Consider the following 115,343-nt stretch of genomic DNA (forward strand, 5'->3'; position numbering starts at 1 on the left):
CTCCTGTCTCCGGTGGCGTCTCTGGTGAGACGGGGGGCGGGGCCGTGGTGGTACCGCCGGCGGTACCACCGACGACGACGTACCCGATCAGGCGCTCGCCGTCGGCGACGACCGCCGCGGCGCGGACCTCGGGCTGGTCGAGCAGGGCGGCCTCGATCTCGCCGAGCTCGACGCGCATGCCGCGGATCTTGATCTGGGTGTCGAGGCGGCCGAGGTACTCGATCTCGCCGTCCGGCCGCCACCTGGCCTGGTCCCCGGTGGCGTACAGGCGCGAGCCGGGCGGGCCGTAGGGGTCGGGGACGAACCGTTCGGCGGTGAGGCCCGGGCGGCCCAGGTAGCCGCGGGCCAGCTGCACCCCGCCGATGAACAGCTGCCCCCGGGTTCCCACCGGGGCCCGCCCGAACCGGTCGTCGAGCACCTCCAGGCGGGTGTTGTCACCCGGGCGGCCGATCGGGACCACCTGCTCGGCGGGGTCGCACCGGTGCGTCGAGACCTCCACGGCGGTCTCGGTCGGACCGTAGAGGTTGTGCAGCTCCACCTCCGGCAGCCGTTCGGCGAAGCGCCGCACCAGGTCGGCGGGGAGCGCCTCGCCCGAGCAGACGACCCTGCGCAGCTCACCCGGTGCCAGCTCGGGCGTGTCGAGGAAGGGGTCCAGCATGGAGGGGACGAAGTGGGCGGTGGTGATCCGCTCGGAGACGATCAGCCTGGCGAGGTAGGAGGGCTCGTAGTGTCCGCCGGGCTTGGCGACCACCAGCCCGGCACCCGTGACCAGCGGCCAGAACAGCTCCCACACCGAGATGTCGAACGAGATCGGGGTCTTGTGCAGGACCCGGTCGGCCGGGGTGATGGCGTGGTCCGCCTGCATCCAGCGCAACCGGTTGACGATCGCGCGGTGCGACACCCCGACACCCTTCGGCCGCCCGGTCGACCCCGACGTGAAGATCACATAGGCCAGCGCGTCCTCGTGGCCCGGACCGTCCGGCGGGTTCAGGTCCTCCTGACCGGTGGGCGCGGGCGCCCCGGCCGGCAGCAGCACCGTGCGCCCGGCCTGCGGAGCCTGGCCGGCCAGGGCGGCGGACGTGAGCAGCACGCGGGCCCCGGCGTCGGAGAGCATGGTCCGCAGGCGCTCGGCCGGGTGGCCCGGCTCGAGCGGCAGGTAGGCGCCTCCGGCGGCGAGGATGCCGAGCAGGGCGACGGGAAGGTCCGTGCTCCGTTCGAGGTAGACGCCGACCGGCTGGTCCCGCTCCACTCCCGCCGCGCGCAGTTCCGCCGCGATCGCGACGGCCCGGGCGGCCAGCTCGCGGTAGGTGATCCACGTTCCCTCGAACCCCACCGCGGGCGCGTCGGGCGTCAGGGCGGCCTGGGCGAAGATCAGCTCGTGCAGGGTGCCGCCGGGATGGTCGCGGCCGGTGGCGTTCCACCGGGTGATCGCCTCGGTTTCCGCCTCGCCGAGGCCGGGCTCGCCGGTCAGGGCTGCGAGCACCCGGCCGGCCAGGGCCTCGATCTGGTCACGGGGGAACTGGGTGCGGTCGTAGGAGATCGTGAGGGTCAGCCCGCCGCCGGGCACGCGGACGAAGGCCACCGTGCACGGCATGTCGGTCTGCTCGAAGAACTCCTGCCCGGTGATGGCCGCGCCCTCGCCGGGCAGCCCGCCGTACACGTGGAAGTCCCTGAAGTCGAACAACGTGTCCAGCAGCGGCGAGCGGCCCGCGGCCCGCTGGATCTCGAACAGCGGGTAGCTCCGGTGCGGAACGGCGGCGATCTCGGCGTCGAACACCCGCCGCACCAGGTCGGCGCGGCTCGCGGCGTCCAGGCGCACCCGGATCGGCAGCGAGTTGAGGAACAGCCCGAGGACCTCGCCGCCGTCCTCGTTCTCCGGCCTGCTGTGACTGAGGACGCCGGTCATCACCTCGCGCTCGCCGGTGACCAGGCCCAGCGCCCGCAGGTGCGCCGTCAGCAGGATCGTGCGCAGGGGAACTCGCAGCTCGCGGCTCTCCCGTTCGAGCGCGGCCACCGTCTCCCGCGGCACGGGCACGGCCAGCACCGTGACGTCACGCGGCCCGTCGACGGGGAACCCGGGCAGCCGGGGCAGCCGGCTCTCCGGGGCGTCGGTGACCCGTTCCCGCCAGAACTCCCTGGTCTCCGCCGAGGCCGTCGCCGACCGCTCGGCCGCCACCATGTCCCTGAACCGGGCCCTCGGCGGCGCTAGGGGAGCGGACGCGTACCCTGGCGGGGCGGCGTAACGGTGCAGGATCTCGGTGACCAGCGTGGCGACGCTCCAGCCGTCGAGGAGCGCGTGGTGGAAGCTGAGGCTGAGGGCGAACTCGCCGCCGTCCAGGACGTGGACGTGGACCCGCAGCAGCGGCGGGGACGACCAGTCGAACCCGGTGTGCTTCTCCCTCTCCCGCCACGCCGCGAGCCGTTCCCGCGGGCCCTTCCCGTCCTCCGCGTGCCCGGTCTCCCCGTCCGGGCCACCCCGGCCCGGCCCGGTCTCCCGTACGGCGCCCTCCCGCAGGTCGGCGACCTCCAGGGGGATGGTCACGGTGTCGTGGACGAGCTGCAGCGGCTCGCTGAACCCGGTCAGGTCGAACGAGGTGCGCAGCACCGGGTGCCGGGCCGAGACCTCGGCCAGCGCCCTGGTCAGCGCGGGGACGTCCGGTTCGCCGCGCAGGGTGATCGTCATCAGGTCGTGGAACGTGGGGCTGTCCGGTTCGAGCTCGCTGTGGTACAGCATGCCCGCCTGCAGCGCGGCCAGCGGATACGCGTCCTCGATCATCGGCCGTCTCTCCTTAGCTTGGCCAGGTCGGCCGGATTGAGCAGGCCGAACGCCTCGACCGCCGGTTCGGGGGCCCGTTCCGCCTCCGCCGAGGGCTCGTGGCCGGGCGCGCGCAGCACACCGGCCAGTTCGGCCACGGTCTGGTGGGTGAACAGCTGCTGCAGGTCGAGCCCGTAGCCCAGGTCCCGCAGCCGGGCCACCACCGAGAGGCTGCGGATCGAGTCGCCCCCGACGCCGAAGAACCCGTCGTGACGGCCGACCTTGTCCAGGCCGAGCACGTCCTGCCACACCTGGGCGACGGCGCGTTCCGCGTCGGTGCGCGGCGGCTCCCAGGGGAGGTCGCCCCGTCCTGGCGGCGGCGGCAGGGCGGCCCGGTCGAGCTTGCCGTTGGGGGTGAGCGGGAGCGCCTCCAGCGTCACCCACGCGGTGGGGATCATGTGCTCGGGCAGCTCGCCCCTGAGCCACTCGCGGGGATCGGCGTCCACAGCGTTCACAGCGTCCGCTGTGTTCGCCGGGTCCGCGGTGCCCCGCGCCCCCTCGCGCCGCACCCCGTACCCGACCAGCCGGGCTCCGGCGCCGTCGTGCCACACGCCGACCGCCGCCGCGCTCAGGTCCGGGTGCCCGCCGAGCACGGCCTCGATCTCGCCGGGTTCGACGCGCATGCCGCGGATCTTGACCTGGGAGTCGAGGCGGCCGAGATACTCGATCTCGCCGTCGCGCCGCCATCGCGCCCGGTCCCCGGTGGCGTACAGACGGGAGCCGGGCGGGCCGTAGGGGTCGGGGACGAACCGCTCGGCGGTGAGGCCCGGGCGGCCCAGATAGCCGCGGGCCAGCTGGACCCCGCCGATGAACAGCTCGCCCGGCGTCCCGGCCGGTACCGGGCGCAACGCCCCGTCCAGCACGTACAGGCGGGTGTTGGCCACCGGGCGGCCGATCGGCACGATCTTCTCGCCCGGCGTGTAGCGGTGCCGGGAGACGTCGACAGCGGCCTCGGTCGGCCCGTAGAGGTTGTGCAGCTCCACCCCGGGCAACCGCCCGGTCAGCCGCTCCGCCGCCCCCGCCGTCAGCTCCTCGCCGCTGCAGATCACCCGGCGCAGCGAGCCGCACTCCTCGATCCGCTCCTCCGCGGTGAAGGCGGCGAGCATCGAGGGGACGAAGTGCACCGTGGTGATTCCCCGCTCGACGACGAGGTCGCGCAGGTAGGCGGTGTCCCGGTGGCCGTCGGGGCGGGCGAGCACCAGGCGGGCCCCGCTGATCAGCGGCCAGAAGAACTCCCACACCGACACGTCGAACCCGGCGGGGGTCTTCTGGAGCACGGCGTCGCCCGCGTCCAGGCCGTACGTCTCCTGCATCCAGCGCAGCCGGTTCACGATCGCCCGGTGCGACACCCCGACACCCTTGGGCCGCCCCGTGGACCCCGAGGTGAAGATCACGTACGCGAGCGAGCCGGGCAGATCCCTCGCCCGGCGGCCCGCGTCCGCCGGCTCCGCAGGGGAGCCGAGGGCGGCGGTGAGCTCCACGGCCCCGGCGTCGGCGAGCATGGCCTCGACACGGCGCTCGGGCAGCCCCGGGTCGAGGGGAAGGTAGGCGGCCCCGGCCTTGAGCACGGCGAGTAGCCGCACGGGCAGGTCGAGCGAGCGCTCCGCCCGCACGGCGAACACCCGCTCCGTGTCCGTGTCCGTGCCGGCGCGCAGCCGCGCGGCGAGCAGGTCGGCGCGGTCGTTCAGCTCGGCGTAGGTTAGCGTCTCGCCCTCGAAGACCACGGCCGGGGCGGACGGGGTCCGCGCGGCCTGGGCCTCGACGAGACCGTGCAGCGTCTCCTCCGGCGGGTACGCGGTCTCGGTGGCGTTCCAGCCGGTCAGCACCAGGTCCCGCTCCCGGGGGGAGAGCAGTTCCAGGTCGCCCACCCGGGTTGCCGGGGCGGCGACGGCCGCGCGCAGGAACGTCTCGAAGGACGCGGCGAGCCGCTCGACGGTCTCCGGCAGGAACAGGTCGCGGTTGTAGACGAACCTCGCCGCGAGGCCGTCACCGGTCTCCGAGACGTACAGCTCCAGGTCGAACCGGGTCGAGGTGGTGTCCGGCGCGAACGGCTCGGCCACCGTCCTCCCCGCCCGGCCGGCCGGGGACCCGGGCATGGTCGTGGACCCGGTCGCCGCCGTGACCGGGGGTCCGGTCGGAGGCCCGGTCGTGGGCACGGCCGCCTGTCCGGTCGTGACCGTGGAACCGGTCACCGCTTCGGTCGCGGGCGTCGCGTGCCCGGCAGCCGGTACGGATCGCCCTGCCGGGACCGTGCCGCCCAGGTAGCTCTGCAGGGCGAAGAGCACCTGCACCACGGGCGGGCGGGTGGCGTCCCTGGCCAGATCGAGTTCGGCGACCAGTTTCTCGAACGGCAGCTCCTGGTGGCCGTAGACCTCCAGGGCCGCGTCGCGGGTGCGGCCGAGCAGCTCGGCGAACGTGGGATCGCCCGCCAGGCGGGCCCGGAGCGGCAGCAGGTTCACGAACAACCCGACCACGTCCTCGAACTCCGTCAGGTCGCGTCCGGCGACCGGCGAGCCCACCGCGAAGTCGTGCTGTCCCGACCAGCGGGAGAGCACGGCCTGGAAGCCGGACAGCAGCGCCATGTAGAGGGTCGCGCCGCGTTCCCGCGCGAGGTCGCCGAGCGCCCCTGTGAGCCCGGCGTCCAGCCGCAGGTCGTGCCAGGCGCCCCGGTGCCCCTGCCTGGCCGGCCGGGGCCGGTCGAGGGGAAGGTCGAGCGGGGGCAGCGCGGCCAGCTCCTCCCGCCAGAACTCCAGGTGCCGTTCCAGGCGCGGTCCGGCCAGGCGCTCGCGCTGCCAGAGCGCGTAGTCGCCGTACCCGACGCGCGGCTCCGGCCGGCCGGCGCGCTCGTCGCGGCCGTCGCGGCCGGAGAGCAGCTCGTCCAGCAGGAGCTCCGCCGACCAGCCGTCGGCCACGATGTGGTGGACGGCGACCAGCAGCACGTGGTCCTCGGGGGCGAGCCTGACCAGGGTCACCCGGAGCAGCGGGCCGTCGCCGAGGTCGAAGGGGCGTGCCGCGTCGGCGCTGACGACCCGCCGCGCCTCCGCCTCCGCTTCCGCCGCTCGGGAGCCGGCCGCCGGGACCGGTCCCGCCGAAGCGGTACCCGCCTCGGCGACGCGGATCGCGATCCGTGCCTCCGGCGCCCCGGCCGGGACGACCCGCACCTCGGGCCTCCCGTCCGAGGAGGCGGGGAAGCGCATCCGCAGGCTCTCGTGCCGCGTCACGGCGGCGTCCAGCCGCGCGTCCAGTGCCGCGAGGTCCAGCGGCCCGCGCAGCCGTGCCGCCGCGGGCAGCACGTAGGCGCCGGTCCCCGGGCTGAACTGCTCCATGAACCAGAGCCGTTCCTGCGCGAACGACAGCGGCGGCGCCGTGCCCTCCAGGCGCCGTACCGGTCCGGGCCCCGCCTCGGGACCCGCACCGGGCCCGGCCTCCGCCAGCGCGTCCAGCGCCTGCGCCAGCCTCCGTACGGACGGGTGGCTGAAGGCCAGCTTCAGCGGCACGTCCAGCCCGGTCGCCGCGGAGAGCCTGGCGATCGTCCTGGTCGCCAGCAGCGAGTGGCCGCCGAGCTGGAAGAAGTCGTCGAGTGCCCCCACCCGTTCCACTCCCAGGACCTCGGCCCACACCGAGCACACCAGCTCCTGCGTGGCGGTCTCCGGGGGCAGGTACCCCTCGCCCGAGCGGTGCTCGGGGGCGGGCAGCGCGCCCTGGTCGACCTTCCCGCTCGGGGTGAGCGGGATGCGCGCGACCTCCACCACGGCGCTCGGCACCAGGTGCGGCGGCAGCTCCGCCGCGAGGTACTCCCGCAGCTCCCCGCCGCCGGGCCGGTGCCCGGCCCGCTCGCGGGCACCTTCCGCCTGCCCGGTGCCGCCGTCGCCCGTTCGCCCGCCGTCCGTCCGCTCGCCGGCGGTCCGGTCGTGCCGTACGACGTAGGCGACCAGGCGGCGGTCGCCGGGAGTGTCCTCCCTGACCGTCACGGTCGCCCGGCCCACCCACGGATGGGCCAGCAGGCGGGCCTCGATCTCGCCGGGTTCCACGCGGTAGCCCCGGATCTTCACCTGGCGGTCGAGGCGGCCGAGGATCTCCAGGCGCCCGTCGGGCCGGAACCTGGCCCGGTCGCCGGTGCGGTACAGGCGCGAACCGGCCGGGCCGTACGGGTCGGGTACGAAGCGTTCCGCCGTCAGGGCGGGCGAGCCCAGGTAGCCGCGAGCGAGCCCGTCGCCGCCGACGCACAGCTCGCCGGGCGCGCCGGCGGGCACCCGGGCGCCGTGCTCGTCCAGCACGTGGACGCGGGTGGCGGACAGCGGGTGACCCACGGTCGGCCGCCTGGACGCCTCGGCGGGGTCGAGCTCCCCGGCGGTGGCGATGATCGTCGTCTCGGTCGGCCCGTAGCTGTTGACCAGGGTGACGCGCTCGCCGTGCGCCTCGTACCAGGCGGCGAGCGCCGGTCCCGGCAGCGGGTCGGCGCCCAGGATCAGCAGGCGCAGCGCGGGCGGCCAGGAGGCACGGGCGGCGACCAGCTCCTGCCAGTAGGAGGTGGGCAGGTCCATCACCGTCAGCGACGCGCCCCGCGGGGTCCGCAGGAAGTCGGGAAGCGGCTCGTCGGGGGCGAGCACCAGCTCGGCCCCCGAGGTGAGCGCCGGGTAGATCTCCTCGGCGTGCGTGTCGAAGCCCACGGAGGCGAACTGGAGCACCCGGTCGTCCGGCCGGATGCCGTACTCGGCGCGCATCCACGCCACCCGCGCGTCCAGCGCCCGCCGCTCGACCTGCACGCCCTTGGGGGTGCCGGTCGAACCGGAGGTGTAGATCACGTACGCCAGGTTCCCCGGCCCGCCGGGCCTCGTCACCAGACCGTCCCCGGCGGGCGTCCGGGCGCCTTGCTCGTCCGGCCCGTCAGTGCGGGCGCCGGACGGTGAGCCGTCTCCGGCGCCCTGACCGTTTCCGGTGGCGGGGCCGTCCGCGACGCCGTCGAGCGGGATCGTCGGCAGGTCGCACTCCGGCGTGCCGTCCTGGGACAGCAGCAGCGCGGCCCCGCTGTCGCGCAGCATCCAGCGCAGCCGCTCGGCCGGGTAGGCGGGGTCGAGCGGGAGGTAGGCGCCTCCCGCCATGGCCGTCGCCAGCAGCGCCACGACCAGCTCGGGACCGCGCCGGGCGCACACCGCGACCACGGTCTCGGGGCCGGCCCCCTCGGCGGCCAGCCGCGCCGCCAGCCGCGCGGCGCGCTCGCTCAGCTCGGCGTAGCTCAGCCGCCGGTCGCCGTGGCTGACCGCGACCGCGTCCGGCGCCAGCCGCACCCGCTCCTCGAACAGCTCGACCACCCCGGCGGGACCGGCCGGACCGGCGGGATCGAGGGGCGCGGGCAGCGCGGTGGACAGGGACGCGGTGACGGCGGGCAGACGGTCCTCGGGGAGCAGCATCGCGGCCCGCAGCCGGGACAGCGGGATGTCGGGGTCGTCGGCGACGGCCTCCAGCACGCGCTCGTACCTGCGCAGCATCCTGGCCACCGTGTCCGGTTCGAACAGGTCGGCGTTGTAGGACAGCAGCGCGTACAGCGAGTCCGAGCGGGGCGTCACGTCGAGCATCAGGTCGAACTTGGCCTGCCGCGCCCCCGGATCGAACACGTCGGTCTCGATGCCGGGCATGACCAGCTCGGACGCCTCCTTGTCCTGCATCACGAACATCGCCTGGAACAGCGGCGTGGTGCTCAGGTCGCGCTCGACGCGCAGCTCGTTGAGCAGCCGCTCGAACGGGATGTCCTGGTGGGCGAAGGCGTCGAGCACCGTCGCCCGGACGCGGCCCAGCAGCTCCCTGAAGCCGGGGTCACCCGACAGGTCGCCGCGGAGCGCGAGCGTGTTGGGGAAGAACCCGACGATCTGCTCCAGCTCGGGACGTTCCCGTCCGGCGATCACCGACCCCACGCACACGTCGTCCTGCCCGGAGTGGGTGCCGAGCAGCGTCTGGAAGGCGGCGAGCAGCACCATGAACTGGGTGCACCGCTCGTCCCTGGCGAGCCGGTCCAGCCGGGCCGTCAGCTCCCGCCCGATCCGCCGCGCCGCGTAGTCGCCGTTGGACGACTTCACCGGAGGCCTGGGCCGGTCGGCGGGGACGTCCAGCACGGGCACCCCGGCCAGCTGCCCGCTCCAGTAGCCGAGCTGGCGGCGCACCCGCTCCTCGTCCAGCAGAGCGCGCTGCCAGGCCGCGTAGTCGGCGTACTCCAGCACCGGCGCCGGCAGGGCCGCCTCGCGTCCCTCCAGGTGCGCGCCGTAGCAGGCGGCGAGCTCGCCCAGCAGGATCTTCAGCGACCAGCCGTCGGCCACGATGTGGTGCAGCACCACGCACAGCACGTGGTCGGTCTCCGACATGGTGATCAGGTGGACCCGCAGCAGCGGCCCGGCCGCCAGGTCGAACGGGCGGTTGGTGAGGTCGGCGACCAGCTCGGTCGCGCGGGCCTCCCGCTCGGTGGCGGGCAGCCGGGTGAGGTCGATCAGGTCGGGTTCGACCGGCAGGGGCGGCCCGATCTCCTGCACCGGGCTGCCCTCGTGCGAGGTGAAGCGGGCGCGCAGGGTCTCGTGCCGCTCCACCAGCCGGCCGAGCGCGTACCGGAGCGCCCCGATCGAGACGTGCCCGCGCAGCCGCTGCACCATGAACATGTTGTACGAGGCGTCGGAGGGGTCCAGCTGCTGCAGGAACCACAGGCGCTCCTGGCCGAACGACAGGGGAGGCGGCCCCCCGCCGTCCGCGCGCCGGGGGATGCCCGACGGCCGCCGCGGCGGCGGTTGCCGCCGCAGCCTCTCCTCCAGCGCGGCCCGCTGTTCCGGGCTGAGCCGCGCCAGTTTCGCCCTCAGGTCACTCATCCGCGGGGCCCTCCAGCGTGGCGGGCTGAGCCGCCGGTTCCTCTTTCGCCCTCAGGTCACTCATCCGCGGGATCCTCCAGCGCGGCGAGCAGCGCCGCCAGCTCCTCGTCGTCGTCCCCGAGCTGCAGCTCCAGTACGGCGAGGGCGTGCTCGGTCACCGTGGTGATCTCGAAGCACCGTCGCAGCGGCATCTCCACGCCGTACGTCTCCCGGTAGCGGGTGACCAGCAGCACCGCCAGCAGCGAGTGGCCGCCGAGCTGGAAGAAGTCGTCCTCGACGCCGATGCGCTCGCGGCCGAGCAGCTCGCTCCACAGCGCGCACAGCTCGGTCTCCAGCGGGGTGCGCGGCTCCGTGTACGGCGTGCCGAGGTCGGCCCGGCCCGAACCGGCGGGCGCGGGCAGCGCGCCCCGGTCGAGCTTGCCGCTGGGGCCGAGCGGGACGTGGTCGATCCCGACGAACGCCTGCGGGATGAGCGCGGCGGGCAGCTTCTTGGCGAGCGTCCTGCGCAGCTCCGCGGTGAGCGCCGAGGCGTCTCCCGACCAGTCGACGTAGCCGACCAGCCCGCGCCCGCCGGGGGCGTCGTCGCGCAGCGCCACGACCGCCCGGCGCACCTTGGGATGCTCGGCGATCACGGCCTCGATCTCGCCGAGCTCGACCCGCCAGCCGTGCACCTTCACCTGGTCGTCCAGCCGCCCGAGGAACTCGATGTCCCCGTCGGCGCGGACCCTGGCCAGGTCGCCGGTCGCGTACAGCCGCGAGCCGGGCGGCCCGTACGGGTCGGGCACGAACCGCTCGGCCGTCAGGCCGGGACGGCCCGCGTAGCCGCGCGCCACCTGGACCCCGCCGATGTGCAGGTGCCCGGGCACGCCGACCGGCAGCGGCCGGAGCAGGTCGTCCAGCACGTGCAGGCGGTTGCCCGGCATCGGCGGGCCGATGGGCAGCGTGTGCAGCGCGTCCACCCCGTCGGGCTCCACCCGCCAGGCGGTCACGTCGACCGCCGCCTCCGTCGGCCCGTACAGGTTGTGCAGCTCCACCCCGGGCAGCCGCTCGAAGAAGCGGGCGGCCAGGCGCGGCGGCAGTTCCTCGCCGCTGCAGATCACCCGCTTCAGCGAGCGGCACGACTCGATGCCGGTCTCCTCCAGGAACAGGGCCAGCATCGAGGGGACGAAGTGCGCGGTGCTCACCGAGTGCGCCTTGATCAGGTCGCGCTGGTGGTTGGGGTCGCGGTGCCCGCCCGGCCGGACCGGCACCAGGGACGCCCCGGTGACCAGTGGCCAGAAGAACTCCCAGACCGACACGTCGAAGCTCGTCGGGGTCTTCTGCAGGACCGCCTCGGCCGGGGTGAGGCCGAACCGGTCCTGCATCCAGGCGAGCCGGTTGACGATGCCCCGGTGGGTGTTGACGACGCCCTTGGGACGCCCCGTCGAACCCGAGGTGTAGATCACGTACGCGGCGTCGTCCGGGCCGGTCGCCGGGAGCGGCGTTCCCGGGGGCTGCGGTCCCCAGGTGTCGGGCGCGTCCAGCAGCACCGGTTTGACGGCGCCCTCGGGAAGCAGGTCGCGCAGGTGACGCTGGGTCAGCATCACCCGGGCCCCGCTGTCGGCCAGCATGAACGCCAGCCGCGACGGCGGGTACTCCGGGTCGAGGGGGACGTACGCCCCGCCCGCCTTGAGCACCGCGAGCAGGCCGACGACCAGCTCGGCCGAGCGCTCGGCGCACACCGCCACCGGGCTGCCGCGCCGCACCCCGATCCCGCGCAGCCAGCGGGCCAGCTCGGTGGCGCGCCCGTCCAGTTCCGCGTACGTCAGCGTGGCGTCACCGGTGACCACGGCCGGCGCGTCCGGCGTCCTGGCCACCTGGGCCTCGATGAGCGAGGTCAGCGTCGTACTGGCCCCGGAGGTCACGGAGGCCCCGGAGGTCACGGCGTCCCGCGCGCCCGTCAGGACGTCCACGACGCGCCCGGGGTCCTCGCCGGCGCCGAGCGCGACGACGTGATCCCGCTGCGCGGGGGTCAGCAGCGGCAGCCGGGAGATCGGCGTCCCCGGGGCGGCGACCGCGGCCTCGACCAGCGTCTCCAGGCAGGCGCCGAACCGCTCGACCGTGGATCGGTCGAACAAATCGGTGCTGTACTCCAGGCGGGTGTGCAGCCGCCCCTCGCGCATGTTGAGGTCCAGCTGCAGGTCCACCTTGGCGGTGCCGTTGGCGATCTGGCCCTCGTTGGTGTCGGCGGCCAGGTTGAACATCACCTGGTAGATCGGCGGCACGCTCAGGTCCCTGGTCGGCTGCAGCGCCTCCACCAGCCGCTCGAACGGCAGCTCCTGGTGGTCCAGGGCCTCGGCGACCGTGGTCCGCACCCGCCCGGCCGCCTCGGCGAACGTCGGGTCGCCGGTCAGGTCGGCGCGCAGCGCCACGGCGTTGACGAACATGCCGATGACGGGTTCGGTCTCGGGCAGCAGCCGCCCCGCGATGGGGGTGCCCACCACGACGTCGTACTGGCCCGACCAGCGGGACAGCACGGTCGCGAACGCGGTGAGCATGACCGTGAACAACGTCGAGTTCAGGTCCTTGGCCAGGCGCTCGATCCCGGCCGACACCTCCGGGGAGAACGCGCCCAGCTGCATCTCGCCCCGGTAGGAGCGGCTGCGCGGGCGCGGCCGGTCGGCGGGCAGGGCGAGGTCGGCCGGGATCCCGGCCAGCCGCTCCCGCCAGTGCGCCAGCTCCTCCTCGACGAAGTCCCCGGTCAGCCGGTTCCGCTGCCAGACGGCGAAGTCGGCGAACTGGATGGGCAGCTCCGCCAGCTTGGGCTCGCGCCCCTCGCCGATGGCGTCGTAGCACTCCTCCAGCTCGTTGACGAAGACGTGGCTGGAGACGCCGTCGAACACGGTGTGGTCGAACACGCAGATCAGCCGCAGGTCGTTCCCGCCCATCCGCACCTGCCGCAGCCGCCACAGCGGCGCCTGGTCCAGCACGAACGGCGTGACCGCGTCCGACCTGGCCAGCTTGGCGAGCTCGGCCTCGCGCTCGCCGGCGGGCAGGTGGGTGAGGTCGGTCTCGGTGAGCCGCACCGGGGGGACGGCGCCGCTGACGATCTGCACCACCTGGCCGTCCCTGAACTCGAAGACGGTGCGCAGCACCTCGTGGCGGCGTACCACGTGGGCGACGGCGGCCTCCAGCCGGCGCGGGTCGACCGGCTGGCGGGCGCTCATCGGCATGAGCATGCCGATGTTGTAGACGGCGAGCTCGGGTTCGAAGCGGGCGAGGAACCACATCCGCTCCTGCCCGGAGGAGGACGGGAAGACGTCCACCACCTGTTCGGTCATCCCGCGTCTCCCGCTTTCATCGCCTCGCGCAGGCTGCGCGGGCGCATGTCGGTCCAGACCTGCTCGATGTGGGCCAGGCATTCGTCCTTGGTGCCGGTGAAGCCCGCGTCGTGCCAGCCGTCCGGGTTGTCGCGACCCGCGGGCCAGATGGAGTACTGCTCCTCGTCGTTGAGGACGACCTTGGTGTCGGGAAGGGGTTCGCTCACTGCTGCTCACTCCTGCGGGGGAGACGGGGGATCATGGTCTGGCCGGCGGCCGGGGCGGTCTCCGCCGCCGGCGTGGTGGCGCGCGCCTGCTCGATCAGCGCGGTGACGCCGGCCACCGTGGGCTCCTCGAAGAGGCTGCGCATCGGCAGCCGCACGCCCAGCTCCTTGCGGATCAGGGCGATGAGCTGCACGGCGATCAGCGAGTTGCCACCGAGCTCGAAGAAGTCGTCGTCGACGCCGATGCGCTCGCCGCCGAGCACCTCGCTCCACAGCCGGGCGATGGCGGTCTCGACGTCGCCGCGCGGCGCCACGTAGTCGTCGGCCGCCGCGCCGCCGGGGCGGGGGCGGTCCGACACGGCGGCCGGGTCCAGCTCCGTCTCGACCGTTTCCTGGGTGACCGACCCGACACCGGCCAGGTAGGCGGCCACCGGGGTCGCGGCGATCACCACCTGCGCGCCGAGAGGGGTGGCCAGCAGCCGGTGGAACGCCTCGGCGCCCTCGGCGGGGCGGATGCCGACCGCGTCGGGGCCCCCGGCGGTCGTCGCGACCTGGCCGCCCTGGTCGGGGACGGCGACCGTGCCCGCCCGCTGGGCTCCGGCGTCGGCCGTCACCCCGGCCACCACGGCGTCGGTGTTGATGCGGCGCAGCACGTAGTCGGAGATCTCGGTGACGATCACGCCGTCTGCGTCGATGAGCGTCACGTCGACCGCCAGCACCTCGTCGGTGCCGCTGTCGCGGAAGCGCATGTGGCTCCAGAACCTGCCGGGCAGCCGGTCCCTGACGGTGATGCGGCCGTAGCCGAGCGGCAGGTAGTGGCCGACGACGTCGATCCAGGTGAAGGAGGTGGCGCTGTCCAGCAGCGCCGGGTGCAGGCCCCAGCCGTCCAGGTCCTCCGACAGCTCCTCCGGCAGCTCGAACAGGCCCAGGGCCTCGTTCTGGCCGATGTACCACTTGCTCATGTGGCCCCAGTGGGGGCCGAGCGTGAGCAGCCCGGACAGCGGCACGCCGCCCTGGTCGTCGGACGCGGGGGTGCAGCGCTCGATGATCGCCGCCACGTCGGCGTGCCCGGCCGCCCCGGCGTCGACCCTGGCCGCGGTGCCGCGCGCGTGGGTGCGCTGCTCGCCGCCGATGACGCTGCGCACCTGGAAGTCCGCGCCGTCGGCCTCGGTGCTGAACGTCACCCGCACCTCCGCGGAGGACCCGTCGGCCACCGACAGCGGCTCGACGAACACCACGTCGCGCAGCTCGACGGCGCCGGGGCCGGGCAGCACCACCTCGCTGGCGCAGCGGGCCAGCTCCAGGTGGCCGGTGCCCGGCAGCACCGGCACCCCGGAGATGCGGTGCCCGCCGAGCGCCCAGTGGGTCTCGGGGGAGAGGCTGCCCCCGGCCCAGCCGAGCTCCTCGCCGTCGGCCTCGTGCCAGGCGGAGATCACCGGGTGGTCGACGGCCCTGATCCGGTCGCCGCGCTGCAGCGCCACGAACCCGGCGGGCGCGGCGACCTCGGCCGCCATGCCGACCTCCAGCCACTTGCCCCAGTTGGCGGAGACGACCGTGGCCGAGCCCCAGCCGTGCTCGCCCCTGGCGTGCGCGTCGAGGAAGTTGTTGGCCGCGCAGTAGTCGACCTGGCCGAAGCCGCCCGCGACCGCGGTGATCGACGAGCAGAGCACGACGGCCTCCAGGTCGAGGTCGCCGAAGGCCTCGCGCAGCGCGAGCGTGCCGACCACCTTGGGCGCCAGCACCTGCTCGGCGGCGGCCCGCTCCTTGATCTCGGCCATGCCGCCGCCGGGCAGTCCCGCGGCGTGCACGATCACGTCCACCCGGCCGAACCCGGCGATCGTCTCCTCCCGCACCCTGCGCATGTCGGCGAGAGAGGTGACGTCGGCGGCGAGCACCAGGACCTCGGCCCCGGCCTCCTCCATCCTGCGGATCGCCGCGATCGCCCGGCCCGCGCGGCCGCCCTCGTGCGCGTCCCACTCCGCCCGGTCGGGCAGCCCGGCCCTGGACAGCAGGACGAGCCGTACCCGGGCCCGCGCGGCGAGGTCCTCGGCGAGCGAGATGCCGATGCCGCCCAGGCCGCCGGTGATCACGTAGACCTGCCCGTCGCGGGGACCCGCCCCGATCGCCTCGGCCGTCTCCGAGGAAGCCGCAGGCACCTCCAGCTGCTCGTAGTGCTGCAGCCAGCGGCGGCCGCCCCTGATGCTCACGGTGGGCAGCAGCCCGGCCTCGTCCGGCTCGGGCCTCCTGCCCAGCTCCGCGGCGGCGTGCCTGGCCCAGTCGCGTCCCTCGACGTCGACGTGGCGCACCCGCAGCCACGGGGTCTCCAGCGGCACCACCCGGGGGAACCCGGCGAGGGTCGCGTGCTCCGGGCGGCGCAGGTCGCCGCCGGTGACGTCCTGGGCCCCCGAGGTGAGCAGCGTCAGCTCCACCCCGTCGGCGGGCTGCGCCGCGGTCAGCGCCTGCACCAGGGCCAGCACGCTGAAGAAGCCGCGGTCCTGGGCCTTCCAGGTGCCCTCGGTCCCGGCGGCGGGCTCACCGCCGACGGTCCACGCGTGGACCACCCGTCCCGGCACCTCGCCCACGGCCGCCAGCAGCGCGTCGTAGTCGGCCCGCTCGGCGGGCCGCACGGTGTGGACGCCGCCTGAGCCCTCCGCGTTCTCCGAGGAGAACCCGTCGCCGGGCCGCACCTCGATCACCTCGGTCCCCGTCGCGCGCAGCGCGTCCACCAGCCCGGCCGAGCCGTCGTCGGCGAACACCAGGGCCCGGGTGAGCGGCGACAGCGGCGCCGGTCCCGGCGGGACCTGCCGCCACACCGGCACGCTGAACCAGCGGTCCAGCGGCAGGTCGTCCTCGACCGGCGCGGGGTTGGCCACGCCGCCGACGAACGCGCCCTGCGGGTCGGGGTCGATCCAGGCGCGCTGGCGCTCCCACGGGTAGGTCGGCAGCGAGACCCGGCGGCCCTCCTCGCCGAACGCCTCCAGCGCGACGCCGTTCACCCACAGGGTGCCGTACGCCGCCGAGAACACGGCAGTGTCTCCGGTGTCGCCACCGGCGTCCTTGGGGCCGGGCAGGGAGGGCAGCGGCGCGACCGCGCCCGGCGGCGTCTGCGCCCTGGCCAGCCCGGACAGCTGCCTGCCGGGGCCGCACTCGATCATGATCCAGTCGCCGTCGGCGAGCAGGGCCGCCACGCAGTCGCCGAACAGCACCGGCTCGCGCATGTGCCGGGCCCAGTACGACGGGTCCGTCGCCTCGTCCGCGGTGATCCAGGTGCCGGTCACGTTCGACAGGAACGGCAGGCTCGGCGCCGACCGCTCGACCCCGGCGACCAGCGCGTGGAACTCGCCCAGGATCGGGTCCATCATCGAGGAGTGGAAGGCGTGCGAGGTGCGCAGCTCCATCCTGCCGACGCCCTCCTCCTCCAGCAGGGCCGACAGCTCGGCGATCGAGGCCGGGGGACCGGCCACCACGCACGTGCCGGGCCCGTTGACGGTCGCCACCGACACGTCGTCGGGCAGCAGCGGCCCGATCTCGTCCGGCGCGAGCTGCACGGCGAGCATCGCCCCGGCGGGCATGCCCTGCACCAGGCGGCCCCTGGCGGCCACCAGCCGCAGCGCGTCCGGCAGGCTGAAGACCCCGGCCACGGTCGCCGCGACGTACTCGCCGATGCTGTGGCCGATCATCCCGGCGGGCTCGACGCCCAGCGAGCGCCAGAGCGCGGCCAGGGCGTACTCCACGGTGAACAGGGCGGGCTGGGTCAGCGCGGTCTGCCGCAGCCGCTCGTCGGCCTCCTCGCCGGTGGCGAAGATCAGCTCGCGCAGGTCCTCGCCCAGCACCGGCCGCAGGATCTCGGCGCACTCGTCGACCGCGTCCCTGAAGACCTCCTCGGTGCGGTACAGCTCGGCGCCCATGCCCGCGTACTGCGAGCCCTGCCCGGAGAACAGGAACGCCGGGCGCGGGGTGCGCCGCGAGGCGGCACCGGAGACCGTGCGCTTGGGGTCGCGGAGCGCGGCGACCGCGTCGGCGACGTCGGAGGCCACCACCGCGCTCCTGCGCGACAGCTCCCTGCGCCCCACCCGCAGGGTGTGGGCGACGTCGGCCAGGTCGGCGTCGGGGTGGGCCTCCAGGTGCGCGGCCAGGCGCTCGGCGGCGGCGGCCAGCGCGGTGTCGGTCCTGCCCGACAGCCGCAGCAGGTGCGCCGGGCGGGGCTCGCGCCCCTCACGCTCCTGGCGGGAGGGCACCGGCGCCTCCTCCAGCACGATGTGCGCGTTGGTGCCGCCGATGCCGAACGAGCTGACGCCCGCCCGCCGGGGGAAGCCGTTGCGCTCCCACTTGGTCGGCGCCCCCGTCACGTAGAACGGGCTCCGCGCGAAGTCGATCTTCGGGTTGGGGCTCTCGTAGTGCAGCGTCGGCGGGATCAGCCCGTTCTCCAGGGCCAGCACCGCCTTGATGATGCTGGCGATGCCCGCCGACTGGCCCAGGTGGCCGATGTTGCTCTTGACCGAGCCGATGCCGCACCACTGGGTGTCGTCGGTGTCCTGGCCGAACACGCTGCTCAGCGCCGCGACCTCGATCGGGTCGCCCAGCGCGGTGCCCGTGCCGTGCGCCTCGACGTAGGTGACGGTGCGCGGGTCGACCCCGCCCACCCCGAGCGCCTGGGCGATCACCGCGGCCTGGCCGTCCATGCTGGGCGCGGAGAACCCGACCTTGCTCGCGCCGTCGTTGTTGATCGCGTTGCCCAGGATGACCGCCCGGACGTTGTCGCCGTCCTCGATCGCCTCCGACAGCCGCTTCAGCACGATCACGCCGCCGCCGCTGCCCCAGATCGTCCCGGCCGCCTTGGCGTCGAAGGCCCGGCAGTGGCCGTCGGGGGAGACGATGCCGTCCTCGTCGTACACGTAGCCCTGGCCCTGAGGCAGGTCGAGCATCGCGCTGCCCGCCAGGGCCATGTCGCACTCGCCGTTGCGCAGGGCCTCGGCGGCGACGTGGATCGCGACCAGCGAGGTCGAGCACGCGGTGTGCAGGGTGTAGCTCGGGCCGCGCAGGTCCAGCTTGTACGACGACAGCGTGGCGCAGTAGTCGACGTGGTTGCCGACCATGACGGCGAGCCAGCCCGCGTTCGCGTGGGCCTGCGCGTTGCTCCTGATGTTGATCCACTGGTAGAAGTCCCCGCCGGAACCGGCGTAGACGCCGATCTCGCCCGGATACCTGAACGGGTCGTACCCCGCGTCCTCCAGGGCCGTGTGCGACAGTTCGAGGAAGAGCCGGTGCTGCGGGTCCCGGATCTCCGCCTCCCTGATCGACATGCCGAAGAACGCGGCGTCGAACCCCTGGTGGTCGTCGAGCATCATCGCGGCCGGTACGAAGTCCGGGTCGTCGAGGACGTGGTCGGGCACGCCGAGCGCCCGCTGTTCCTCACGGGTGAAGTGCGTCAGCGACTCGACTCCGTCGGCGAGGTTGCGCCAGAACTGCCTGGCGTCCCCGGCTCCGGGCACCCGGCACGAGAGGCCGATGATCGCGATCGGTTCGACGGTGGGCTCCTCGGCCATGCGGGGGTCCCTTTCTTCCATGCCTGGCGCGGTCGGCGCCGGTGCGGGGGGTTGGACGGGGATCAGCTCGGTTTCCGGTGCGCGAGGTCGTGCGGGTGGCGACGGGATCGCCGGCTCGGTCGTCGGGTGGGTCACCGGCCGGGTTCGCGCTCCGGGAGGTCGTGCGGTAGCCGGTTCGGTCTCGGACGTGAGGGGGCGGACGGGTGTCGGTCCGGCCTCGGGGGCCGAAGGGGGTGCGGATGTCGGTTCGGGTGCGGGTCCCGGCCCGGATTCGGCTGCGGGGCCGCGTCCGGGCTCGGATTCGGGTACGGGTGATCGCGCGGTTGTCAGCTCGGCTTCCTTGAGCGGTCCTTGAGGCGGTCCCGCCGCACGGCGAGCCGCCGTGCGGCGCGGTCGAGGCCGGGAGTGGGGCCTCCACCGTCGAGATGCGCGGCCAGCGCGCGGATGGTCGGGTGGCGGAACAGGTCCACGATCGGGATCTCCCGGCCGAGGGCCGAGCCCAGGCGGGCCTGGACGGCGGCGATCGCCAGCGAGTGGCCGCCGATCTCGAAGAAGTTGTCGGCCGCGCCCACCCGCGGCACGCCGAGCACGGCCCGCCACACCTCGGCCACGGCCCGCTCGGTCGGGCCGGACACCTCCCCGCCCGCCTCGCCCCCCGGCCGGGACGCGGGAGGGCGCAGCGCGGCGCGGTCGACCTTGCCGTTGGGGGTGAGCGGCAGCGTGGGCACCACGATCACCTCGGCGGGCACCGCGTGCTCGGGCAGCACCGCGCGCAGGTGGTCCAGCAGCCGCGGCGCGGCCAGCCCGGGCCTGCGGGGCACCGCGTAGGCGTGCAGCACCGTCTCGCGCCGCTCGTCCCGGTCGGCCACCGCGGCGGCGGCGCGGACCTCGGGGTGGGCGGACAGCGCCGCCTCCACCTCGCCGAGTTCCACCCGGAAGCCGCGGATCTTCACCTGGTCGTCGCGCCGCCCGGCGATCGTCACCGTGCCGTCGGGGTTGAGGCGGCCGAGGTCGCCGGTGGCGAAGGCGTCCCCGGTGAAGCGGAGCCGGGTGAGCCCGGCGTCGAGATAGCCGGTCGCCAGGTTGGCGCTGCGCACGACCACCTCGCCCAGCTCGCCCACCCCGGCCCGGCCGCCGTGCCCGGCGACCACGACCAGCTCGCTGCCCTCGATGCCACGCCCCGCGGGGACGGGTTCCGCGCTCTCGCGCACCCCGGCGGGGATCTCGTGCCAGGCGTGGGCCTGCGGGGTCTCGGTGGTGCCGTAGAAGGCCACCAGGCGGGCGGACGGGACCAGGCGGCGCAGCCGCGCGGCGTCGGCGTGGGTGAGCCGGTCGCCGCCGGTCGCGACCAGCCGGACCTCGGGCAGCACCGCCGGCGCCGCGCCGGTCCCGCAGAGCATCCTGGCCAGCTGCGGGGTCAGGTGCAGGACGGTGACGCGGTGCTCGCGCAGCCACGCGACCAGCCGGACGGGGTCGCGGAGCAGTTCCCGCTCCGGCACGCACAGCCGGGCGCCGGTGGCGAGCGGCACGAACACGTCGCGCAGCGCGGGGTCGTGCGCCAGGCCCGACAGCAGGGCGAAGCGGTCGGCCGGGGTCACCGCGAAGGTCGCCGCGTACCAGGCGACGAAGTGCGCGAGCGGCCCCTCACCGGTCACCACCGGCTTGGGGTCGCCGGTGGTCCCGGAAGTGAGCGACAGGTAGCCCCGCTCGGGGTGCGGGTCCTGCGGCGCCTCGCCCGTCTCCGGCGTCCGCGCGCCGGCCGGCCCGGTTCCGGACGGCCCGGTTCCGGACGGCTCGGTTCCGGACGGCCCGGTCTCCGGGAGCGTGATCTCCGGGAGGCCCTCCAGGGAGGGCGCGCCCGGGCAGCGCAGGGCCGCCACGGCCCCGGCGGCGGCGGCCTGGCGGGCCAGCACCGGCGCCGGGTGCGCCGGGTCGAGGATCACCCAGCGGGCCCCCGCGGCCAGCACCCCCAGCAGCAGCCCGGGAAGCTCGGGGACCCGCGCGGCGAGCACCGCGACCGCCTGGCCCGGCTCCACCCCGGCCGCACGCAGCGCCGAGGTCGTGCGGTGGCGCAGCGCGGTGAGCCCGGCGTGCCCCAGGACCCGCCCCGCGCCCTCCACCACGACGTCGCCGTGCAGGGTGTCCAGCGGCCCGGGACCGTCCCAGACCGGCAGCGCGGCGGGCGGTTCCTGCGGGGCCAGCCGGGCCTCGCGCGCGGCCCCGCCCGGGTCGGCGAGCAGGTCGCCCAGCAGGTGCGCGTAACCGGCCAGCAGGGCGTCCATCCTGGCGGCGGAGAACAGGTCGGGGTTGTAGACGAGCTGCAGGGCGTATCCGTCGCCGCGCTCGCTGACGTACATCGTCAGGTCGAACAGCGCGCCCGGCAGCCCGGCCGGCAGCGGCTCGGTCACGCATCCCGGCAGGTCCAGCTTGGGCTCGGCGAAGTTGTACATGTTGAACAGCACCTGCGTCACCGGGTTGCGCCCCAGGTCGCGCGGGACGCGCAGCGCCTCCACGACGCGCTCCAGCGGCACGTCGCCGTGCGAGACGACCTCGGCGAGCTCGTCGCGGCAGCGGGCCACGTGCTCCTCGAACGAGGCCTCGGGGTCCTGGCGCAGCCGCAGCGGCAGCATCCGCACGCACATGCCGATCAGCGACTCGAACGCGACGTGCCCCCGGTCGGCGTACGGGGTGCCGACGAGCAGGTCCCGCTGCCCCGACAGCCTGGTGAGCAGCTGCGCGAACGCGGCCAGCAGCACCGGGTACGGGGTGACCCCCAGCCGGACCGCCAGCTTCCTGACACGGTCTCCGGTCTCGCCGTCAATCTCCGCTGTTCGGAGCGCTCCAAAAAAAGTCTGCACAGGTGGGCGGGGGGTGTCCCTGGGCAGGTCGAGCACCATGGGGGCGTCCTTCAGGTGCTCGCGCCACCAGTCGACCCCGTCGCCGTCCGGGCGTTCCCTCGACCAGCGCGCGTAGTCGGCGAACGACGCGCCCGCCGGCACCCGGGGCTCGCCGCGGTAGGCGGCGCTCAGGTCCCGGTAGAAGACGTCCTGGGACCAGCCGTCGAAGACGATGTGGTGCGCGGTCACCGCGAGCACGTGGTCGTCCTCGGCCAGCCGGATCAGCCTGGCCCGCACCAGCGGGTCGCGCGCCAGGTCGAAACGCGTCCGCGCCTCCTTCTCCAGCGCCGCCTCCAGCGCGTCCCCGGGGCGGGGGAGCGCCGAGAGGTCGTCGAGCGGGAGAGGCACCTCGCCGGGCGGGACGACCGTCACCTGGGGCACGCCGTCGCGGGAGGTGATCCGCCAGCGCAGCGTCTCGTGCGCGGCCACCACGGACTCCAGGGCGCCTCGCAGCGTGCCGTGGTCCAGCGGGCCGCGTACGCGTTCGGCCATCGCGATGTTGTGCGCGGGGGTGTCGGGGGCGAGCCGCTCCACGAACCACATGCGCCGTTGCGCGGGCGACAGCGACGGGGGTTCGCCCGAGGGGGAGGACCCCTCGGCGTCCCGCAGGGGGGCGTTCTCGACGCCGGAGGAGAGGGCGCCGTAGGTGCGGGCCGCGTAGACGTCCTCGACCGAGATGTCCCGGCCGAGCTCCGCCCTGACGGCCGACACCAGGCGCATCGCCCGCAGCGAGTGCCCGCCGCGCTCGAAGAAGTCGTCGTCGGGGCCGGGGGCGGGGGCGTCGAGCACCCGCGCCCAGATCCCCGCCAGCCCCGGGGCCCCGGCCGCGTTCCCGGCGGTGTCCCCGGAGGCGTTCCCGTCGCTCCCGTCGGCGTCCCCGGAAACCCCGGAGGCGTTCCCGGCGAGGCCGCGCAGGGCGGCGAGGTCGACCTTGCCGGAGGCGTTCAGCGGCAGGGCGGGAACGTGCACCACGCGGGTGGGCAGCATGTAGACCGGCAGCCGCCCGGCGCAGTGCGCCCGCAGGGCGGCCAGCCCCGGCGCGTCCAGCGGCGCGACGTAGGCGACCAGCTCGCCGGGGGCGTCGACCACGGCCTGCGTCACCCCGGGGTGCGCCCGCACCACCGACTCGACCTCGCCGATCTCGACCCGCTGCCCCTGGATCTTCACCTGCCGGTCCAGCCGGCCCATGAACGCGATCCGGCCGTCCTCCTGCCAGGCGACGTGGTCGCCGGTGCGGTAGAGCCGCGCCCCGGGCACGCCGTCGAACGGGTCGGGCACGAACCTCTCGGCCGTCATGCCGGGCAGGCCCAGGTAGCCGCGGCTCACCTGGGGCCCGCCGATGTACAGCTCGCCGGGAACGCCGACGGGACACTCGCGCATGTCCTCGTCCAGGACGTGCGCCCGGCAGCCGCGCAGGGGGTACCCGATCGGCAGCGACCGCTCCCAGGTCCCCGACAGCTCGGTGCCGACCACGCAGACGGTGGTCTCCGTGGGGCCGTACCAGTTGTGGAAGCGGGTGTGCGCCGACCAGCGGGCCACCTGCTCGGGCCCCGGCGGCTCGCCGGCCGTGACCAGGTCGCGCAGGTGCGGCAGCCGGGCCGGGTCGACCAGCGGCAGCAGGGCGGGCGGGACGAACCCCCAGGTGACGTCGTGGGCCTCCAGGAACCGCTGCAGGCGGGCCGGGTCGGTCCTGTCGTCGTCCGGCACCAGCTGCACGCAGCCGCCCACGGTGAGCGGCGCGAGCATGTCGAGCACCGAGACGTCGAAACCGAGCGCGGAGAACGCGATCGACCGGCAGGTGCCGTCCAGGCCGAAGTGGGCCGCCGCGGCCGAGGCGAACGCGACCACGGAGGCGTGGCTCACGACCACGCCCTTGGGCCGCCCGGTCGATCCGGACGTGTACAGAACGTAGGCGGCGTTCCCCGGCAGCGCCGGGCCGCCGCCGACGATCTCGGCGGCGCGCTCCGCCGCGATTTCGGTCAGGTTCCCGGCCGGGGTTCCGGCGGCGGTTCCGGAGCTGGTTTCGGACACGGTTCCGGTCGCGGCGCGCGTTTCCGGATCGACCAGGGGACGCCCGCATCCGTCCAGCAGCGCGCGGCCGTGGCCGTCGGCCACGACGACCGCGACGCCCGCGTCGTCGAGCACCTCCTCAAGCCGCCGGCGTGGATGCGCCGGGTCGAGGGGGACGTACGCGCCGCCCGCCATCATGATGCCGAGGACGGCGACGGTCATCAGCGGCGTGCGCCTGGCGCAGAGCCCGACCCGGTCCTCGGGACGCACCCCGAGGACGCGTAGCCGCAGCGCAAGCGCGGTGGCGGCGTCGATCAGCTCGCGGTAGGTGAGGCCGGCCCCCCACTGGCGGATCGCCGGTGCGGAGGGCGTCCGCGCCGCCTGGGCGGCGACGAGGTCGCACAGCAGCGCGTCCGGGGCGATGTGGGACGGTCCCGCCGTCCAAGCGGCGGGAGCGGGGGCCGTCGGCGGCGCCGGTGGAGTGGACGACGGACCGTGCAACGAGGCGGACGACGAGTCCCCCCGCATCGCTTCGAGCATTCACCCCCCATAGCCCTAAACAGGGTTTATGCCCTGTCAAGTATTCACAAGCGATAAGCCAGATCATTCCTATTATTTGCGCCATCGGCAGTCAAGGATTGAAAATTAAACGTGTGTCGGAATGCCGGTTTCGGCCGCAGAGGAAGATCGTCTGCAGTTCTCACGCTCCGATATCGCCGCAGCTCACGGCGATATCGGGAACGGAAGGTGACCTGCCGCTTCCGTGCGTCGTGAGCCGTCTCACTCTGTGGACACCGATTGTGGCGGGAGGCTACCAAGAGCAAGTGTCCAAAATGCCAATTTCGGCCTTAGTTCATCGGGCTGTCATTTCGGTCGTACTCTCCGGCGATCCGCTCGGCCTCCTCGTCCGTGAGGTCGTCGATCTCCGCGGCCAGGCACTCCTCCACCACCAGCGCCAGCCCGCGGACCGAACGCGTGGTGAACAGGGCGTTGAGCGGCAGGTCGATGCCGACCGCCGAGCAGATCCTGGCGACGACCTTGGTGCCGAGCAGCGAGTGCCCGCCGACGTCGAAGAAGTCGTCGTCGATCCCGATGCCGTTCCTGCCCAGCACCTCGCACCAGATCTCGTGCACCAGCTCCTCGCTCGCCGTGACCGGTCCCGCGGGCGCCGACGACGCCTCCTCCGCGACGGGGGAGGGCAGCGAGGCACGGTCGAGCTTGCCGTTGGGCAGCCGGGGGAAGTCCCGCACCGGCACGAAGAGGCTCGGCACCATCGTGGCGGGCAGCCGAGCCGCCAGGAACGCCCGGAGCTCCCCGGCCGTCACCTCCCCGGCCGCCGTTCCCGCCTCCGTGCCCGCGCCCGTCCCGGCGCCCGTGCCCGGGTCCACGCCCGCGCTCGTGTCCACGCCCACGCCCACGCCCGCGCCCGTGTCCACGTACGCGACCAGTGCCCGGCCGCCGGGGGCGTCCTCCCTGACCGCGGCGACCGCCCGCCGCACGCCCGGGTGCGCCGCCAGCGCCGCCTCCACCTCGCCCAGCTCGATCCGCACCCCCCGCACCTTCACCTGGCCGTCCGCGCGCCCGAGGAACTCCAGGGTCCCGTCCGGCAGCCGCCGGACCAGGTCGCCGGTCCGGTAGAGACGGCCGCCCCGGCCGAACGGGTCGGGCAGGAACCGCTCGGCGGTCAGGCCCGGCCGTCCCCGGTAGCCGCGGGCGACCCCGTCACCGCCCAGGAACAGCTCCCCGGCCACCCCCGCGGGCACCGGCTCCATCGCCTCGTCCAGCACGTACGCGGTGGTGCCCGCGACCGGCATGCCGATCGACATCGACTCCGCGCCCTCCGGCACCCGGTGCGCCAGCGACCAGATCGTCGTCTCCGTCGGCCCGTAGAGGTTCCACAACTCGCCGGCGACCCGGTGGATCCGCCCGGCCAGCGACACCGGGAGCGGCTCCCCGCCGCTGAACACGCGCGGCAGCCCGGCGGGCAGCCGCTCCAGGATCTCCTCCAGCACCGACGGCGGCGCCTGCACCGTCGTCACCCCCGCCTGCGCCACCAGCTCGCCCAGCCCGCCGTCGCCGTACGGGGGAGCCAGCACCACCGCGCCCCCCGCCGTCAGCGGGCCGAAGATCTCCAGCGCCGCGATGTCGAACGACAGCGAGGTCAGCAGCAGCATCCGCTCCCGCTCGGTGAACCCGAGCCCGGTGACGAGGTTCACCACCCCGCGATGCGGCACCACCACTCCCTTGGGCACTCCCGTCGACCCCGAGGTGTAGATCACGTAGGCGGGCGAGTCGGGAGAGACCGGGCCGGGGACGAAACCGGACGCCCCGTTCGCCGGCAGCGCGTCCAGCAGGATCGCCGGGGGATGGTCGGCCGGCAGCCGCTCCACCAGCGTCGAGCGGGTCAGCAGCAGCGGGCTGCCCGAGTCGGCCAGCATGAACCCCAGCCGCTCGGCCGGGTACTCCGGATCCAGCGGCACGTAGCAGCCGCCCGTCTTCAGCACCGCCAGCAGCGCCACGATCAGCTCGGCGCTCCTCGGCAGGCACACCGCGACCGGCGTCTCCGCGCCCACCCCGCGCTCGCGCAGCCGCCGGGCCAGCGCGCCCGCCCGCTCCTCCAGCCGCCCGTAGGTGAGGGTTCCCTCGGAGGAGACGACCGCCGGGGCGTCCGGTGTCCGCTCCGCCCGCTCGGCGATCAGCTCGTGCAGGCAGCGCTCGGGGTAGGAGGCCTTCGGGCCGTGCCAGGAGGCCAGCAGCCGGGCCCGCTCCCGCCCGTCCATCAGCGGCAGCCGGGAGATCGGCGCCTCCGGGTCGTCGACGGCCGCGCCGAGCAGCGTCAGGAACGCCGACACCAGGCGGCGGATCGTGTCCTCGTCGAACAGGTCCGTGCTGTACTCGACCCAGCCCTCCATCCGCCCTTCCGGGTTGTGCAGCTCCATGGTGAGGTCGGCCTTGGAGGTGCCGTTGTTGTACCGGCCGCGCCCGTCCGCCGCGACCTGGTTGAAACCCACCTGGAACAGCGGCGTCCTGCCGGGGTCGCGGGGCGGGCTCAGCACCTCCACCAGCTTCGCGAACGGCACGTTCTGGTGGTCGAACGCCTCGAGCACGGTCGTGCGGACCCGGTCCAGCGCCTCGCCGAACGCCGGGTCGCCGCCCAGGTCGGTGCGGAGCGGCAGGGTGTTGACGAACATGCCGATCAGCCCGTCCAGCTCCGGCAGCTCCCGCCCGGCGACGGGGGAGCCCACCACGACGTCGGTCCGCCCGCTCCAGCGCGCCAGCAGCACCGAGAACGCCGTCAGCAGCACCGTGAACGGCGTGGTGCCCCGCCGCCTGGCCAGCGCGCCCACCCGCTCGGTCAGCTCCTCGGGCACGGCGAAGTCCAGCGCCGAGCCCACGTACCTCATCTCCGCCGGGCGCGGCCGGTCGGAGGGCAGCTCCAGCGGGACGCTCCCGCGCAGCCGCTCCCGCCAGTAGGCCAGGTCGCCGTCCAGCTCGCCGCCGCCCAGCCGGTCGCGCTGCCAGACCGCGTAGTCGGCGTACTGGATCGCCAGCTCGGGCAGCTTGGGCTCGCGGCCCTCGCGCAGCGCCCGGTAGACCTCGGTCAGCTCCCGCCACAGGACGCCGGCCGACCAGGCGTCGAAGATCGTGTGGTGCAGGACCAGCAGCAGCCGGCACTCCCCGCCGCCCAGCGTCACCAGCCGCACCCGCCAGAGCGGGGCGCTGTCCATCCGGAACGGCGCGCGCGCCTCCTCCGCGGCGACCCGCTCGAACTCCTTCGCAGCCGCCTCGGGGGGCAGCTCCGACAGGTCGGTCCTGGCCACCGAGACCGGTACCCGGTCCGCGATCGTCTGCACGACCCGCTCGTCGCGCAGCTCGAACGCCGTCCGCATCGACTCGTGCCTGTCCGCGAGCACCGCCAGCGCCCGCTCCAGGAGGTCGGGGTCCACCGGCCGCAGGTCGGCCGCCTCCGAGCGGATCGCGGTGTTGTAGACGGCCAGGTCGGGCAGGAGCTCGTGCAGGAACCAGATCCGCTCCTGGGCGAACGAGGCGGGAAAGACGTCCATCTAGACCTTCTCCTTCAGGCACTCGCGAAGCTGTTCCGCGATCACGGGCAGGGCGGCCGTCTCGCCCAGGGTGGCCAGCCAGTGCCACTGCTCCAGGGCGTGGCAGAGCCGGTAGAAGGCGAGCCGCTCCGGCCAGTCGTCCGGCAGGTCGCCGTACCCCTCCAGCAGGTACCGCCGCCGATCCTCGTCGCCCCTGACCGCGAAGTAGTCGGTCCGCGCCAGGTCCATCAGCGGGTCGCCGCCCAGCGCGTTCTCCATGTCGATCACCCCGGTCATCCGCAGCGGGCCCCCCGGCCCGCCCTCCTCGGCGACCATGACGTTGCGCTCGTGGAAGTCGTTGTGGCACAGCACGGGGGAGTCGCAGCGCTCCACCAGGTGGCGGTGGCGCGCGACGTACGCGGAGAGCTCCGCGTGCAGCTCCGGGTCCCCGCCGAACTCGGTGAACTGCGCCAGCCTCAGATCCAGCTGCCCGCCCACGTACGCCTCGTTGGAGCTCTCCTGCGGCCCGCCGATCGGCCCGAACCCCTCCACCCGCACGCCGTGCACCGCCCGCAGCGTCCGGCCCATCTCCCGGTACAGGTCCGCGACCTCCCCGGCCGCGAGGCCGCCGGAGACCTCCGACAGCGGCCGGCCGGGCACCTTCGTCATCACCGCGTACGCGTGCGGCAGGTCGCGCCGCGAGACGTCCCAGTGCACCATCTCGGGGCAGGAGGCGCCGCTGCCGCGCAGCAGCTCGTAGACGCGCGCCTCCTTGTGCAGCCGCGCCGCCAGCACGTCCGGGTAGATCTTCACGATGAGCTCGCGGTCGGCGCACCTGACCTCGTACACCGCGCTGATCTCCCCGCCGGTCCGCAGCACCACCTCCCGCACCTCCGCGTCCGGGTACGGGGTGCGCAGCACCGCCTTCGCGCGCTCCGGCGGCAGCGGCATCGTGATCGCCTTGGCGAACGCCGGGGCGGTCCAGGACACGCTCACCCGGTTGCCGGCCCGCTCCCGCAGGATCTGGGCCCCGACCAGGTCGTCCGCCGGGGCGTCCGGCATCTCGTCGTCGAACCGCGACAGCACCCGCGTGCGCATCGAGATCAGCACGTGCACCGCGATGCCCAGGCCCAGCACGATGTACATGAGCGCCACGCCCCGGCCCGGGCCGACGCCGATCACCGAGCCCACCGTCGGCGCCAGCGCGCCGCCGGGCACCAGCAGCGGGTTGAGCAGCCGCTCGCCGAGCGGCGCCACCACCGCCATGCCGATCGGCAGAGTCGACCACGACACCATCTGGTTGAGCGACTGCACGCGGCCGTGGAAGCGCTGCGGCACCTTCGTGTGGATGATCGTCAGGAAGGTGCCGTTCACGATCGACAGGCAGCCCCACAGGCCGAACGCCCCGATCCCCACCACCCACGCGACGGGCTGCGACCCGGTGATCACCGCGAACACCGACAGTCCCAGCGTCGCCAGCATCACCCCGCGCATCCGCCGGCGCCTCGGCCCGCCCCACAGCGCGATCACCATGCCGCCCAGCGCCCCGCCCAGGCCGCCGACGAAGGAGATCTGCCCGGCGACGGTCAGCGTGGAGAACGACAGCACCAGCGGCGTGATCGACAGCAGCAGCGCCGAGAGCATCACGTTGAGCGTCGCGAAGTAGACCATCGCCGCCCGCAGGTGCCGGTTGCCGATCGACATCCGCAGCCCCTGAGCGATCTCCTTCGACAGGGGCTCCCTGGGCGAGTGCGCCATCGTGTCCGGGAAGCGGATCAGCAGCAGCGCGCCCAGCACCAGCGCGAAGCTCGCCACGTCGACCACGAGGATGCCGCCCAGGCCGATCGTGGACAGCAGCGCGACGGCCACCAGCGGCGCCGCGAACTGCGCCGTGCCGATCACCATCTGCACCACCCCGGCAGCGTGTCCCATGTACTCCTTGGGGACGAGCTGGGGGAGCGCGGTGGTGAAGCCCAGCCGCTGGAAGATCAGCGCGATCGACAGGCACGCGGTCAGCGGGTAGATGTGCCAGATCTGCAGGGTGTCCGTCCAGAACAGGGCACCCAGGACGAGCTGCGTGCCACCGGCCATGCAGTTGCCGAGGATCATCATCGAACGACGGCTCGACCGGTCCACGATCGCCCCGGCCAGCGGCGCGATCACCACCCCCGGCATGATCGACAGGGCCACGAACAGGGCGAAGTCCACCAGCGACCCGGTGGTCAGGTAGATCCACACCGGGATCGCGAAGTCCGTGATCGCGGTGCCCACCATCGACACCAGCTGGAACGCCGCCACCACCAGGAACCGCCGCAGGCTGGGTGGCGGCGCCTTGACCCTCGCCCCGGCCTTCGGCCTGGTCCCGTTGATCCCGGCCGGTCTCTCCCGTACGGCGGGCCGCCCCGGAGTGGGGGCCTCCTCCACGGGATCCTGGGCGGGGGAGCCGGCCAGATCCGGGGCGGGGGAGTCGACGGAGACCTCCTCGACCCACCAGCCCGCCCCGGGGCCCCGCGAGGACCGGTCGAGCGTGCCCGCCGCGCCGTACCCCATCGCGATGTGCGTGTTGGTGAGGATCTCCGACAGCTCGGCAGCCCGATATTTCAGGAAATAGTGACCTGCCTCGTCCAGGATGACCAGCGCCGTCGTGTCGCTCAGGAAGTGCCACTCCCGGTAGCGCTCCTGGTAGTAGTCGGTCGTCGGATCCTGCTCGCCCACCACCGAGATGACCGGCGCCCGCAACCGCTCCACGCGCTCGGCCAGCACCCGCGTGAAGATCTCCTCCGCGATCAGGGTGTCGCGCCGCTGGTTGCGCACCATGAACCGGATCTGCTCGTCGTCCAGCCCCGAGATGTCGGTGCCCATCGACTTCATCCGGTTCTCGTACACCCGGTCGCCGCGCAACCGGTCGTAGCGCGTCAGCCGCGCCAGCGGCCCGGCGATCCGGCCCCTGGGCTTGGCGAACGGGAAGATCGCCCCGATGTACACCGCCTCCAGCGCGCGGCCCCGCTCCTCCAGCCGGCGCGCCACCTCCACCACCAGCGCGCCGCCGATGCCGCAGTGCCCGTACAGGGCGAGGGGACCCTCGACGTTCTCCAGGATCTCGGTCACGCACAGGTCCGCGACCTCGTCGATCGGCCTGGTCTCCTCGTCCGGCAACCCGGGGTCGTGCCCGGGGAAGGCCAGCGCGTGCAGCGAGCACCCGTCGGGCAGCGCGTCGGCCAGCGGCTGGAAGATCAGCGGGCTGCCGCCGCCGTACGGCACGCACACGTACGTCATCAGCGCCGGTCCCGGCCTGGTCAGCTCGTACAGCAGGCTCCTCGGCCCCGCGGGACCGGCGGGCCGCTCCACCAGGGCCGCCAGCTCGCGCACCGTGGGGTGCTTGAACAGGTCCATCACCCCGACCGCGCGCCCTCCGACCACCGGCAGCGCCTTGCGCATCCGCGCCACCGCCTGGATCGCGACCAGCGAGTGACCGCCCAGCTCGAAGAAGTCACCGTCGGCGCCGACCGACTCCACCTCCAGCAGCTCCCGCCAGATGTCGGCGATCGCCCGCTCCACCGGCGTCCGCGGCTCGGCCCCCGGCCCCGCCGCCTCGGCGCCCCGCCGCTCCGGCGCGGGCAGCGCCTTGCGGTCCAGCTTGCCGTTCGGGCTCAGCGGCAGCGCGTCCAGCACCACGAACGCCGACGGCACCATGTGGTCGGGCAGCGTCACCTTCAGCGCCCGCCGCAGCTCCGCCCCGTCGAGTCCCGCCCCGGCCGCGTTCGTACCCGTGCCCGTGTCCGTGTCCGTGTCCGCGGGCACCACGTACGCGACCAGCCGCCTGTCGCCCGGCGCGCCGTCCTCCCGCACCGTCACCACCGCCTCGCGCACCCCCGCGAGCCCGCGCAGCACCGCCTCGATCTCGCCCAGCTCGATCCGCTGCCCACGGATCTTCACCTGGTGGTCGATCCGCCCCAGGAACTCGATCGCGCCGTCGCGGCGCAGCCGCACCAGGTCACCCGTCCGGTACAGACGCGCCCCGGCCGCCCCGAACGGGTCGGGCACGAACCGCTCCGCCGTCAGGCCCGGCCGGGCGTGGTAGCCCATCGCCACCTGCGCCCCGCCGATGTGCAGCTCGCCGGGGACCCCGAAGGGCACCGGCCGCAGATGCCGGTCCAGCACGTACAGCGAGGTGTTCTCCACCGGGTGCCCGATCGGCACCGTCGCGTCACCCGGGCGGCACCGCCACAGGCTCACGTCGATCGCCGCCTCCGTCGGCCCGTACAGGTTGTACAGCCCCGTCCCCGGCAGCCGCCCGAAGAACCGCTCGGCCACGTGCGCGGTCAGCTCCTCGCCGCTGCACACCACCCGGCGCAGCGACCCGCACGCCTCGACGCCCTCCTCCTCCAGGAACGCCGCCAGCATCGACGGGACGAAATGCGCCGTCGTCACCCCCCGGTCCACGATCAGGTCCCGCAGGTACGCCGCGTCCCGGTGCCCGCCGGGACGGGCCAGCACCAGCCGAGCGCCCGTCACCAGCGGCCAGAAGAACTCCCACACCGACACGTCGAAGCCCGCCGGGGTCTTCTGCACCACCACGTCGTCGCCGGTCAGCCCGTAGACGGCCTGCATCCAGCCCAGCCGGTTGCGGATGCCCCCGTGCGTGTTGGGCACCCCCTTGGGGCGTCCCGTCGACCCCGAGGTGTAGATCATGTACGCCGCGTCCGCCGACGTCGCCGACGGCTCCACGGGCGTGTCCGGCCCGTCGAGCGGATCGTCCAGCACGACCGTCACCACCCCGCCGCCCCGGGGCACCCCCCTCGCCGAACCCGAACCCGAACCCGAACCCGAACCCGCGAGCGCGCCCGCGCCCGGCACCTCGGAGGCGGCGTGCGGAGCCGCGCCCAGCGGGTCCCCGGGGAGCACGTCGAGCACCGCCCGCTGCGCCAGCAGCACCGGCACCGCCGCGTCGGCCAGCATGAACGCCAGCCGCTCCGGCGGATAGTCCGGATCCAGCGGCACGTACGCCCCCCCGGCCTTCACCACCCCCAGCAGCGCCACCACCAGCTCGACCGACCGCTCCGCGCACACCGCCACCAGGGTGCCCGGCCCCACCCCCAGCCCCCGCAACCGGTGCGCCAGCCGGTTGGCCCGCGCCTCCAGCTCCGCGTACGTCAGGCGCTCGTCCTCGAACTCCACCGCCACCGCGTGAGGCGTCCTGGCCACCTGGGCCTCGAACATCCCGCCCAGCGTCGCCCCGTCCGCGTACGGCTCGCCGGGACCCGTCGCGCACGCCAGCACCCGCTCCCGCTCCTCGGCGGGAAGGACGTCCAGCTCCGAGATCCGCGCCGAAGGAGCCGCCACCACCGCCCTCAGCAGCGTCTCCAGCTGCGCGGCCATCCCCTCGACGGTGGCCGCGTCGAACAGGTCGCGGTTGTAGACGAACAACCCGCCCATCCCGTCCGGCTGCTCGGTCAGGAAGAGCTCCAGGTCGAAACGCGTCGCCCTGGCCTCGAACACGAACGGCTCCACCGCCAGGCCCGGCCAGCGCGTCCCCTCCCTGCGCCCGTAGCTCTGCAGCGCGAAGACCGCCTGGAACACCGGCGACCTGCTCACGTCCCGCTCGATGCCCAGCTCCCCGACCAGCTGCTCGAACGGCAGCTCCTGGTGGGCGTACGCCTCCGTCGTGGTCCGCCTGACCCTCTCCAGCAGCTCCAGGAACCCCGGGTCGCCCGACAGGTCCGCGCGCATCGCCAGCACGTTCACGAACATGCCGATCGCGCTCTCCAGCTCCCGCCGGGGACGCCCGCCCACCGGGGAGCCGATCGCGAAGTCGTCCTGGCGCGCGTACCGGCCGAGCAGCACCTGGTACGCCGCCAGCAACACCATGTACAGGGTCGTGTCGGACCTGCGCGCCAGCCGCGTCAGCCCCTCCACCAGCTCCCGGTCCATGTTGAAACCGTGCGAGGCCCCCGCGAACGTCTGCTCGCCCCGCCGCCGCCCGTCCAGGGGGAGTTCCAGCGGAACCACCCCGGCCAGCTGCGACCGCCAGTACGACAGGCCGGCCTCGGAGACGGGCCGGTCCCGCTGCCACAGCGCGTAGTCGCCGTACTGCAACGGCGGCTCGGGAAGCTCCGTCCCCGAGTAACACGCCCGCAGCTCCTCGGCGAGGATGTCGGTGGACCAGCCGTCACCGCAGATGTGGTGCAGCGCCACCAGCAGCACGTGATCCCCGGCGCCCCCGGCGTTTCCGGTGCCCACCCGCACCAGCAGCGTCCGCAGCAGCGGTCCCCGCGCCAGGTCGAACGGCAGCGCCGCCGCGTCGCTCACCAGCCGTATCGCCGTCCGCTCGCCGTCCGCCTCCGCCCTCTCCAGCGGAATCTCGACCCGCTCCTCCACCACCGCCGTCGGGCGCCCGTCCCCGTCGGCGGGAAAACGCGTCCGCAGGCTCTCGTGCCTGGCCACCACCGCCCCGATCGCCCGCTCCAGCGCCGCGACGTCCAGCGGCCCCGTCAACCGCAACGTCATCGGGATCGTGTACGCGGCGGTGCCGGGAGCGAACTGGTCCATGAACCACAGCCGCTCCTGCCCGAACGACAGCGGCGCGTCCTGCCCCGGCGGCCGCCGGGGGATCGTGAACACCGGATCCGGCACGCGACGGCGCAACCGTTTCTCCAGCAGTGCTCGCTTGGCGTCGGAAAGCTGTGTGCTGCTCGGGGACCGGCCAGGCGAGGACGTCACACGTGGCTCACTTTCCGCAGGGGGCTGAGACGCGCTCCGCGGCCGGGAAACGCGCCAGGTCTCTCCTAAACCGCTTACCTTTCCTCAGGATTAATGACATTCATACATATCTGTCTGACCGAGTCGAGATCAACAACACAACCCGATTGCCCGCGGGACGGCTTCGGCCCTGTTTCCCGCCCGCTTCTCCGGCGCCGTCACACATGAGCTCTCACGCACGCGCCGTCACGCATGAGCTCACGCACGCGCCGTCACACATGAGCTCTCAACATGAGCTCTCACGCACGCGCCGTCACGCGTGAACTCACGCGCGCGCCGTCACACATGAGCCGCCGCTCACCCGCGAGCCGTCATCCGTCACCCGTGAGCCGTCACCCGCGAGGATCGGTCTCCTCGTACTCCCACGTCCGCAGCACCAACGACCGGCCCTTCTCCTCCGAGAGGACGGGTGGCGCGTCCGTCAGGCGGTATCCCGCCGCGCGGGCCACCGCCACGCTCGCCGCGTTGCCGGCCTCGATCTCCAGCAGCAGCCGGGACACCCCCACCGTCCTGAGGGCGAACTCCGTCATCACCCGCACCGCCCCCGAGGCCAGCCCCCGGCCCCGGTAGGCGGCCCCCAGGCCGTAACCGATCTCCGCGACGTCCAGGCCCAGCCCGCTCAGCATCAGCAGCACCTCACCCGCCGGTTCGCCCCCGTCCGCGGTGATCGCCAGCTGCAGCCGCTCCCCGGACGCCCGCCGCCGCCGGGCCCGCTCCAGGTAGACCCGCGCCGCCTCCGGGTCGAACGGCGAGGCCAGCGGCGTCCAGTAGGCCACCTCGGGGTCGTCGAACAGCTCCACCATGGCCGCCAGGTCGTCGTCCTCCCATTCGCGCAGCACCACCCCGTGCCCGCTCAGCCTCACCCGCTCGGGAAGGCACACCCGCCCGGCGCCGAGATCGCCCCGCTCCGTCCGGCCATCCCCCGCAGCTTTCACGCCGCCACCTTCCGTCACACCACTTCACGCCGCTTCCGAGCAACCTACTCCGCGCGCGGAGCCGACATTCGTGTCCGGCGTTCGACGTCGCCGGTGCTCCGTTCCCGGACCGTTCCCGGACCGCTCCGGCGAGGGCATCGAGGGGTCCGGCCACCCGCCGGTCCATGAGGCCGAGCGCCGAGCGCCGGCGGCGATCGCCGAGAGGTGGCGAGAGGTGGATCGCCGAGAGGTGGCGAGAGGGGAAGAGCGCGGCCAGCGGTTTCGCGGGGGTGCGCGAGGCCGCCGTGCTCAGGCGCAGGCGACGGTTTTCGAACCGTTACGTGTCATACGGGAGATGTCCGAACCGGCCGGTCCCGGACCGGTGGAATCACGGTCCCGGACCGGTGGAATCGTGCGGTGGTGCCCCGAGTGGGATTCGAACCCACACTGAATGGATTTTGAGTCCATCGACTCTGCCGGTTGGTCTATCGGGGCATTTTTCGTTATTTGTCCGGATCTTGCGCGCCAGCTAAGAGCTTACCTAGAAGTAGATCACTCTCGGGCACCGGCGTGGTCCCAATCTAGCGGACGTCGGTACTCTCTTGCTCGTGAGTACGCAGCGGCGAGTGGTGATCGCGGAAGACGAGGCACTGATCCGCCTCGACCTCAAGGAGATGCTGGAGGAGGAGGGGTATGCGGTCGTCGCGGAGGCCGGGGACGGGGAGTCCGCGGTCAAGCTGGCGATGGAGCAGCGGCCGGATCTGGTGATCCTGGATGTGAAGATGCCCATCCTGGACGGGATCTCGGCGGCCGAGCAGATCGTGTCGCAGCGGATCGCGCCGTGTCTCATCCTCACGGCCTTCTCGCAGCGCGATCTGGTCGAGCGGGCGAGAGACGCCGGCGCGATGGCGTATCTGGTGAAGCCGTTCACGAAGTCGGACCTGGTCCCGGCGATCGAGATGGCGGTCAGCAGGCACGAGGAGATCGCCGCGCTGGAGCGGGAGGTCGGGACGCTCTCGGAGCGGCTGGAGACGCGCAAGCTGGTGGAGCGGGCCAAGGGCCTGCTGATGGAGCGTCACGGGTGGAGTGAGCCGCAGGCGTTCCGGTGGATCCAGAAGGCCTCGATGGACCGCCGGTTGAGCATGCGGCAGGTGGCGCAGATCGTGGTGGCGGACGGGGCGGAGCCCGAGGTGGAGGCCCCGGAGGCCTGACCGGGGATTTTTCGGGCTCCTTCGGGGGGCCGCGCCCGCCGGGCGCCCGCAGGGCGTGCGCTCCAGAGGGCGCGGCGCGGACCTCCGGGCGGCCGGAGCGATCCCCGTGGAGACCCCGAGGTCGCCAGTGACCACGGCTTTTGCATCTGATAGCCGAAAAGGATCGGTGTTATAACGAAGCGGCAACGGTGGGCCGTCCTGTATCGACCCGTGACATCCGCTAGTTGTACTAACCGACACAACCCCTGGCCACCCGCCAGGGAGGGCATCTGTGAACTCGGTCCCGACGAGGGGCCGGGCGAAAGGAAGGCAACCTTGCGGCCTAAGACTGCACGCCTCGGTGGAGTGCTTGCCGCCGGTGTGGCGCTCACCCTCGGTCTCGCTGCCTGCAGCAGCGGTGGTACGGAGGCCACGCCGGCTGCTGAGGGTGGCTCCAGTGCTGCCGCCCCCAGCACCGTCAAGATCGGCTTCATGGGTGACCTGACCGGTGCCAACGCCGGCATCGTCATTCCCCCCCGGAACGGTGCGAAGCTCGTCATCGACGAGTACAACAAGACCAACCCGGCCGTGAAGATCGAGCTTGTCGAGTACGACAGCCAGGCGGACCCGTCAAAGGCGGTCGCCCTGGCCCAGCAGGCCATCAAGACCGACAAGATCGTCGGTATGATCGGCCCCGCTTTCTCCGGTGAGTCCGCCCAGGTGGCGCCGGTGCTGGAGGAGGCGAAGCTGCCGAGCATCTCGGCCTCCGCCACCAACGCCGCACTGGCGACGAACGGCTGGAAGTTCTGGCACCGCGTGCTGCCCAGCGACAGCGTCCAGGGCCCCGGCATCGGTGACTTCATCGCGACCGGCGTCGGCGCGAAGAACGTCTTCGTCATCGACGACAAGTCCGAGTACGGCAAGCCGCTGGCCGACGCGGTCAAGGCCCAGCTCGAGACCAAGGGCGTCAAGCCGACGACCGACTCGCTCGACCCGGCCGAGAGCGACTTCTCCTCCGTGGTGAACAAGGTCGCGGCGGCCAAGCCCGACGCGATCTTCTTCGGCGGTTACTACGCCGCGGGCGGCAACCTGCTCAAGCAGCTCCGCGACAAGGGCGTGACCGCGAAGTTCCTGTCCGGCGACGGTTCGCTGGACAAGGGCCTGATCGACGGCGCCGGTGCCAAGAACGCCGAGGGCGCCCTGGTCGGCTGCCCCTGCTACATCGCCACCCCGGACGTCACCGACGCCAAGGTGAAGGCCTTCGCCGACGCCTACAAGGCCGCCTACAGCGCCGACCCGGCCATCTACGCGGCCGAGGGCTACGACGCCGCGACGGTCTTCGTCGACGCCGTCAAGGCGGGCCACGTCACCCCCGACAAGATCAACGAGTTCATCGCCACGGTGGACCTCGCGGGCGTCTCGAAGCAGGTCAAGTTCGAGGCCAACGGTGAGGTCGCGGCGAAGGACATCTACATCTATCAGGTCAAGGATGGTGCGATCGGCCTGCTGGGCAAGGCCGCCGAGGCCAAGCTGGGCTAGTCCGGCGCTGAAGGACAGTAGGTAGTCGACGCGCGGGGAGCGGGAACGCCGCGAATGCGTTCCCGCTCCCCTCGTACTTCCAGAGAGTCCACGAGATTCTGCTGGAGGCGGTGTGCTACCCGGACGTGCAGGCGACCCCCGCTAGAAGTGGTAATCCCTAGTGCTCAATGACTTCATCAATCAGTTCTGGCCGGCGACGATCGACGGCCTGGCCTTCGGCTCGATCTACGCCCTGATCGCGCTCGGTTACACCATGGTGTACGGCGTGCTGCGGCTGATCAACTTCGCGCATTCCGAAGTTTTCATGATCGGCACCTTCGGTGCGATGTTCGTACCGTTCGTGTTCGGCATCAACTCGCCCCTCACCGGCATCGCGCTCGTCGGCCTCATCCTGGCGATGATCCTGGCCGGCATGATCGCCTCGGCGGGCACCGCGGTGGCGCTGGAGCGAATCGCCTACCGGCCGCTGCGCAAGCGCGGCGCGTCCCGGCTGGCGGCGCTGATCTCGGCGATCGGCGCCTCGATCTTCCTGCAGGAGCTCTTCGCGCTCCTGGTGATCCCGAACGTCTTCGACCGTCCCGAGCAGGGCAGGATCCAGATGGGTCTGCCCCGCATCATGGAGCGGACCGAGCTTTTCTCGATCTTCGGTCATTCGGTCCGGGTCGACCAGATCTTCGTCATCGTCGCCGCCATCGGCATGATGATCGCGCTGGACGCCCTGGTGAACCGGACGAAGATCGGCCGGGGTATCCGCGCCACCGCGCAGAACCCCGAGGCCGCCGTCCTGATGGGCGTCGACATCAACAGGATCGTCCGGATGACCTTCCTCATCGGCGGCAGCATGGCCGGTGTGGCGGGGGCGCTCTATCTGATCTCGTACGAGAACACGAACTACTACATCGGATTCCTCTTCGGCATCAAGGCGTTCACCGCGGCGGTCCTGGGTGGCATCGGTAACCTGCGCGGCGCCCTGGTCGGCGGAATCACGCTCGGGCTGGTGGAGAACTACGGAGCCATCTTCTTCGGCTCCGACTGGAAGCACGTGATCTCCTTCACCATCCTCGTCTTGGTCCTGATGTTCCGCCCCACCGGCATTCTCGGTGAATCACTCCAGCAGGCGCGCGCATGAACCAGAAGAATCCCCTGGCAGGCTTCCGCAACGGTCTCGGCCGCTTCGGTGACGCCATGCACGATCGCTGGCAGGACACTCCCGGCTGGCAGCGCTGGATCCTCTATGTGGCCCTGATCATCGCGGCGCTGCTGTTGCCGTCGGAGAGCCTCGCCCCCTTCATGTCGCCCTACACCGACTGGGCGAGCATCCTGTTCTTCCCGATCGGGACCTACGTGGTCCTGGCGATCGGCCTGAACGTGGTGGTCGGCCAGGCGGGCCTGCTCGACCTGGGCTTCGTCGCGTTCTACGCGGTCGGCGGCTACGCGATGGCGCTGATCGGCACCAGGCTGGGCTGGAACTTCTGGCTCATCCTGCTGGTCGGCATCGGGATCTGCGCCCTGTCGGGCATCACGCTGGGCGCTCCGACGCTGCGGTTGCGCGGCGACTACCTGGCGATCGTCACGCTGGGCTTCGGTGAGATCATCCGCATCACCGCCCGCAACACCGACGAGATCGGCGGCCCGAACGGCATCCGCGGCATCCCGCACCCGCCGAGCTACGAGGACCTGCACCTGTTCGGGATCAGCATCCCCAACGTGTTCGGGGTCGATCCGTTCAAGTACGGCGTGCTGGACCCGCGACCCTACTACTACCTGCTGGTCGCGCTGGCCGTCATCGTGATCATCCTGGTGAAGCGCTGGGAGAAGAGCCGGGTCGGGCGTGCCTGGGCGGCGATCCGCGAGGACGAGGACGCGGCCGAGGTCATGGGCGTGCCGACGTTCCGCTTCAAGATGCTCGCCTTCGCCATCGGTGCCTCCATCGGTGGCGCGATGGGCGTGCTGTGGGCGGCGAAGGCCATCTCGATCAACCCGAACGACTTCCAGTTCCTGCTGTCGGCGACGATCCTGGCCGCGGTGGTCATGGGCGGCGCGGGCAACCTGCCGGGTGTCATGCTGGGCGCCTTCGTGGTGGCGTGGCTGCCCGAGCGGTTCCGCGGCCTGCAGGAGTACCGCATGCTGATCTTCGGTGCGGTGCTCGTGGCGCTGATGATCTTCCGTCCGGAGGGTCTGCTGCCATCGCGCCAACGCAAGGCGGAGCTGAAAGAGGGGTCAGGCGGGATGGGTACGCTCGGAGCCGAGGTTCCCGGGCCCGAGTCGCACGGTGAGGAGGTGGCTTCCAAGTGAGCGCCGAAGTGAACCCGGCCGACGCGAGTCCGGCAGGGACGAATCCGAAGGCCGTACCGGCGGAGCGCGCGGGTCGCGCCATGCTGGAGCTGAAGAGCCTCGTCATGCGGTTCGGTGGTGTCACGGCACTGCGTGACGTCAACCTGACCATCAACGAGGGAGAGATCTTCGCTCTCATCGGCCCGAACGGCGCCGGAAAGACCACGGTCTTCAACGTGGTCACCGGCGTCTACCAGCCGACCGAGGGCGAGGTCCGCTTCCTGGACGAGAAGATCAGCGGCGTCAAGCGCTTCAAGATCACCAAGCGGGGCATCGCCCGCACGTTCCAGAACATCCGGCTGTTCCACAACATGACGGCCATCGAGAACGTCATGGTGGGCGCGGACGCGCACCACAGGTCGGGCATGGTCAGCGTGGCGCTGGGGCTTCCCTGGCACCGCCGGGCCGAGAAGGACGGGCGCAAGCTCGCGATGGAGCTGCTCGACTTCGTCGGCATCTCGCACCGCGCCAACGAGCACGCCAAGAACCTGCCCTACGGTGACCAGCGTCGCCTGGAGATCGCCCGCGCGCTGGCGACCAACCCGAAGCTGCTGCTGCTGGACGAACCCGCCGCCGGTATGAACCCGGCGGAGAAGGTGGCCCTGCAGCAGCTGATCCGGGACATCCGCGACGCGGGCCGGACGATTCTGATCATCGAGCACGACATGAGCCTCATCATGGGCATCAGTGACCGCATCGCGGTGCTGGACTTCGGCCAGAAGATCGCCGATGGCCTGCCGGACGAGGTGCGGACCGACCCCCGGGTCGTCGAGGCGTATTTGGGAGCTCCCGCCGATGCTTCTTGAGGTCAAGGACATCCGTGTCCACTACGGCAAGATCGAGGCGCTCAAGGGCATCTCGGTCGAGGTGAACGAGGGCGAGATCGTCACGCTCATCGGGGCGAACGGGGCGGGCAAGACCACGACCCTGAAGACGATCTCGGGCCTGCGCGGCCTGTCGTCGGGGAGCATCACCTTCGACGGCAAGGACATCAGCAAGATGCCCGGCCACAAGCGGGTCCTCGCGGGCCTGGGGCAGGCGCCCGAGGGCCGGGGCGTGTTCCCCGGCATGACGGTGCACGACAACCTGCTCATGGGCGCGTACACCCGGTCGGGTGACTTCAGCGCCGACCTGGCCGAGGTCTACGAGTTGTTCCCCCGCCTGGCGGAGCGCAGGACCCAGATGGGCGGCACGATGTCCGGCGGCGAGCAGCAGATGCTCGCCATCGGCCGCGCGCTGATGGCCAAGCCCAAGGTGCTGCTGCTGGACGAGCCGTCGATGGGCCTGGCGCCGCTGCTGGTGCAGCAGATCTTCGAGATCATCGAGGAGATCAACCGCCGCGGCACCACGGTGCTGCTGGTGGAGCAGAACGCCCAGCAGGCGCTGAAGCTGGCCCACCGCGCCTACGTCCTGGAGACCGGGAAGGTGGTCAAGAGCGCGCCCGCGGACGAACTGCTCAACGACCCCGCCGTGCAGGCCGCCTACCTGGGCGGCGGCGCGGAGATCGACCTGGAGGCGGAGGCGACGCAGACCGCGCCCGCTCCGGCGACCCCCGCTCCCGCTCCGCGGGAGGGGCGGGACTCCGCGAAACCGGAAGAGCTGTCCTGACCCGGTGATCCCCTTCCCCACGGGGTCTCCCTGGGTCTCCCCGGGGCCTTCACGGGGCCTTCACGGGCCCGATGGCAGGTGACGGGCCCGCCGCGCGCTCGCGCGGCGGGCCCGTCCACGCCGGTGCGGGGATCTACCGCCCAGACGACGTCGGAAGTCCCGGAGCCGCCCCGAGCGGCGCCGGGCGGCCCCCGGGGCGGAAGCGGCTCAGGGCAGCGGCACCTGCACGCCGTCGGTGCCGCCGGTCACGCCGAGAGGCGGGTCGCCGAACAGCCGGATCGCGGAGACCTTCGCCTCCTTGGGGATGTCGTACCAGAGGTCCAGCTCGATCCTGACCTGGGCGCCGAGCGGGAGCTCGTCGGGCTGCCGTTTGATGGCCTGCGCGAACTTGTCGATCGCGTACGCGGCGCCGTCGGAGGCGATGAGCTTCTGGCGTTTGGCGTCGAAACGGGCGTTGGTGCGGCCGGGGTTCTCCACCAGGATCCGCACGACCACGTACTGCCCCTTGGCCTGCCACTCGGCGTGGCTGCCGAAGAAGCCGCTCAGGCCCTTCTGCAGGCCGACCACCTGGAACCGGGTGTCGCCGTCGGTGACCGGCGCGGACCTGACGGGGATCTCGCCCGGCCGTACCGGGCGCGGCGGGAGCTCGTAGGTCGGGGTGGGCGTGCCCGGGGGAGAGGCGGGAGCGGCCGGCTCAGCTCCGGCGCAGCCGGACAGGAGGGCGGCGGCGAGGGCGGCACCGGTGAGCAGGATCAGGGGACCACGCACATCCGGCAACGTAACCGAGGTAGATCCTGAAGTTCAACGGCTCCCCCCGACGGGGGTCGTCGATCCGGCAAGTGCCGGCGCCCGGATCCGCGTGGGGGCAGGGTATTGAACAGAAAACTCCGGACGCGGTTGTTGTCCGAATTGTGTCGTACTGGTGATCTGCATGATTATGCAGGTGATGAAGCATGACCTGCACTGAGGTATCCATACAAGAAGCGACATTGACCGTAAGGAGGCCTTCGTGGGCCTGAGTTTTGTTTCCCGTCGTGCGATGGCGGTGGGCGCCATGGTCGTCGCCGGTGCGCTCGGCCTTTCGGCCTGCGGCGGTGGTGGCGAGTCCACCTCCGCCAGCCCGAACGATGGTGCCTCGGCAAGCGCCCCCGCGGCCGCGGGCGGTCCCAAGCTCGTCACCCCCGGCAAGCTGACCACCTGCACCAACCTCCCGTACGAGCCCTTCCAGTTCAAGGAGGGCGACAAGGTCGTCGGCTTCGACGTCGACATCGTCGACCTGGCCGCCAAGAAGCTCGGCCTGACGCAGGAGATCGTCGACATCGACTTCGCCGTCATCAAGAGCGGCGCTGCGATGGCCACCAACAAGTGTGACGTCGCCGCCGCCGGCATGACGATCACCGAGGAGCGCAAGGCCAACATCGACTTCTCCGAGCCCTACTTCGACGCCACGCAGGCTCTGCTGGCCAAGAAGGGCGCCGGCGTCAAGACCCTCGACGAGGTGAAGGCGAAGGGCCTCAAGCTCGGCGCCCAGGCCTCCACCACGGGCCTCGACTACGTCAAGGAGAAGGGCCTCGACCCGAAGGAGTTCGCCGACTCTCCCAAGGAGCTGCTCGGCCTGCAGTCCGGCCAGGTCGACGTGATCGTCCAGGACCTCCCGGTCGTCCTGACCTGGCTGAAGAAGCCCGAGATCGCCGACAAGTTCGAGCTGGTCGCCAGCCTCGACACCGGCGAGCAGTACGGCGTCGGCCTGAAGAAGGGCTCCGACCCGATCCTGCTCAAGGCGATCAACGACTCGATCGCCGAGGCCAAGGCCGACGGCACCTACGAGCAGATCTTCGTCAAGTGGTTCGGCAAGAAGCCCGGCGAGCTCGGTTAACCGATGACCGACCACCCGAAGACGGTCGAGCCCACTCCCGGCGGGGGAGCCCCCGCCGGGAGTGGGCTCAGTCCCCGTAAGAGGCAGCAGATCAGCAGGGGCGTCCAGTACCTCGTACTGGGGGCCGTGGTCGCCTTCCTCGCCCTGCGCATCGAGTGGGGCAAGCTCGGGGAGAACTTCACCAGGCCCGACATCGCCGAGAAGACGCTTCCCGACCTGTTCACGATCGCGCTGAAGAACACGATCATCTACTCGGTCGGCGGTTTCGTCTTCGCCTTCCTGCTCGGTCTGCTGTTCGCGCTGATGCGGCTGTCGTCGGTGCGGCCCTACCGGTGGATCGCGGTCGCCTACATCGAGATCTTCCGGGGCCTGCCCGCCCTGCTGGTCTTCCTGCTCATCCTGTTCCTGCCGCTGGCCATCACCGGCTTCGAGGTGCCCGGCGGCACGTACGGCCAGGGCATCCTGGGCCTGACGATCGTCGGCTCGGCCTACATGGCCGAGACGCTCCGCGCCGGACTCCAGGCGGTGCCCAAGGGACAGATGGAGGCGGCGCGCTCGCTGGGCATGTCGTACTCGCGGGCCATGGTCAGCATCGTCATCCCGCAGGCCGTGCGCATCGTCATCCCGCCGACGACCAACCAGTTCGTGTCCCTTCTCAAGGACTCCTCGCTGGTGCTGTTCCTCGGCGTCTCCGGCGACTACGTCGAGCTCACCAAGTTCGGCAACGACACGGCCTCGACCTATGCCAACGCCACGCCCATCCTGGTCGTAGGTGTGACGTATCTACTGGTCACCATCCCGCTGGGTTACCTCGCGTCCCGGCTGGAGAGGCGACAGGCGAGGGGACGGTGACAGTGACTCCGACGACTTCGGAAGCGACCCCGGCGACCCCGGTGAACCACGCGGTCGAGATCCGTGACCTGCACAAGTACTTCGGGAAGAACGAGGTCCTGCGGGGCATCGACTTCGCCGTCGAGCCCGGCCAGGTGGTCTGCGTCATCGGCCCCTCGGGGTCGGGCAAGTCCACGCTGCTGCGCTGCGTGAACCTGCTGGAGCAGCCCACGTCGGGCAAGGTCGTCGTCAACGGCGTGGAGCTGACCCACCGCGACGTCGACATCGACGCCGCCCGCCGCGGTGTCGGGATGGTCTTCCAGCAGTTCAACCTGTTCCCGCACATGACCGTCCTGCAGAACGTGATGATCTCGCAGCGCCGGGTGCTGAAGCGGAATAAGGCGGAGGCCGAGCGGATCGCCAGGGAGAACCTGGAGAAGGTCGGCATTGGGGAGAAGTGCGACGCCTTCCCCGCCCAGCTCTCCGGCGGGCAGCAGCAGCGCGTGGCCATCGCCAGGGCACTGGCGATGAGCCCGGCGCTGATGCTCTTCGACGAGCCCACCTCGGCGCTCGACCCCGAGCTCGTCGGAGACGTGCTCACGGTCATGCGCAAGCTCGCCGAGGAGGGGATGACCATGCTCGTGGTCACCCACGAGATGGCGTTCGCCCGCGACGTGGCCGACCGGGTCGTGTTCATGGACGGCGGCGTGATCGTGGAGGACGGCAGCCCGGAGCAGGTGATCAGCGCTCCGCAGCACGAGCGCACCAAGACCTTCCTGCGCCGCGTGCTCGACCCGACGCACACCGACATCTGAGCTTCGCCGTGCACGGCCCGCGCCCGCCCGGCGCGGGCCGTACGCGTGCCGGGGGCAGGCGTGTCGCGGAGGGCGGGACGCGTGCCGGGGTACGGGGTGCCGAGAGGCGGGGTGGGTGCGCGGCGAGGGTCCGGGCGGAGCGGGACGCGTGCCGGGCGGGTGCGCGGAGGTCCGCGCGAGGGGCGGGACGCGGAAAGGCCGATGGGAACGACGCGCAAAGGCCGGTGGGAACGGTGAGGGGCGGGAACGGATCCCGGCCGGACCGCGGGTCCCGCGGGCCCGGCGAGACGTGGCGAGCCCGGGGGAGGCCTTTGGCGCCATACGGAGCTTCCCCGACCCCGTACGTTTTCTACTCGGCCTCCCCGCGGGCATCGCCGTCACCCACCGTAGCGGACTCGTTGCTCCAGGTGGGCAAAAAGGCGGTCCGAATATGATCGAGGACGAGATGTGATCAGACGATCGGCAGGCGTGACCAGGCGTGACCGGGGGCGCTCGGCGTGATCAGGCGTCGCGCAGCATGCACGTGAGACGCGAGGTGCACACCCGGCGGCCCTGCTCGTCGACGATCTCGATGTCGTAGGTGGCGAGCGTACGGCCGCCGTGGATCCGGGTGGCCACCCCGGTGACCAGCCCGGACGTGGCCGAGCGGTGGTGGGTGGCGTTGATCTCGACGCCCATGGCGATCCGCCCGGGGCCCGCGTGGATCGCCGCGCCCGTCGAGCCCAGGGTCTCCGCCAGCACGCACGAGGCGCCGCCGTGCAGCAGGCCGTACGGCTGGATGTTGCCCTCGACCGGCATCGTGCCGACCACCCGTTCGGCGGTGGCCTCGGTGATCTCGATGCCCATCCGGTCCACCAGCGTGTTCCTGTGCGATGCGCCGAGCGCCTCTTCGATGCGCCGGGCGGCTTCGTCGCGGTCTGTCACGGTCAAGGGGGCGTCTCCTGTAGTACGAGGTCAGGTTTTCTGTCGCACCAGGAGACTAGGCTTTCGGTGTGCCGAAGAGCGAAGCGACCCCCACTCGTCCGTGTCTCCTGCTGCTGGATGGGCATTCACTGGCCTATCGGGCGTTCTATGCCCTGCCGGAGGAGAATTTCTCCACCACCACGGGCCAGACGACCAACGCGGTCTACGGTTTCACCTCGATGCTGGTCAACGTGCTCCGCGACGAGCGGCCGACCCACGTGGCGGTCTGCTTCGACCGCTCCGAGCCGACGTTCCGCCACGAGGAGTACGCCGACTACAAGGCGAACCGGAGCGCGAGCCCCGACAGTTTCCGCAGCCAGATGAGCCTGATCCACGAGGTGCTCGACGCGTTGCGCGTGCCGCACCTGTCGCTGGCCGGATACGAGGCCGACGACCTGATCGCCACCCTCGCCACCCGCGCCGCCGAGCAGGACATGAACGTGCTGGTCGTCACCGGCGACCGCGACGCGCTGCAGCTCGTCGACGACCGGGTCACCGTGCTGATGACCCGGGTCGGCATCAGCAACATGACCCGGTTCACCCCCGAGGCCGTGCTGGAGAAGTACGAGCTCACCCCGGCCCAGTATCCCGACTTCGCGGCCATCCGCGGCGACTCCAGCGACAACCTGAAGAACATCCCCGGCGTGGGCGAGAAGACCGCCGCAAAGTGGATCCGCGAGTTCGGCTCGCTGGAGGAGCTGGTCAACCGCGTCGACGAGGTCAAGGGCAAGGTCGGCGACAAGCTCCGCGACCACCTCGACCAGGTGCTGATGAACCGGCGGCTCACCCAGCTGATCCGCGACGTGCCGCTGGAGCGCGAGGTCACCGCCCTGCAGATCGGCGCGCCCGACCGCGAGGAGATCGACAAGATCCTCGACACGCTGGAGTTCCGCGGCGAGATCCGTGACCGGCTGTTCAAGACGATCGGCTCGGCCGAGACGGAGGCGGAGGAGGGCTTCGACGTCGAGGTCGTCACCCTGGGCCCCGACGAGGTGGGCCCCTGGCTGCGCGCGCTGCCCGAGGGCCGGGCGGGCCTGGCCTTCAAGGGCGCGTACGGCAGCGGCACCGGCCGCGTCGACAGCATCGCCGTCGCGGCGGCCGGGGCGGGAGCCGGCGCGGGGGCGGGGCGGGCGGCGAAGGGCGGGCCCGGCGCCGCGTTCATCGACCCGACCACGCTCACCGAGGCCGACGAGGCGGCCCTGCGCGAGTGGCTGGCCGACGCCTCGAAGCCCAAGGCCGTGCACGACGCCAAGGGCCCGATGCTCGCGCTGTGGGCGCAGGGCATGGAGCTGCGCGGCCTCACCTGCGACACCGCGCTCGCCGCCTACCTCGCGATGCCGGGGCAGCGCTCGTTCCCGCTGGAGGACCTCGTACGGGTCTACCTGAGGCGCGAGCTGCGCAGCGAGGCCGACAACGGCGGCCAGGCCAGCCTCTTCGACGACCAGGACGCCGACGGCGCCCGCGACCTCGCCCTGCGGGCGCTGGCGGTCGGCGAGCTCGCCGACGCTCTGGAGGCGTTCCTGGAGCCGCTGGGCGGCACCCACCTCATGCGCGACGTGGAGCTGCCGCTCGTCACCGTGCTGGCCGAGCTGGAGCGGGCCGGCATCGCCGCCGACCGGGAGCACCTCAGCGGCCTGGAGGCCGAGTTCGGCGCCGCGGTCAAGCAGGCCGTCGAGGCGGCGCACGCCTCCGTGGGCGGCGAGCAGTTCAACCTGGGCTCGCCCAAGCAGCTCCAGGAGATCCTGTTCACCAGGCTCAACCTGCCCAAGACGAAGAAGACCAAGACGGGCTACACCACCGACGCCTCCGCGCTGGCCTGGCTCGCCGCCCAGACCGAGCACGAGCTGCCGACGATCATGTTGCGCCACCGCGACCAGGCCAAGCTGAAGGTCACGGTCGAGGGCCTGATCAAGGAGATCGCCGACGACGGCCGCATCCACACCACGTTCAACCAGATCGTGGCGGTCACCGGGCGGCTCAGCTCGGAGAAGCCCAACCTGCAGAACATCCCGATCCGCACCGCCGAGGGCCGCCGCATCCGGCAGGGCTTCGTGGTCGGCAAGGGCTTCGAGACCCTGCTGACCGCCGACTACAGCCAGATCGAGCTGCGCGTCATGGCCCACCTGTCCGGGGACGAGGCGCTGATCGCCTCCTTCGAGTCCGGGCACGACTTCCACATGGCCACCGCGGCCCGGGTCTTCGACGTCGAGCCGGAGAAGGTCACCGGGGAGATGCGGGCCAAGATCAAGGCGATGAACTACGGCCTCGCCTACGGATTGTCCGACTTCGGGCTGTCGGAGCAGCTCAACATCGCGGTCTCCGAGGCGCGGGCGCTCAAGGAGGAGTACTTCGAGGAGTTCGGCGGCGTCCGCGACTTCCTCAACGCGATCGTCGCGCAGGCCAGGAACGACGGCTACACCGAGACCATCCTCGGCCGCCGCCGCTACCTGCCCGACCTCAACAGCGACAACCGCCAGCGCCGCGAGATCGCCGAGCGGATGGCGCTCAACGCGCCCATCCAGGGGTCCGCGGCCGACATCATCAAGGTCGCCATGCTCAACGTGCAGAGCGCGCTGAAGGAGGCCTCGCTCGGCTCCCGGATGCTGCTGCAGGTCCACGACGAGCTCGTGTTCGAGGTGGCGCCCGGCGAGCTGGAGACCCTGCGGGAGCTGGTCACCGACCGGATGAACGCCGCGTACTCCCTGCGCGTCCCGCTGGCCGTCTCGGTGGGCGTCGGCCGCACCTGGGAGGACGCCGGGCACTGACGATCCCTTCCAGGAGGGGTTCCCGGGAGGGCCGCGACCGGTTCCGGGATGTCGGACTTCGTTGATTGGCCGGGCCTGTCCGAGTCTGTTCTAGGCTGGTGATCCAAGCCGAGAAGCTCGACGGGCGCGGGAGTTCTGTGCGGAGTCCAATCCCCCTGACGAAGATCATTTTACTGGCCAACGTGCTGGTCGTCGTGGTGGCGGTGGTGGTGCTCCTGGTGCTCCCGCCGCCCTCCGCGCCACCCGGCGCCGCCCGGCCGGGCGCGGCGAGCAGCCCGTCGCCGCCGCCGTCCGCGCCCCCCTCTCCGGCGCCCGACCTGCCCTCGGCCGAGCTGCCGCCGCCGATCACCGCCTCGGAGGAGTTCGCCCGGCAGGTGAAGGCCAACGAGGCCGGAGCGGTCCCGATCCTGATGTACCACCGGATCACCCGTAAGAGGCTGGCCTCCATCGACCGCACCCCCGCCCAGGTGCGCAAGGAGCTGGAGCGGCTCGCCAGGGACGGCTACGTGCCGGTCACCGCGCGGGAGTTCGCCCTCGGGAGGATGGACGTCCCGGCGGGCAAGCACCCGGTCGTGCTGACCTTCGACGACGGCCACCCCAGCCACTTCGCCCTCAACGCGGACGGCACCCCGGCCAAGGACACCGCGGTCGGCATCATCTACCAGGTGGCGGCGAAGTATCCCGGGTTCCGGCCCGTCGCCACCTTCTGGGTGAATCGGGACCCGTTCGGCCTGCGCGAGCGGAAGGACCAGGAGCGGGCCGTGCAGTGGCTGGCCTCGCGGGGCTTCGAGGTGGCCAACCACACCTGGGGCCACCCCCACCTGCCGAGCCTGTCCAAGAAGAAGGTCGCCGAGCAGCTCGTCAAGGTCGAGCGGCTGCTGAAGAGGCTCGGCGTTCCTCCCTCGGAGACGCTGGCGCTGCCGTTCGGCGCCATGCCCCGTAAAAGATCTACCGTGCAGAAGGGGAAATGGGGCGGAGTGTCCTACCGGTTCAAGGGCGTCTTCCTCGCCGGTGCCGAACCGTCGGTCTCGCCGTTCGTCAAGGACTACGACTGGCGCGCGATCCAGCGGATCCAGAGCAACGGCAGGAAGGGGGAGTGCCGCAAGTGGTGTTCCGAGTACTGGCTCGGATGGCTGGACAAGCATCCCCGTGAGCGCTATACGGCCGACGGCGACCCCGATCGGATCTCCATCCCTCGCGGGCTTCGAGGTAATATCAGGGCGGACCGGAGGCAGAAGATCAACGCCTATTAAGCGAGATCGTTATCCTTTCGGCACGCGGGCGCGTAGAGTCGTTGGATTGACCATACCCGTCTGGTCTCATATGCTGATCGCTGCGTTGTGGGCTCGCGCGCGTCTCGGACGGAGTGGGCTCGCGCTCGATCACGCCGATGAATTCTTCGGCTGACGGTAAGAGGCCTGCCGCGCGTTCGCCACATCGACATCTGTCCGCGTTCGGAGCAACTCCACACATGACGAGCAGCACTGAGGCCACCTCGAGCACCCCGCAGGTAGCGGTCAACGACATCGGCTCCGAGGAAGAGTTCCTCGCAGCGATCGACCTGACCATCAAGTACTTCAACGACGGCGACATCGTCGAGGGCACCGTCGTCAAGGTCGATCGAGACGAAGTTTTGCTCGACATCGGCTACAAGACCGAGGGTGTCATCCCCTCGCGCGAGCTCTCGATCAAGCACGATGTCGACCCGGCGGATGTCGTCGAGGTTGGCGAGCACGTCGAGGCCCTCGTCCTCCAGAAGGAGGACAAGGAAGGCCGCCTGATCCTGTCCAAGAAGCGCGCTCAGTACGAGCGGGCCTGGGGCACGATCGAGAAGATCAAGGACGAGGACGGCATCGTCACCGGCACGGTCATCGAGGTCGTCAAGGGTGGACTCATCCTCGACATCGGCCTGCGCGGCTTCCTGCCGGCGTCCCTGGTCGAGATGCGGCGCGTCCGCGACCTCCAGCCGTACGTGGGCCGCGAGCTCGAAGCGAAGATCATCGAGCTCGACAAGAACCGCAACAACGTGGTTCTGTCCCGCCGCGCCTGGCTCGAGCAGACCCAGTCCGAGGTTCGCCAGACGTTCCTCAACACCCTGCAGAAGGGTCAGGTCCGCAAGGGCGTCGTCTCCTCGATCGTCAACTTCGGTGCGTTCGTCGACCTCGGCGGCGTCGACGGTCTGGTCCACGTCTCCGAGCTCTCCTGGAAGCACATCGACCACCCCTCCGAGGTCGTCGAGGTCGGCCAGGAGGTCACCGTCGAGGTGCTCGACGTCGACATGGAGCGCGAGCGCGTCTCCCTGTCGCTCAAGGCGACGCAGGAAGACCCCTGGCAGCAGTTCGCCCGCACCCACCAGATCGGTCAGGTCGTCCCGGGCCGCGTCACCAAGCTGGTGCCGTTCGGTGCGTTCGTCCGCGTCGAGGAGGGCATCGAGGGCCTGGTCCACATCTCCGAGCTGGCCGAGCGCCACGTCGAGATCCCCGAGCAGGTCGTTCAGGTCGGCGACGAGATCTTCGTGAAGATCATCGACATCGACCTCGAGCGCCGCCGGATCTCGCTGTCGCTCAAGCAGGCGAACGAGGGTGCGATCGGCGCCGACGTCGAGTTCGACCCCACGCTGTACGGCATGGCGGCGACCTACGACGACTCGGGCAACTACATCTACCCCGAGGGCTTCGACTCCGAGACCGGCGAGTGGCTCGAAGGCTTCGACAAGCAGCGCGAGGAGTGGGAGCGGCAGTACGCCGAGGCTCAGACCCGCTTCGAGGCTCACAAGAAGCAGGTCGAGGAGGCCCGCAAGGCCGAGGCCGAGGCGGGCGAGGCCGCCCCCACGTCCTACTCCGGCGAGACCCCGTCCTCGGGTTCCACCGGCGCCTCCAGCAGCAGCAGCGGCTCCTCCGCTCCGGCGGCGGGCGCGCTGGCCTCCGACGAGGCTCTCGCGGCTCTGCGCGAGAAGCTCGCGGGCGGCCAGAACTGACGGTGCCGACGGCGCCGGGCTGACAACGCGGTAGAAGATCGAAGGAAGGGCCCCGCTCCGGCGGGGCCCTTTCCGCGTTCCCGGGACACTCCTCCATGGAATCCGGGCCCGGAGTCCATGAAGTTCGCGGGAGCGCTGGGACGGCTCCCGGACGGAATCCGCGGGAGCCGTCCCAGCGGTCCCGGGATGGAATCCGTAGGCCCTCTGAGACGGCTCCCCGTGGGACCGCTCCGCCCCCGGCCTCCCGCCCGGCCGCTAGGGTGACGCCGTGATCGTGATCGAGGTGGCGGAGCCCGAGGACGCGGGCGAGATCCTGACCGTGCAACGCGCCGCCTACGTGGGCGAGGCCCAGCTCTACGGCGACCCGTTCATCCCGCCGCTCGTGGAGTCGGCCGCCCAGGTCCGCAAGGCCGTCGAGACGGCCACCGTGCTCGTCGCCCGCGACGGGGCGAGGATCGTGGGATCGGTCCGCGGCCGGATGTCCGGCACGACCTGCCTGGTCGGCCGCCTGGTGGTCGCCCCCGACCGGCAGGGCGAGGGCATCGGCGGATCCCTGCTGGCGGCCCTGCACGACGAGGCCGCCACGGCACTCGCCTTCGACCTGTTCACCGGCCACCTGTCGGAGGGCAACCTGCGCCTCTACCGCCGCCACGGCTACCGAGAGACCCGCAGGGAGCCGATGAGCGACCACCTCACCCTGGTGCACCTGCGCAGGGAGCTGTAGGAGCCTCAGGCGCGTTCCCGCACGTCGTTCGGTGCCGAGTGAAGGCCGCGGCCCGAGGGGCGGCAGCGTGGCCTCCGGCGCCGCGAGGGCGGCTTCTACCGGCCTGCCGGAGTGCGCCGCCTGGCCGAGCCCGGCGCCGACCGCCCCGGAGCACGGCCCGTACGGCGTATGCTGCGGATCATGTTGAAGGTGGGGCTTACCGGCGGCATCGGGTCGGGCAAGAGCGAGGTCTCCCGTCGGCTGGGCGCCCGTGGCGCCGTGGTCATCGACGCCGACAAGATCGCCAGAGAGGTGGTCGAGCCGGGAACCCCCGGGCTGGCGCGCGTGACCGGCGTCTTCGGCACGGGTGTCCTGCACGAGGACGGTTCGCTCAACCGGGAGAAACTCGGCTCGATCGTCTTCGCCGACTCCGAGAAACTCGCCTCCCTCAACGCCATCGTCCACCCCCTCGTCGGCGCGAGGGTCGGCGAGCTGCAGGAGCAGGCGCCTCCCGGCAGCATCGTGATCTACGACGTGCCGCTGCTGGCGGAGAACAAGCTCGCCCCCATGTACGAGGTGGTGATCGTCGTCGACGCCTCCGACGAGGTGCGCCTCGCCCGGCTGATCGAGCTGCGCGGCATGAGCGAGCAGGACGCCAGGGCCAGGCTCGCCGCCCAGGCGACCCGCGAGGAGCGGCTGGAGATCGCCGACATCGTCGTCCCCAATGAGGGGACCCTGGAGGATTTGGAGGCCCGGATGGACGGCATCTGGGCCGACCTGACGGCCCGCGCCGGCGTCTGAGCGGGACGGCGTTCAGGGGCTCGGCGTGCGCACTGTTCGTCGCAGCGATCCTGCTGGAGCCGCCGATCCAGTTAGCCGCCCTGGACGGAGCGGCCCTGATGGTTGCCGCGTTCGCCTGGCGCGACCACTCGAAGCTCACTCTCGCGCTGTTCCCCATGGCAACTGCTCGTCTTCGTCGTCGGCCTGTTCCTGGTAGTGCCCACCCTGAGCCGGTACGGCCTGGCCTCGGCGATCACCTCGTGGGCCTCCCTTGCCACCCTGCTGTGGTTCGAGTGGTGCCGCCGCAGGGAAGCGCGGGTGCCGATGCTCACCTTCGTCGTGGCGGGGACGGCGCCGGTCGCGGTGGGTGACGACGCTGTTGCTCACGGTCTGAATAGGACGCGGATCATGCGGACGTCCTGAGGAAGCCCCTGAAGCCTCTCTTCCCGGGCCCTCGTTGACCTGCGATCACCCTGGTGACCATGTTGCGAAAGCCGACGTCTCACGCATCCGCCGGGCGATCTCTCTGGCTTCTGGGACTCCCATGGGAGAGAGAATGTCGAAAGCCGTTTTCCACTGGGTAGTGGCCTTTTCGGTGCTGCCGATTGCGTGTAGCGCATGGGCGAGATGGTCGCGAGCCAGACCTTGCCGATACCGGTCTTTGACGGTGATGGCTATGTCCAGAGCGGCATGTTGGTTCTCCAGCGCGGCCTGTTTTTCTCCGGTTTCCAGAAGGGCTGTTCCGAGATTCATCAAGATATCGCACTCAGCATACTGGTCTCCCACCTCCCTTATCTGAATAAGAGCCTGTCTGTGCTGTTTGATGGCCTCGGTATACTGTCCTTGTTGTCTGCGTATTCTGCCAATGTTGCTCATGGCGTTTGCTTCAAATCGTCGGTTTCCCACTGCTCTGTTCAGCAGGATCGATTGTTTTTGGAATTCCAGAGCCGTCTCCAGATCGTTCAGGATTTCGTGAACTTCGCCCAGAATTGCCAGCGTGTAAGCCTCGTCGTTTTGGTTTTCTGTCTTGCGGTCGAAGGCCAGGCAGCGTTCGAGACAGCGAAGCGCCTCCAGTGGGCGGCCCAACCGGAGATGGGCGATTCCCAAAGTGAACATCGCCGTCACCTCGCCCTGCTCATCGTCAAGCCGCTGGAACAATCCGATCGCCTCCAGGCAGCTCTCCATGGCCTGACGGAAGCCACCGGTCCAGAGCAGGCTGTATCCGATCCGGCCCAGGGCATAGCCCTCACCCTTTCGGTCCCCGATCGTCCGGCTGAGGTCCAGGGCCTGCCGTTGATACTCAAGACATTCGTCTATTTTCCCGGCAAACATGTTCGCCGCACCCAGGGCGTTCAGTATCCGCCCCTCTCCGTGCTGGTCGCCGGCCTCGCGGACAGCAGACAAGGCGGTCCGAAGAACCGTCAACCAATCATCGGTTCTATCCCTGAGGTAGAAGAAGTAGTCCAGCGCGTATGCGATCTGCCACGCGTAACCCGGCCATCCATGACTTGCCGCGTAATTTACAGCGGAAATCAATGCTGGATATTCAATGTCCAGCCATGTGGTGGCGGAACCATAATCGTCAAAGGCTGGAATGCCGCGCGAGGGGGGTTCCGAGACGAGCTTGATCTCGCTGTGGTCGGCATGCACCTGGTTCATGGCGGCTCTGGCGGTGTGCAGATACCAGTCGAACAGCCGGATCAGCGCGCCGTGCCGAGTCGCCTCTGCGTCTTCGGCCTCGCCTTGCTCGCGGGCGAACAGGCTCACCAGGTCATGGACGACGAAACGCCCGTCGGTGCCGTGCTGGACGAGGTGCGCGCCGATGAGCGTGTTGAGAGCGGCGTTCACGGCTCCGATGGACGAGCCTGTCAGGGCGATGACCTCGTCGACGCCGATGTCGGGGCCGGGGTGGACGCCCAGCAACCTGAAGGTCCGCCGGGCGGGTTCGGGCAGGCCTCTGTAGGACATCGTGAAAGCGGCCCGGACGCCTATGTGCGGGTCCTCCTCGATGTCCAGCGCCGTCAGCCGGTTCTCCCGGAGAAGCCTGGCCGTGAAGTCGGCGATGGGTAGCGTGGGCTGGCCTACCAGATGCGCTGCGGCCAGCCGCAGCGCGAGCGGGAGATATCCGCAGAGGTGAGCGAGTTCGAGTACGGCGTCGGTTTCGTCGCGGACCCGATCCTTCCCCAGGACGGCGACGAGCAGTGCCTTCGCCTCATCGGGTGAGAGCAGGTCGAGGGTGAGGGTGTCGACATCGTGCGTCGCCGTAAGCCCTCGCAGAGAGTCCCGGCTGGTGATGACGACCTTGCACAGCGACGAGCCGGGGAGTAACGGGCGTATCTGTTCCGGCTTGGCCGCGTTGTCGAGCACCACGAGCATTCGTTTGTCCGCGAGAAGCGATCGGTACATCGACGCCCGCTCGTCGGTCTCATGGGGGATCTGGTCCGTGGCGACCCCGAGCCCTCTCAGGAGCTGATGCAGCGCCTGCGTACCGGTGACCGGCTCTCCCTGGGAGTAACCGTGGAGGTTCACGTACAGCTGCCCGTCCGGAAACCGGTCCGCCACACGGTGTCCCCACCGCGTTGCGAGCGCGGTCTTCCCGATCCCGGGAGTGCCGGTGATAGCGGTGATCACCACGGCTGACGCACCGTTCCGATCCACGGAGAGCAGGAGGTCCAGACGTCGCAGACTCTCCTCACGACCGGTGAAGCGAGCGATGTCGGCCGGCAGTTGCCTGGGCACGGCCGTCGCGGGCGGTGCAGCGGGAGAGGGGGATACCGAAGAGGAGGGGATGGGCTCTTCCGAGGTGGTTTCAGCGGTCGGTCCACCCGCCAGAATCGACCGGTGGATCCGGGCGAGTTCCTCGCCCGGATCCAGTCCGAGTTCCTCGCGGAAGTGCTGCCTGGCGATCCTGAATTCCTCCAGTGCCTCCGCCGTGCGGCCGATTCGGTGAAACGCCCGCATCAGCTGACCCCGGAAGCCCTCGTGCAGAGGATGCTCAGCCACCAGCAGACGCAGTTCGCCGATCAACTCCGCGTGCCGCTTCAGGATGAGATCCGCCTCGATACGGTTGAAGACCGCGGCGATGCGTAATTCTTCGAGTGAGCTTCCTTCTGCGGCCTGAAATTCGGGTTGGGTGCCGTCGAGTGCGGGGCCGCGCCAGAGCGCCAGCGCTGTACGGAAGTGATCAGAGGCCTTCGCCGGATCCCCTCCGATCATGGCGGAGCGTCCCGCCGTTGTCTCGGTGAGAAAGACATCGAGGTCGGAGCCGCCCGGCAATAGCCGCAGGGAGTATCCGGTAGGCGTGCCCACCAGGGCGTTCGCGTCGTCGAGCAGGCGCCGTACGGACCACAGGTGATTGTGGAGCAGTCGCCGGCCGGTCGCCGGAATGGCTCCTCCCCACAGGGCCGTCAGTAATCGGTCGTGGGGGACGATCCGATTCGCCTGCAGCACGAGAAGGGCGAGCAATGTTCGTTGTTTGGGCCCCACGACGTTGACCGAACGCTCGTCGCGCCATACGTCGACCGGACCAAGGAGGCGAAGCTGTGTTTCGACTCTCCGTGCGGTCATTGCTGAGTGAAGTGGTGCGTGTGCGCCCCGCACATATTTCCTGCCCTGGACTGCTTCATACGTGACCCATCCCCTGTTTAATGCGCAGAATCCGACCGTATAGCAAGATCAAGACATTCTATACGACAAGATCAACAGCGCCGGCCGAGATGCTTACCGCGATCATCTTCGGCCGGGCTCTCCCATTTCCTTGTCCGGCCGGTTCAATCTCCCTTTCACGATGGAGGCACCGGTGGGGTTTCCCTTACCGAACCGTCCCTTCGCGCCGCCCCGGCGGCGCAGACCGAACAGACGGGTCACGACCACGGTCGTGACCGTCTCGGCCCTGGCGGCCTCGCTCCTGGTGTCGGGCGGTGTCCTGCCCGCACAGGCCGCCGATCCCGAACCCACTCCCTCGGCGCCGCTCCAGACGCCGTTTCCCCTCCCGAAGGACCCCGACGCCCCACTGCGCGCGGCCATCAAGGAGGCCAGGAAGCAGAACAAGCCGGTCGAGGCCATCGGGGCCTTCACCGAGACCTCGCGCACCTGGGCCTTCCCGGACGGCAGCCTGAAGACGGAGTCGTACTCGGGCCCCGCGCAGGTCAGGCAGGACAACGGCGTGTGGGCGTGGATCGACACCACGCTGGTGGAGAAGGACGGCGTCCTCAAGCCCAAGGTGGCCAAGGCCGACCTCGCCTTCTCTCTCGGCGGTGACGACGCTCCGTTCGCCGTGATGAAGCGTGACGCGGACCAGAGCCTCACCCTTTCCTGGGACGGGAAACTGCCCCGCCCGGTGGTGAAGGGCAACGTCGCCACCTACCCGGACGCCGCCGGACCCGCGGCCGACCTGGTCGTCACCGCCCTGCCCACCGGTTTCCGGCACGACGTGGTGCTGCGTGAGCGTCCCAAGGAGGCGCTGGAGATCCGCATTCCGGTGGAGTCTCCGGAGCTGACCCTCGCCATGTCCAAGCGGGGCGGACTGGAGCTCACCGACGGCAAGGACAAGGTCGTCGCCCAGGCGCCGAAGCCGGTGATGTGGGACAGCACCGGGGCCGGCGCGCGGGACCCCAAGGCCGTCACCGCGCCGCGCAGCGCTCCGATAGCCACCTCCGTCGTCGAGGACGGCGGCAAGCGGACGCTGGTCCTTAAACCGGACGCCGGCTGGCTGGCCGACCCCGCCACCGTCTACCCCGTTGTGGTGGACCCCACCTCCACGCTGACCGTCAAGACCGACACGCTGCTCTCCAGCGGCGCGGACTGCAACACCTACGACCAGCCGGGCGCGACGCTGCTGAAGATCGGCGCCGCCTATCACGGCTGCAACGGGGTGGACGCGGTCAACTACTGGCGCTCGTACCTGACGTTCGACGTCGCCGGCCTGGCCAACAAGCCCATCATCTCCTCCACCATGCAGCTGTGGCGCACCGAGTCACCCGGCTGCCACCAGCGCGGCGACGGCAGGGTGTACGCCACCAGGGTCAACACCGGCTGGACGCCGGGCAGGATGACCTGGTCCAACAAGCCCGCCAGTCTCGACTTCGTGACCACCCCCTGCCCGACCACGAACGTCCTCACGCCCGGCGTGATGACCTGGCCGATCACCAAGTGGGTGAAGGACTGGGCCGCGGGCCAGCCCAACTACGGCATCGGGCTCCAGGGCTCGACCGAGAGCGTCGACCGCTACAGCGGCTACTCGGCGGTCTTCCACTCCGCGGAGACCACCGGCACCGGCGCCACCCCGCCCAAGCTGATCACCCAGTACATCCTGCCGCCCGAGATCCCCAGGGTCACAGCCGAGTCGGTCGACTCGATGGACGGCGACCACGCGATCGTGCGCAAGAGCTCGGCCAAGGTCGGCTACAAGTCCACCTCCGTCGACGGAAGGAACATCGACTACTACGTCTCCGTGGTCGAGTCCACCGCGCCGCTTCCCTCCTGGACGACAGGCGGAGGAGAGATCGGGAAGTGGAGTTTCACCGACGGCACCGGAGGCATCGACTCCAGCGGCAAGGGCAACATCCTGACCTTCGTCGACGGACGCTACTCGTGGATCGACGGCAAGGACGGCAAGGCGCTCCTTCTCAACGGCACCGCCGGGACTCCCTCCCAGGCCTCGACCGAAGGTCCGGTGCTGCGGACGGACAAGAGTTTCTCCGCGGCCGGTTGGGTCAGGCTGGACGTCGGGACCAGCACGATCCCGCTGATCAGCCAGAACGGAACCGTCAACAGCGCCTTCAGCGTCGGCTACGACTCCACCGCCGGCAAGTGGAACATGCAGATGTACCACGACAACACCGCCACCAGCCCGGTGACGGAGATCAAGTCCTCCACGACGGCGTCGATCGGCACCTGGACCCACCTGGCCGGTGTCTACGACGCCGTCGCCAAGAAGATCCGCCTGTACGTCAACGGCGTCCAGGCCGCGGAGGCCGACCACACCGTCACACCGTGGCAGGCCGACCGGTCCTTCGAGCTCGGCAACGGCAGGCGCGGCGGCTTCGCCTACTCCTCGGTCAAGGCCGCCTATGACGAGATCCGCGCCTACGACCGCGCCCTGAGCCCCACCGAGATCCAGTGGATGCTCAACCTCACCCCGCCCACCAACGCCAACCTGCCCTCCGGCCAGGCCGCGTCCATCACCTACGACGTCAGCAACGTCGACAGCTTCAAGTTCTCCGTCAGGGCCTGCATCAACGGGGCAACCCCCATCACCTGCAGCGAGAGCCCGTACTACCGCATCACCACCGACGCGCCGTACGTTCCCACGGACGCCGAGACCGGTATGGCCGACCCGACCAGGCCGATCCTGTCGGGCATGGTCAACCGCCCCTCGGGCGGACCGGTCACCGCCAAGTACTTCCTGTACGACAACGCCGGCACGCCGATCGGATCGAGCCCGCTGGGCGCGAGGTCGGTCAACGGCGGTGAGCGCGCGTCGTTCCAGGTGCCGGAGAACACCGTCCAGGCCGGTCGCACCTACAAGTGGCAGATGCAGGCCTGCGTCGTCGGCAGCGGCACGTCACCCGACCCGGACCCCAACCCGACCCCGACGCCCACACCCACGGTCACTCCCACACCCACGGTCACTCCCACTCCGACGGTCACCCCGACGCCGACGCCGACGGGAGACACGACCCCTCCCACAATCGTGAGAACCGTCCCGGCCAACGGCGCGACGGAGGTCGAAGCCTACGCCGACGTGGTGGTGACGTTCAGCGAGCGGGTGACGGGTGCCCAGATGGAGGTCATCGGCTACAACCCCGAGTTCTCCATGCCGGTATCCGGCACGCCGGTGATGGACGCCACCGGCAAAATACTGACCCTCGATCCCTACATCCTGCAGGAGGATATGCGGTACGTAGCCAAGGTGACCGGCGCCAAGGACCTCGCCGGTAATACCATGGCGCCCTACCAGTGGACGTTCTACACCCCCGGCGGCCAGGCCCCCGCGGCCTCGAAGTCGAACGCCACATCCTCGGCCCGGGAAAGCGCGGCAGCGACCGCGCAGGATGAGGGCGTGGAGGAAATCTGCACGGCCAAGACCGCCTCTGTCAGCTTCACCACCCCGGGTACTCCCACGGACCCGCCTGCCGAGACCGTCAACCACCTGACGCTGCTCAAGGACAACTTCGTCATCAAGACCGCCAAGGTTGATCCGACGGCCTGTGACGGTTCGCCTTGCACGGTGACCGACTCGACCGTTATGCGGATCGGTGGCAGCGGTGTCGACAAGACAGCTGCAGTGATCGGGTTCAGGCTCGACGAAATCCCAGATGGCGCAGCTATTTCCGAGGGAATTCTTAAACTTGGAACCCCGGCCTGTTCTAACAGTGTCTGTCCGCAGGATGCGGTCATTACAGCGGTTCCGTTGAACGGTCAGGTCACTGCTGAGACCAAGGGTTCCGATCTGGCTGCTGACGTGAATCCGAACTCTATCTACTCTCTGCCGATTAATGCTCTGCAGGCTGACATTGCTGGCAGTCCATACGCGTGGCTTATGCTTACCTCCAATAAAGCCGAAGTAATTACCTTTGCGCAAGCCGACGCCGTCGAACCGCCCTCGCTGGCTCTCACTTATCTTCCTCCTGGTCCGCCCAGCAAGGTTCTTAACCTGACGCTTAAGCCAGGAGACGCAGGCGCCATCGGCAGTTGGGGCCTCCCTGAGGACAATGGAAGCGTCACTTTCCTCGACGGATATGACATCGAAGTGAGTTCGGCAGGTACTGTCGTCAAAACCCTTGAGGCCACTGACCCTGCAGTTGTGATCACTGGTCTGACTAATGGCACTACTTACATCGTTAAGGTGCGTTCTCGTACGGCTTTCGGGACTAGTGACTGGGAGAGCGCTCAAGTCATACCGAAACCCTTGCCGCCCGTAACGCCGCCCGTCGGATCCACTCGGCCATGTGACACATGGCAGTTCAAAGATGCCATCGGCGACTGGTACAAAGCTCAAGACGCGGTCTTAGAGGGAAGTGCCGCCAATGTCTGGGACGACCCGAATGGGGCGCCAAGTAGCGCTCTTGCTGCCAAACTCTCTCTAGTTAACTCAGCGTTAGTTGAAGAGAAGCAAGCCATGGAGATGGGAGGGGTAAGTCGAAGCAATTCGACCGTTGCTGTGCATGACATGATCGTCCAGGAATCAGTGGACGACATGGTGAGGGTAACCGTCAAGGTTGAGCGCAAATGGGATCTCACAAGCCAGTCCAGCACTGCTCGGACAAGTGGGCAGGTCGAACCTCAAAATTCCCAATTCATCACCGTTTTCGCCTTCCATAGATGCGGCGAAGTAACCTACGAAAATGTTCCATTCGAAGTCGAGGAGGATTCGACTGATTTTAATGACGGAGGGACGGGACACGCGGGAAGCCCCATTAGCCCAGCGGGAAAACTTTTCAATCATGAATGCAAAAGTGGGTGGTGCGAGCTGAATCTGTCAGGCTGGGACTACCGCATTAAGGGACTATGGTTTACGGCTGGAGGAAGCCTTAGGTGGCGAGGGCATATGGGAAATACTGGTGCCGCAAAACCCGTATACGGCACTATCTCGGCAAGTATGTCCGTCATCGTTTCTTCATCCTTTGAAAAGGATAAGATAAATAAGCTTATTCTAAAGAATCTGCAGCCTACACTGGCTACGACAATCAACCTTAAGAAAGTTTCCGGGACTCCTTCGATCTCCTGGCCGCCAGGTATGAGCCCGACAGAAGGTGATGATAGCACTGGAAGCGTGTCGCTTTCTGGGCATGCTGCAGGCCGTGAGATCAAATATCCTAAAGTACAGCCGGTAACATTCCAGGCAGAGTGTGGTGATGTGTTCTGCGTCGGATACAGTAAAATAATGCAGACGGTTTCTTCTACCATCTATCTTCTTGGTTCATGCAAGAAAAAGGATGGGCCGATCAAGCCGGAAGACTGTAAGCGTGGTGCATTCCAGCCAATTAACGTAGTCCCAGCTTGGCAATGGGCTTGGACTACGCTATAGGGTAGTTCCAGTTCAAAGACGGGGTTGAGCTGCTCTTTAGAAAAGCCCTCTCTTTAGGCTGGATGGTTATGAAACGAAGGTGGGGGTCGGGGAATTCTTCTCCGACCTCCGTCTTTGCGTAAAGCTAAAATGGGGTGTTCGGCCACATCTCTTTGAAGCTTGCGCGTTGCCTTATTGTGAATTGAATCCTCCTCGTCTTGAAGGATTTTGCAATGAGGTGATCTCGGCGAGAACAGGCCAAGCATCTGCGGTGTTAAGTCGTCAAGCGTCATTGACGCGCACGAACCGGGATAGGTCGAGATGTCCCTGAAATGAGCGTGGAGCTCCCGGTGGAAGAGGTCTCACTAACAAAATCCTCGACGGGAAAGCTCCACGTGATCACCTATCGTGCCACGCTCGACGTCTCCCGGGACCTGGTTGGCCATGTCGCAACCCTCCTGGCCGCCGAACGCCGGCGCGGCACCCGCGCCGACACTCGGGCACTGACCTGCTTCGGCTAAGTTGTTCTGTTCCTGCGCTGGTTTCGCCACCGCACCGACCCCACCGCCTTGATCCGCGACCACCACGTCTCCCGTGCCACCGCCTACCGCTACCTGGATGAGGCCATCGAGATCCTGGCCGATCAGGCACCCGACCTGCACCAGTGCCTGCGCCACGCCCATACCCAGGGACTACCCCGCCTGATCTTGAACGGCACCGTCATCGCCACCGACCGCTGCTGTGAGAAGACCACCAGCGTCAACGGCGACAGCATCGACCTGTGGTATTCGAGAAAGGCCCACCACCATGGCGGCAACATTCAAGCGCTGTTCGCCCCCGACGGCATGCCGTTGTGGGTCTCCGACGTCGAGCCCGGATCGATCCACGACCTCACCGCCGCCCGCACCCACGTCCTGCGGGCTCTGCATCCTGCCTGCGCCCGCGGCCTGCCCGTCCTGGCCGACCCCAGCTACGACGGCGCCGGGGTCGGCATCCGCACACCCGTCCGGCAACCCGCCGACAGCAACGTCCTTGATGTCGGCACCCGCACCCGCAACCTGCTGCTGCGCGCCATGCGCTGCCTGGGCAAACGCGGCTTCGCTCTTCTCGCCCAACGCTGGCGCACCCTGCAACACATCACCGCCAGTCCCAGCAAGATCGGCGAAGTCGCCCGTGCCGCCCTTGTCCTCACCCATTTCGAGCACGGCAGACTCATTTAAAAGTCGCTGAGATCACCTCAGTGACTGGGTGTTTTCGTCAGAGATTGGTGTGCTAAACCAAAGCCAATACCCGACTGTTAAAATGGTCGAGTATTTGATCCTCGAGAAAACCGGGTTCCCGGTACTACATTCGTAGATCTTGATTCGTTTAGCTTCGCCATGAGACGTAGTCGGTCCATCGTCGGTGCGTGACGTGTGCTCTGACCTACGATCTCATCGTGTCCTGGGAGAGGGAACTGACCGCGCTGACCGCGCGCATCGCTGGCCCCCTGTTCACCCGACCCGAACCACGGCAGGCCTTCGCCGACCTGGTGCGCGCCCTGCTGGCCGACGTGCCGCGTAAGAACTCCTGGCAGCTGGCCGACCACATCGGCCACACCAGCGCCCACCGGTTCGAGCACCTGCTGGATCGCGCGAAATGGGACGTCGACGCCCTGCGCGACGAGGTCCGCTCCTACGTGATCGCGCACCTGGGCCGCACCGACGGGGTATTGATCGCCGATGACACGGCCGCGATCAAGAAGGACGAGGCGTCGGTCGGCGTGGCCGACCAGTACTGCGGCGCGACCAGCCAGGTGGAGAACTGCCAGGTCATGCCCCTGCTCACCTACGCCTCGGACGCCGGGCACGCCTTCGTCAACCGGCGCCTGTACCTGCCCGAGCCCTGGGCGCACGACGCTGAGCGCCGCGGCAGGGCCGGGGTTCCCCAGCACGTGGTCTTCCGCACCAAGCCCCAGCTGGTGATCGACATGCTCACCGAGGAACTCGCGGCCAGCACCCCGTTCCGGTACCTGTGCGCCGATGCGGGCTACGGCCGCGACCCGCACCTGCGCGCCTTCTGCCATGAGCGCACCCTTGGCTACGTCATGGCAGTGCCGGTCGACCTGCCCTTGGTCGCCGTGCGCGGCGGCACCGAGCCGGTCGGACACGTGCTGGATCGCATCCTGTCCCTCGGACAGGCCGGGATCTGGGAGCGCCGCTCGTGCGGGACCGGCACCAAGGGGATGCGCGTCTACGACTGGAGCGCGGTGTCGGTCACCGTGGCCGGGCAGGCACCCGCGCCCGGATACGCGCACACCGTGTTGATCCGCCGCTCGGCCTCGGCTCCGTCGGAGGTGGAGTTCTTCTTGGCCCACGCGCTGACCGGCACCGCGCTCCCCGAGCTGATCGACGCTGCCGGGATGCGCTGGAAGATCGAGGAGAACAACGAGCACGGAAAAGACCTGCTCGGCCTGACGCAGTACCAGGTCCGTAAGTGGACCCCGTGGCACCGGCACGTCACCATCACCATGCTCGCGCTGGCGTTCCTGGCCGTCACACGTGCCGCCCTGCCCGCCGACGCCGACGAGGTCGCGGGCGAGGGAAAAGACCATCGGCCTCTGGAGGCGTTACCGCGCTGAGGATGCTGCGACTCTCGCTGGCCGAGATCCGCCGTGTCCTGGCCTGGTCATATTTTCGGCGGCTTCACCAGACCCGTGCCCTGATCAGCCATTATCGAAGACGCGGTGACCCACTCCCAGCGAACCTACGAATGTAGTACCGGTCAGTCGAACTGGTTCAACTTCACTGCGGTGAGGAAAGCACTCCACTCGCCTGGTGTGAAGGCGAGCACCGGGCCCGCAGGGTTCTTGCTGTCGCGGACGGCGACGGCCCCCGGGAGGTTTCCGGCGACCTCGACGCAGTTTCCGCCGCTCCCTCCGCTGAGGGAGCTCTTCTTCCAGACGGCCTGAGAGAGGTCAGGGCCGGTCAGGTCTGCTGCTTCCATTGGTCCCTCGCTTCTTTGATCATCTCTAGCGACTGTCCGGGACGATGCGCCTCTGCTCGGATCCTGTCATATCTGTCCCAGACGACGCCCACCAGATTGTGTTCCGCCGACACTTCACCTGCTCCCGCTGACTCCACAGAGACGGCGGTCGGCGCGTCCGTCAGCTGGGCGAGCACGAACCCGGACATCAGGCCGGTCGTGCACGAGGTGTCGTGCGGAACGATCTGCACCGTCACGTTCTGGCGGCCGGCGACAGTCACGAGGTGGTCGAGCTGCTCGCACATGACTTCCGGGCCTCCGATCGGTCGGCGGAGCACCCATTCGTCGAGGAGGGCCCACAGGACGGGCGGGCTGTCCTTTTTGAGGATGAGTTGCCGTCGCATGCGGGCGCCGACCTGCTCTTCGACCTCCTCCTCCGAGCCCGCCAGGTCGCCACGGAAGACGGCTCGCGCGTAGTTCTCCGTCTGGAGCAGGCCGGAGACCAGTAGCGGGTCCCAGCTTCGCAGCACGCGGGCCCGGGGCTCGATCTCGTCGGACCATCTGAGGAACCAAGCCGGCCCGGTGGGGGCGGTGATGTTCCGGCAGAGGTGGGTGAAGAGGTCGTCCGTCTTGAAGAACCTGTCGCAGTCGGCCGCCAGCTTGGTGCCGGGCCTCCGGTTGCCGGTCTCGATGTGCCCGATGAACGACGACGAGACGCCCAGGTGATCACCCAGCCGGGCCTGCGACAGGCCCGCCTCCCTGCGGGCCCGCCCCAGCTCGCGGCCGAAGCGCTGAGCCGGTGTCAGACGTGGGTCGAGATCGTTTCCCATGCTCACCTCTCAATCGTCGCGATGACGTTGACCGTCGAATGAACGACAAACGTCTACAGCCTGTGTGGCTTTTTGTCGTCAATTCGTCGACCGATCTGTTCTGCAACGGCAGCATAACTGTGGGCACTCTATAGGCCAAGACTTTATCCGGGCGATGTAAGGGAACTAAAAGGACAATTCGCCTGGTTAATGGAGTCATTGGGGCAGGCGAATTGTCGACGCCTGCGCCCTCACAGGAATGGCGGTGATCCGATGGGTGCCGAGACGGTTCCCGCGCTCGGTCTGCTGGGCCGGGTGGATCTGCCCGGGGTGGCCGGGTCGGTTTCCACGGCCCGGCGATACGTGCGGAGCGTGTTGGAAGACTCGGGTCAGCTTGATACGTACGACGCCGAGCTTCTGGTCAGCGAGCTGGTCTCAAACGCGGTCAGGCATTCGGAGTCGGGACGCGCCGGAGGCCGGGTGACGGTCGTGGTGGCGAACCTCGGCGACGTCATCCGGATAGCGGTGATCGACGAAGGGTCTTCCACTTGTGTACCCGTGCTTCCGTCCGAGCCTGACGAGGAGGCCGAGGGTGGTCGTGGGCTCTGGCTGGTCAGCGAGGTGGCCCTGTCGTGGGGCTGGTACGAGGGTGCGGCAGGGCGCAGGCGCGCCGTCTGGTTCCAGCTGGCCCGGCGATGACCGGCACACCGGACGGCGCGAAACCCGGGACGATAGCCATCCTCATCGCCCGGTACGGCAGGCACTGGCTCATCTCCGAGGCGGTCGGTGGAGGCTACTACGCCGTACGCCGCCACAGCCTGTCCGAGGAGGTTCTCGAAAGGAGGAGCCTGTCTAACGTGATGTGTGCCGGCACCCTTGGAGAAATGGCGCGCCGCCTGGCGGTCGAGAATGAGCGTGAGGGGCGAGTGCCGGGACAATGATCCGGGAGGCGGGGGTGGGAAGGCTCTTTTCGAGTTCGGCCGCGGTTCTTCGCGTACGGACGGCGCGGCAGGCGAGCCGAATTGCGATCCTCGGTCGTTCGAATGCCCGACAAAGCTTCCGAGTACGCCGGTGCGCGTCTGGCGAATTCAACCCGTTCCCCGGAAAACAAAACCGTGAGCGTTCGGGTTTTGACCGGCCCGGGTCCCTGCGAGCGGGGACCAGGCCGGTGGGCAGGGCAGCGGGGCGAGGGAGTCCGGGAGCGGGTTACGAGACCTTGGAGGAGGGAGCCACCCAGGTCTTGCAGGAGCGAGGGTCTGAGGTGGAGTAGCCCCGCTTGGTCCAGTAGGCGACGTTGGCGCTCTTGCCGAAGTAACGATCCTTGCCCTTGGGGGCGTCGGCATCGGCCTTGGCCAGGTCCAGCAGGCGCCGGGCGTCCTTGGCGGGGTAGCCGAGGGCGTGCCACACGCCCTTCGCGGTGATCCCGCCCAGGCACTTCGCCTGAAGGCTGTAGCGGCGGAGCTGCTCCTGGATCTCCTTGTCGTCGTCGGCGTGCAGGGCGTTGTAGCCCTCCCTGATGTCGACCATGCTCTGCACGTACTCGCCGTAGACGGAGCTCAGCTCCGCGAGAATCGGAAGGTCATCGGATGCTTTGATCCAGTCGGGACGGATGTGTACGGAGATGCCGGTTCCGAAGCAGGTGACCGCCTCCGACCTGGCGGGGTCCATCCTTGCTCCGAAGCAGTAGCGCTCGTACTTCTTCTCCAGAGCGGCCCCCGTCATCTCCAGGCTGGGCGGCACGAACGACAGGTCGGCCTCCTTCAGGTAGGGGCCCCAGGCGTCGTTCATGCAGGTGACGAGGGCTTTGACGTGCTTCTTGACCGAGGCGAGGCTCTTGCCCTTGGCGGGTCTGTCGGCGCACCCCGCGGCGGGGAGCTTGCCGGCGGTGTAGAGGGAGTTGCCGGTCAGGAGCGGGGCGTCCTCGACCGGATATGCGAGGGCGGCGGCCGTACCGGGGAGGAGCAGGACGGAGGCGACGGCCGTCGCCATGATCACGCGGATTTTCATGGTCATGGACATTAGGGCATATGTCTGATGTTCGTCCGGTCGTCTAATTCATTTGCCCGTGGACCAGGAGTGAAGAAATGATCGGGCATGGCGATGACACCGGAACTGCTCGCCTACTACGAGCAGGACAAGGAAGACGGCAGGCTCCGTGCGGGCCGCGGACGGCTGGAGTTCTGGCGGACGCAGGACGTGCTGCGCAGGGCGCTGCCTCCGGCTCCGTCCAGGGTGCTGGACGTGGGCGGCGGCACCGGGGTGCACGCGGAGTGGCTGGCCGCGGACGGGCATCGGGTCGAGCTGATCGACCTCATGCCGTCGCACGTGGAGCGGGCGGCGCGGCTGCCCGGGGTGACCGCGCGACAGGGTGACGCCAGGCAACTGCCGCTGCCCGACGAGAGCGTGGACGCGGTGCTGCTCCTCGGCCCGCTCTACCACCTCGCCGACCGTGCCGACCGGGTCCGCGCGCTGGCCGAGGCGGTACGGGTGGTGCGGCCCGGCGGCCTGGTGGCCGCCGCGACCATCAACCGCTACGCGGCCGTGCACGACATGGTCTACCAGGGGCTGTACCTGCAGGAAGAGCCGAGGGAGACGGTGAACGCGGTCCTGGTGGACGGGGTCCTGTCCGGCCCGGGCATCGACTTCACCGCCTACATGCACGACCCCGACGACGTCCCGGCCGAGTTCGCCGACGCGGGACTTCCCGACGTCGCCCGCTACGGCGTGGAGGGAGCCTTCTGGCTGTACGGCGACGTCGGCGACTGGCTCGACGACCCCGAGCGCCGCGCTCTCATGCTCGACGCCCAGCGCCGCCTGGAGTCGGTCCCCTCCCTGCTGGGCGTCAGCGGCCACGTGCTCACCCTCGCCCGCAAGGCGTCCTGACCCGGTTGACGATCACTGTTCTGCTCGCGACGGCACCGTCGCCCCGATGGAGATGTCTTGTCGATCCAGATCGTCCCGCCGGCCGATCCCCACCCGGGCGCGTCCAGCCGCCGCCTGGTGTGGCCGGCCTCCGACGGCGACGGAGTCCCGGTTCCCCGGTGGTGGCGGCAGAACGCTCAACTGCCGCCACCGGCGACGGACCGGTCCGAGGCGACAGGACGCCGGTCGGGCGACCACGGAGCGTCCTGCCGCCGGTGACGGCTCAGCCGACGACGCGGAACCGGATGCTCGTCGCGTGCGGCACGTGATTCAGGGCGATGCGTTCCAGCCTGACGTTGGTCCCGCCCGGGTGGTCGAAAAGCCGGACGCCGTCGCCCAGCATGACGGGCGCGACGAACACGAGGATCTCGTCGAGCACGCCCGCCTCGAGGCACTGCCGGGCGACGTCGGCGCCGAGGATGTTGACGTACTTCTCACCCGCGGCGGCCTTGGCCGCGGCGACGCCGCTGCCGAGGTCGTCGACGAAGGTGACACCCGGTACGGGCGTGTCCGGGATGTGGTGGGTGAGCACGAACTGCGGCCCGGTCCACGCTCCGCCGAACGGCTTCTCCTCCTTGCCGGTGCCCCGGTGGGGGTCGTCGCCGCGGAAGGTGCGGTTGCCGACGAGAAGCGCGCCGATCTCGCCGACGAGCTCGTCCACCGCCGGGTCGGGGCCGAGGTGCTCGGTCAGCCAGGACATGTCACCGCCCGGACCGGCGATGAAGCCGTCCAGTGACATGGTGACCGAATACAGCGTCTTGCCCATGAGGTGCCTCCGTCGGGATCGATTGTGGTCGACCCGTTCTGAGACGGCGGATCGCGCGAGAACTCATCGGTCTTCGGAGGACAACGTCGTGGGGAGGGCGAACGCCGGGAACAGGCTCAGATCGTGGAAGGCGACGACCTCCGCGATCCGGTCGTTCTCGATCCGCAGCACGCCGATCCCGAAGGCGCTGTGGACGGGCTCGCCGGGGCGCCGTACGTAGGCCGCCGCGGCCGGCTGCCGGTTGGCCCGGACGGGCAGCATCCGGAACCGGCCCACGTAGTCGGGCGAACCGGCGTCCCAGCTCTCCGCCAGCGTCGCCACGACCGCGTCGCGGCCCCGGAACCACATGGGCCACGGGGGCATCTCCGCCCGTACGTCCTCGGCCAGCAGGTCGGCGACCGCGGCGAGGTCGGCGCGTTCCATCGCGTCCATGTAGCGCCGCAGCACCGCCCGCTCCCGCTCGGTGGGCTCCGCCGACGGCGCCCAGTCCAGGCGGCGTTCGGGCAGGTGTTCCCTCAGCGTCGCACGGGCCCGCTGCAACGCGCTGTTCACCGACGCCACGCTGCCCTCCAGCAGCGCCGCGGTCTGCTTGGCGGGCCAGCCGAGCACGTCGCTCAGGATCAGTGCCGCCCGCTGCCGGGGCGGCAGGTGCTGGAGCGCGGCCAGGAACGCGAGCTCGATCGTCTCCCTGGTGACGACCATGGAGTCCGGCTCGGTCTCGCTCGGCGCGACCGGCTCCCACAGCCGGTCCGGGAACGGCTGCAGCCACGCGATGTCGGCAGGGGGCGGCAGCGCGGCACCCGGATCCGACGGCCCCGCCAGATGGCGGGGGAGCACCCGGTGCGCCCGGCCGTCGAGGGCGTCGAGGCACGCGTTCGTCGCGATCCGGTACAGCCAGGCCCGGAACGACGAGCGCCCCTCGAAACCGCCGAGGCTCCTCCACGCGCGCAGGAACGTCTCCTGCGTCAGGTCCTCCGCCTCGTCGAACGAGCCCAGCATCCGGTAGCAGTGCACCCGCAGCTCACCCCGATGGCGCTCGACGAGCGCCGCGAACGCGGGCTCGTCACCCGCCCGCGCGGCCGCCACCGTCGCTTCGCCGTCACCCACGCCCACCCGACCGCCCTCCGCCCGCGTCTCGACATCCGGCACCTCGGCACCTCGACATCCCGGCACCTCGACATCCCGGCACCTCGGCACCTCGACATCCCGGCACCTCGACATCCCGGCACCTCGACATCCCGGCACCTCGACATCCCGGCACCTCGACATCCCGACATCTCAGCACCTCGGCCACCGGCCGAACCTGGCAGGAACCCTACGACAGGGATACGACAGAGATCCGGTCAGAGATCCGGCGGGGACCCGCGCCACCGCGAACGCACGCCGCCGCCGTGTCGGTCCGTCAGGTGAGCCGCCGGCGGGTCCTACCATGAGAGAGTCCGTATCTCACGAGGAGGTTGATCATGTCGTTCCCGCCACCCGGCATGGTTCTCGGCGACGCCTCGGCGCGCACTTCCTCGCGGGAGGCCGCCACAGGCTGATCGCCCGCGCCGAAGTGCTCTTCATGACCATCACTGGTTCGATCATGAGGAGCCCGAGTGCTCAAGATCTACTGGACCGAGGACGGCGAGGCCCGGTCCGCCCGCTGGCGTTCCGAGAACGGCTCGCCGCCGCCCGCCCGCGTGGTGATCGCCGACGACCGCGTCACCGCCGACGCCGCCTGCCGCCTGGTCCGCGAGGGTGCCGCGCTGCTGTGGCGCGGTGACTTCCACAACGCCCGCCAGCTCCTGCGCGCCATGGCGCGACGCGCGGAACGCCGTCCGTCCAAGGCTCCGCTCTCTCCCGCCGACGCCTTCCACCTGCACCGGCAGGCGCGCTCCCGGCGCGCTCGCACGCTGGGCGGGCTGCTGGTGCCGCTCGATCACGACCACGCCGTCCCCCTGCGGCGCGCCCCGGACGTCCGGCGGGCCTGCGCGGAGGTCTACGGCCCCGGCGCGGGACCGTCGGTGACGTCGCTGCCCGAGCTGCTGGGCATCGTCGGGGCCCACGAATGGCGTGCCAAGGGTGTCGAGATACCCGCGCTGGGCGGCCGCGTCCATCCGCACTACGGCGTCTTCTCCCCGGTCCGGGGCGAGTACGCCGACCTGGTGGCCCGGGCACCGCTTCCCTCCCGGTCCGGGGCGTTCGACATCGGCACCGGGACCGGCGTGCTCGCCGCGATCCTGGCCCGCCGGGGCGTCGAGCGCCTCGTGGCCACGGACCGGGACCCGCGCGCGCTGGCCTGCGCCCGGGACAACCTCGAACGGCTGGGACTGGCCGGCCGGGTCGATGTCGTGCACGCCGACCTCTTCCCCTCCGGCCGCGCGCCGCTCGTCGTCTGCAACCCGCCGTGGATCCCGGCCGAGCCCGCCTGCCCCGCCGACCACGCGGTCTACGACCCCGGCGGCCGCGTGCTGCGCGGCTTCCTCGACGGGCTCGCCGGGCACCTGGAACCCGGGGGTGAGGGCTGGCTGATCCTGTCGGACCTGGCCGAACACCTCGCCCTGCGGACCCGCGCCGAGCTTCTGTCCGCCTTCGAGACCGCGGGCCTGCGGGTCGTGGGCCGGCTGGACACGCGGCCGAGGCACCCGCGCGCCCTCGACAGGACCGACCCGCTGCACGCGGCCCGCTCCGCCGAGGTCACGTCCCTGTGGCGGCTCGTCCCGCTCGCGGCGAGGTAGCCGGGAGGTCGGCGGATCCTCCCGTACGGCGAAACGGGTGTGCTCCGGCGATCGGGGCACACCCGTTTCCCGCGAGGAGGCGGGGAAGGCTAGAACCAGCCGCGCTTCTGGGCCATGGCCTGCAGGCCGCCGCGCAGCGACTGCTCCACCTGGCCCGGGTGGTCGTCGTAGCGGACGGTGAAGCGGCTGTAGGTGTCGTGGCTGGAACCGAAGCTGCCGCGCTTGTCGGCCTCCAGGATGATGTCCATCGCCTGGGGGCCGGCGATGAAGGTCAGCTCCAGCTCGTTGAAGTGCCGGCGGTACTCGTGGCCCGCGTAGTACTCGATCTCCTGGAAGAACGGCATCTGCGAGCCGCGCAGGGTACCCCGCTCCAGGTCGGCCTTCTTGAAGCGGAAACCGAGGTTGTCCAGCGCGCCGAGGACGTGGTCCTGGGCGGGCAGCGGGTTGACGAACAGCGGGTCGAGGTCGCCCTTGTCGAGCGCGCCCGCCAGGGCGAGCTCGGTGGAGACGCCGAGCTGCATGCCGCGCAGCGGGTGGCCGCCGATGGCGCTGATCGGGGTCTCCCAGGGGACCTGGATCTCGAAGGGGGCCGACTGCGGGGCGCCCGCGGCGAGGTGGAAGGGGCCGGTGATCTGCTGGCGCAGGAAGCTGTACGTCGACTTGTACTCGTTGTCGCCGCTCTCGACCTCGACGACGGCGGTGAAGTCGATGAAGATGCCCTCCACCTTGTAGTCGGAGCCGCCGCCGCGGAAGTTGACCTGTCCGCGCAGGACCTCGCCGGGCCGCACCTGCGAGTTCTGCAGCACGGTGTCGACCTCGACACCGGCGCCGAACGCGGCCATCAACTTACGGAACACCATCTAGGACTCCCAGGGGTTGGAGATTGTTCTCATCAGGGGCTTGTCAGGGGGCTTGGTTCTGCGGCGTGACCTGGCCGTTGCCGCCGTTGCCGCCGCCGTTCAGCTGGGGCAGGATCTGGGCCAGCAGCAGGGTGGACAGGGCCGAGGTGTCGCCGGAGGCGCCGGAGGTGCGGACGACGACGGGGCGCGGGGCGCTCTCGGCGAGCCTGGCGCCCACGTCGAGCCTGCGGCGGGCCAGCTCGTACTGGAGCACCGCGCGGTTGTCGCGGTAGGAGTCGGCCAGCCTGCGCAGCCCCTTCGCCTCGTTCTCGGCGGAGGTGAGCTCGGCCCGGCCCTTCGCCTCGATCTCCCAGCGCACCCGCTGCGCCTCGGTCTCGTGCTCCTCCAGCATGCGGGCGACGTCCTTACGGGCGGTGTTGGCGGCGGCTCTCACCTCGACGATACGCGCGTCACGCGTCTTTTTGGAACGTTCGATCTCCATCAACAGGGTGTCGATCCTGCGCTTGCGGGTGAGCTCCCACTCGCGCTCGAAGGCCGACAGCTCCTTGGCGACCTTCTCGCGGGTGGCCAGATGCTGCTGGTACTGGTCGGGCAACTGCACGTCGGGGATGTTGGCGCCGGTGATGCGCACGCCGTACCGGCCGAGCTGGCGGGTGAGAAGCTCCTGCATGTCGCCGACGTCGGACCCCCGCAGGTCGTAGGCGCGCTCGGTGTTCACCAGGCGGCTGCGCTGGCGGATGGCGTCCTGTACGGCACTGCTGAGCACCAGGTCGAAGTTACCGGCGCCGATCGTACGGACGAAGGCCACCGGGTCGACGATGCGGAACTTCAGGAAGAACTCGATCGACTTCAGCGGGACGTTCTCCGCCGTCGGGCAGGCCACGATCGGCGCGGAGTAGGGGATCTCGGTGGAGGTGTCGACCACCGCGTCCACCCGGTCCCACGGCAGCCACAGGTAGTGGCGCCCCGGGGGCAGCGTGCCGACGATGGCGCCCCACCGGCTGCGCACGCCCGTGGTGCCCTCCTCGATCTCGATGATCGCCCGGCGCCACAGCCACACCAGCGCCGCGACCAGGGAGAACAACGCTCCGACCGCGGCCAGGAAGGAGAGCGCCCCGCCGGCGAACACCGCCGTGCCGGCCAGGTAGAGGGCCAGGAAGAGCAGCGCCACCCAGGCGAAGCCGCGGCGGTCCTTGGGGATCACCACGGGGACCAGCTGGCCCGACTCGCCGCCGCGCAGCAGCTGGCGGATCTCCGACCAGGAGGCCAGGGATTCCTTGATCTTGGAGAACTCTCTGCCGCTCATCGGACCTCTTCCTGGACTTCCTGGGCAGCCTGTCCTGCGGGGGGGACGGGGACGACGGTGTCGGCGGGGGTGTTGAGCAGGGCGCTGATCTCCGCCCCGCGCTCCTCGACGCGGCCGCCGATCTCGCTCATCCGCGCCCTGATCGCGGCCATGTCCGCCTGGGAGAACAGCTGGGCCTCGGGGTTGCCGACCAGTTGCCTGGCCAGGGCGAGCAGGTCGATGTCGACGGCGTCGCCGACCTGCACCAGCCGGGGCAGGTGCGAGGCGACGGATTCCAGCTTGTCGAGCAGGTCCTGCTGGAAGCGGTAGTCGAGGATCTCCGGCGCCTCGGCGGCGCTCAGCGAGCGGATGTCCAGCGCCTGCGCCTCCAGCAGCGCCGCGTTGGCCTTGGCGGTGGACTCCGCCTCCACCAGCCGCTGGCCGCCGGCGGCCTTGGCCTGGTGGGAGGCGCGTTCCAGCGCGGTGTCGATCCTGGCCTGGTGCCCGGCGATCTCGGCGTGGATGGCCGACAGCTGCTCCTGCAGCCCGGCCAGCTCCTTGATCAGGTCGCCCTCGTTCTGCTCCTTGCGCAGCTGGAGCTCGTACTCGTAGGTGTACGCCTCCTTGGCGACCCTGATCATCTCGGGGGCGGCCAGGTCCATCCGGTACTCCTGGCTGGACGGCTCGGCGTGCGTGATGTTGACGTCGGTGAGCCGTACGGCGGGCAGGAACTGCTGGTTGAGGTTGTCCAGCATGCCCATGGTGCTCTCGCCGACCAGGTCGTAGATCTCCTCGGCGCGCTGGGCGTAGATGAGGGAGCGGGTGACCTCGCTGATGGCGTTCTGCAGCTTGGCCTGGAAGCCGCTCACCGAGCCGAGCACGAAGATGAACTCGGCCGGGTCCTCGATCCGGAACTGCAGGAACAGGTCGACGCTCGCCTTGACGCCCTGCTGGGTGGGGGCCTCGCGGATGGGCGCGTTGAAGGGGTACTCGCGGGTGGTGTTGACGATGTAGCTGACCCGCTTCCACGGGTTGAACAGCGTCACCCGGCCCGGCTCGGCGATCTGCACGAGCTTGCCGAACTTCGTGATCAGGGCCTTGCAGCCCTCGGGCACCATGACCACGCTCCTGCGCCACCACAGGAACGCCGCGGCCAGCACGAGCACGGCCCAGTAGTGCGGGCCGAACAGCACCCGGGCCCCCTCGGGCAGCCCGGTGGCGACGAGCCCGACCAGGCCGAGCCCGGCCAGCACGACCAGCGGGACGACCACCCTGGCGGTGGTGCCCTTGGGGATCACCACGGGGGAGATGACGTGGACCGGCTCGCCGTTCGGGCCGTTGCCGCTGAAACTCCGGTTGACGATCTCCCCGGCCTCGTTGAGCGGGGCGCTGCGGGCCTCGATCACCGTGCCCAGGGACGAGCCCTGGTCGCGGGCGGCCATGAAGTCGGAGGGGTTGAGCGCGAAGCCCTTCTCGCCGGCGGAGCCGCCGGAGCCGGTGTTCCCGGCCACCTGGCCCGTGAACTGCTCGGCCACCTGCCCGGCGTACTGTCCCGCCGACTGGCCGGCGTACTGCCCCACGACCTGCCCGACGACCTGGCGCACGTCGCCGCCCTGTCCTATGGCCTGGGCTGCGGCCCTCGCGTACTGCGCGGCTTCTCTTGGCCGGGACATCACACCTCCGGGACGGTGATAGATCGAAAACTCGATATATCACGCTTTGTGATCATTGGTACGCGAGACAGTCAAGGGGATCCCGGTTGCGGATCGCTTGCCACGCGGTTGACGCCGGTCCACCCGTGCGCGGACCTATGAAGAAGGATTGTCGGTCACGCCACCTACAGTGGAACAGGTGAGGCCGGTAACAGATTTGCAGCGCAGGGTGGCGCCCTTCGAGGTCGTCACCGACATGACCCCATCGGGCGACCAGCCCGCCGCGATCGCCGAGCTCGAACGGCGTGTCAAGGCCGGCGACAGGGACAACGTCCTGCTGGGCGCCACGGGCACGGGCAAGACCGCCACGGTCGCCTGGCTGATAGAGCGCCTCCAGCGGCCGACCCTGGTCATCCAGCCCAACAAGACGCTCGCCGCCCAGTTCGCCAACGAGCTGCGCGAGATGATGCCCAACAACGCCGTCGAATACTTCGTCTCCTACTACGACTACTACCAGCCCGAGGCGTACGTCCCGCAGAGCGACACCTACATTGAGAAGGACTCCTCGATCAACGAGGAGGTCGAGCGGCTGCGCCACTCGGCGACCAACTCGCTGCTGACCCGCCGCGACACGATCGTGGTGGCCTCCGTGTCGTGCATCTACGGCCTGGGCACCCCGCAGGAGTACGTCGACCGCATGGTCAGGCTCAAGGTCGGCCAGGAGATCGACCGCGACACCCTGCTGCGCCGCCTGGTCGACATGCAGTACACCCGCAACGACATGGCCTTCACCCGGGGCACCTTCCGGGTGCGCGGCGACACCGTCGAGATCATCCCCAAGTACGAAGAGCTCGCCGTGCGGATCGAGATGTTCGGCGACGAGATCGAGAAGCTCGCGACCATGCACCCGCTCACCGGCGAGGTGATCACCGAGGACGAGGAGCTCTACATCTTCCCCGCCTCCCACTACGTCGCGGGCGCCGAGCGGATGGAGAACGCCGTCCGGGGCATCGAGGCCGAGCTGGCCGAGACCCTGGAGACCATGGAGCGCCAGGGCAAGCTCCTGGAGGCCCAGCGGCTGCGCATGCGCACCACCTACGACCTGGAGATGATGCGCCAGATCGGCACCTGCTCCGGCATCGAGAACTACTCGCGCCACATGGACGGCCGCACCCCGGGCAGCGCGCCCAACACCCTGCTCGACTACTTCCCCGAGGACTTCCTGCTGGTCCTGGACGAGTCCCACCAGACCGTCCCGCAGATCGGCGCGATGTACGAGGGGGACGCCTCCCGCAAGCGCACCCTCGTCGACCACGGCTTCCGCCTGCCGTCCGCGATGGACAACCGCCCGCTGAAGTGGGAGGAGTTCCTGGAGCGGATCGGCCAGACGGTCTACCTGTCGGCCACCCCCGGCTCCTACGAGCTGGGCCGCTCCAAGGGCGACGTGGTCGAGCAGGTCATCCGGCCGACCGGCCTGATCGACCCCGAGGTGATCGTCAAGCCGACCAAGTCGCAGATCGACGACCTGGTCCACGAGATCCGCACCCGTACGGAGAAGGACGAGCGGGTCCTGGTCACCACGCTGACCAAGAAGATGTCCGAGGACCTCACCGACTACCTGCTGGAGCTCGGCATCCGGGTCCGCTACCTGCACAGCGAGGTCGACACCCTGCGCCGCATCGAGCTGCTGCGCGAGCTGCGGATGGGCGAGTTCGACGTGCTGGTCGGCATCAACCTGCTCCGCGAGGGTCTCGACCTGCCCGAGGTGTCGCTGGTGGCCATCCTCGACGCCGACAAGGAGGGCTTCCTGCGCTCGGAGACCTCCCTGATCCAGACCATCGGCCGCGCGGCCAGAAACGTCTCCGGCCAGGTGCACATGTATGCCGACCGGGTCACTCCCTCCATGGAACGGGCGATCGACGAGACCAACCGCCGCCGGGCCAAGCAGATCGCCTACAACGAGGCCAACGGCATCGACCCGCAGCCGCTCCGCAAGAAGATCGCCGACATCCTCGACTCGCTCAACCGCGAGGACGCCGACACCGCCCAGCTCCTCGGCGGCAGCGGCCGCCAGCAGTCGCGCGGCAAGGCCCCCGTCCCCGGCTTCGCGATCAAGCAGGCGGGCCAGCACGCCAAGGCGATCGCCGGAGAGATGCCCAGGGCACAGCTGGAGGCGCTGATGGAGTCGCTCACCGAGCAGATGCACCAGGCCGCCACCGACCTCCAGTTCGAGGTCGCCGCCCGGCTCCGCGACGAGATCAAGGAGCTCAAGCGGGAGGTGCGCGACATGCGCGAGGCCGGGGTCTCCTGACCTCGCCTTCCTCCTGGCCGCCGCGGCCGGTACGGTCGCCTGATGCGACGGTGTACCGACTGCGGCTGCTGGGAGTACGGCGGGGCGCCCGGCTGTGCCCGATGCGCGGCGCTGGTCGACCGGATCGTCGAGGACGGCTGGCGGGGGTTCCTGCAAGAGCGATTCGGTGGGACTGGGCTGTCCGCCGAGGAGGAGTCGGCGATCGCCGAGATGGTCGCCGACGAGCCCGACCGGCACGACTGGCGCCTCGGCCTTCCCGCCCTGCTCGACGGCTTCCTGCCCACCACCGCCCAGGCCCAGGCCATGCGGGCCCGCATCAACGCCGGAGCCGGCTACGACGACCTCGCCGGGAGGTGGGGCTCGTCGTTCCCCTCCGACGCGGAGGCCACCGGCCCCGGCCGCCGCAGGGATGTCAAGAACCGATGAACTCACCGAGGTCGAGATCGATGTCGACCTCGAAGCCGACATCCGTCTTCAACCGCCCCCGGTGGATGCCCGTCGGAACGTACGCCTTGACGGCGGGCTCCAGCTCGAAGGTGTAGACGACGGGCCTGTCGTCCTCCTGCTCCACGCGCCAAAGGTGTCTGATCCCGGCGTCGGAGTATTTGATGGGCTTGGTGGTGCGGTCTCGCTCCAGCGACTCGGGGGACACCACCTCGACCACCAGGTGCACGTCCTCGGGTTTGAACGAGGTCGTCCTCAGGCTCGTCAGCGCGGAACTCGCCACCACCATGATGTCGGGCTCGGGCCGCTGCCTCATTCCCAATGTCACGGTCATCTCCCGGACGACCCTGAGATGAGCCGGCGGTCGTATGCCACGTTGCTTATCGATCATCAAGTTGATGACGAACATGTGGAAAGCGGTCTGCGGAGACATCATGATGAGCGACCCGTCGATCAGTTCGACATGCCGGGGCGCGCCAGGGGGAAGATGATCGAGCATGTCGGCGGTCCATCCGCCGGTCGGCCCCGGGTAGAACCACTCGGGGAAAACGGCTGTCATCAGAGAACCTCCTTCGGCGACACCCAGGAACATTACCTGACGGAGTCATCCTGACACCCGGCGTGTGCGGGCCGCAGGCCGTTCGAGACGCGATGACCACAAGGTCGCCGACCGGTGGCCCGCCCGGCGGCGGGAGCCGCCGGGAGAGGAGGGTCAGTGGGAGTCGTCGGGGTGGGAGCGGTTGATCATCGTGCGGTTGTAGAGCTCGTCGATCTGGTCCAGCGGGTCGGGAGCGCGGCGGCGCGCCTCGATCTCCAGGTCGGTGCGCCCCTGGATCTCCTCGATGCTCCCGGCCGAGTGCGCCATCTGGTCGTTGCGCAGGTCGGCCCTGATCCTGGCGCAGGACGTGGTCAGCTTGGCGTGGTGCTCGCGCAGGCGGCTCAGCGCCGTGTGGTCGATGTAGGGCGAGACCCGGCGCTCCTGGGCGTAGTGGGCGAGCTGGGCGTCGAGCTGGTCGGCGTGCACCGAGATCTCCGCCACGAGGTGGGGCAGGTCGCCCAGGCCCCAGCCGTCGCGCAGCGCGTGGTCCACGGCCTGGCGGGTCAGGGAGACCTCACGCCGCAGGTCGATGCGCATCCGCTCGGTCTCCGCGGCGTCGCCGGTGCCCATCGCCGCCACATGGGTCGCGACCCTGGTGGAGACGGCCCTGGCCTTCTTCGTGGCCTTCCTGCCGACCTTGACCAGAAGGTAGATCCCGACTCCTCCCAGGAGGAGGAAGAAGAACATGATCACCAGCAGGACGATGAGGAAATCGCCGATCGGAGCCACCTCCCGACAGGGGCTGGACAGGGTGTTTCGAGCATAGCCCGCGCCGCGGTCCCCGCGCGGGCGTCAGGCCTCGCGGGGTCGGCCGGTGCGGAGAGCGGTGCCGCGGCGCCCCCGGCGGGGTGCGCGGCACCGGTCATGAGGGGCACCGCGGTGCGGTCCGCGACACGGACCGCACCGGGGCCTGTGACGGTGTCGCGCGGGCGCGGTCTCATCGCAGGCTCGGGGCGGCCGCTCGCCGCCGTCGCCGTATCCTGCGGGTCGCCCACCAGGCGAACAGCGCCAGCCCCGCCACCACCACGACGACCAGGACCGGCAGGAAGATCGCCACCAGGCTGATGCCCAGGGCCCCGGCGTCCTCGACCGTGCTGACCACGGGCGCCCCCACCCCGGCCGTGGTGGCGTTGACCACGGGCCTGGTGGTCGCCTTCATGGTGTGCACGGCGAGGGCGATCGCGATTCCCAGCACCCAGCTGAGCCAGGGGTTGTGGGTCATCCAGGTCGAGCCGTCCAGCCGGGCGGCGGCCTCGGTGGCGCTGAAGACCACGCCGCCGGAGGCCGGGCGGACGACGGTCTGGATCATGTCGTTGACGCTGTCGACCACCGGGACCTTGTCGAGCACGAACTCCGCCAGGAGCAGCACGCCGATGATCCCGAGCACCCAGCCGTTGGACAGCCAGGCGAACTCCTGCGGCAGCCGTACGTGGTCGGTGAAGTTGGCGAGCAGGCCGACCACCAGCAGCGGGATGTAGGCGTTGAGCCCGGCCGCGGTGGAGAGTCCAAGGCCCGTCAGTGCCGCGAGCATCGCACCTCCGTAGTGTCTCTCTCCTCCTTCAACGGTTCCCGGCCGTCGATCGATCCCGATCCGTCCCCTATCGCGATATCACTCCGGTCTCGGTGTCCACGGGGTTCCTGACGTCCCTGGCGTTCCTGGCGTTCTCCGCGACCTCCAGGTGGGGCGGCAGCCACCCCTGGCCCGGTACGTAGTGGCGCACCACCTTGGCGGGGATGCCCGCGATCACGCTGTGGTCGGGGAACTCCCCGCGCACCACCGCCCCGCCCGCCACCACGCACTGCCTGCCGATCCGGGTGCCCGGCAGGATGATCGCGCCGGTGCCCAGCCACGAGCCGGACCCGATCGACACCGGGTTGTTGCGCGGCCACTGGCGGCCGATCGGCGCCTCGGGGTCGTCGTAGACGTGGTTCTGGTCGGTGATGTAGACGTACGGGCCGGTGAAGACGTCGTCGCCGATGTCGATCGACTGGTGGCCCACGATGTGACTGCCCCTGCCGATGGAGCAGCCCCCGCCGATCCGCACGATCGAGTCCGGGCCCAGGTCCACCCCGGGGCCCATGCCCGTGGAGATGGAGACCCGCTCGCCGATCAGGGTGTGGTCGCCGATCTCGATCCAGGCCTCGCCGAAGACGGCTCCCAGCGGGAACGACAGGCAGGTGCCCTCGCCGAGGCGCCGGAAGCGGTATCCGGCGGGGCTGGCGGGGGTGACGTCTCCGGCCTTGCGGGCCGCCTCCCAGAGCCGGTGGACGAGGCTGCCCAGGGCACGCCGTACCACACCATGAAGTGACATAACGGATCAAATTACCGCTTGGTTGGGTTTGAGGAGAACGCGGGTGGGGGGTTGTTCGGGTACTTCGCCTGCACCGTTTGTTATTCTGAGAGCCCGTGGACCTGTAGGCCATTCATCAGGGTGCGCCGACGATCTGTAACGACCACGGGAGCCTTCTTGCGCAGCGCCGCACACACCAAGCATCTGTTCGTCACCGGCGGCGTCGCCTCCAGTCTTGGGAAGGGACTGACGGCTTCCAGCCTCGGGCGCCTTCTCAAGCTGCGCGGCCTGCGGGTCACCATGCAGAAACTCGACCCCTACCTCAACGTCGACCCCGGCACGATGAACCCGTTCCAGCACGGTGAGGTGTTCGTCACCGACGACGGCGCCGAGACCGACCTCGACGTCGGCCACTACGAGCGGTTCCTCGACACCGAGCTGCACGGCTCGGCCAACGTGACCACCGGCCAGGTCTACTCCAACGTCATCGCCAAGGAGCGCCGCGGCGAGTATCTCGGGGACACCGTGCAGGTCATCCCGCACATCACCAACGAGATCAAGGACCGCATCCGGTCGATGGCCGGGCCCGACGTGGACGTGGTCATCACCGAGGTCGGCGGCACCGTGGGCGACATCGAGTCGCTGCCCTTCCTGGAGGCCGTCCGCCAGGTCCGCCACGAGGTCGGCCGCGACAACGTGTTCTTCCTGCACGTCTCGCTGCTGCCGTACATCGGGCCGAGCGGCGAGCTGAAGACCAAGCCGACCCAGCACTCGGTCGCCGCGCTGCGCAGCATCGGCATCCAGCCCGACGCGATCGTGTGCCGCTCCGACCGGCCGATCACCAACTCGCTCAAGCGCAAGATCAGCCTGATGTGCGACGTGGACGAGGACGCGGTCGTCTCCGCCATCGACGCCGCCAGCATCTACGACATCCCCAAGGTCCTGCACTCCGAGGGCCTGGACGCCTACGTGGTGCGCCGCCTGGGCCTGCCCTTCAGGGACGTCGACTGGAAGGAGTGGGAGCAGCTCCTGCGCCGGGTGCACCGCCCGGCCAACGAGGTCACGATCGCGCTCGTCGGCAAGTACATCGACCTGCCCGACGCCTACCTGTCGGTGACCGAGGCGCTGCGCGCGGGCGGCTTCGCCAACGACGCCCGCGTCAACATCCGCTGGGTCAAGAGCGACGACTGCGAGACCCCCGAGGGCGCGGCCCGCGAGCTCGACGGCGTCGACGGGGTCCTGGTGCCCGGCGGCTTCGGCGTACGCGGCATCGAGGGCAAGGTCGGCGCGATCCGGCACGTCAGGGAGAACAAGATCCCGCTGCTCGGCATCTGCCTGGGCATGCAGTGCATGGTCATCGACGCCGCCCGCAACCTCGCGGGCATCGAGGACGCCGGCAGCACCGAGTTCGACGCCGAGACCACCCACCCGGTCATCTCAACCATGGCCGACCAGGAGGACGTCGTCTCCGGCGAGCGCGACATGGGCGGCACCATGAGGCTGGGCCTGTACCCGGCCAGGCTCGGCGAGGGCACGCTCGCCCGCCAGCTGTACGGCATGGCGAAGGTGGACGAGCGCCACCGCCACCGCTACGAGGTCAACAACGCCTACCGCGAGCAGCTGGAGAAGGTCGGCATGGTCTTCTCCGGCCTCTCGCCCGACGGCCGCCTGGTGGAGTACGCCGAGCTGCCCGCCGACGTCCACCCCTTCTTCATCGGCACCCAGGCGCACCCCGAGTTCCGTTCCCGGCCGACCCGGGCGCACCCGCTGTTCAAGGGCCTGATCGGCGCCGCCCTGACGTACGCCGACATCCGCGGCACCGCCGCCAAGGCGGGGCGGGGAAAGTGAGCGGCTCGCGAGCGGGCGCGGGGGAGGGCCGGGACGCCGTGGACGCTGTGGACGTCGTGGACGTTCCCGAGGAGTGGAAGGTCGCCTCCTCCACCGAGCGCTTCCGCGCCCGCGTCATCACCGGGGTCACCGACGCGGTCGTGATGCCGGACGGCGAGGTCGTCGACCGCGACTACGTGACCCACCCGGGCTCCGTGGCCGTCGTCGCCCTCGACGAGCGGGGGCGGGTCCTGCTGATCCGCCAGTACCGCCACCCGGCACGGCGGCTGCTGTGGGAGCTGCCCGCCGGACTGCGCGACGTCGAGGGCGAGGCCCTGCAGGCGGGGGCGGCCCGCGAGCTCGCCGAGGAGGCGGGCTACCGGGCGGGCACCTGGCACACCCTGGTCGACGCCTTCACCTCGCCCGGGATGAGCGACGAGCGCACCCGCATCTTCCTCGCCAGGGACGTCAGCCCCATCCCGGAGGGGGAGCTGGACTTCGTCCACCGGCACGAGGAGGCCGACATGCCGGTGGTCTGGATTCCCCTGTCCGACGCGGTTCGGCGTGCCATGGCGGGAATGATCCACAATTCCCAAGCCGTGGCCGGTATTCTCGCCGCATACGCCGCTTCGGCGGACGGATTCGCCTCACTGCGGCCCGCCGACGCACCGGAGGCATGACAGGAGGACACCCTGAGCGAGACGGAGGCCGTCCTGTCCAGTTACCTCGCCCACCTGGCCGTGGAGCGGGGCTTGGCCGCCAACACCCTGGCCTCCTATCGCCGTGACCTCCTGCGGTACGTGGAGCATCTCAAGCAGCGCGGCCGCGTCACCTTCGGCGAGGTCGCCGAGGGTGACGTCACCGCCTTCGTGGCGGCGCTCAGGGAGGGCGGCGGGGGGCACCAGGCCCTCGTCGCCGCCTCGGCGGCGCGGGCCGTCTCCGCGGTGCGCGGCCTGCACCGCTTCGCGCTGAGCCAGGGCGTCTGCCGCCACGACCCGGCCCACGAGGTGCGCTCGCCGCGCCAGCTCAGGCGGCTTCCCAGGGCGATCAGCGTCCGCGACGTGGAGCGCCTGATCGCCGCCTCGGGGCCCGACGGAGCCCCGCTCACGCTGCGTAACCGGGCACTGCTCGAGCTGCTGTACGGCACCGGGGCGCGCATCTCCGAGGCCGTGGGGCTCACCGTCGACGACGTCGACCTGGGGGCCGAGGCCCAGCGGGTGCGCCTGCGCGGCAAGGGCGGACGCACCCGGCTGGTGCCCCTGGGCGGCTTCGCGGGGGAGGCGCTGCGCGCCTACCTCACCCGCGCGCGCCCGCGTATCGCCTCACACGGCCGGGGCACCTCGGGGCTCTTCCTCAACGCCAGGGGCGGGCGGCTCACCCGCCAGGGCGCCTGGGAGGTCCTCCAGGCCGCCGCCGAGCGCGGCGGGCTCGAAGGAGTGTCGCCACATATGTTGCGACATTCGTTCGCAACCCACCTCCTTGACGGGGGTGTGGACGTTAGGGTGGTCCAGGAACTACTCGGCCACGCCTCGGTGACCACCACCCAGGTGTACACACAGGTCACGGTCGACAAGCTCCGCGAGGTCTATGCCGCCGCGCATCCGCGCACACGGGATTGACCTTGCTTATGTCCGGGCGTGCCGCCTTGCCGCATACGTGTTGACGCCATAGTGTCCGTCCGGACGGTCCGGTTAGAGGCCGTCAGGGAGGTTCGACTGGTGACTGTGACCACCGACGGTTCTATCCGGGGAACGACCCCGGCAAACCCCGAGAATCCCTGGGGCGACACCAAGACCGCCGGGACCCCTCGCAGCGGGGGAGTCCTCGGCCCGACCGGGCGTCCCCGGCCGGTCTTCCCCGACCCGCCCCCCCGTACGGTGCACGGGCCGGCGAGGGTCGTCGCCATGGTCAACCAGAAGGGCGGCGTCGGCAAGACGACGACCACCATCAACCTGGGCGCCGCGCTGGCGGAGGCCGGGCTCAAGGTCCTGCTGGTCGACTTCGACCCGCAGGGTGCCCTCTCGGTCGGCCTCGGCATCAACCCCCTCCAGCTCGACCTGACGGTCTACAACCTCCTCATGGAGCGGCAGATCACCGCCAGGGACGTGCTGCTGGAGACCGGCGTCGAGGGCATGGACCTGCTGCCCAGCAACATCGACCTGTCGGCCGCGGAGGTCCAGCTCGTCACGGAGGTCGCCCGCGAGCAGGTGCTCGGCCGGGTGATCAAGCCCCTCCTGCCCGAGTACGACGTGTGCCTGATCGACTGCCAGCCCTCCCTGGGACTGCTCACGATCAACGCGCTGGCCTGCGCGCACGGCGTCATGGTGCCGCTGGAGTGCGAGTTCTTCGCGCTGCGCGGTGTCGCGCTGCTCATGGACACCATCATCAAGGTCCAGGAGCGCATCAACGACGAGCTGGTCATCGAGGGCCTGCTCGCCACCATGTACGACGCGCGCACCCTGCACGGCCGCGAGGTGCTGGCCCGGGTCGTCGAGGCCTTCGACGAGAAGGTCTACCACACGGTGATCAACCGGACGGTTCGCTTTCCCGACGCCACCGTGGCCGGTGAGCCCATCACCAGCTTCGACTCCTCCTCGCTCGGTGCCAGCGCCTACCGCGAGCTCGCCAGGGAAGTCCTGGCCAGGTGGGCCGCGCTGGAGCGGTGATCCCACCCCCGGGTGCGGGACAATGGCGGGATGACCGAGCAGCCGAGGACCGACGATGACACCTTCAAGGTGCATCTGGAGGTCTTCGAGGGTCCTTTCGACCTCCTGCTCGGTCTGATCTCCAAGCACAAGCTGGACATCACCGAGGTCTCGCTCAGCCAGGTGACCGACGAGTTCATCTCCTACATCCGGGCCAGGGGCCCGGAGTGGGACCTGGACCAGACGAGTCACTTCCTGCTCGTCGCGGCGACCCTGCTCGATCTCAAGGCCGCCAGGCTGCTGCCCTCGGGCGAGGTCGACGACGAGGAGGACCTGGCCCTCCTGGAGGCCCGTGACCTGCTGTTCGCCCGCCTCCTGCAGTACCGGGCCTACAAGGAGGTCGTCAAGGTCTTCTCCGGCCGGATGGCCGAGGAGGCGCTGCGCTTCCCCCGCACCGTGCCGATGGAGGCCGAGTTCGCGAGCCTGCTGCCCGAGCTGATCCTCGGCATCGGCCCAGACCGCCTCGCGGAGATCGCTCAGCGGGCCTTCGCCCCCAAGGTGCCCCCGTCGGTCTCGACGGCCCACATCTACCAACCGCTCGCCAATGTCCGCGAGCAGGCGGTTATCCTTGTCGAGCGGCTGCGGCGGATGCGCCGGGCGACTTTCCGGGCCCTCACCTCCGACTGCGCCGGAACCTTCGAGGTCGTGGCGCGTTTCCTGGCCGTCCTGGAGCTCTACCGGGAGGCGGCCGTGTCCTTCGAGCAGGTGGAGCCTCTCGGAGAGCTGCACGTGACCTGGACCGGCAGCGACGACGGCGACGTCGCCGTGGCCGACGACTACGACGAGACCCCGAACAGCCCGAGGAGAGAGCCCGCCGATGACTGACCTGGCGCCCGAGCCCGGTTCGCGTGCCGAGCTCGGCCCGTCCGCCGAGCCCGGTCCGCACGCCGAGCCGGGCCCGCGTGCCGAGCCGGACCTGCGTGCCGGGCTGGAGGCCATCCTGCTGGTGGTCGACGAGCCCGTCGCCGAGGTGACGCTCGCCCAGGTTCTGGAACGGCCCGTCCACGAGATCGGGCGGGCGATCCGGGAGCTCTCGGCGGAATACACCGCCGCCGGACGGGGTTTCGACCTGAGAGAGGTCGCGGGCGGCTGGCGGTTCTACACGCGGGCCGAGTGCGCGCCACTCGTGGAGCGGTTCGTCCGCGACGGCCAGCAGACGCGCCTGACCCAGGCCGCGCTGGAGACCCTGGCCGTGGTCGCCTACCGGCAGCCGGTGAGCCGGGCCCGGGTGGCGGCCATCCGCGGTGTCAACAGCGACGGCGTCATGCGCACGCTGATGACGAGGGGGCTGGTCGAAGAGGCCGGCACCGAACCGGAGAGCCAAGCCGTGCTCTACCGGACGAGTTCGTATTTTCTCGAGCGGATGGGCCTGCGGGAGCTCGACGAGCTTCCCGAGCTGGCACCCTTCCTGCCCGACGACATGGAATCCCTAGAGGAGCAGAAGTAGTGAACAACAGGCGTAGTACCCCGTCCGGTGATGGACGCGGTCAAGGCCGTGGCGGAGCCCCGCGCGGTGGCAATCCCCGTGGGGGCTCGCAGTCCGGTGGATTCCGCGGCGGCTCCTCCCGAGGCGGGTCCTCCTCCGGCGGGTCCCGGGGCGGTTTCCGCTCCGACGGCCCGCGCCGCGACGATCGCGGTGGTTCGTCGTCCGGTGGTTTCCGTTCCGACGGTCCGCGTCGTGATGATCGTGGGGGTTTCCGGGCGGAGCGGGACGGTTCGCGGAGTCAGTACGGCGGGGGCAGGCCCTCGGGTGGTTCGCAGGGCGGTTTCCGTTCCGACGGCCCGCGTCGTGACGATCGCGGTGGTTCGTCGTCCGGTGGTTTCCGTTCGGACGGCCCGCGCCGCGATGATCGCGGTGGTTCGTCGTCCGGTGGTTTCCGTTCCGACGGTCCGCGTCGTGATGATCGTGGGGGTTTCCGGGCGGAGCGGGACGGTTCGCGGAGTCAGTACGGCGGGGGCAGGCCCTCGGGCGGTTCGCAGGGGGGTTCGCAGGGCGGTTTCCGCTCCGACGGCCCGCGTCGTGACGACCGCGGTGGTTCGTCGTTCGGCGGTTCGCGCGGTGGCTTCCGTTCCGACGGCCCGCGCCGCGACGACCGCGACGGTTTCCGTTCCGACGGCCCGCGCCGCGATGATCGCGGTGGCTTCCGTTCCGACGGTCCGCGTCGCGATGATCGCGGTGGCTTCCGTTCGGACGGCCCGCGCCGCGATGATCGCGGTGGTTCGTCGTCCGGTGGTTTCCGTTCCGACGGTCCGCGTCGTGATGATCGTGGGGGTTTCCGGGCGGAACGGGACGGTTCGCGGAGTCAGTACGGCGGGGGCAGGCCCTCGGGCGGTTCGCAGGGCGGTTTCCGTTCTGACGGCCCGCGCCGCGACGACCGCGGCGGCTTCCGCGCCGACCGTGACGGCTCGCGCGGCAGGCCCGGCTCCGACCGCGGTCGCGGCGACGCGCCCGCCGGCGGCTCCCGCGGCCGCTTCGGCAGGACCGGGCGCCGGGACGACGTCCAGACCATCGGTGGCGGCAGCGCCGGGGCGTACGGCGAGCGCCGGGCCCCCGCGGACCGCTCCGGTGACCGATCCGCCGGCCGGGCTCCCGCGGCGAAGGCGCCGCTCAGGCCGGGCACGATCGCGAACGACCGGTTCAAGACCGCTCGCCAGCCCAAGCGCGACTCCGACTTCTACGACCGCGACTACGTCGACGAGCGCGACACCACCGAGGTTCCCGACGGCATCCGGCTGCAGAAGGTCCTCGCCCAGGCGGGCGTCGCCAGCCGCCGGGCCTGCGAGGACATGATCGGCGAGGGCCGGGTGACGGTCGACGGCCAGGTGGTCCGCCGCTTCGGCGCCCGGGTCGACCCCGCCAGGCAGGTCATCCACGTCGACGGCAAGCGCCTGCCGACCATGCCCGACCTGGTCTACCTCGCGATCAACAAGCCGATCGGCGTCGTCAGCACCATGTCCGACCCGGACGGCCGCCCCTCGCTGGCCGACTTCGTGGCCGACCGCACCGAGCGGCTGTTCCATGTGGGACGTCTCGACACCGAGACCGAGGGCCTGATCCTGCTCACCAACGACGGCGAGCTGGCCAACAGGCTCACCCACCCGAGCTACGGCGTCCAGAAGAAGTACTGGGCGAAGGTTCCCGGCCGGATCGAGCGCGACCTCGGCCGCCGCCTGAAGAAGGGCGTCGAGCTGGAGGACGGCCTCGCCAAGGCCGACTCCTTCGCCCTGGTCCAGGAGCACGGCCAGCAGGCGCTGATCGAGATCGTGCTGCACGAGGGTCGCAAGCACATCGTCCGCCGCATGCTGGAGGAGGTCGGGCACCCGGTCATCGACCTGGCCCGCATCGAGTTCGGCCCGGTCAAGCTCGGCCGCCTCAAGCCGGGCACCGTGCGTGCGCTGACCCTCACGGAAGTCGGGGAACTCTACGCCGCCGTCGGGTTGTAGCCTTCCCTGAACGCGTGTTAGGACGCGCCGGATCACCCTCGAGGGTGATCCGGCGCGGAGGGACTGGAGGAACGACGATGGTGCGGGCGATCCGCGGTGCGATCCAGGTCGAGTCCAACGACCGGGACGACATCCTGTCCGGCGTCACCGAACTGGTCGCGGAGGTGATGGGGCGCAACAGGCTCACCACCGACGACGTGATCAGCGTGATCTTCACGGCCACGCCCGATCTCACCGCCGAGTTCCCCGCCCTGGCCGCCCGCAAGCTCGGCTTCCACGACGTCCCGCTGATCTGCGCCTCCGAGATCGACGTCCCCGGCGCGCTGCCCCGCGTGGTGCGGCTGATGGCCCACGTCGAGGTCGACCGGCCCCGCCAGGAGATCCAGCACGTCTACCTGCGTGGCGCGGTCGCCCTTCGCGTGGACATCGCCCAGTGAGCCCCTTATGCGGAACCACCTCCGGGGGGCTCGGGTGAGCGGCCTCGGAAGCGTCCTGGTCGTCGGCACGGGACTGATCGGCACCTCGATCGCGCTGGCCCTGCGCGAGCAGGGCGTGGCCGTCCACCTGGACGACCGCGACGCGGGATCCCTGCGGCTGGCGCGGGAGCTGGGCGCCGGCGTCGAGTGGGCCGAGGGCGTGACGGTGGACGTCGCGATCATCGCGGTCCCGCCGCAGGCGGTCGCGGAGCGGCTCGCCGCCCTCCAGAAGGCCGGTACGGCCCGTTTCTACACCGACGTGGCCAGCGTGAAGGCGCTTCCGCTCAGGGAGGCCGCGAGCCTCGGCTGCGACCTGACGACCTATGTCGCCGGGCACCCGCTCGCCGGACGCGAGCGCTCCGGGCCCGCCGCGGCGCGGGCCGACCTGTTCCTCGGGCGCCCGTGGGCGCTGTGCCCGACCGAGGAGACCTCGCCCGACGCCGTGGAGGCCCTGTACGGGCTCGTCAAGCTCTGCGGCGGCGAGGCGGTCAGGATCGGTGCCGAGGAGCACGACAGGGCCGTGGCGGTCGTCTCACACGCCCCGCACGTGACCGCCTCCGCGGTGGCCGCCCGCCTCGCGGAGGCGTCGGCCTCCGCGCTCGGCCTGGCCGGGCCGGGGGTGCGCGACGTCACCCGCATCGCGGCGGGCGACCCGAGGCTGTGGACCGGGATCCTGTCGGGCAACGCGCTGCCGGTGGCCGAGGTGCTGGAGGCGGTGGCGGCCGACCTGGCCGCCGCGGCGGCCTCGCTCCGTACCTCGGCGGCCTCCGCCGACCCCGGCGCCATGACCCGCGTCACCGAGCTGCTGTACCGGGGCGTCGCGGGCACGGGCCGGATCCCCGGCAAGCACGGTGGTCCCGCGCGCACCTACACGGCCGTCCAGGTCATCGTCGGCGACCGGCCCGGCGAGCTGGCCCGGCTTTTCCAGGCGGCCAAGGAGGCGGGCGTCAACATCGAGGACGTCCGGCTCGAGCACGCCCCCGGGCTGCCGCTGGGCGCCGCCGAGCTCTGGGTGCAGCCGGAGGCGGTGGAGGCGCTGGCCGAGGCTCTGCGGGAGAACGGCTGGCACCTGCCGTGACCCCGTCCGCCTTCTCGCTCGATGCGTGGTTCCTTCCCGGCTCCCGGTAGCCTCGTACGGACAACTGAAGCGGGCTGCAAGGGAGAGGCGTCGTGACCGGACTGGTCGTCGCCATGGACGGTCCTTCGGGATCGGGCAAGTCGAGCGCGTCACGAGGGGTGGCGCGAGCCTTGGGGCTGCGTTACCTCGATACCGGCGCGATGTACCGGGCGATCACCTGGTGGATGCTCCAGAAGGGCGTCGACCTCGCCGATCCCGAGGCGATCGCCGCCAGGGCGCTCGACCCGGTCCTCACGCTGGGCACCGACCCGGACACGGCGGTGGTGGCGGTCGACGGCGTCGACGCCGTCGCGCCGATCCGCACCGCCGAGGTCACCGCGGCCGTCTCGGCGGTCAGCGCGGTGCCCGAGGTACGCCACCGCCTGGTGGCCGAGCAGCGTGAGATCATCGGCTCGGGCGGCATCGTCGTCGAGGGCCGTGACATCGGCACGGTGGTGGCGCCCGGCGCCGCGGTCAAGATCTACCTGACCGCGAGCGCGGACGCCAGGGCGCTGCGCCGCACGGCGGAGCTCACCGGGACCACGGTGGCGGCGCAGCGGGCCGCGATGGCCCGCCGCGACACCCTCGACTCGACCAGGAAGGCAGACCCGCTGGCGAAGGCGGCCGACGCCGTCGAGCTCGACACCACGGCGCTGAACCTCGAAGAGGTCATCGCCGAAATACTGCGTGTGATTAAGGAAAAGGCGTGACCGGGGTATACGACGACGACAACGGCTGGATCGACGCGGAGCTCGCCGATTCAGGGACCGACGACAGCTCGCAGCGGGATGTGGGGCCCGACACGGCCCCGCAGCCGGTAGTGGCCGTGGTGGGCCGCCCCAACGTGGGCAAGTCCACCCTGGTCAACCGGATCATCGGCCGCCGGGAGGCGGTCGTGGAGGACGTGCCGGGGGTGACCCGCGACCGGGTCACGTACGACGCCACGTGGCGGGGGCGCCGGTTCACGGTGGTCGACACCGGAGGCTGGGACCCCGACGCGACCGGCATGGCGCTGAAGATCGCCGAGCAGGCCCAGGTCGCGGCCGAGCTGGCCGACGTGATCCTGTTCGTGGTCGACGCCGTCGTGGGCGTGACCGACGCGGACGAGATCGTCGGCCACGTGCTGCGCGGGTCCGGCAAGCCGGTCATCCTCGCCGCCAACAAGGTCGACAACCAGCAGATGGAGCTCGAGGCCGCCGGGCTGTGGGCCCTCGGCCTGGGCGAGCCGCAGCCGGTCTCGGCCCTGCACGGCCGCTCCAGCGGCGACCTGCTGGACGTGATCCTCGACAAGCTGCCGGAGACGCCCGAGCAGCGTTTCGGCCCCGAGCGCGGCCCGCGCAGGGTCGCCCTGGTCGGCAAGCCCAACGTGGGCAAGTCCTCGCTGCTGAACAAGCTGGCGGGCTCCGAGCGCGTGCTCGTCGACCCGATGGCGGGCACCACCCGCGACCCGGTGGACGAGCTGGTCGAGCTCGGCGGCAAGACCTGGCGCTTCGTCGACACCGCCGGGATCAGGCGGCGTGACCGCGAGCTCAAGGGCGCCGACTTCTACGCGAGCATGCGCACCCGGGGGGCCCTGGAGCGCTCGGAGATCGCGGTGGTGCTCATCGACGCCAGCGACGTGCTGACCGAGCAGGACCTGCGGATCATCTCCCTGGTGATCGAGTCCGGCCGGTGCATGGTCGTGGCGTTCAACAAGTGGGACCTGCTCGACGAGGACCGCCGTTACTACCTGGAGAAGGAGATCGACCGCCAGCTCGTCCGCGTGCCGTGGGCGCTGCGGATCAACATCTCGGCGAAGAACGGCTGGCACGTCGACCGGATCGTCCCCGCGATCGAGAAGGCCCTCGACTCCTGGTCGACCCGGGTGCCCACCGCCCGGCTCAACGCCTTCCTGACCGACCTGGTCGCGGCCACCCCGCCGCCGGTCCGCAGCGGTAAGCAGCCCAAGATCCTCTTCGCCACGCAGGCGTCGACGGAACCGCCGAAGTTCGTGCTGTTCACCTCGGGCTTCCTGGAGGAGACCTACCGCCGCTTCATCGAGCGCCGGATCCGCGAGGAGTTCGGCTTCGCCGGGTCGCCCATCGAGGTCACCATGAAGATCCGCGAGAAGCGCCAGGGGCAGAAGAAGAAGTAGCGGCGACGGCCCCGCCCCGGACAGGACTCCTGTCCGGGGCGGGGCCGTCTCGGGTTCCGGCCCGCGCCCGGGGGTCAGGTCCCGTCCACCCGCCCGGACCCGCGTGGCAGCAGCAGCGCGACCAGCACGCCCACCCCGCACAGGACGGAGGTGATCAGGAAGATCTCGCTGTACTCGGTGTGCAGCGCCTCCTTCACCTCGCGCTGGTACTCGGCGAGCCGCCCGGCGTACACGAGGGGGTCCACGCCGAAGGGCAGCGGCGTGTCCAGGTCGGCGGTGAGCGACTGGAAGCGGTGGAAGCCCCACGCCGACAGCCCGGCGACGCCGAGCAGCATGCCCATCATCCGGGCCACGACCACCGCCGCCGAGGCCACCCCGTGCCGGGCGGCGGGTACGGCCCGCAGCACCGCCGAGGAGATCGGGGCGATCACCAGGCCGAGCCCCAGGCCGGCGACGATCAGGTCGGCGTCCATGCGGTATCCGGCCGAGGCCAGGTCCAGGGGCCACTGGCCGATGCGGACGTATCCGGCGGCGGCCACCGCAAGCCCGATCACCGTCACCGCGCGCTCGCCGTAGCGGCGGGCCATGACACCGCCTGCCAGCGCGGCCACGGAGAGCGCGACGAGGAAGCGCGACAGCACCAGGGCGCCGTCCAGGCTGTCCAGGCCCAGCAGCGTCTGCGCCGAGAGCTGCACGTCGACCAGGGTCACCAGCAGCGCGGCGCCGCTCAGGAAGCTCACCCCGAGCGTGGCGAGGAACGGGCCGCGCGACACCCCCGTCATGTCGATCAGCCGGGTCCTGGCGCGCCACTCCCACGCGACGAACGCGGCACCGGACACGACCCCGGCGACGATCGTGGGAATGCCCCACGGGGGAAGGATCGACTCGTCGGGGTCGGGGTTGTAGAGACCGGCCACGAGCAGGCCGAGCGCGAGCGCGAGCAGCAGCCCGCCGACCACGTCGACGCGCTCAGTGCTCCCGCGGGCACGGTCGCGGGCGGGCGGCGGCACCGACCGCTGCACGGCGATCGCCGCCAGGGCCACCAGCGGGACGTTCAGCCAGAAGATCGACCGCCAGCCGCCGAGCTGCACGCCGCCGACCTGGAGGGTGGCCGGGACCAGGGCGGCGAGGGCCGCGCCGTACAGGGGGCCCAGCACGCTGCCGAGCTCCTGGGCCGATCCCACCGCGCCGAGCGCCACCGGACGCTCGTCCTCGTCCCACAGGTCCCCGATCAGGGCCATGGTGATGGGCAGCAGCGCGCCGCCCGCGACGCCCTGCACGGCCCGTCCCGCGACCAGCCAGGGCACCGTGTCGCCCAGCGCGGTGACGACCGAGCCCACGGCGAAGCCCGCCAGGCACAGGTGGATGAGCGGGCGCCTGCCGTAGCGGTCGGAGAGCTGGCCGAGCAGCGGCATGGCCGCGATGTAGCCGAGCAGGAAGCCGGTGACGATCGGAGTGGCCCGCTCCAGGTGGTTGAGGGGGACGTCGACGTCCCTCGCGATGTCGACGAGGACGGTGACCACCACATACGCGTCCAGGGCCGCCAGCAGCACCGCCGTGCCGCCGACGCCGAGGGCGGTCCGCCGCCGGGCCGCGAGCGCGCCCTCCGGGGTGGTACGGGTCATCGTCACTCCGCCGGAGCGGTGACCTGGACCGGCACGTCGTAGTCGCTGAAGGCCACGATCACCTTGCCGCCGGTCAGGGGCAGGTCCGCCTTGAGCAGCCGGCTGGTGGCCTTGTCGATCCAGAGTACGGCGTCGACGCTCTGCGTGAGGCCGGGCACCATCGTGGCGAGCACCTGCTGGGAGAGCGTCGCCGAGACCCGGTAGGCGTCGACGCCGTCCAGCTTCTCCGCCGCCTGGGTCTTCGCGTCCAGCGCGTTGGCCAGCAGCTGCACGACGCCCTTGTCCGGGTCGAGGATGGCGGAGGGGTCGTAGATCGCCGCCAGCTGGCTCCGCGACATCCGCTGGAAGCCGCCGGTCACGCCCTTGAAGTGGACGGTCTCCCCGATCAGTACGAAATTGATCTCCTGGAGACTGCCCATCACGTCGATCTGGAGGGTGCCGTCCGCGTCGCCGGTCCCGCTGAGGCGGCCGGAGGCCTTCTTGACCGGTACGGGGGGCGCGCCCTCGGTCTCCATCGAGAAGGCGGCCGACTTCACGGCGCGCGTCGCGTCCGCGGATTTCCTGAGCAGGTCGGCTCCGTCGGGAAGGGCCGCTGTGCCGTCGGAGGCACCACTGCCGCTGCACGCGGTGACCAGAAAGAACGCGGCGATCACCGCGGTGATGAGGATCCGGCGAGCAGACATGGGCGGATCGTAACGACACTCCGGTCTACTAAGGAGTAACGACCGGTATCGGTTTCGCGTCGGCGGGCGTCCCAACCGGTTTCCCCGCCGGGTTTCGCGTCGGCTGACGCCCTCGCGGACCCCACCGGCAGGTCTCGCGCCGGTGGACGGTTCCGCGGCCTGCGCCGCCCGGTCTCGCGCCGGGGGAGGGTGCCGCGGTCTGTCCCGCCCGGTCTCGCGCCGGCGAAGGGTTCTGTGGCCTTCGCGGGTCCCGCCGTCCGGCACGGGTCAGCGGATGCCCTTGAGGTGGTCCACCACCGGTGCGTACGCCGCTTCCAGCTCGATCAGCTGGTCGTCGGTGAGCAGGTCGATGAAATGCCGGCGCACGCCGGCCACGTGGTGTGGCGCGACCTTCTGGATGGTGGCCCAGCCGTGTTCGGTGAGGACGGCGAAGGTGCCGCGCCGGTCGTCGGCGCAGGTCTCCCTGGCGACCAGGCCGGCGGCCTCCATCCGGGAGATCTGGTGGGACAGGCGGCTGCGGGACTGGATCGTGGCATCCGCCAGGTCGCTCATCCGCATGCGGTGACCGGGGGTCTCCGACAGGTTCACCAGGATCTCGTAGTCGTTGACCGAGAGCCCGAAGGGCTGGAGCTCACGGTCGAGACGGTGGTCGAGGAGCTTGTGCACGGCGAGGTGGGCACGCCACGCCCGCTGCTCGATCGAGGACAGCCAGCGGGGCTCCTGCTCGCTCACCGGTCGCTCACCACTCTCGTTCGCCGCGCGTGTGGTCGCGACTCCGGCGGATCCGTCCCCCGGCCGACCACCCCGCCCGCCCGGCGGAGCTTGCTTCAGGGTCATAGATCAGAACTTACCTCAGAAGATGCCGATCGCTGGTGGTAGGCGATGTGGCAACGTGACGAAACCCGCGGTTTCCCCGTCCGCGGACCCCGTCCCGCCGGCCGGGCCGGACAGGTCGCGTCACCGTTGGGATGCGAGGGACGGGACACACGTAAGGTGACCGCATGGCTGGGAACGGGGCGGACGCCGGCAAGGCCGGATCGGAAAGCCTCGCCACGGTGATCGTGGCGGGCCTGGCCAACCTCGCGATCGCCGTGGCCAAGCTGGTCGCCGGGCTGATCAGCGGCTCGTCGGCGATGCTGTCCGAGGCCGCCCACTCCGCCGCGGACACCGTCACCGAGGCCCTGCTGTTCGTCGCGGTGCGCAGGGGCGGGCACCCCGCAGACGCGCGGCACCCGTTCGGCCACGGCAAGGCGGGGTTCTTCTGGGCGCTGCTGGCCGCCTTCGCCACCCTCGTCGGCGGGGCCGGGTTCTCCGTCACCCACGGGGTGCACGAGATCCTCGCGGGGGAGCGGCTCACCGACCTGACGATCTCGTACGTGGTCCTCGCGGTCTCGTTCGTGATCGAGGGGATCTCGTTCCTCAAGGCCCTCTCGCAGGTGCGGGGGGAGGCCCGTCGTCTCGAGGTGAGCCCGCGGCGCTACGTCGCGAAGACCTCCGACACGGCGTTGAAGGCCGTGCTCTTCGAGGACGCGGCCGCCCTGGCCGGGCTGCTGATCGCCGCGGCGGGACTGCTGGCCTCCCAGCTGACCGGCTCGTCCGTCTGGGACGGGACCGCCTCCGTGGTGATCGGCCTGCTGCTCCTGTGGGTCGCGCTCCACCTCATCCGCGCCAACGCCTCCCTGCTGATCGGCCAGGCCGCGCCCGGGAGGCTGACGGAGCGGATCCGGGAGGAGATCGCCGCCCTGCCCGAGGTCGAGAGCGTGGTGGAACTCCTGACCATGATGCTGGGCCCCGGCGAGATGCTGGTCGCCGCCCGCGTCGACTTCGTGGACGACACCACGGGGGCGAGGCTGGAAGAGGCCGCCGACCGGGTGGAACGCGTGCTCAAGGAACGGTTCCCCTCGGTGGCGCAGGTCTTCCTCGACCCCACCCCCGGACGCTCATCCCGCGAGGCCTGAACTCTCCATCCACCTCTCCACCTCGTCGGGGTGGCGGGGGAGCCCGGCCGACATGAGGCGGGCGCCGTCGGCGGTGACGACGAGGTCGTCCTCGATGCGCACGCCGATGCCGCGCAGTTCCGGCGGCAGCGTCAGGTCGTCCGGCTGCAGGTAGAGGCCGGGCTCGACGGTCAGCACCTGCCCCTCCTCCAGCACGCCGTCCAGGTAGGCCTCCGAGCGGGCCCTGGCGCAGTCGTGGACGTCCATGCCGAGCATGTGGCCGCTGCTGCACAGCGTGTAGCGGCGGTACAGGCCGCTCCCGGGCTCCATCGCCTCGTCCGCGCCGATCTTCAGCACGCCCCAGTCGTGCAGTCCCTCCGCGATGACGCGCATCGCCGCGCGGTGGAAGTCGCGGAAACGCGCACCGGGGCGCAGGGTGGCGATCGCCGCCTCCTGGGCCTCGTACACCAGCTCGTAGACCTGGCGCTGGACCGGGCTGAAGCGCCCGGACACCGGCAGGGTCCTGGTGATGTCGGCGGTGTAGAGGTGGTCGGTCTCCACGCCCGCGTCGAGGAGCAGCAGCTCGTCGCCGGCCAGCCGCCCGTCGTTGCGGATCCAGTGCAGCACGCACGCGTTGGCGCCGGAGGCCACGATGCTGTCGTAGCCGACCGCGTTGCCCTCCAGGCGGGCGCGGAGGCCGAAGACCCCCTCCAGGTAGCGCTCGCCGCGCCGGTGCCCCAGGGCGGCGGGCAGGGCCCGCGCCACGTCCTCGAACCCACGCGTGGTCGCGTCGACCGAGAACTGCAGCTCGGCGACCTCCCACTCGTCCTTGACCAGCCGCATCTCGGAGAGGAACGTCTCCAGCTCCTCGTCGCCGCCGCCGGGCGAGACCCGCCCGTCCACGGACGCGTCCACCCCGCGCAGCACCCGCGCGGGCCCGGCGAGCGCGTCGTCCAGCCTGTCGATCGGCGCGCAGGCGATCTGGTGGATGGCCTCCGCCTCGGCCAGGTCGGGGCGGCGGCCCACCCAGAACTCGCCGTAGCGGCGGTCGCGGTAGAACTCCTGCCCCGCCTGGCCCGGCGCCGACCTCGGCGAGCGGGGGCGCAGGAACAGCGTGGCCTCCCCGGAGGGCTCGACGACGAGCACGTCGTCGGGCTCCTGGTCGCCGGTGAGGTAGGCGAACGCGCTGTGCGCCCGGAACCGGTAGTCGCTGTCGTTGCTGCGGGCCTTGAGTGTGCCGGACGGGATCACCAGCCGCTCGCCGGGAAAGCGGGCGGCGAGCGCGGCGCGGCGCTTGGCGGTGTAGGCGGCCTGCGGCAGCGGCGCGAGGTCGTCGCGGTGCGTGTCGGCCCAGCCGGTGGTCATGAACGCGGCGAGGGCGTCGGAGACCGGCAGATCGTGGCTGCCGGTGTTGAGCTTTTGGGTCATTATGTCCCCGGGCGCGAAGGTCTCTGGTCACCCCCACGCTAGTCCGGAGCGGTGCGGCCCGCACCCCCGGCAGGTACGGAGCCGCACCGCGCACACGGGTCAGCCCACCGGGACCTGGTACTCCTTGGCCAGGTCGGACGTGGCGGCCTCCTTGAAGACGACGGCGCCGCCCAGGGCGGCCTTGTCCGGCTTGGCCACGTACGACAGCAGCGAGGCGGGCTTGTCGAACGTGGTGAAGTCCATGACCGTGCCGAACTCCGCACCCCAGGACGACTGGCCGCGGTGCGCGGCGACCACCGCGGCCCGGGTCAGGTCCTTGCCCTCGCACGCCTTCTTGAGCGCGTCGACGACGATCGCCGCCGCCGAGTAGCCCGAGGGGACGCCGCTGTCGATGGCCGTGTCCGGGTACTTCGCCGCGTAGTCGGCGGCCAGCTTCTTCATGGCGGGCATGTCGGCGCTGATCGGCGTGCCCGCGGTCATGTAGTAGAAGTCCTTCAGCAGCGCGGGCCCGGCCGGGGTGGGCAGCAGCTGGGGGGAGTAGGCCGAGTTGCTGCCGACGAACGGCACGTCCATGCCCTTGGCGAGCGAGACGCCGACGAGCGAGGCGGTCTGCTTGGGGCCGACGGAGACCAGGACGGCCTTGACGCCCTCCGCCTTGAACGCGGCGACCTGGGCGCTCATGTCCTGGTCGGTGGCCTTGATCTTCTGCTCCACGAGCGTGAGGCCGAGCTTCTCCGACGCGTACTTGGAGCCGTTCAGCGCGCTCTCGCCGTAGTCGCCCTCGAAGTACAGGTGACCGATCTTGTCCCCGGACTTGATGCCCTTCTCCTTGGCCAGGAAGTCCACCCCGTTGATCATGTCGATGTCGTAGGTCGTCCCGGTGACCTGGATGGACTTGCTGCCGAGCAGCCCGGTCGCCCAGGCCTGCGGGATGGTGAGCATCTGGTCGGTCTCGATGCGCTGCTTGAGCGCGTTGACCATGGGCGAGCCGACGAAGTGGGCGATCGCCACCACCTTCGGGGCGATCTCGGTGTAGGAGGCGATCGCCTTCTGCGCGTCGTAACCGTGGTCGCGCACCAGGGCCTCCAGTTGCCGCCCGCACACACCCCCGGCCGCGTTCGTCTGCTCGAAGTACAGCTGCTGCGCCTGGGTCAGGCTCTTGCCGAACGACGCGTACGGGCCGGTGAGGTCGGTCATCAGGCCGATCGTGATCTTGTCGGCGCTGACGCCGGGGCCCGTCTTCACGCCGTCCCCCCCGACGGCGGAGGGAGCGGCGGCGCCCCCGCTGCCACCGGTGGCCTTCTCGCTGGCGCACGCGGTGACGGCCAGGGCGAGGGCGGCGAGTACCGCTATGTGTCGGACAGGGGTTCTTGGGATTCCCATTTCATCAGTTCCTTGTGTCGGGGGAGGGGGACAGCGGGGTCTTCGTCGTCGCGGAGGTCGCGGAGGTCGCGGAGGTCGCGGGAGCGGGAGGAGCGGAGGTGAGCCGCCGGTCGACGGCCAGGCGCAGGCGCCCGGCGAGGCCGAGCAGCCCGCCGGGCAGGAAGAGGACGACGGCGACGACGGCGGCGCCGTACAGGATGCGGGCCGCCTCGGCGGGCGACACCCCGCCCGAGCCCGGCTCCGCCACCAGCGGCAGGGCGTCGCTGTAGCGGCTGAGCAGCTGGGGGAGCATCGAGATGAAGATCGCGCCGATCACCGCGCCGGCGACGGAGCCGAGCCCGCCGATGATGATCATCGCGAGGTAGTCGAGGGAGAGCAGCAGGCCGAAGTAGTCGGGCACGGTGCGCTGGAAGACCAGCGCGATCAGGACCCCGGCCAGTCCGCCGTACATCGACGACAGCACGAACACCCCGGCGCGGTAGCGGGCCACCGGCACGCCCATCACCCCGGCCGCGATCTCGTGGTCGCGGATGGTGTTCATGGCCCGCCCGGGACGGCCGCGCAGCACCCCGCGGGCGAACAGCGCCGCGCCGGTCAGCAGGACCAGCCCCAGGAACCAGAGCCGCTCCAGCGACCCGAACGGCACCTGCGCCACCACCAGCTCGGGGGTGTCGGCGAACGCGAACCCGAACAGTTCCATCGGCGGCACCGTCCGCCCGTTGTACCCGCCCGTCACGGGTTCGGCGTTGAACAGCACGTGCTGGCCGACGAAGATCAGCGCGAGGGTGGCGATACCGAGGTAGGCGCCCTTCAGGCGACCCGCGATGGGGCTGAACACCCCGCCCGCGACACCCGCCGTGAGCACCGCGAGCAGCGCCGCGACGGGCGTGGGCAGGCCCAGGCCGCCGAGGGCGTGCGCGCCGCCCTCCGGCTCGGAGCCGAAGTAGACGTAGGCGTACGCGCCGACCGCCAGGAAGAACGCGTGGCCCATGGACAGCTGGCCGGTGGCGCCGGTCAGCAGATTGATGCCGATCGCCCCGATCGCCGCCGACATCGCGAAGAGCCCGGCCTGCAGCCAGAAGCCCTCCAGGTAGAACGGCACGGCGATCGCCGCCGCGACCAGCACGACGCAGGAGAGGATGACCTTCTTAGACACGTGCCAGCTCCCTCGTCCCGAACAGCCCCGCGGGGCGGATGAGCAGGACAATGATCATCACGAGGAACGGGGCGACGTCGCCGATGCCCCGGCCGAGGAAGGCCAGGTCGTTCTGGTAGCCGCTCATCATGGCCTCGGTGACGCCGATGATCAGCCCCCCGGCCAGCGCCCCCGTGGTGGAGTCGAGGCCGCCGAGGATCGCCGCGGGGAACGCCTTCATCGCCGCGAACGTGGTGCTGCGGTCCAGCCCCGGGGTGGGGAAGACGCACAGGAAGAGCGCGGCGACGGCGGCGAGCGCCCCGGCGACCGCCCAGGCCCCCATCGAGACCCGCCCGCGCCGCACGCCCATCAGCGCGGCGGTCTCCGCGTCCTCCGCGGTGGCGCGCATGGCGATGCCCCAGTTCGTGTACTTGAACGCCAGCAGGAACGCGGCGATCAGGGCCGCCGCGACGGCGAACGCGACCACCCGGGTCTGGGCGACGCTGACGGCTCCCAGATGCAGCACCCGGTCATGCCACGGATCGCCCAGTGCGAGCACGTCGGTACCGATCTGCCTGGTCAGCTCGGTCGTCAGCACGATGTCGACGCCGATCGTCACGATCGCCAGCACGCTGTGCGAGGCGACGTTCGCCCTGCGGATGATCAGGAACTCGATCAGGGCGCCCACGACGGCCGCCCCGGCGACGCCCAGCAGCAGGGCGGTCCAGAAGCCGACCGACGGGTGCATCTTGGCCACGATGAAGCCGCCGACCAGCAGCAGCGAGGCGTGCGCGAAGTTCACCACCTCGGTCGCCTTGAAGATGATGACGAAGCCCAGGGCGATCAGCGCGTACACGGCTCCGACGGAGATCCCGTTCACCAGGAGTTCGAGAAAAGTGATCACGAAGCGACCTCCTCGTCCTTGGCCGGGGTGCTCTCCGCCGCCGCGCCCAGGTAGGCGCGGACCACCTCGGGGTCGTTCTGCACCTCGCCGGGGGACCCGTCCGCGATGCGCCTGCCGAAGTCCAGGACCGTCACCGCGTCGGCGAGCCGCATGACGATCCCCATGTCGTGCTCGACCAGCAGGATCGAGATGCCGAGGCTCTCCCGCACCGCGACGATCAGCTCGGCCATGTCGCGGCGCTCGCCGCCGTTCATGCCGGCGACCGGCTCGTCCAGCAGCAGCAGCCGGGGCTCCATGCACAGCGCCCGCGCCAGCTCCACGCGCTTCTGCACGCCGTACGGCAGCAGCCCGACAGGCGTGGCCAGCCGTTCGGAGAGCCCGACGAACGCCGCGATCTCGGTCACCCGCTCGCCGTGCGCTGCCGCCTCGCGCCGGGCCGACGGCAGCCGCAGCCCGGCCGAGACGAACCCGGCGCGGGTCAGCCGGTGGCGGCCGAGCATCAGGTTGTCCCGCACCGACAGGCGCGGCGACAGGGCGATGTTCTGGAAGGTGCGCGCCACTCCCAGAGCGGCGATGCGGTGCGGGGCCAGGGAGGTCAGTTCCGCGTCGCCGAACCGCACGCTGCCCGAGGTGGCCCGGTAGACGCCCGACAGGACGTTGAAGCAGGTCGACTTGCCCGCCCCGTTGGGCCCGATCACCGCGTGGACGCTGCCGGGCTCGACGCTGAAACCGACCGCGTCCAGCGCGGTGAGCCCGGCGAAGCGCACGGTCACGTCACGCACGTCGAGCCGGGGAATGGAAGTATCCGTACCGTCCGGTTGGTATGTGTCACTCACGCGGACCACCTCGCCAGTGCCGGGCGGGCGGCCGCGGCCTTTTCCGCGGATCCGGGGACGACCGGGACCGGGTCCTCGACGCCCAGGTAACGGCGGCGCACCTCGTCGCTCGCGGCGAGCTCGGCGGCCGGTCCCGACAGCACCACCTCGCCGACCTCCAGCACGTAGGCGTGCGAGGCCAGGGACAGGGCCATGGCGGCGTTCTGCTCCACCAGGAGCACCGTGGTGCCCCGCGCGTTGATCTCGCGAACGGTGTCGGCGATCCTGGCGGCCATCATCGGAGCGAGACCGAGGGTGGGCTCGTCCAGCAACAGCATCCTCGGCCTGGCCATCAGCGCCCGGCCGATGGCCAGCATCTGCTGCTCGCCGCCGGACAGCAGGCCCGCGCGCTGTCCGGCGCGCTCGGCGAGCACGGGGAAGAGCGCGAGCACGCTCTCCCTCGCCTCGGCCGCCGAGCGCCGGTCGGGCGCGCCGAGGGCCCCGGCCCGCAGGTTCTCCTCCACCGTCATCCGCGCGAAGACCCTGCGCCCCTCGGGCACCTGGACGACGCCCCTCGCCACCACGGCCGAGGTGGCGGCACCGGACAGCCGCGTACCGCCGAACCCGACCTCGCCCGCGGTGATCCCGCCCCGGTGGAACCTGAGGGTGCCCGACACGGCGCGCAGCAGGGTCGACTTCCCCGCGCCGTTGCCGCCGAGCACCGCGACGACCGAACCGCGCGGGACGTCCAGCGAGACACCCCGCAGGGCCAGGACCGGGCCGTAACTCACCGCCAGATCCCTGACGACCAGCCCGGAATCTCCGGGCGGGCGAGGGTCGTGCACGTCCATGTGTGCCTCCTGACAGCCGATGAACGCACCCAACCGAGGCGCTTCACCGGCGTCCAGAGGGCGGGGTGAAGTCGGGGCGGGCGCCCATGCGGGACGGGTACCGGTTGTGCGCGGGCACAACCCCGGATCACGAAACAGAACAGAACCTTGTTCGGCTAGGTGCCTTGCTGTCACGATCCCCAGATGGGGACCCGCCCGGTTACGGACGAAGAAGTACGCAGGATCATGCGCCTGGCCGCCCGCCGGCTGCTGCTGAGGCTTCCCGAGCTCACCGACGAACTCGTCGCCAAGATCCGCGACACCGACGAGGCGTACCGGCGGATGGTCCCCACCGACGACCACTGGCAGAGCGTCTACGAGGCGATGAGGGACGGCATCGGCGCCATCCTGCTGCCCCGCTCCGAACGGTGTGACCTGCCGCAGGCGGAGAAGACCGCCCGGCGCAGGGCCGAGCAGGGACTGCCCATGGACTCCCTGCTGCGCAGCTACCGGCTCTCCGCGCAGGTGATGTGGGACGGCCTCATCGACGTGGTCGCCGAAGAGGAATCAGACAGCCTGCCGGTCCTGCTCCGCAGCGCCACGAAGGTGTGGCACGCCATCGACAGGCAGGCGATCGCCGCCGCCGAGGCCTACCGAAGACGGGAGGCCGAGATGTTCGGCCGCACAGCCGAGAGGGTCCAGGCCCTGCTCGACGCGCTCCTGGAGGACCGGGTCGACGCCGCCCTCGTCCGCAGCGCCGCCGCCGGGCTCGACCTGCCGGAACTGGGCCGGTACGCCGTCGTCATCACCCGGCTGCCCGGCCGCCACGACCACGGGGACGACGCCCCCCGGCCGACCGCCCTGGGCGTGATGCGCCTGCTGTGGCGGATGCGCCCTGATTACGAGGTGTCCGTCGTGCTGCTGCGCGACGCGAACATGGACGACCTGGCCGAGGAGCTCCGCCCGCACATCACCGGGTGCGCGGGCATCAGCCCGGTCGTCGAGGGACTGGCGGAACTGGGCCGCGCCAGGCGGCTCGCCGAGCTGGCCCTGCGGACCTGCGTGGGCGAGGGCCCGGAGATCGCCAGGCTGGAGGACAGGCTGCCCGCCGCGCTGGTGGTCAGCCAGCCCGAGCTCGCCGGTCACCTCAGCGGCGCTGTGCTGCGGCCCATCCTCGCCCTCGACCAGGCCGACCGGGAGGTGCTCCTCGGCACCCTGGAGGCGTGGCTGCGGTGCGAGGGCTCGGCCATGCGCGCCGCGGGGCAGCTGTACTGCCACCGCAACACGGTCTTCAACCGCATCCGCCGCATCGAACAGCTCACCGGCCGGTCGCTCGCGCGCCCGCTCGACATCGTGGAACTCACGCTGGCCCTTGACGCGGTACGGCTGCTGCCCGTTACCTGACAGTCACACACTTTGCCCATTTCAGCGCTTAGCGTGTGGCGCAAAGGGGCAAAGGAATGGGATACCCGCGCCAGGCTGAACCGAGGTGGTGTCAATGCTGATCGGTACGATTCTGCAAGGCAAGGGAGCGGAGGTGGAGACCGTCCGCCCGGACGCGACGGTCGCCGCGCTGCTGGCCGTTCTGGCCGAGAAGAACATCGGTGCCGTGGTGGTGTCCGAGGACGGCTCGTCCATCGCGGGCATCGTCTCCGAGCGCGACGTCGTGCGGCGGCTGCACGACCGCGGCGCCCGCGTGCTGGACGAGCCGGTGTCGTCGATCATGACGACCGAGGTTCGCACCTGCCCGCCGGACGCCGACGTCGACGATCTCCGCCAGACCATGACCACGCATCGCATCCGGCACGTGCCGGTCGTGAGCGCCGGCCGGCTGGCCGGGATCGTGAGCATCGGCGACGTGGTCAAGAGTTCCATCGAGGCGCTGGAGACCGAGAAGGCCCACCTGGTCGACTATCTCCACCGCTGAGCCCGGGCCCGCGAGCCCGGACGGGCCCGAGGTCGTGAGCTCGGACGGGTCCGGGTTCGCGAGTCCGGGTGGGTCCGGGCCCGCGAGTCCGGGCGGGCCCGGGTTCACGGGTCCGGGTGGGTTCGAGGCCGTGAGCACGGATGGGCCCGGCGCGCCGCGCCGGGCCCATCACGTTTCCCCTTATTGCACGGTTATCCTGTCCACCTCGATCGTCAGGCCCTTGACCTGCGGCGTCGACGTGCCCGTGGTCACCGTGCCGACCCCGGGGCTGACGCCCTTGATCTTCATCGTGTAGCTCAGGCTGCCTCCCGGGGCGCCGGGCGTGCTGGACACCCGGAGGTCCTCGGCCGGCGGGCCGCTGATCTGGCCGCCCGCGGTGCCGTCGGCGTTCTCGGCGCCCACGGTCAGGCCGTAGCCCGCCGGAGGATCGCCGGGCAGGTTGTCCGGGTCGTAGGTGTAGGTGATGTCCTCGGTCCCGTTCAGGCCGATCCACTGCTGGAAGACCTTGAGGTCGCTCGTGCCGTAGAGGTTGACCCGCCACTCGATGACGAGCCAGTCGCTCACGCCGTCGGTCAGCGTGCCGGCGTAGACGCCCGGCGTGCCGGTGCCGTCCAGGTCGGTCCAGTAGGGGGCGAGCACGTTGTTCGGGCGCGCGGGGTCGGGCAGGGTCTGCGGCTGCAACGCGATGTCGGCCGAACCGGAGGTCCCCCCGGCGACCGCGTAGCCGTTGGAGACGATGCCGAGCCTGGTGTAGGTGTTGCCCGCGTACTGGAACGGGGGCACGGTGAAGTTGATCGCCTGCTCGTCGCCGATCGGCGTCGGCGCGATGCCGAAGGCGTCGAGCGGCAGGTACGGGGCAGGACCGGTGCCCGGGGCGATGCCCGGCCTGTCCGGCTGCCTGGCGGCGAGGGTGGTCTTCGTCGTCGCGATCTGGGAGCCGACCTTGGTGGCGCCGGTCACCGAGTTCAGGCGCAGCCTGCCGTCGAGCGTGCTGACCGCCGTGACCTCGGCGTTCTCCAGGGTGTCGTTCTGCACGGTGACGGTGCAGGTGGACTCGCCGGTGTCGCGCGGGATGGTGGCCGGTGCGCAGGTCTGGTCCACCGGGATGGCGCCCTCCTTGCGGACGAACGCGACCGGCAGGTGCAGGTTGCGCGAGCCGCCGACCTGCTTGAGGTTCACCTGGCCGAAGTACTGGCCCTCAGGCAGGTCCGGCGCGGTGATCACCACGCTGAGCTTGACGCTCTTGCCCGCCTTCACGCTGAACAGCGGCGGCAGCACCGTGATGTTCGCGCCGCTCACGGTCGTGCCCGTGGCGGTGAAGGTGAGCGTCTTGTTCGTGACGTTGGTGAACGTCCGCTTGGCGGTGATGAGACCCGGCATGATCGGGGCGTTCACCGACGGCAGGTTCAGGTCGATGCGGTTCAGCGGGTCGTCGGCCGAGGCGGTGAAGTTCTCGCCCGTCTCGTCCAGGGTCAGGCCGGGGTCGCCGGCCTTGGTCAGGTCGATGCGCCCGCCGCCGGTGTCGAACGGGTCGGCCGGGGTGACGCGGTCCTGCTTGGTGACCGAGGTCTTGGCCGTCGTCTCCAGCGCGGACTTAACCTGGCCCGGCGTCCAGGCCGGGTTCAGCGCGAACAGCAGGGCCGCGGAGCCCGCGACGTGCGGCGACGACATCGAGGTGCCCGAGATGGCCTGGTAGAGGTTGCCCTGCGGGCCACCGGCCGGACCCTCGAGCAGCGGTGTCTGACCGGCCAGGATGTGCAGGCCGGGGGCGGTGACGTCCGGCTTGAGGAAGTCGCCGCCGGGGCCGCGCGAGGAGAACGTGGTGATCGCGTCGCCCTGCCAGGTGGCCTTGGTGCCCTGGGTGAACGAGGCCGTCGCGCCGGGGTTGGCCGACAGGAACGCCAGCAGGGCGTCCCCCTCCGGCTTGTCGATGTGGACGGAGGGGATCCAGTGGTTGTCCGTCATCACGTCGAGCGGGGTGGCGTTGTACAGGATCATTCCGGCCGCGCCGCCCTGCCGGACGTTGAAGCCCTTCAGGACCCGGTCGGGACCGCGCTCACAGACGACGATCTTCCCGGTGAACAGGCCCGGGGGCGCGGGCGCGGTGCAGAGCGGGTTGGAGTACGGCGGCGCCGAGGCCCGCACCACCGGCAGCGGGGAGGCGATGCCCGGGGTGATGGAGGCACCCTTCACCGTGGCCGTCGCGCCGCCGGAGCCGGACAGCGTGACCGTCGACTGGAAGGTCCTGGTCTGCGTGGAGGCCGCCACCGTGGTCACCCACGGGCTGACGTGGTTGACGGTCGCCGCGCCGGGACCGGCGTTGCCCGCCGAGGCCGAGACGAGCACGCCCGCCGAGTACGCGTCGAGGAAGGCGAGCTCCACCGGGTCGCTGTAGGGGGAGGTGCCGCCGGAGATCGAGAAGTTGATCACGCGGACGCCGTCGAGGATGGCCCGGCCGACCGCCTGGGCGGAGTCGGAGGGATAGCAGCCCGCGACGCCGCAGACCTTGTAGACCGACACGTGCGCCGCCGGGGCGATGCCGTGGATCGGGCCCCGGCTGATGCCGAGCGGGTTCGCGTCGGCCACCGGGCCGCCCGCCGAGGTCGTCGCGGTGTGGGTGCCGTGGCCGTTGGAGTCGCGGGCGCTGTCCGGGAAGGTCTCGCCGCCGACGTTCGCGTTGTAGGTCTCCAGGAACGGGGCGCCGCCGATGACCTTCCGGTTGCAGACGAACGGGTCGGCCGCCGGGGTGAGCGGGTTGTCGCCGAAGTCGCAGACGCGCGGCGTGCCGTCCCTGGTCGCCGGTACGGCGGGCAGCGTGCCGGGGTCGGCGAACTGGGGGTGCTCGGGCCAGGCGCCGGAGTCCAGGATGCCGACGATGACGCCCTTGCCCGACGAGGAGCTGCCGCCCAGCTTGTTGTAGATCGTCGGCGCTCCGATGAACGCGGGGCTGGAGTCGGTCAGCAACTGCTCGGGCTTGTCCTCCTGGACGGCGGCGACACCGGGCAGTTTCAGCAGCGCGGCCGCCTTGTTCGCGGGGACGCGCAGCGCGATGCCGCCGTAGACGGTCCGCAGCTTCTGGCCCGCCTTGGCGTTTGGCACGTTCCTGGCCAGCTCGGCGAGGAAGGTGTTCTCGACGTCCTCGATGTGCCGCTGGTACTTCTGCGCGTCGCCGCTCTTGACGTCAAGAGCCTTTCCGGTCTTCGCCGGGCTCGTCGCGGGAAGTCCGTCGAGACCGCCCTGGTAGGCGGCGAAGGAGTCGTAGTCGAGCTTGACCATCACGTTGACCGTGGCGCCCGAGGTCGACTTCAGCAGCCCCTCGTCACTCCGGGCGAGTTTGCCGGTGGGGGACTTCGCGCCCTGGACCGGCTCACCCCCGGTCAGGGGGGTCGCCGTCCATTTGGCGGACGGCGTGGGGGTGGGGGTGGGATCCGCGCTCGCCGGCGGCGCCATCGCCGCGACGAGCCCGACGCCGGCGGCGAGCACCGCCACGCGTCTGATCCTCGGTGAGTAGGGCTTCCTGGCCAACGAGACCTCCCTGTAGGCACGCGTGAACCGCCACGCCACAGGAAGGGAGGCCACCCGCGGGCCCGGGGCAGGGCATACCGAATAGGCCGTGACCCTCCCCGGTGGGTGACACGCGATCGGCCCCCCGGTAAAGGCGGCCGATCATGACAGGGAGCCTAACTAGAGGGCATTTGTTTGCCTAGATCGTTAAATTGACACAATAATCATGGGAATTGGTCAAATTTGATTGCAGACTGGGCCGATGTTCCGGTCTCCCCGAGGTCGGCGGCGTCGGGACTTCTCCGTACCGGCGCGATGTGAGATCACGGGCGGCTGTGACGGTGGGGCCTGATCGCTGGGGCTCGCCGCGGAGGCGGGGCGGCCGAGAGGGCGGGCTGGCCAGGAGAGCGGGGCGGCCCGCCCCGCGTAAACTGGCCCCACCTGACACGCGGGAGGCTCGGTTGAAGCTCAAGCTTGATCTACACCCCCTCTACAACAAGGGCGGAGAGATCGACAAGGCGCTGCGGGGCATCATCGACGAGGCCATCAGGAAGAAGGCCACCGAGGTCGAGATCATCCCCGGGAAGGGCTCGGGCCAGCTGAAGAAGAAGGTCCTGCGCTTCCTGGAGCAGAAGGAGATCAAGGCCCTCTACCACCGCATCGACAAGGACGCCAAGAACCACGGCCGCCTCTTCGTCTACTTCCGCTACAAGTAGACCGGCGACCGCTCCAGGCCGGGTTTCCCGGCAAGTGTTGAAATCTTTCGAAGACATCCCGAGGCGCCGGTCGTAGTGGGCTCGTGCTCCGGGCGGCGGCGGGAGACCACCGCCGGCCGGTCCGTTCACCCCTTCAGGCCCGAGCGGGAGATGCCCTCGATGACCCAGCGCTGGGCGACGAGATAGAGCACGATCACCGGCAGGCTGGCGATCACCGCCCCGGCCATCAGCAGGTCGTAGCGGATGCTGTTGGCGCTCTGGAAGTTGCCCAGGCCCGACGGCAGGGTCAGGGACTCGGGGCTGAGCAGCACGAAGATCGGCCACAGGAAGTCGTTCCAGTTGGTCAGGAACGACAGCAGGAACAGCGTGACCAGCGCCGGGCGGGCCAGCGGGAGCGCGATGGTGGTGAAGATCTGCCACCGGTTGCAGCCGTCGAGCTCGGCGGCCTCCTCCAGCTCGCCGGGCAGGGTGACGAAGAACTGCCGCAGGAAGAACACGCCGAACGCCCCGGCCGCCGCGGGGACGATCACCGCCGGCAGGCTGTCCACCCAGGCGAGCTCGTTGACGATGAGGAAGTTGGGGATCAGCAGCACCACCGGCGGCACGAACAGCGTCGCCACGACCGTCGCGAAGATCGTGTTCCGGCCGCGGAAGCGGAGCCTGGCGAGCGCGTACGCGGCCGGCGCGGCGGTCACCAGGACCAGGGCCGCGTGGCCGGTGGCGGCGGCGAGGCTGTTGACGAACCAGGTCATGATCGGGCTGTCGGCGCTGCCGAGCAGCTCCCGGTAGGCGTCCAGCGAGGGCGGGTCCGGGATCCACTGCGGCTCGGTGGCCCCGGCCGCCTCGCGGGTCTTGAACGAGGTGGAGAACATGTAGAGCAGCGGGCTCAGGTAGAGCGCCGCGATCACCGCCAGGACGAGGTGCAGCAGGGAGCGCCGCAGCCGCCGGGTGTCGAGGGTCATCGCCCGCTCCTGTCTCTGAAGGCGCCGAAGACCAGGGCGCTGGCCGCCATCAGGAACGCGGCGAGGATGAAGCTCATCGCGGACGCGGTGCCCATGTCGAACTGGCGCAGGCCGGTCTCGGCGATGAGGTAGATCGCCGTCTTCGTCTGGTCGGCGGGGGCGCCGCGGGTGATCAGGTAGGACTGGCCGAACATGTTGGCCGAGGCCAGGATCGTGGCGTTGACCACGAACACCGTGACGGGCCGCAGCCCCGGCAGGGTCACCGCCCGGAACCGGTGCCAGGCGGAGGCGCCGTCGACCATCGCGGCCTCGTGCAGCTCACGCGGGATGTCCTGGAGCCCGGCGAGGAAGATGACCGAGTTCAGGCCGAGCGTCCACCAGACCGTCACGCCCACGAGGGCGACCCAGGCGGGCGGCACGTCGGTGGTCCACTGCACGTTCAGGCCGAGGTAGTGGTTGACCAGGCCGATGTTGCCGTCCAGCAGGAACTGCCAGACGAACCCGACGACCGCCACGCCCAGCACGTACGGCGCGAAGTAGACGGCGCGGTAGACGTTGCGCCCCGCGAAGCGGCCGTTCATCAGCAGCGCGACCAGCAGGGGCAGCACGATGAGCAGCGGCACCGACGCGACGGTGAAGATACCGGTGGCCCGCATGGCCGTCCAGAACCGCGAGCCGTCCACGCTGGCCGGGTCGAACAGCTCGGTGTAGTTGTCCAGCCCGACGAACGGCTTGTCCGGGAGGTTGATGTCCCACTCGTGCAGGCTGGTCCAGAACCCGAAGCCGATCGGCAGCAGCATGAAGACGGCGAACAGCGCGAGGTAGGGGGCCAGGAAGGCGTACGGCGTCCAGGGCCGCATCCTGGGCGTGACCCCGCTGGCGGGGGGCCGGTCCCCGGCGGCGGGGGACCGGCCCTTCTGCTCGGCGAGCAGGCTCACTTCTCGTACTTCCGCTTGTTGGCGGCGAGCAGCTTGTCGGCGGACGCCACGCCCTCCTTCAGCGCGTCGGCCGGGGACGCCTGCTTCAGCACGGCCTTGGCCACCGCGAGCTCCAGCGCCTTGGACTGCACGTCGCCGACGCCGGGCAGCGGCGGCAGGAAGCGGAAGATGTTCACGTCGGAGGCCATCTTGATCTGCGGCAGGTCGGCGATGGCGGGGTCCTGGCGGGCGGAGTTGCGCGCGGGGATCATCCCGGCCTTGGCCCACTCGGTGGACTGGCGGCTGATGTGGTCGATGAAGAACTTGGCCGCCTGGACCTTGTTCGGGTCCTTGCCCGCCTGGGAGGTCATCACGAAGTTGTGCGAGGAGGCCCACGCCGCGGCCGTGCCGCCGATGTTCGGGATCGGGGACATGCCCCACTTCAGCGACCTGGCGTTGGTCTTCAGGTCGTTGATCTGCCAGATGCCGTCCCAGGTGAAGCTGACCTTGTCGTTCTTGAAGGCGGCGTACTGGCTGTCCTGGGCGACCTTGGCCGGGCTGAGGCCCTTGTCGATCTGCTCGACCATCCAGCCCAGGGCCTTGGCGCCCGCCTCGGAGCCCCAGAGCGCGTTCGCGCCGTCCTCGCTGTAGAGCTCGCCGCCGAACTGCCAGAGCAGGCTCATGAACATCAGGTGGGCCGGCCACTTGCTGGGCATCCAGAACGGGTTCTCGATCCCGGCCTCCTTCAGCCTGCCCAGGGCGTCCTCGTAGGAGGCCCTGTCGGCCGGGGCGTCGTCGAGGTCGATCTTCTCCAGGTGGGAGGTGTTCCAGTAGTCGGCCAGGCTGTGCACGTCCAGCGGGACGCTGTAGCGCTTGCCCTCGTAGATCCCGGCGTTCCACACCGCGGGGATGAAGTCGGACTCGCTGAGCTTCAGCGCGCCGACCACGTCGTCCAGCGGGATCAGCGTCTTGCGGGTGGCGAAGGTGCCGATCCAGTCGTTGTGGATGACCGCCACGTCCGGGCCCTTGCCCGCGGTGATGGCCGTCGGCATGGCCGGGTAGAGGTCCTCCCAGCGCCGGGTGACGTTGCGGACCTCGATGCGGCCGGCGTACTCCTTGTTGAACGCCTCCAGCATGGCCCGCATGTGCGGGCCGTCGCCGCCGGTGAAACCGTTCCAGTAGTCCAGGGTCACCTTGGGGCCGGAGTACTCCCCGCCGGAGAAGGTCGGCGCGGCCGAGGCCGGGGAGGAGGCGCCGGCTCCGATCTTGGTGCCGCCGCCGCAGGCGGCCAGCGCGGCGGTGAGACCGGCGGCGCCGGTCAGGCCCATGAACGAGCGGCGGGACAGAGGACTGGTCATGTTCCTACTCCTGGGGGGAATTCTGGGGGGAAAGGGGAGCGAAGCGGACGATGTTCCACGAGACGGGTGAGAGGTTCAGGAAGGCGCGGCGGCCCTCCATACGCGGGCCGTCGCCCGGCCGGGGGACGACACGGTCGGGCGCGTCGGCGGAGTTGACCGCCGACAGGTCGTCGTCGGTGAGCTCCAGGTGCTCCACGGGCCGCAGGCCCTCCGGCAGCGCGAGCTCCAGCGCGCACGGGGCGTTCCGGTCGCGGTTGACCACGAACAGCGTCAGCTCGCCGGTCGCCTCGTCGTGCGTGGCGGTCGCCCAGATCGCGGGCGCCTCCCCGTACTTGGCGGTCGGGATCACCTCGCACTCCGGCTCCACCCGCAGCACCTGGCCGCGGGCGTGCCGCGCGGTCAGCGCGAACGGGTGGAAGATGCTCTGCCGCCACGCCGGGCCGCCCGGCTCGGTCCTGATCGGGGCGATCACGTTGGCCAGCTGCGCCTGGCAGGCGACGCCGACCCGGTCGGTGTTGCGCAGCAGCGTGATGAGCAGGCTGCCGACCACCACCGCGTCGGTCACGTCGTAGGTGTCCTCGATCAGCCGCGGGCGCTCCTGCCAGTCCAGCGACGACTCGCCGGGGAAGCGGCTCTGGTACCAGACGTTCCACTCGTCGAAGGAGAGCCTGATCCGCTTCTGGCTGCGCAACTTCGCGCCCACGTGGTCGGCGGTGGCCGTGATCGAGCGGATCATGTGCTCCATGTCGGCGCCGCTGGCGAGGAAGGAGTCGGCGTCGCCGTCGGAGGGGTCGTAGTAGGCATGCAGCGAGATGTAGTCGACCATCTCGTACGTCGCCTCCAGCACCTCGGCCTCCCAGGCGCCGAACGTCGGCATGCCGCTGTTGGAGCTGCCGCAGGCCACCAGTGACAGGCCGCCGTCGAAGCGCTTGAGGGCCCGCGCGGTCTCGGCGGCGAGCCGGCCGTACTCGGCGGCGGTCTTGTGACCCATCTGCCACGGGCCGTCCAGCTCGTTGCCCAGGCACCACAGCCGCACGTCGTGCGGCTTGTCGACGCCGTGCGAGCGGCGCAGGTCCGACAGGCGCGTGCCGCCGGGGTAGTTGGTGTACTCGACCAGCTCCAGCGCCTCGGCCACCCCTCTGGTGCCG

At 70.7% G+C, this 115,343-nt stretch carries 76 protein-coding genes, 1 tRNA gene and 1 pseudogene (1 of these 78 running past the window's edge); 39 read left to right on the plus strand and 39 right to left on the minus strand.

The window, feature by feature from the left end:
- The 10 genes from AB0G15_RS04655 to AB0G15_RS04700 form a co-directional block, all read right to left on the minus strand.
- Positions 1–2,776: amino acid adenylation domain-containing protein (locus AB0G15_RS04655; protein ID WP_362835331.1), on the minus strand; the 2,776-nt coding region annotated here is incomplete at its 3' end.
- Positions 2,773–9,663, minus strand: a complete 6,891-nt coding sequence (locus AB0G15_RS04660) for an amino acid adenylation domain-containing protein (protein ID WP_362835333.1) — start codon at positions 9,661–9,663, stop codon at positions 2,773–2,775. The genes AB0G15_RS04655 and AB0G15_RS04660, both read right to left, overlap by 4 nt.
- A 56-nt stretch (positions 9,664–9,719) precedes the next feature.
- Positions 9,720–12,983, minus strand: coding sequence for an amino acid adenylation domain-containing protein (locus AB0G15_RS04665; protein ID WP_362835335.1), 3,264 nt, complete (start codon positions 12,981–12,983; stop codon positions 9,720–9,722).
- The gene (locus AB0G15_RS04670) at positions 12,980–13,189 is read right to left on the minus strand and encodes an MbtH family NRPS accessory protein (RefSeq protein WP_362835337.1); all 210 of its coding nucleotides are present in this window, start codon (positions 13,187–13,189) and stop codon (positions 12,980–12,982) included. Before AB0G15_RS04670 ends, AB0G15_RS04665 begins: the two co-directional genes overlap by 4 nt.
- Complete coding sequence (locus tag AB0G15_RS04675; RefSeq protein ID WP_362835339.1) at positions 13,186–18,732, minus strand: SDR family NAD(P)-dependent oxidoreductase; 5,547 nt, start codon at positions 18,730–18,732, stop codon at positions 13,186–13,188. Before AB0G15_RS04675 ends, AB0G15_RS04670 begins: the two co-directional genes overlap by 4 nt.
- A 326-nt stretch (positions 18,733–19,058) precedes the next feature.
- Entirely contained in the window at positions 19,059–24,179 is a 5,121-nt protein-coding gene (locus tag AB0G15_RS04680) for an amino acid adenylation domain-containing protein (RefSeq protein ID WP_362835341.1), read from the minus strand.
- 308 nt (positions 24,180–24,487) lie between these two features.
- Positions 24,488–27,703 carry an amino acid adenylation domain-containing protein gene (locus AB0G15_RS04685; protein WP_362835343.1) on the minus strand — a complete coding sequence of 1,072 codons (3,216 nt, stop codon included), beginning with the start codon at positions 27,701–27,703 and terminating at the stop codon, positions 24,488–24,490.
- A complete protein-coding gene (locus tag AB0G15_RS04690) occupies positions 27,704–34,402 on the minus strand; it encodes an amino acid adenylation domain-containing protein (protein ID WP_362835345.1) in 6,699 nt (2,232 codons plus the stop codon). It lies immediately after the preceding gene.
- Between the two features lie 371 nt (positions 34,403–34,773).
- Complete coding sequence (locus tag AB0G15_RS04695) at positions 34,774–35,376, minus strand: GNAT family N-acetyltransferase (RefSeq protein WP_362835347.1); 603 nt, start codon at positions 35,374–35,376, stop codon at positions 34,774–34,776.
- A gap of 397 nt (positions 35,377–35,773) precedes the next feature.
- Positions 35,774–35,850, minus strand: a tRNA-Leu gene (locus AB0G15_RS04700).
- A 113-nt stretch (positions 35,851–35,963) separates the two neighbouring features.
- On the opposite strand from AB0G15_RS04700, the gene AB0G15_RS04705 reads away from it, so the two are divergent.
- The 6 genes from AB0G15_RS04705 (at position 35,964) to AB0G15_RS04730 (ending at position 42,026) form a co-directional block, all read left to right on the plus strand.
- Positions 35,964–36,566, plus strand: coding sequence for a response regulator (locus AB0G15_RS04705; RefSeq protein WP_362676157.1), 603 nt, complete (start codon positions 35,964–35,966; stop codon positions 36,564–36,566).
- A gap of 360 nt (positions 36,567–36,926) precedes the next feature.
- Positions 36,927–38,084 carry a branched-chain amino acid ABC transporter substrate-binding protein gene (locus AB0G15_RS04710; protein ID WP_362835922.1) on the plus strand — a complete coding sequence of 386 codons (1,158 nt, stop codon included), beginning with the start codon at positions 36,927–36,929 and terminating at the stop codon, positions 38,082–38,084.
- A 160-nt stretch (positions 38,085–38,244) separates the two neighbouring features.
- Entirely contained in the window at positions 38,245–39,213 is a 969-nt protein-coding gene (locus tag AB0G15_RS04715; RefSeq protein WP_362835349.1) for a branched-chain amino acid ABC transporter permease, read from the plus strand.
- The gene (locus tag AB0G15_RS04720) at positions 39,210–40,379 is read left to right on the plus strand and encodes a branched-chain amino acid ABC transporter permease (RefSeq protein WP_362835351.1); all 1,170 of its coding nucleotides are present in this window, start codon (positions 39,210–39,212) and stop codon (positions 40,377–40,379) included. The genes AB0G15_RS04715 and AB0G15_RS04720 overlap by 4 nt, the downstream gene beginning before the upstream one ends.
- A gap of 80 nt (positions 40,380–40,459) precedes the next feature.
- On the plus strand, positions 40,460–41,224 hold the full coding sequence (locus AB0G15_RS04725; RefSeq protein ID WP_362835924.1) for an ABC transporter ATP-binding protein: 765 nt from the start codon (positions 40,460–40,462) through the stop codon (positions 41,222–41,224).
- Positions 41,214–42,026 (plus strand): ABC transporter ATP-binding protein, encoded by an 813-nt coding sequence (locus AB0G15_RS04730; protein ID WP_362835353.1) that lies wholly within the window; start codon positions 41,214–41,216, stop codon positions 42,024–42,026. Before AB0G15_RS04725 ends, AB0G15_RS04730 begins: the two co-directional genes overlap by 11 nt.
- Before the next feature lie 207 nt (positions 42,027–42,233).
- Here AB0G15_RS04730 and AB0G15_RS04735 read toward each other — a convergent pair whose 3' ends face one another.
- Positions 42,234–42,794, minus strand: a complete 561-nt coding sequence (locus AB0G15_RS04735; RefSeq protein ID WP_362835355.1) for a DUF4352 domain-containing protein — start codon at positions 42,792–42,794, stop codon at positions 42,234–42,236.
- Positions 42,795–43,035: 241 nt separating this feature from the next.
- Here AB0G15_RS04735 and AB0G15_RS04740 point away from each other — a divergent pair, with 241 nt between their 5' ends.
- Genes AB0G15_RS04740 through AB0G15_RS04750 form a run of 3 tightly spaced genes read left to right on the plus strand, consistent with a single transcriptional unit; the run spans position 43,036 to position 45,548 of the window.
- Positions 43,036–43,902 carry an ABC transporter substrate-binding protein gene (locus AB0G15_RS04740; RefSeq protein ID WP_362835357.1) on the plus strand — a complete coding sequence of 289 codons (867 nt, stop codon included), beginning with the start codon at positions 43,036–43,038 and terminating at the stop codon, positions 43,900–43,902.
- A gap of 3 nt (positions 43,903–43,905) precedes the next feature.
- A complete protein-coding gene (locus AB0G15_RS04745) occupies positions 43,906–44,754 on the plus strand; it encodes an amino acid ABC transporter permease (protein WP_362835359.1) in 849 nt (282 codons plus the stop codon).
- A gap of 41 nt (positions 44,755–44,795) precedes the next feature.
- The gene (locus AB0G15_RS04750; RefSeq protein WP_362835926.1) at positions 44,796–45,548 is read left to right on the plus strand and encodes an amino acid ABC transporter ATP-binding protein; all 753 of its coding nucleotides are present in this window, start codon (positions 44,796–44,798) and stop codon (positions 45,546–45,548) included.
- Positions 45,549–46,049: 501 nt separating this feature from the next.
- Here the strand turns inward: AB0G15_RS04750 and AB0G15_RS04755 are convergent.
- Positions 46,050–46,394, minus strand: a complete 345-nt coding sequence (locus AB0G15_RS04755) for a hotdog fold thioesterase (protein ID WP_362677893.1) — start codon at positions 46,392–46,394, stop codon at positions 46,050–46,052.
- A 146-nt stretch (positions 46,395–46,540) separates the two neighbouring features.
- Here AB0G15_RS04755 and polA point away from each other — a divergent pair, with 146 nt between their 5' ends.
- From polA to AB0G15_RS04785, 6 genes are all read left to right on the plus strand, one after another.
- Entirely contained in the window at positions 46,541–49,276 is a 2,736-nt protein-coding gene (polA, locus tag AB0G15_RS04760) for a DNA polymerase I (protein WP_362835361.1), read from the plus strand.
- A 137-nt stretch (positions 49,277–49,413) separates the two neighbouring features.
- Positions 49,414–50,529 (plus strand): polysaccharide deacetylase family protein, encoded by a 1,116-nt coding sequence (locus tag AB0G15_RS04765; RefSeq protein ID WP_362835363.1) that lies wholly within the window; start codon positions 49,414–49,416, stop codon positions 50,527–50,529.
- A gap of 218 nt (positions 50,530–50,747) precedes the next feature.
- Positions 50,748–52,253 carry a 30S ribosomal protein S1 gene (gene rpsA, locus AB0G15_RS04770; protein WP_362835365.1) on the plus strand — a complete coding sequence of 502 codons (1,506 nt, stop codon included), beginning with the start codon at positions 50,748–50,750 and terminating at the stop codon, positions 52,251–52,253.
- 268 nt (positions 52,254–52,521) lie between these two features.
- Positions 52,522–52,977 (plus strand): GNAT family N-acetyltransferase, encoded by a 456-nt coding sequence (locus tag AB0G15_RS04775; protein WP_362676138.1) that lies wholly within the window; start codon positions 52,522–52,524, stop codon positions 52,975–52,977.
- A 180-nt stretch (positions 52,978–53,157) separates the two neighbouring features.
- Positions 53,158–53,757: a dephospho-CoA kinase gene (gene coaE, locus AB0G15_RS04780; protein WP_362835367.1), complete on the plus strand. Its 600-nt coding sequence runs from the start codon at positions 53,158–53,160 to the stop codon at positions 53,755–53,757.
- 102 nt (positions 53,758–53,859) lie between these two features.
- Positions 53,860–54,159, plus strand: coding sequence for a hypothetical protein (locus AB0G15_RS04785; RefSeq protein WP_362835369.1), 300 nt, complete (start codon positions 53,860–53,862; stop codon positions 54,157–54,159).
- 45 nt (positions 54,160–54,204) lie between these two features.
- Here the strand turns inward: AB0G15_RS04785 and AB0G15_RS04790 are convergent, their stop codons facing one another.
- Complete coding sequence (locus tag AB0G15_RS04790) at positions 54,205–57,303, minus strand: BTAD domain-containing putative transcriptional regulator (RefSeq protein WP_362835371.1); 3,099 nt, start codon at positions 57,301–57,303, stop codon at positions 54,205–54,207.
- 310 nt (positions 57,304–57,613) lie between these two features.
- Between AB0G15_RS04790 and AB0G15_RS04795 the strand changes: the two genes are divergently transcribed.
- From AB0G15_RS04795 to AB0G15_RS04805, 3 genes and pseudogenes are all read left to right on the plus strand, one after another.
- Positions 57,614–62,767: a LamG-like jellyroll fold domain-containing protein gene (locus AB0G15_RS04795; RefSeq protein ID WP_362835373.1), complete on the plus strand. Its 5,154-nt coding sequence runs from the start codon at positions 57,614–57,616 to the stop codon at positions 62,765–62,767.
- 374 nt (positions 62,768–63,141) lie between these two features.
- Positions 63,142–63,966: pseudogene (locus tag AB0G15_RS04800) on the plus strand (transposase family protein).
- 188 nt (positions 63,967–64,154) lie between these two features.
- The gene (locus AB0G15_RS04805; RefSeq protein ID WP_362835375.1) at positions 64,155–65,366 is read left to right on the plus strand and encodes an IS701 family transposase; all 1,212 of its coding nucleotides are present in this window, start codon (positions 64,155–64,157) and stop codon (positions 65,364–65,366) included.
- 143 nt (positions 65,367–65,509) lie between these two features.
- Here AB0G15_RS04805 and AB0G15_RS04810 read toward each other — a convergent pair whose 3' ends face one another.
- Positions 65,510–65,731, minus strand: coding sequence for a DUF397 domain-containing protein (locus tag AB0G15_RS04810; RefSeq protein ID WP_362835377.1), 222 nt, complete (start codon positions 65,729–65,731; stop codon positions 65,510–65,512).
- Positions 65,713–66,540, minus strand: a complete 828-nt coding sequence (locus AB0G15_RS04815; protein ID WP_362835928.1) for a helix-turn-helix transcriptional regulator — start codon at positions 66,538–66,540, stop codon at positions 65,713–65,715. Before AB0G15_RS04815 ends, AB0G15_RS04810 begins: the two co-directional genes overlap by 19 nt.
- Positions 66,541–66,792: 252 nt before the next feature.
- On the opposite strand from AB0G15_RS04815, the gene AB0G15_RS04820 reads away from it, so the two are divergent.
- Together AB0G15_RS04820 and AB0G15_RS04825 are read left to right on the plus strand one after the other, a co-directional pair.
- Positions 66,793–67,218 (plus strand): ATP-binding protein, encoded by a 426-nt coding sequence (locus tag AB0G15_RS04820; protein WP_362835379.1) that lies wholly within the window; start codon positions 66,793–66,795, stop codon positions 67,216–67,218.
- Positions 67,215–67,460 carry a hypothetical protein gene (locus tag AB0G15_RS04825; protein ID WP_362835381.1) on the plus strand — a complete coding sequence of 82 codons (246 nt, stop codon included), beginning with the start codon at positions 67,215–67,217 and terminating at the stop codon, positions 67,458–67,460. The genes AB0G15_RS04820 and AB0G15_RS04825 overlap by 4 nt, the downstream gene beginning before the upstream one ends.
- 265 nt (positions 67,461–67,725) lie before the next feature.
- On the opposite strand, the gene AB0G15_RS04830 is transcribed toward AB0G15_RS04825, so the two are convergent.
- Entirely contained in the window at positions 67,726–68,532 is an 807-nt protein-coding gene (locus tag AB0G15_RS04830) for a hypothetical protein (RefSeq protein ID WP_362835383.1), read from the minus strand.
- 81 nt (positions 68,533–68,613) lie between these two features.
- On the opposite strand from AB0G15_RS04830, the gene AB0G15_RS04835 reads away from it, so the two are divergent.
- Complete coding sequence (locus AB0G15_RS04835) at positions 68,614–69,402, plus strand: class I SAM-dependent methyltransferase (RefSeq protein WP_362835385.1); 789 nt, start codon at positions 68,614–68,616, stop codon at positions 69,400–69,402.
- A gap of 262 nt (positions 69,403–69,664) precedes the next feature.
- Here AB0G15_RS04835 and AB0G15_RS04840 read toward each other — a convergent pair whose 3' ends face one another.
- Complete coding sequence (locus AB0G15_RS04840; RefSeq protein ID WP_362835387.1) at positions 69,665–70,207, minus strand: dihydrofolate reductase family protein; 543 nt, start codon at positions 70,205–70,207, stop codon at positions 69,665–69,667.
- Positions 70,208–70,270: 63 nt separating this feature from the next.
- Positions 70,271–71,356: a sigma-70 family RNA polymerase sigma factor gene (locus AB0G15_RS04845; protein ID WP_362835389.1), complete on the minus strand. Its 1,086-nt coding sequence runs from the start codon at positions 71,354–71,356 to the stop codon at positions 70,271–70,273.
- Between the two features lie 449 nt (positions 71,357–71,805).
- Between AB0G15_RS04845 and AB0G15_RS04850 the strand changes: the two genes are divergently transcribed.
- The gene (locus AB0G15_RS04850) at positions 71,806–72,927 is read left to right on the plus strand and encodes a class I SAM-dependent methyltransferase (protein WP_362835391.1); all 1,122 of its coding nucleotides are present in this window, start codon (positions 71,806–71,808) and stop codon (positions 72,925–72,927) included.
- 89 nt (positions 72,928–73,016) lie between these two features.
- Here AB0G15_RS04850 and AB0G15_RS04855 read toward each other — a convergent pair whose 3' ends face one another.
- From AB0G15_RS04855 to AB0G15_RS04865, 3 genes are read right to left on the minus strand one after another with little or no spacing between them, the layout of a single operon-like run.
- Positions 73,017–73,787, minus strand: a complete 771-nt coding sequence (locus AB0G15_RS04855; protein ID WP_362835393.1) for a sporulation protein — start codon at positions 73,785–73,787, stop codon at positions 73,017–73,019.
- Positions 73,788–73,830: 43 nt separating this feature from the next.
- Positions 73,831–75,093 carry an SPFH domain-containing protein gene (locus AB0G15_RS04860; protein WP_362676108.1) on the minus strand — a complete coding sequence of 421 codons (1,263 nt, stop codon included), beginning with the start codon at positions 75,091–75,093 and terminating at the stop codon, positions 73,831–73,833.
- Positions 75,090–76,745 carry an SPFH domain-containing protein gene (locus AB0G15_RS04865; RefSeq protein ID WP_362835395.1) on the minus strand — a complete coding sequence of 552 codons (1,656 nt, stop codon included), beginning with the start codon at positions 76,743–76,745 and terminating at the stop codon, positions 75,090–75,092. The genes AB0G15_RS04860 and AB0G15_RS04865 overlap by 4 nt, the downstream gene beginning before the upstream one ends.
- Before the next feature lie 178 nt (positions 76,746–76,923).
- Here AB0G15_RS04865 and uvrB point away from each other — a divergent pair, with 178 nt between their 5' ends.
- Together uvrB and AB0G15_RS04875 are read left to right on the plus strand one after the other, a co-directional pair.
- The gene (gene uvrB, locus AB0G15_RS04870) at positions 76,924–79,035 is read left to right on the plus strand and encodes an excinuclease ABC subunit UvrB (RefSeq protein ID WP_362676104.1); all 2,112 of its coding nucleotides are present in this window, start codon (positions 76,924–76,926) and stop codon (positions 79,033–79,035) included.
- Positions 79,036–79,077: 42 nt separating this feature from the next.
- Positions 79,078–79,461, plus strand: a complete 384-nt coding sequence (locus tag AB0G15_RS04875; protein ID WP_362835397.1) for a hypothetical protein — start codon at positions 79,078–79,080, stop codon at positions 79,459–79,461.
- On the opposite strand, the gene AB0G15_RS04880 is transcribed toward AB0G15_RS04875, so the two are convergent.
- The 4 genes from AB0G15_RS04880 to AB0G15_RS04895 form a co-directional block, all read right to left on the minus strand.
- Complete coding sequence (locus tag AB0G15_RS04880; protein ID WP_362835399.1) at positions 79,448–80,038, minus strand: Uma2 family endonuclease; 591 nt, start codon at positions 80,036–80,038, stop codon at positions 79,448–79,450. The genes AB0G15_RS04875 and AB0G15_RS04880 overlap by 14 nt on opposite strands.
- A gap of 153 nt (positions 80,039–80,191) precedes the next feature.
- Positions 80,192–80,806, minus strand: a complete 615-nt coding sequence (locus tag AB0G15_RS04885; RefSeq protein ID WP_362835401.1) for a hypothetical protein — start codon at positions 80,804–80,806, stop codon at positions 80,192–80,194.
- Positions 80,807–81,014: 208 nt separating this feature from the next.
- Entirely contained in the window at positions 81,015–81,608 is a 594-nt protein-coding gene (locus AB0G15_RS04890) for a DUF4126 domain-containing protein (protein WP_362835403.1), read from the minus strand.
- A 67-nt stretch (positions 81,609–81,675) separates the two neighbouring features.
- The gene (locus AB0G15_RS04895) at positions 81,676–82,389 is read right to left on the minus strand and encodes an acyltransferase (protein WP_362835405.1); all 714 of its coding nucleotides are present in this window, start codon (positions 82,387–82,389) and stop codon (positions 81,676–81,678) included.
- 156 nt (positions 82,390–82,545) lie between these two features.
- Between AB0G15_RS04895 and AB0G15_RS04900 the strand changes: the two genes are divergently transcribed.
- From AB0G15_RS04900 to der, 11 genes are all read left to right on the plus strand, one after another.
- Positions 82,546–84,216 (plus strand): CTP synthase, encoded by a 1,671-nt coding sequence (locus AB0G15_RS04900; RefSeq protein WP_362835407.1) that lies wholly within the window; start codon positions 82,546–82,548, stop codon positions 84,214–84,216.
- Positions 84,213–84,875, plus strand: coding sequence for an NUDIX hydrolase (locus AB0G15_RS04905; protein ID WP_362835409.1), 663 nt, complete (start codon positions 84,213–84,215; stop codon positions 84,873–84,875). Before AB0G15_RS04900 ends, AB0G15_RS04905 begins: the two co-directional genes overlap by 4 nt.
- Positions 84,876–84,887: 12 nt before the next feature.
- Entirely contained in the window at positions 84,888–85,814 is a 927-nt protein-coding gene (locus AB0G15_RS04910) for a tyrosine recombinase (protein ID WP_362835930.1), read from the plus strand.
- Positions 85,815–85,913: 99 nt separating this feature from the next.
- Positions 85,914–86,861, plus strand: coding sequence for a ParA family protein (locus tag AB0G15_RS04915; protein WP_329093373.1), 948 nt, complete (start codon positions 85,914–85,916; stop codon positions 86,859–86,861).
- A 30-nt stretch (positions 86,862–86,891) separates the two neighbouring features.
- Complete coding sequence (locus AB0G15_RS04920) at positions 86,892–87,725, plus strand: segregation/condensation protein A (RefSeq protein ID WP_362835411.1); 834 nt, start codon at positions 86,892–86,894, stop codon at positions 87,723–87,725.
- Positions 87,718–88,347 (plus strand): SMC-Scp complex subunit ScpB, encoded by a 630-nt coding sequence (gene scpB, locus AB0G15_RS04925; RefSeq protein ID WP_362835413.1) that lies wholly within the window; start codon positions 87,718–87,720, stop codon positions 88,345–88,347. The genes AB0G15_RS04920 and scpB overlap by 8 nt, the downstream gene beginning before the upstream one ends.
- A complete protein-coding gene (locus AB0G15_RS04930; RefSeq protein WP_362835416.1) occupies positions 88,347–90,344 on the plus strand; it encodes a pseudouridine synthase in 1,998 nt (665 codons plus the stop codon). The genes scpB and AB0G15_RS04930 overlap by 1 nt, the downstream gene beginning before the upstream one ends.
- A gap of 77 nt (positions 90,345–90,421) precedes the next feature.
- Positions 90,422–90,781 (plus strand): chorismate mutase, encoded by a 360-nt coding sequence (aroH, locus tag AB0G15_RS04935; RefSeq protein ID WP_362835418.1) that lies wholly within the window; start codon positions 90,422–90,424, stop codon positions 90,779–90,781.
- A 7-nt stretch (positions 90,782–90,788) separates the two neighbouring features.
- Positions 90,789–91,898 carry a prephenate dehydrogenase gene (locus tag AB0G15_RS04940; protein ID WP_362835420.1) on the plus strand — a complete coding sequence of 370 codons (1,110 nt, stop codon included), beginning with the start codon at positions 90,789–90,791 and terminating at the stop codon, positions 91,896–91,898.
- A gap of 92 nt (positions 91,899–91,990) precedes the next feature.
- Entirely contained in the window at positions 91,991–92,647 is a 657-nt protein-coding gene (gene cmk / locus AB0G15_RS04945; protein ID WP_362835422.1) for a (d)CMP kinase, read from the plus strand.
- Complete coding sequence (gene der, locus AB0G15_RS04950; RefSeq protein WP_362835424.1) at positions 92,644–94,071, plus strand: ribosome biogenesis GTPase Der; 1,428 nt, start codon at positions 92,644–92,646, stop codon at positions 94,069–94,071. Before cmk ends, der begins: the two co-directional genes overlap by 4 nt.
- Before the next feature lie 74 nt (positions 94,072–94,145).
- Here the strand turns inward: der and AB0G15_RS04955 are convergent, their stop codons facing one another.
- The 3 genes from AB0G15_RS04955 to AB0G15_RS04965 form a co-directional block, all read right to left on the minus strand.
- The gene (locus tag AB0G15_RS04955) at positions 94,146–95,696 is read right to left on the minus strand and encodes an MFS transporter (RefSeq protein ID WP_362835426.1); all 1,551 of its coding nucleotides are present in this window, start codon (positions 95,694–95,696) and stop codon (positions 94,146–94,148) included.
- Positions 95,697–95,698: 2 nt separating this feature from the next.
- Positions 95,699–96,379, minus strand: a complete 681-nt coding sequence (locus AB0G15_RS04960) for an LppX_LprAFG lipoprotein (protein WP_362676070.1) — start codon at positions 96,377–96,379, stop codon at positions 95,699–95,701.
- Between the two features lie 267 nt (positions 96,380–96,646).
- Positions 96,647–97,111, minus strand: a complete 465-nt coding sequence (locus AB0G15_RS04965) for a MarR family transcriptional regulator (protein WP_362676068.1) — start codon at positions 97,109–97,111, stop codon at positions 96,647–96,649.
- Positions 97,112–97,380: 269 nt separating this feature from the next.
- On the opposite strand from AB0G15_RS04965, the gene AB0G15_RS04970 reads away from it, so the two are divergent.
- Positions 97,381–98,337, plus strand: a complete 957-nt coding sequence (locus AB0G15_RS04970) for a cation diffusion facilitator family transporter (RefSeq protein WP_362835428.1) — start codon at positions 97,381–97,383, stop codon at positions 98,335–98,337.
- On the opposite strand, the gene AB0G15_RS04975 is transcribed toward AB0G15_RS04970, so the two are convergent.
- The 6 genes from AB0G15_RS04975 to AB0G15_RS05000 all read right to left on the minus strand — a co-directional run bounded on the left by AB0G15_RS04975 (position 98,320) and on the right by AB0G15_RS05000 (position 104,832).
- Positions 98,320–99,744, minus strand: coding sequence for an aminopeptidase P family protein (locus AB0G15_RS04975; protein WP_362835430.1), 1,425 nt, complete (start codon positions 99,742–99,744; stop codon positions 98,320–98,322). The genes AB0G15_RS04970 and AB0G15_RS04975 overlap by 18 nt on opposite strands.
- A gap of 99 nt (positions 99,745–99,843) precedes the next feature.
- On the minus strand, positions 99,844–101,127 hold the full coding sequence (locus AB0G15_RS04980) for an ABC transporter substrate-binding protein (protein WP_362835432.1): 1,284 nt from the start codon (positions 101,125–101,127) through the stop codon (positions 99,844–99,846).
- A gap of 4 nt (positions 101,128–101,131) precedes the next feature.
- Entirely contained in the window at positions 101,132–102,283 is a 1,152-nt protein-coding gene (locus AB0G15_RS04985) for a branched-chain amino acid ABC transporter permease (protein WP_362835436.1), read from the minus strand.
- The gene (locus AB0G15_RS04990) at positions 102,276–103,166 is read right to left on the minus strand and encodes a branched-chain amino acid ABC transporter permease (protein WP_362835438.1); all 891 of its coding nucleotides are present in this window, start codon (positions 103,164–103,166) and stop codon (positions 102,276–102,278) included. Before AB0G15_RS04990 ends, AB0G15_RS04985 begins: the two co-directional genes overlap by 8 nt.
- Entirely contained in the window at positions 103,163–104,002 is an 840-nt protein-coding gene (locus AB0G15_RS04995; RefSeq protein WP_362835440.1) for an ABC transporter ATP-binding protein, read from the minus strand. Before AB0G15_RS04995 ends, AB0G15_RS04990 begins: the two co-directional genes overlap by 4 nt.
- A complete protein-coding gene (locus tag AB0G15_RS05000) occupies positions 103,999–104,832 on the minus strand; it encodes an ABC transporter ATP-binding protein (RefSeq protein ID WP_362835442.1) in 834 nt (277 codons plus the stop codon). The genes AB0G15_RS04995 and AB0G15_RS05000 overlap by 4 nt, the downstream gene beginning before the upstream one ends.
- 183 nt (positions 104,833–105,015) lie before the next feature.
- Between AB0G15_RS05000 and AB0G15_RS05005 the strand changes: the two genes are divergently transcribed.
- Both AB0G15_RS05005 and AB0G15_RS05010 read left to right on the plus strand, forming a co-directional pair.
- The gene (locus tag AB0G15_RS05005) at positions 105,016–106,215 is read left to right on the plus strand and encodes a helix-turn-helix domain-containing protein (protein ID WP_362676054.1); all 1,200 of its coding nucleotides are present in this window, start codon (positions 105,016–105,018) and stop codon (positions 106,213–106,215) included.
- A gap of 94 nt (positions 106,216–106,309) precedes the next feature.
- The gene (locus AB0G15_RS05010) at positions 106,310–106,738 is read left to right on the plus strand and encodes a CBS domain-containing protein (RefSeq protein ID WP_362835444.1); all 429 of its coding nucleotides are present in this window, start codon (positions 106,310–106,312) and stop codon (positions 106,736–106,738) included.
- A 180-nt stretch (positions 106,739–106,918) separates the two neighbouring features.
- Here the strand turns inward: AB0G15_RS05010 and AB0G15_RS05015 are convergent, their stop codons facing one another.
- On the minus strand, positions 106,919–110,227 hold the full coding sequence (locus tag AB0G15_RS05015; protein ID WP_362835446.1) for a S8 family serine peptidase: 3,309 nt from the start codon (positions 110,225–110,227) through the stop codon (positions 106,919–106,921).
- Between the two features lie 476 nt (positions 110,228–110,703).
- Between AB0G15_RS05015 and AB0G15_RS05020 the strand changes: the two genes are divergently transcribed.
- A complete protein-coding gene (locus AB0G15_RS05020) occupies positions 110,704–110,958 on the plus strand; it encodes a Smr/MutS family protein (RefSeq protein ID WP_329093428.1) in 255 nt (84 codons plus the stop codon).
- A 125-nt stretch (positions 110,959–111,083) separates the two neighbouring features.
- Here AB0G15_RS05020 and AB0G15_RS05025 read toward each other — a convergent pair whose 3' ends face one another.
- The 4 genes in view from AB0G15_RS05025 to AB0G15_RS05040 are tightly spaced (at most 4 nt apart) and all read right to left on the minus strand, a layout consistent with a single transcriptional unit that may run on beyond the window.
- Positions 111,084–111,920 carry a carbohydrate ABC transporter permease gene (locus tag AB0G15_RS05025; RefSeq protein ID WP_362835448.1) on the minus strand — a complete coding sequence of 279 codons (837 nt, stop codon included), beginning with the start codon at positions 111,918–111,920 and terminating at the stop codon, positions 111,084–111,086.
- Positions 111,917–112,858, minus strand: coding sequence for a sugar ABC transporter permease (locus AB0G15_RS05030; protein ID WP_362835450.1), 942 nt, complete (start codon positions 112,856–112,858; stop codon positions 111,917–111,919). The genes AB0G15_RS05025 and AB0G15_RS05030 overlap by 4 nt, the downstream gene beginning before the upstream one ends.
- The gene (locus AB0G15_RS05035) at positions 112,855–114,195 is read right to left on the minus strand and encodes an extracellular solute-binding protein (protein ID WP_362835452.1); all 1,341 of its coding nucleotides are present in this window, start codon (positions 114,193–114,195) and stop codon (positions 112,855–112,857) included. The genes AB0G15_RS05030 and AB0G15_RS05035 overlap by 4 nt, the downstream gene beginning before the upstream one ends.
- 4 nt (positions 114,196–114,199) lie before the next feature.
- Positions 114,200–115,343, minus strand: partial view of an alpha-N-arabinofuranosidase gene (locus tag AB0G15_RS05040; protein ID WP_362835454.1) — the 3' portion only. It continues 383 nt past the right edge of the window; only the last 1,144 of its 1,527 coding nucleotides appear in the window; its start codon lies off the right edge, out of view — the gene reads right to left on this strand; it ends in the stop codon at positions 114,200–114,202.

This window comes from Streptosporangium sp. NPDC023825 (genome assembly GCF_040639575.1).
In the GTDB taxonomy this organism is placed as follows: Bacteria; Actinomycetota; Actinomycetes; order Streptosporangiales; family Streptosporangiaceae; genus Streptosporangium.

What these genes read in the sequence shown, in the direction of transcription:
- AB0G15_RS04660 (WP_362835333.1), bottom strand. Translation starts at nt 9,663, where the DNA reads ATGAGTGACCTGAGGGCGAAACTGGCGCGGCTCAGCCCGGAACAGCGG.
- AB0G15_RS04665 (WP_362835335.1), bottom strand. Translation starts at nt 12,983, where the DNA reads ATGACCGAACAGGTGGTGGACGTCTTCCCGTCCTCCTCCGGGCAGGAG.
- AB0G15_RS04675 (WP_362835339.1), bottom strand. Translation starts at nt 18,732, where the DNA reads ATGGCCGAGGAGCCCACCGTCGAACCGATCGCGATCATCGGCCTCTCG.
- AB0G15_RS04680 (WP_362835341.1), bottom strand. Translation starts at nt 24,179, where the DNA reads ATGCTCGAAGCGATGCGGGGGGACTCGTCGTCCGCCTCGTTGCACGGT.
- AB0G15_RS04685 (WP_362835343.1), bottom strand. Translation starts at nt 27,703, where the DNA reads ATGGACGTCTTTCCCGCCTCGTTCGCCCAGGAGCGGATCTGGTTCCTG.
- AB0G15_RS04720 (WP_362835351.1), top strand. Translation starts at nt 39,210, where the DNA reads ATGAACCAGAAGAATCCCCTGGCAGGCTTCCGCAACGGTCTCGGCCGC.
- AB0G15_RS04725 (WP_362835924.1), top strand. Translation starts at nt 40,460, where the DNA reads ATGCTGGAGCTGAAGAGCCTCGTCATGCGGTTCGGTGGTGTCACGGCA.
- AB0G15_RS04730 (WP_362835353.1), top strand. Translation starts at nt 41,214, where the DNA reads ATGCTTCTTGAGGTCAAGGACATCCGTGTCCACTACGGCAAGATCGAG.
- AB0G15_RS04745 (WP_362835359.1), top strand. Translation starts at nt 43,906, where the DNA reads ATGACCGACCACCCGAAGACGGTCGAGCCCACTCCCGGCGGGGGAGCC.
- AB0G15_RS04755 (WP_362677893.1), bottom strand. Translation starts at nt 46,394, where the DNA reads ATGGGCATCGAGATCACCGAGGCCACCGCCGAACGGGTGGTCGGCACG.
- rpsA (WP_362835365.1), top strand. Translation starts at nt 50,748, where the DNA reads ATGACGAGCAGCACTGAGGCCACCTCGAGCACCCCGCAGGTAGCGGTC.
- coaE (WP_362835367.1), top strand. Translation starts at nt 53,158, where the DNA reads ATGTTGAAGGTGGGGCTTACCGGCGGCATCGGGTCGGGCAAGAGCGAG.
- AB0G15_RS04790 (WP_362835371.1), bottom strand. Translation starts at nt 57,303, where the DNA reads ATGACCGCACGGAGAGTCGAAACACAGCTTCGCCTCCTTGGTCCGGTC.
- AB0G15_RS04810 (WP_362835377.1), bottom strand. Translation starts at nt 65,731, where the DNA reads ATGGAAGCAGCAGACCTGACCGGCCCTGACCTCTCTCAGGCCGTCTGG.
- AB0G15_RS04815 (WP_362835928.1), bottom strand. Translation starts at nt 66,540, where the DNA reads ATGGGAAACGATCTCGACCCACGTCTGACACCGGCTCAGCGCTTCGGC.
- AB0G15_RS04820 (WP_362835379.1), top strand. Translation starts at nt 66,793, where the DNA reads ATGGGTGCCGAGACGGTTCCCGCGCTCGGTCTGCTGGGCCGGGTGGAT.
- AB0G15_RS04825 (WP_362835381.1), top strand. Translation starts at nt 67,215, where the DNA reads ATGACCGGCACACCGGACGGCGCGAAACCCGGGACGATAGCCATCCTC.
- AB0G15_RS04830 (WP_362835383.1), bottom strand. Translation starts at nt 68,532, where the DNA reads ATGACCATGAAAATCCGCGTGATCATGGCGACGGCCGTCGCCTCCGTC.
- AB0G15_RS04835 (WP_362835385.1), top strand. Translation starts at nt 68,614, where the DNA reads ATGGCGATGACACCGGAACTGCTCGCCTACTACGAGCAGGACAAGGAA.
- AB0G15_RS04840 (WP_362835387.1), bottom strand. Translation starts at nt 70,207, where the DNA reads ATGGGCAAGACGCTGTATTCGGTCACCATGTCACTGGACGGCTTCATC.
- AB0G15_RS04855 (WP_362835393.1), bottom strand. Translation starts at nt 73,787, where the DNA reads ATGGTGTTCCGTAAGTTGATGGCCGCGTTCGGCGCCGGTGTCGAGGTC.
- AB0G15_RS04860 (WP_362676108.1), bottom strand. Translation starts at nt 75,093, where the DNA reads ATGAGCGGCAGAGAGTTCTCCAAGATCAAGGAATCCCTGGCCTCCTGG.
- AB0G15_RS04865 (WP_362835395.1), bottom strand. Translation starts at nt 76,745, where the DNA reads ATGTCCCGGCCAAGAGAAGCCGCGCAGTACGCGAGGGCCGCAGCCCAG.
- AB0G15_RS04875 (WP_362835397.1), top strand. Translation starts at nt 79,078, where the DNA reads ATGCGACGGTGTACCGACTGCGGCTGCTGGGAGTACGGCGGGGCGCCC.
- AB0G15_RS04880 (WP_362835399.1), bottom strand. Translation starts at nt 80,038, where the DNA reads ATGACAGCCGTTTTCCCCGAGTGGTTCTACCCGGGGCCGACCGGCGGA.
- AB0G15_RS04890 (WP_362835403.1), bottom strand. Translation starts at nt 81,608, where the DNA reads ATGCTCGCGGCACTGACGGGCCTTGGACTCTCCACCGCGGCCGGGCTC.
- AB0G15_RS04895 (WP_362835405.1), bottom strand. Translation starts at nt 82,389, where the DNA reads ATGTCACTTCATGGTGTGGTACGGCGTGCCCTGGGCAGCCTCGTCCAC.
- AB0G15_RS04920 (WP_362835411.1), top strand. Translation starts at nt 86,892, where the DNA reads ATGACCGAGCAGCCGAGGACCGACGATGACACCTTCAAGGTGCATCTG.
- scpB (WP_362835413.1), top strand. Translation starts at nt 87,718, where the DNA reads ATGACTGACCTGGCGCCCGAGCCCGGTTCGCGTGCCGAGCTCGGCCCG.
- aroH (WP_362835418.1), top strand. Translation starts at nt 90,422, where the DNA reads ATGGTGCGGGCGATCCGCGGTGCGATCCAGGTCGAGTCCAACGACCGG.
- AB0G15_RS04940 (WP_362835420.1), top strand. Translation starts at nt 90,789, where the DNA reads ATGCGGAACCACCTCCGGGGGGCTCGGGTGAGCGGCCTCGGAAGCGTC.
- AB0G15_RS04955 (WP_362835426.1), bottom strand. Translation starts at nt 95,696, where the DNA reads ATGACCCGTACCACCCCGGAGGGCGCGCTCGCGGCCCGGCGGCGGACC.
- AB0G15_RS04960 (WP_362676070.1), bottom strand. Translation starts at nt 96,379, where the DNA reads ATGTCTGCTCGCCGGATCCTCATCACCGCGGTGATCGCCGCGTTCTTT.
- AB0G15_RS04970 (WP_362835428.1), top strand. Translation starts at nt 97,381, where the DNA reads ATGGCTGGGAACGGGGCGGACGCCGGCAAGGCCGGATCGGAAAGCCTC.
- AB0G15_RS04975 (WP_362835430.1), bottom strand. Translation starts at nt 99,744, where the DNA reads ATGACCCAAAAGCTCAACACCGGCAGCCACGATCTGCCGGTCTCCGAC.
- AB0G15_RS04980 (WP_362835432.1), bottom strand. Translation starts at nt 101,127, where the DNA reads ATGGGAATCCCAAGAACCCCTGTCCGACACATAGCGGTACTCGCCGCC.
- AB0G15_RS05000 (WP_362835442.1), bottom strand. Translation starts at nt 104,832, where the DNA reads ATGGACGTGCACGACCCTCGCCCGCCCGGAGATTCCGGGCTGGTCGTC.
- AB0G15_RS05005 (WP_362676054.1), top strand. Translation starts at nt 105,016, where the DNA reads ATGGGGACCCGCCCGGTTACGGACGAAGAAGTACGCAGGATCATGCGC.
- AB0G15_RS05010 (WP_362835444.1), top strand. Translation starts at nt 106,310, where the DNA reads ATGCTGATCGGTACGATTCTGCAAGGCAAGGGAGCGGAGGTGGAGACC.
- AB0G15_RS05025 (WP_362835448.1), bottom strand. Translation starts at nt 111,920, where the DNA reads ATGACCCTCGACACCCGGCGGCTGCGGCGCTCCCTGCTGCACCTCGTC.
- AB0G15_RS05035 (WP_362835452.1), bottom strand. Translation starts at nt 114,195, where the DNA reads ATGACCAGTCCTCTGTCCCGCCGCTCGTTCATGGGCCTGACCGGCGCC.